Raw genomic sequence first — 115,343 nt, 5'->3', positions numbered from 1 at the left:
ACAGAGTTGCAACTTCCACCATTACCTCAGGTGAAGATACCGAAGTACGAACGGTATGTGATGAAGAATGGCATGGTTGTGTATTTGATGGAGGATCATGAGCTACCGTTGGTGAGTGGTTCGGCTATAGTGCGTACGGGCGATCGCTTTGAACCCGCAGATAAAGTTGGCTTGGCTGGGTTGACAGGTGTTGTGATGCGTTCTGGAGGAACAACCAAGCATACACCAGATCAACTCAATCAGATCTTGGAACAACGCGCGGCAATGGTTGAAACTGGCATTGGTGAAACTGCTGGTAATGCTAGTTTTCAGTCACTCAGTGAAGATTTGCAAACTGTTTTTGGGTTGTTTGGTGAAGTTCTCCGCGAGCCAGTTTTCGCGCAGGAAAAGTTGGATTTGGCGAAAACACAGTTGCGGGGTGCGATCGCTCGTCGCAATGACGATCCAGATGATATTGCAAGTCGGGAATTTCAGAAATTGATTTATGGTAAAGACAGTCCCTATGCTCGGACTCAGGAGTATGCAACGCTGAAGAATATTTCCCGTGAGGATTTGATCAAGTTTAAGCAGCAGTCTTTTTATCCCAATAATATGATTTTGGGAATTGTGGGGGATTTTGACTCTAAGAAAATGCGATCGCTGATTCAAGCTCAGTTTGCTGACTGGAAACCCAATCCCAATTTGGTTAAACCTCAGTTACCCAAAGTGTCGGAAAAGAAACAAAGTGGTGTGTTTTTTGTCAATCAGCCACAACTGACTCAAAGCAATATCTTGATTGGGCACTTGGGAGGACAGTTTAATAGTCCTGATTATCCAGCGCTGGATGTATTGAATGGAGTGTTAAATGGTTTTGGTGGACGCTTGTTTAATGAAGTGCGATCGCGTCAAGGTTTAGCTTACTCAGTTTCCGGTGCTTGGAGTCCCCGATACGACTACCCTGGAATGTTCATTGCTGGCGGGCAAACACGCTCGAATGCGACAGTGCAATTCGTTAGAGCGCTACAGCAAGAAATCAAGCGCATACAAACTCAAAACGTCATGCCTAAAGAGTTAGCTTTTGCGAAAGACTCTACCCTTAACTCGTTTGTTTTCAATTTTGAAGATCCTGGGCAAACTTTATCACGGTTGATGCGGTATGAATATTATGGCTATCCGTCTGATTTTTTGTTTCGCTATCAAAAAGCAGTCGCTGCAACGACAGCCGCTGACGTTAAGCGAGTAGCGCGTAAATATCTCAAACCAGACAATTTGGTGACTTTGATCGTTGGAAATCAAAGCGCTATTAAACCACCACTAACACAGTTGGCAACGCAAGTGACACCAATAGATGTGACTATTCCTGGTTCACCAACACAAGCAACAAGAAATTAATACGTACTGCTCTGTCTCATTAATTTTGATAGTTTGTAGAGACGTTGCCCTCCGGGTATCTCCTGAGCCCTAAGCAATGGTGTTGTAAAACAGAAACAGCCAGATTAGGGCTAGGAAATCATACCTTAGCCTTGTTTTGCGCCCTTACTGGCAAGGCGACTCCAGCCGCTGCGTGGCAAGGTGAAGACTTGCCCCTTGCTCCCTTCTGTCGCCTTGCCTCTTGCACTGCTGAGCTAAATTGACTTTATCCTACAAGCCGTAAAACCCCTATGCCTTCACTTCTGCAATCGCTTTTCGGGGTTACTCCAACACAACTGCTTTAACATTGTTAGATGCGTAAATTTTGACACCCAAGAAGTTACCTTGTCGTGGTAAGGGACTGTAAATTGCCTTTATAGGCGTTATTACTTGTGCAGCAGATCCATTTGGTGGTTGGGCTACGAAATCAAATTCTACAAAATCAATTTCACCATTTGGTGCTGAAGGGCGCAGAATTAATTCGGCATCTCTCCAACCCGCCGTGCTCACAATTCCATATGCTGTTATACTCTGGAGTTCCTGAGATACCTCTATATTCTGTACTTCAAACACTTTCGTCTTGGTCGTCTGAGCCTGAGTGAAATTTTCAACTGTCAGAAACAATTCCTCATCAGCTATCCTACGGTCGTAATCTATATTAATTTGGGTTGGATAGCCCAAAGTGGGATTGTATTGTACGTTGATGCTATCTGCCCGACGTGTAATTGCATCTCTAATCACATCAAAGAGTTTAGGAATCGTATCGTACCTATTAAATAACTCTGGATTGGCTGGCTGACCAGTACTTTGAGAAGTCACGGAAGATGTGCTACCATTACTTACCTTAATTACGACAGGTCCTCTGGCTTCATTTGTGCAGAAACAACTTCTGGTAAGTGTGTAACTATAATCGAGAACTCCTTGTTTGTTCCATAATTTTTGATTTTTTGTGAGTTCCTTTGAGTCGGTTACATTTTCTTGGTTGGAGTTTTCTTGCGTTTGTACAAGTTGTACTTGTGCTTCTGTTAGGGGAAGAGCCATGACAGGCGCATTCCAGCAGAGTAATAGAGTTAAAAAGATGCCAATAACCAGTGATAAGCGCATACTGTTCCTTTGAAATGGATCTGCAAATTAATAGTTACAAGCCTTTTCAACTTATGCACTCCCCCTTTTTGCAAAAATGGGGGGTGGTGGGGTAGACTCAAACTGATTTCGCCTGCCAATTACCTCTGTTTTTATTTACCGTCGCTAAGGTCGTCCCCTAACATCTGAGCATAAACTTTTGCTATCCCTCTTGAGCTTCTATAGTCACGTTAATCGTGTTTTCTCCTGCAAATCCGCCCTCACTACCTGATGTTTCAATAATTTTCCATTGAATGCGTAGGTCGGAAGTACCTGGGCTTGATAAAGCGTTTAGTGCTTTACGAATAGCTTCATTAAGAGCCGATTGAAAATTCCCTTCTTCTGAGGTTCCTTGAAATTGTTCTTTATTTAATGACATTTTACGTTTTATTAAGTTGAGCTACTTATAAACATAGTATCTAGCTGCAATTATTTTGATAATTAACTATTTTTAGAAAGAGATGATTAAGTATTAACTATTTTTAGATTATCTCCTTAACAGCCATCGCTCGTGCAATCTGACGTTATACCTGTCTATTTTTGATAAAATCTTCACTCTGATTGCATACACATCGCTATAACCTAAGCATTTGTCGCAAATAGGGGTTCTGGCAATACGGTTCGGATAAACATGGGAGCAAGGAAAGGGGAATATGAGAGAGAAAGAGTTATCGTCCATCAACTCTTGTTCTCCCTTGCCCCTAGCAAGACTGCTGTCTCAACGAATAGATGCCTTAACCAAACGGTAGCGTGTCTAGCTTAAAATGCTGGGTTGAGGATCTTAGGATGACAATTCTTGTTAGATATTAGTGATATAAAATCCGGTAGGGTTGGAATCATTGTATACGCGACTTATGCGCTTACGCGCAGGCTGCGCCAACACAAATCAAACAGAATTGATATGGAGAATAGTTTCATAACTGCAAATAAGTTATTTAGGAGTCGCAACAGCTATCAACGTCAAAAATAACATAGCAAGTGCAAGAATTGGAACTGCAAATATCACCTTTCGATAAACAGAAGCACTTTTATCTGCCACGCCATAATAAAAAGGTCGTAGTTGACCGATTTTTCGCATTTGCTTCAGGTAATGATCATCGTAGCGTGCCATACGGGCAAAGGGAAGTTCGCCTTGCGATCGCTGCGGTAAAATCCGTCGTCGTTGATAAGGAACTGTAGAAAACCCAAAGTTATTCAAATATTCTTCGCTGTTTAATAACTCATCAATAAAACCCCGCAGTCCCTTGGTTGCTAAAACAATTGACCAAGCTAATTTTTCACGGTTGTCATACACATTTCGTCCCAACAAACGCTGAATGGACATTTCAACAAAGCGGTAGTTATTGTTTGTCTCGTAGTTCAAGCGACGAAAAGAATCAGATAAAACTAACCCTCGAATAAAGTCTCGCACAGTAATTTGATTGGCGTGAAGTTGAGATTCCAAAGCAATTTGGCGATGGCTTGCAATCTGTTGTTGCTCATTGAAAACTTGCCGATATGCTGCCCGGATAATTTCATCTACTTCCGTACCTTTGGGCAAATTATCTGTAGTATATACCCTAGGTTGTTCATCACCCGGAACTTCATAGCCATTTACACGTTGATTCTGGCTCGATAATGGATAACTCAGAAGGGAAATAGTCATGGTTGAAATCTTTGTTAATTAATGAATTTTTTAATTGGATTGGGGATTGGGAATTGGGAATGACTCTCTTCGGTGCTCTAAAATTACCTCTGCCAAAGCGTTGCGTATTTTCTCTGCATTGTGGAGCGCCTGGTGCGGTTTTAAAATCGGTAATATTTTGCCGCTTCAGAAGTTATAGTCCATTACCCAACACCCAATACCCACTATTTACGAACCAATACCTGCTCGTGCAACTTCAAGTAGGATGAAGCCAGCAAAAATCACACCTCCGATCCCACCAACGAGAAAGCCAGAAGAAAAGAAGCTCCAACCCCTTTTGCTTTGGAGGTTCTCAGGTAAAACCCCAACGGGTTTTTGTTTTTTGCCAAACACAGAAATACCGTAAGAATACAGGCAAAGACTTAAAATCACCACTAACCCGGATGCAGAGGCTAATCCGGCTGGAAGTGCAATGTCTGTATCGCGCAGGGGACCAAGTTTCAAGAACGGACCCAGCAAGAAATAACCGTGCGCCATACCAATCTCTAACCCGCATGTAATTGGTGACAACCCATCACGGTAAATCGGTAAATTTTTGAGCCAACCGAGGCTGACACTGCTGTTGTTGACGGGAGTAGCCAAGTTTCCTAAATGAAAGTCGCCTTTGTAGGGCTGTACAATCCCTTCAAACACGGCGCGATCGCTAAATTGAATATCTCCAAACAAAGCATCAGCATCAAATTTCATCTCGCTGAATACAAATCCAGCAGCGATCGCTCTTGCTCTCAGGGCGTGCCAAAAATGTCCCGCTAGCAACAAGCTTGCAAAGATAATATGGAACAACATCAACCAGGTACGGACAGTGATAATCCCGTCTACAGTTGTCGTTCCAACCGGACCATAAAACACACTTGGATAAACGGTGTCATTTACCCAAACGAAAAAGGCAGCAAAGAATCCCATATAACCAAGAGCCGCTTGACTATAGGATAAATATGCTTCACCCGACCAAACAAATAACCCTTTCGTCCATTCCTTTGGTGCGGTGTTGATATGCCAGATTCCGCCCAAGATACACATTGTTCCAACCCAGATGTGACCACCAACCACATCTTCTAGGTTATTAACACTAGCCATTCCCTTGAGTGTCCAGCCATCACGACTAAAGCCAACTAAATAGCCAAAAATCACCGCTGGATTCAAGGTTGGGTTGGAAATTACCCGGACTTGCTGGGCGACTGGATCGTACAATCCACCAAACAACACAGCTTTGGCAACTAATAACAGCGCTCCTAAACCCAGTAGTACTAAGTGGATACCGAGAATCGTCGTCATTTTGTTACCATCTTCCCAACGGTAACCAAAACCCTTCTCATCTAACTTATCTGGACCTAGCACCGCATGGTAAATACCACCTGCTCCTAACACAGCAGAACTAATCAAATGCAAAATCCCAACTACAAAATAGGGATAAGTATCGACTATTTGACCGCCTGCACCAACACCCAAACCTAATGTTGCGAGATGGGGTAACAAAATTAACCCCTGTTGGTACATTGGTACATTTGGATCGAAACGGGATAGTTCAAACAAGGTCATTGCACCTGCCCACAGCACAATCAATCCAGCGTGGGCAACATGGGCACCCAGGAGTTTACCTGAAAGATTGACAAAGCGGAGGTTTCCAGCCCACCAAGAATAGGGGTCTTGAGACTGGGCGACGTAGTTGATAGCGACTGTTGGATCGTCAGAAAACCCAAGGGGTTTCAAAGGACTTACATTTGTTGATGTCATATTATTTCACCTGTCCGCGTGTGGATGCGATGACTTTACCTTCTGTGAAGCTGTAACCTGCAGCCCGCAGTGCATGGAACAGATGTCCTTGCAAAAAGAAGAAGCCCAACCAAAAATGAGCATTCGCGAGCCAGACTCGACTAGTTAATGCTCCATCTGTACTAGCAAAGAGGGGGAAGCGGTCGAATATCAATGTTAAAGTCGATCCATAAAACTCTGTTGGGAATACTATTGTATTTACCGATACAAACAGCGTTGCCACAAATGCCATCAAGCTTACGGCTCCAATGCTGTAGGATAAATAGGCTTCACCGGACCAGACAAATAAGTTCTTTGCCCATGGGAATGGTTGAGTGCGAATATGCCACAATCCACCCAACACACACATGGCACCAACCCAAATATGACCACCGATCACATCCTCCAGGTTATTGACACTCGCTAACCAAAGCTTGCCATGCGTACCGAATAAATAGCCAAAAATTACTCCTGGATCTAAAGTCGGGTTTGTAATCAAGCGAACGCTTTTAATGAGTGGGTCGTAAATTCCCCCAAAAGCCATTGCTTTCGCCACTAACAAGAATGCACCTATCCCCAACACGATCAAATGAATGCCAAGAATACTTGTCATTTTGTTGGCATCATCCCATCTATAGCCAAAACTTGGAAATTTTGTTTCTAGCTGTTTGGGACCAACGAAGGTATGGAAAAGTCCGCCCGCTCCCAAAAACGCAGAGCTGATCAGATGAATCACGCCTACTACAAAGTACGGGTAGGTATCTACAATTTGACCACCTTCACCAACACCTAGCCCCAACCGAGCTAAGTTTGGCAGTAGAATCAAACCCTGCTCATACATTGGGCGTGTGACATCGAAATTAGCAACTTCAAATAACGTCATCGCTCCTGCCCAGAGTACAATCAACCCTGCATGGGCAACATGAGCACCGAGTAATTGTCCGGAGAGGTTAACTAAACGGGCATTCCCGGCTCTCCAGGGAATCTCCTCGGTTCTTCCATTTGTGGTTACTGTTGTTGCAGTTGTTGCAGTCATTCGTCGAATTGCTCCTTGAAAAATTTAATTTTGTCGTGCTGAGTTTTGAGCAAAGAAGTTAGGACTTATGATTTCTGTGTTACTTCACCCTAACCCTGTCCTTGATAAGGAGAGGGAAGGCAGGCGGGTGAGGTTCTTCGTGTTTTATAAGTCCGGACATGAAATTCACTCGCTACTTCCCGCATAGCGCCAAAGGATTTGCCATACGCATATGAGACCGACCACAATATCAGTTATCAGTTATCAGTTACCAGTTATCAGGGGGGCTTGCCCTGAGCTTTGTCGTTTGCGTAGCGCCCCCTCCGGGGCTAGGGTCAAGAAATCGCTGACTCTGTTAACTGTTGACTGTTAACCGTTCACTGTTTGAATGAGGTTATGGGGTGGAATTTATAGACTCCCAACTCAGGCAGTCGGATTGACAACACTTGCTATAACAGCAGGTCTCACATCCTTGGCGATGAAGTCAAAGAAAGTATTGAAGTAAATACCATGAGCTGCTTTACGTGCTCGATAAGCGTGCCAGATATGACCGACTAATGCGAGAAATCCGAAAGCAGCATGAACGCTCGACAAAGCTGCACGCACTGACACAGATCCGCCATTAATAGGTCCATAAAACACGCTTGGGTAAGCAATCTCGTTTACTGAGACAAAACAAGCAACACTAAAACCAGCGATCGCCAAAGCTCCTAAACTATACGAAAGATAAGCTTCACCCGACCACACCAAAGCTCGTTTTGCCCAATCAAGAGGCTGTGAGACGATGTGAAAGATTCCGCCAGCTATGCAAAGAACGCTAACCCATACATGTCCCCCAATGACATCTTCTAAATTATCTACGCTAGCCATGCCAGTTATCGTCCAGCCATTCGGACTGAACCCAAATAGATAACCGAAGATTCGAGTTGGGTCTAAATTAGGCTGAATCAGGCGTACCTGCTCTGCTAGAGGATCATATATTCCTCCGAAACGCGTGGCTTTCAAGACCAGCAGCAATGCTCCAAGACCCAGCATGATGAGATGAATTCCTAATATACTAGTCATCTTGTTGCCGTTTTGCCAGTTATAGCCAAACCCTTTCTCATCCAGAACTTCCGGTCCTAATACGGCATGATAAATTCCCCCTGCACCTAAAACGGCTGAACTGATAAGGTGCAGCATTCCAATAACGTAGTAGGAATAAATATCCACGATTTGACCGCCGTCACCCACCCCAAAACCCAGCGTTGCAAGATGTGGTAGTAGAATCAAACCCTGCTCGTACATGGGAATAGCCGGGTCAAAGCGCGAAATCTCAAACAGAGTCATCGCACCTGCCCACAACACAATTAGCCCAGCATGGGCGACATGTGCCCCCAATAATCGCCCAGAAAGATTAATAAACCGAGCGTTACCAGCTAATAGCGGTGCGCCCGATTCCCCCTCGGCTTTTTCATCAGAAGACCAGCCCAGAGTCCGAAACACAGGCTTCCAAAAAATTGAAACGGTCATGCAGTATTCCTTTTTGATGAGCATCAAAAACAGCCGATTGGAATGACCAACCGTTGCTTTTTCTAACTGGTTCCGTCTCTTAAAGGATCGTGTGTTCTCACTGGTGTCACTCGCTTTCTCCCAGATATTTAGATATCAGACATCAAGTATTTAGATATCAGACATCAAGAAAATAAAATTATCTAATGAGATTTAATAGCGATAAATTTCATTATGCAGGTTGAGAGGATTTGCACAATCTAAACTCAAAATTTCGTTACATTAATTTGGATTTTGTTACTTAATCTAGATTTTATGGGTGCAAAACGCTCTTAAGCTTTGCGATTAGACAATGCGTCATCATCCTTCTTCGGCCCTTTACGTTAAACACCTTGCCAAAATCATCACCAAAACCTGGCAAGAGCCACTAATTGAGTGAAATGCCATCACATTTCTTTCGCTGGCATTTCCGAGCAGCATTAGAGTAAGCAGTTTTTGGTTCAAAATCTCGACAAGTTATCGCTTCTTCCGAGCAAGCAATCATAGGGTTTACTGTACACTTAAGACGGTAATCATTCGTAAAGAAATCACAGCGATCGCAAGGAATTTGATGCATTCTTTTTACTTGAGCAGCGCCTTGTTTGAAAGCTAGAACAACACTACAAGCAAATCCGATTACCATGGAAACCCAAAGGCAGATAAAAAATATAGCTAGCATTATTCATCCTCAAAAATATTACAAACAATGACCAAGCCCGCTTCGGGGAGTGGGTGTAAGAGTGTAAAGCCAATAAATCTCCTGCTTTTTTACACCCCTATACCCTTTTCATAACCCGCAGCTAATGACTTTCAACGATAGGGGCCAGAGTGAAAAACTCTTACGTAAAAGATATTTTTTACACCAATGAGAAGAGTGAAAATATTAAGGAAGACAAACTAACCGACCTTAGGCTTTGGTGCGACTTAATGATTTGGGGTATTAATTGTTCGTATGCTAGCTTATTGATTTTATGTTGCAAGTATCTTAGCATTTTTTTCCAGTAAATATGTTAGAGTTTTCTGATTTTGGTAAAAAATCTTTAGAACAAACTGCTGGTGAGTTTATAGATTAATTCCTGAAATACCATATGTATAAGGGTTTAAGCGGCAAGCTTACGTCTAATTTAAGTATATATACTGGAATCTGCTACTCAATGGGCTTTTCTTATATTTCAGAATCTAAAACTTATTGATAAAATATATCGATAATCATGTGGTTGGATTTTAAGTTAGGTATGATTTTCATCAACTTAGGCATTCCTCGCAGGTATGTGTTTCATACCAGGAGACTAAAAAATAAGATGACGGGTTCTCTGAGTGATACTTATGTCGAAAAACTGAGAAATTTGATTGGCAATCGCTGGGATTAAATTTGGAATGTTGTTAACACAAGACAATAACAAAAGATAGGATAATCTACCTTACATCCTCCCACACGATAATCTTCGATTATCGTGTGGACTTGCCAGCCTTGCGATTGGGCTTTCCTGCTTCCTTTAGTGTAAAAATGTACTAAAAAACTAATGACTGGAAATCTTACAGCTTCAAGCCATGGGATAAGTTAAACTTTATTTACTTACTTTCTGATAATTATAAAGAACAGGTAAAGTTACATAACAGTAATTGTCTTATGATGCCTTTATAATTCAAGTTTAGTACATTGCTCACCAAAGCATTTAAATAAACTCTAGTAAAAAAAAACTCTTCAATAAATACACACAAAGCTAGAGTTGAACAAAGGGTATATTAATATCAGAAACCTTAATAGTTTATGAAAAATATAAGGGGTAGAGTCGGCATGAAAAAAGAACTCGTAACTGCTGGATTTGTCTTTTTATCTTTGAGTTTACCGCTAAAAGCTTCGGCTGCAGGTTTTAGTCAATTTAACGTATTTGGTGACAGCCTGTCAGATACTGGTAATGTGTTCACTGTTTCTGGGCAAAACTCACCTACAGGCCCCATTCCCCCAGATCCACCTTACTTTCAAGGACGGTTTTCCAATAATAAGATTTGGGTGGACTATCTTGGACAAGGTATAGGATTAACTCCTACATTATTTACTAATCTAAGTACTAAAACTCCAACTCAAGGTATTAACTTTGCCTTCGGAGGTTCTCTCTCTGGTCAAGACAATGCTTTCGTTCCAGGCGCTCCAGGAGTCCTCAAGCAAGTTGACACCTTTTTAGCAAATAACCAGAAGGTAGATCCAAATGCACTCTATGCTGTATGGGGAGGTGGAAATGATTACTTGTTTGGTCAGAATCCTAATCCTAATCAAACAGTTAGTAATTTATCAAATGCAGTAGGAGCACTTGCCCAAGCTGGTGCCAAAAATATTTTGGTCTTCAATTTGCCAGATTTAGGCAAAACTCCAATTGCACTCAGAACTGGAAATACTAGCAATTTAACAACTTTAACAAATGCTCACAATGCAGCATTGGCATCAGCTTTGGGTCAATTGAATAACAACAATCCTAGTGTCAATCTTATCCCTGTTGATATTAATTCTCTGTTTAATAGGGTAATCGCCAATCCAGGGGAATTTGGGTTCAAAGATGTTAACACTTCTTGCGTAGTCTATGACATAAGCAACAACCAATTATTGAAAACCTGTAATAACCCAAATGATTATTTGTTTTTTGATGAAGTTCATCCCACTACAAATGCTCATAAGCTCGTAGCAGAAACAGTGCTAGCGGCTATTAGGGCTAAATCTGTCCCTGAATCTTCAACAGTCTTCGGTTTGTTGGGGCTTAGTGCTTTGGGTGCAGCAGCAATGCTCAAACGCAGACAAAAAACAGTTAGCCCCGAGTTCAGTAGCAAGTCAAATTTTGTCACTAAGTAAAACATATACTTAACCGAAGTCAGCCGTGATTCTGAGGAATAACGGCTATGTTTTCATCAACTTCAGTCAAGACTCAACTATTTCTCGGGAGATTTCAAAGCCTCATCCAGAATTTGTCGAGCTTGTTCTGCTTTTGCTCTTGCTTCTTGATAACGCAGATTAGCTTGAGCATAATTTTTGAGAATTTTAAAACCTTCTTTTAGGCGAGTAATTTCCTCCTCAGTCACAGTATTATCTGAAAATAAAACGTCAACTGCCTTACGAACTTCCATAGCTTCAGTGCGTGATTCCTGCACTTTCAACTTGAGCGTAGCTAAGTTGCTCAAAACTTGGACAGCCTGTGTAATAGCGTCTTCATCGCCAGCAGTATCTGTTGGTGTTTCTTTGACTTCAATGAGTTGTTTAGGACCAAATCCATCTTCGAGTTCCGTAGGTAATTCCCCTTCATCCATCCGTTTCATTAACTGATCCATCGCTTTGTCGCGGGCTTTGGCTGAATCTTTACCAGGAACTTCGAAGATAATTTCTGGACTTTGAGCAAGAGTGTACTTAACCATAATTAGGCAGAAAATTTGCAAGTAAACCAAGCCAGGGTAATAATCTTAACGCGAAATCAAGCTTTAAGACCATTAAATGATCCAGTGTGCAACAATAGTTGTTTCTTGAACAGGATCGGGATAATTTTCCTCAAGTAAGAAAAATTAAGAGAGCGATATAAAGGTTTTTCTTTATCGTCTCTGGTACGATCTTTCCAAGTTCTGAAAAATGAAACTTTATACTGGAAGAAGAGTTTTTTCGCTATGAGGGAAGAGCAATGGCTCCAAATCCCACCATCATGCAAGCTGTGGAACAATTGGGTTACCGCGTCACTGTTGGAGATGTGGCAACTCAGGCTGGACTAAATGTCGCTCAGGCAAGTCAAGGGTTATTAGCTCTTGCGTCTGATGCTGGCGGACATATGCAAGTGAGTGATACGGGTGACATTATTTATTTATTTCCAAAAGACTTCCGGTCAATATTACGGAATAAGTATTTGCAATTACAATTGCAGGAATGGTGGAAAAAAGCTTGGGGTATTCTATTTTACCTAATTCGGATATCCTTTGGAATTTTCTTAATTGTTTCCATCGTTTTAATAACTATTAGCATCATTTTAATTATGTTGGCGCTTAACTCAGACCGTGATAGCGACAATAGAGGAGGCGATTTTAGTGGTGGCTTCTTCTACTTCCCAGATTTCTTTTGGTATCTCAGTCCAGATTACGACGCTCGTCAGAGGGAAAGACGCCGCGAGAAAAGCAATCTCAATTTCTTTGAAGCCGTATTTTCGTTTTTGTTTGGCGATGGTAACCCCAATACTAAATTAGAAGAACGCCGGTGGAAAGAAATTGCTACGGTGATTCGTCATAACCGAGGTGCGATCGCTGCAGAACAAATTGCACCGTATCTTGATGATATAGGAGAGGGTTCTGCAAAAGAGTACGAAGACTATATGCTACCTGTTCTCACTCGCTTCAATGGACAACCCAAAGTTAGTCCCGAAGGAGAGATTGTTTATGACTTTCCAGAGTTGCAGGTGAGTGCAGCCAAAAAAAAGCGTCGTCGGTCTATGTCAGCTTATTTGGAAGAATTTCCTTGGCGCTTTAGTGCAGCAAGTTCCGGACAAATTATGCTGAGTGCAGGATTGGGTGTTGCAAATTTTGTTGGCGCATTAGTGCTAGGAAGTTTGTTGAGAGATGGTGCAGTAGCTGCTCAAATAGGTGGGCTCGTTGCTTTTGCGCATGGAATTTATTGGTTATTATTGGCTTACGGAACAGGTTTTTTGGTTGTTCCGTTAATACGGTATTTTTGGATTCAGTGGCGCAATAGTAAAATTGCTGAACGTAACGGCGATCGCCTGTCCCGCGCCAGACAACTAACAGATCCAGACTCTGCGTTGCAGCATAAAATAGCTTATGCTCAGCAGTTTGCAGCAGAAAAAGTCCTTGGTGATGAAGATTTGGTCTACTCTACTGAAACTGACTTATTAGAACAGGAGGTTGAACGTTCTCAAAAAACTGACGCTGAATGGCAAAAACGCTTGCAGCAAGAAAGTGAGGAGTAGGGAGTCGGGAGTCGGGAGCAGGTGAGACAGCGCTGCGGGAGGGTTTCCCTCCGCAGGCGACTGCGAACCCGAAGGGGAGTAGGGGAGAAAATACCCCTTCATCCTCCTCCTCATCTACTTAACCCGAATAGGTGCTAAAGCAACACCTTTGTAATAATAATTCAAAATTTGCAGGTGGTTGTATCCACGCGATGCTAGATTATAAGCCCCCCACTGACTCATGCCTAAAGCATGACCATAGCCAAGCCCTGTTAATGTAAAGCTTCCATTCGCATTGCTGACGGTAAAGCGGGTGCTTTTTAGCTTAAGAACTGTACGCACATCCTCACCTGTTAGCACTTTCTCACCCTTGTCACCAACTATTTTCAAAGCTTTCACGCTTCCGAAAGGCGATGTACTTCCAGAAATAATTTGCTTGACATTTCCAACTTCTGGAACTGCGGTGCTAATTTCTGCCGGGGAAAAAGTTCTGCTCCAGTTACATTCTCTGATATTTTGGTCAAAATCTGGAACAGCACGCAGGTATGGTTGAGCACTTCCCCAAACATCTTCCGAGTTTTCAGTATGTCCGCCAGAACATGCGTGAAAGACAGAGAGAATAACTCTATTTTTGTAAGTCAGTACTTCGCCAGCTGTAGCATCAACTGCAGCGTAGGTAGTAGGAGATTCACTGCTGACGCCTTTGTAAATTTGCCAACGATCTGGTGAAGCACCCAAATCATAAAGGGGATTATTGCGCTGTTTCTCACGCTCGTAAAGAGCATATGTACGGGCGGCGATCGCCTGAGCTTTCAAAGCTTCACTGGGCCACCGGGGGTCCATTTCGCCACCGATAACGCTGTAGAGATATTCGTCCAAAGCAACCCAGTTAACAACAGATAAACCTTTTTGTGAAGGAACAACAAGAGTTCTGCCGCGATACCAGCGATCACCAATATAGACGAATCCCTTACCTGTTGGCTCAACCCAAAACAGATTAGAGCGCCACTTATCCAAAGCAATTCCACCAGGAACCGCTTGAACAGAGTAAGGACTCATTGCTGGTAACTCTCCTAGAGTACGACCACTACTATCCTTGATCACCGCAGTGGTAGAACTACCAACTTTCACCTGATTGACGTCCCTTTGAATTGCCACACGCAGGATGACTGACGATGCTTGAGATGGGGCAACCATAGCTATCCATATCAGGATACCAAGCCACCAATGGCGTCCTTTGACGTTGGAAAATAAAGAGGCTAGGAACACTTGGAATTTCATGTTGACAATTACAGTTACACCTACTATACGTTTGACGCTTGCTTTTGCAGTAGTTTCCTTTTAGGTAGGATTGGAACTCTACCTCATGATAGATGAACTTCCACAAGCTCTCAACGCAATTTGTATGGTATCTGGTTTTTTGAGCGTTCAAACTTTTTCTAGCTTTCTTAGCTTGGTGTGACTTGATCACGGATGGACTTAACCTACTCAAAAACTTAACCGTGATTGACACTGCAAGAACAAAAAGCTTCCGTTGCTAGCAGGGATACTTTCAATCCTTGCTAACAGCGAAAGCTGGTAGATACACACAACTGTTTCTAACAAATCAATGTGAATTTTAACCCGACACGTAACCTTGGGTACCATTACTATTTTCCATATTTGCTGTGACTTTATTACTAGTGGACTGGACCAAGTAGCGAATAATGACGATTTCAAAGCCCAAGCCTTGACTTCAGGTATGGGTACTGTTGGGATTGCCCAAAGGGCAGACGCAATCATGCCTATCGCCACGGTGTTGTCGTGTTTCGCGTCTGGTGCTGACGCTGTAAGTTTAACCTAACCATAGTCCGCAGCGACCTCCAGGGCGACCTCCTCCGAAGCGATAGCTAGCCCCTAAGGGGCAAAGCTCGCCGGGGGGAGTATCCCCCCGGCAGACTTTGGCGCTGCGCAAACGCTGCTGCGCAAAGCGCAGATCGCAACCTACTGTTTTTAGTAGCGCCTGCGTAAGTCCTACTAAAATTAGTTGGAAATCAGCGGTTTGCTAGCAAAATCACTTAAGCCGATACTAGAAAGCAAATCCTGCCACTCTTGCTCAAGAGTCACATCTTGGGGATTTTTTTGACGCAATTGTGCCACAGTTGTTAATGCTTCATACCATATTCCATTGCTCGCATAGATAGCAACTTGCTGTCTTGGCTGTGCCTGGTTGATTTGTTGGACGATCGCCGCCTTTAAGTTAACTCGTTGTATGACTCCTTCAACATAAATTGGGCTTTGTTGCTTTTGGCGATGCTCCGTAAGGGAGCCGCCCAAAGGGCTATCGCAGTACACATTTAAGAACCAGCGGTACTGTTTGTCTGTAGTCAGTGGAGAAACACTAGTAGGTAAAGAAACGCTCATGACTCCAGGTTCAGTTGGTAAAGTAATATCCTGTCGGTAGACTAGATTTGATTCTGCATCAAGCAACACAAAATCAGCGGGGTAGGCAGAACCTTTGGCATAAGGTGTGTAGAACCAGAAAGTTGGGCGTTCTGCTGTGGTTTGTCCCCAAACATTCATCACCGAAGTTGGTTGCTCAATCAAAGGAACTAAAGCCGTGAGTCCAGGTTTAGCAACTGGACACTGACCGCGACTGGCTCCCCCATACCGACGACCACCAGGAGGTTGTCCTGGCGGAAGTGGAGGTAGCACAAGGCGCAGAGGCTGCTTACGAGAAGAGGTTGTTGTTAAGGGTTTTGATTGTGATGCAGACTGAGCGATCGCCGATGTTGTGCTAGGGAGCAAACTTAGGTACCCCAGCACAACTGCCAACAACAGTTTCATCGGTTGTAAAATCATTTTCATAAATCACTCTTAACTGTTGAGTGTTAACTGTTAACTATGAATAATCTCGAATTTTGAAATAAAACGATACTCATTGTTCCGACAAGTGCCAAGGCTGAAGGTACAAACGGCACCCAATATCCTTGGATAAGTAGACCAAAGCACAAAACGTAGAGAACTCCACAACAGACAAAGACAAAAAGTGTCAATCTGGGGAGTAAACGCACCCGCCAAGGAAGAACTGCTCCTACCACAGAAGCACTGCAAATCCAGATCACCTCACCCCACAATGACCAAACTTGCAACAAAGGACGTTTATCGAGGACAGCGCTGAGGAGTTGGCTGACCATTTGTGCTTGTACAAGCAATCCTGACATTCGCTGATCAAACTGATTTTCATATGGTGTGCCCCAATAGTCACTACGCTCTCCTTTAGATACAACACCAATCAGGACAATTCGGTTTTTGATCGCATCTGGATTAACCTGATTTGATAAAACTTGTGTCAGCGTTACTTGTTCAGCAATGTTCTGTGAGGAACGATAATTCAACAAAATTTGACCACCATTGGCATCAATGCCTTGATATCCGCCACTGTGAGAGTTCAAACCAGGAAAAACAGTATTGCCAAGCTGTAAATCTCCTTGTGTGGTAAACTTTGGTTGAATTCCCTTATCGGCAAGCAAATAACGAAATGCTAGCTGTGCACTGAATGCATAATCAGCAGGACACCCAGAGACAGCCTCCTGTCCCATAAACAACAGATGTCGCCGTACCACGCCATCAGGATCATGAATAAAGTCGCTAAATCCCAGGCGTTCTTTTGGGATTTCCGGTGGCGGCGTAATACTCTTAACAGGTATTGCAGCATCACTGTGCTTACAAACCCCAATCAAATTTTCAGTTTGTTTGAGACGAGGAATTAAATTTGGGTCTTGCGCTTTAAAATCTCGATAGATATCCAAGCCAATAGCGCGGGGTTCGTACTTCTGAAGTTTATCCAAAAGTTTATTGAGAGAGATATCTGAAAGGGATTTTCCATTTACATCCTCGCCCCTTTGCCGTTGAGCATCAATATCTGCATCATCAATTGCTACCACCAGCAGGCGTGGATCGCTTTCCTCGTGGAAGATGAGGGAACGTAGACGCATCATCTGGTCAAAAGCTTGGAGTTCACTCATTTGCAGTAACCCCAAAAACTTTAGTCCACAAACTAGGGCAGTGATCACCACTGAGGACAACAATGCTACTGCAAATCTGGGTGGAAGCGTTGGGCAAACAGGCGATCGCTCTAATGGTCTGGGCACTTCCACCTCAACCTTACCCGTAATCTTGAGCCAAGTAGGAGGAATTTGTGCGAGATTTTGACAAATGACTGGTAACCAAGTCGCGCAGGGAAACTTGTCCTCAAGACCTTGCAACCGTTCCCGTGCTTCCCGCACTGCTTGATAAAAGCACTCACCCCCAGCAAACCCTTGTAGAAAATACTTCAAAAATTCCTGTGCAACTAAGTCTGGAACGGGTTCGCGCATAACAATAATCTGCGGAATTTGCAAATCAGCCAGTTCTCGCGCCAGTCCCAGCCCATCGCAGGAGTTGAAGATTGCCAGTTGCAGTCCACGTTCCACAGTTTTTCTCAGAGCATAGCGTAATTCGCTGATGGTCAGACTATCGGTTTTATTCAGGTAGATTCGCCCAGATCCATCTTTGCCATGACTCGAACTGTGTCCAGCAAAGAAAAGAATATCCCAGCTGTTACCCCACAGAAAGTCAGTCAATTCTTTGCGTTCAGGTTCCACCAAAAACGTAACATCTGCATCTGTTAGCTGTTGCAGCAAAGCACGGTCAACTTCTGTGTCAATCCCCTGACTATTGCCAACAATGGCTAAAATACGAACTTTGTTATTAAATGTTTTTTGGGAAGATATCTTTTCGTATGTAGGCGACGCTAGGGCAAATTCAGCTTTTGGATATCGTTCTAGTAAATCCCACAAATGCCAAGGTAAAAGTTGTAACTGAGTATGTTCGGTTTGTAAAATCACCCGTACTTCATCCGTAGGCAATAATTTTTCTAGCCATTTCTCGCGGATGGGACGAAATTCTTCTGTTCGTAGCCACGTGTTGAAGCGCGATCGCAAAATATGAGCAATATTGTCACAGTCTTGGGTGATGGACACATTTGTCACCTGCATTTTATCAGCAGACAAACGATAACTATTCCCCAATCTGAGATAGCTAGACTGCCAGTGGCTATAGTACAGTGGCATTTCTCCTGCTGCAGGTAACTTACCCGTGATTTCAGTTGAGGGACGCTCACCTTCTTCACCGATTTGTAGCGTTACGGCAAACCCCTGCTCAAAGCTACCATCTGCAAATTTCAGAACCACTAGCTTGCCCATAATTAAAGCAAAAGTACACGAAGTTGGGAAGCAGAATAACTTTTAACAATTGAAGCCTTAAGTGTTGACTCTTGGGCTTTGACTAAATGATAAAGTTCTGTGTGACACTTGCATCATTCAATGATACTTTAACGCTAAATTGCTCTGTAGGTTCGCCTCTAAACTGTAATTGCAGGTAATTATCTGCACTTCTGGCTTGAGCTTCCAGAAAAACGGTTCCAGACTGATCTAGCACCGTCAGTTGTACTCCTGGTATAAGGTAAATTTTATTACCTGTAGGATGCAACTGAAGACGAACGCCAGTTTGTTGATCAGTTTTTGGTCGAATTTCGACAATTAATATGACGGGTTGATTGGCAATTTGGATTCCTAAATCAATCAACTTTGCCCGTCTGGTAAGTGCTTGTGTTTTGTTAGGATCGTTTTGCACAAGCGTCTCACCATTGCGAAAAGCATAACCTGGTCTAATTTCCGGCTGATTCCACAAAGATTCAACTGTTTGCCAACCAGCATCGAAGATTCCAACCAACCACTGGCTCAAATTCACCAATGTCCTGCTCGGTGTTTGTCGCAGCTGTGCGAGATATTCGATAAAATCTTCTAAGGGTTGCAGTTGACTTAAAAGTAATTCTTCAGTTGCCACATTACGAACAAACCCTAGTAACTTTGCTTGCTGAAGCGATTCATCTATTTGGACAACGACATAAGCCACTCGTTCTTCCCAAGTTTCTGGGGGAATGTAACATGTTTCTTGCGCCAAACGCACGGAACGACACTCTAAACGCCCGATTCCCGGCAACTCTAAGTCTGCTACATCACTACATAGACGCATAATAGAGTTCCAACTGTTACATTCTGTTAACTGAGTGGGAATATCCATCATTTCCAAGTATTCATTTACCACCCATACACAAAGCGTATTTAGTCGGACTTGTTCGGCTTTTTCAGGAGTTGGTTGCTGATTGGCAAACTGCTGGGCAGTTCTACACGCTGCTTGAGTAATAGGCAACGTTAAAGCAAAGTCGTCTAGATTGTGGTTGGTGCGCCTCATATGAAATCCCCGGTGAAGAACGCTGCTACATACATATCGTTCCAAGGTATGTTATTTACGCAAGAGTAAAGAAAAGCAATATAGGAATCCGGTTTGATTTATGAACTTACTCGTGAAGATTTTTAAGAGGGAACGCTTAACTCTTAACGCTTAACATCAAATGTAGCTAGCTTCGTCAAAAATCAAATATGAGTTTTATATCTTAATTGAAAAGCTAAATTAAGCGTCTTACCAATAGAGTTGGGCAAAATATTGTAATAATTTTTAACAATTTCTGAGAAAAAAATCCCCCACATCTGTACCGGCAAACACAGGATTAGTAATCAAGTGTTGACAGATGTAGGGGAATAATTTACTCGGATTTTGGTTCACCAACTATAGGAAGCAAAGAACCTTATTTATTATTCCCAGTTGCGATCCCAAATTCAAAAATTAAGATCCCCGACTTCGCAAAACTTGTCGGGCAATACGGTTCGCTTAAGGAGGTTATCTCAAAGGAGATCCCTCCAACCCCCCTTAAAAAGGGGGGCTATTTTAGCCATTCACCCCGTTTTTAAGGGGATCGCCGCTGGCGGGGGGATCTTATCGGGACGGTATTGAGAAGTCGGGGATCTTCTTTCTCGTGCCTGTAGGGCTTATGATTTAGGAGATATTCCCCAGGTAATTGACTAAATCGCTGGGATTAGAGAAATCCAACAGCGCCTCAGCTAACTCCTCTAACTGAGTAATAGATAAACTGCGAATCTGCTGTTGTACCTCCGACTCAATTACACCAAACCGACGTGTCAAAAGACGTAAAATCAGTTCTAGCGCCTCCTGTTTCTTTCCTTGTTCTTTTCCCTTTTGCAAAATGTCTTGGTAAATCACAGATTCTTGCATAATTTCCTCTCTAAATAGCTGTCTCATCAAATTTTTTGGAAACCTCAAACCAGCTAAAACCTGTACGCAAGCTGATATATTCTGTCGTTCTTCCCTTGACTCAATCATATCGACAGCAGCGGCGACTTGTTCTAATAAGTCTTGGGGTGAGTCGGTTCTCGCCAATGTCGCCAGTGGTAGAAGTGCGGGGTTAGCTAGCAGTGGTGTTGGATCTTCTTCCCATAAACGAATCACTCGATACTCGTGTCTGGTTTTCTTGTCTACATACTGAGTGTTAAAAACGATTTCTGAGGAAGTGGCTTGTAAGAAAATCAACACTTGCTCAATATCCCACCAGTATTGTCGTTTCAATCTTGTGTAGTAATCCAGCATCCGGAAGTCGAGTGGAGGCGTGGATTTTGGTGAAGTTTGAAACTCTAAATGCAGGATTTGGTTGGAAATTTGCAGGAAGGTAAGTGAGTCTGCGCGAATTGGTTCTAGGTTGAGTTCGGTTTTTAGTACCTCGATATCTGAGGTGTCGGACGCGAGTAACCATCTGGCAAAATCGGCTGGGTAGTTTTCCGCAAGGTATTTACAGGTGTTGTCGTAAGTCAAGGGCGATCGCCTACAAAAAATTTAGATTTTATGCTATTCTATGAATAATGCAATAGGTGTGCGCAGATAAATTCAGCTTCATGACAGCGCAACTGGTGGTAAAAGGTATTTAGTTGGTGAATGACTGGAAATCTTAATTTGTAGCGAGTGTTTTGAAGGTTAAGCGGTACGCTAAACACTCAGCGACCAGTGTTTGAGACTCGCTGACGAGTGTTTGAACTTCGCGGTATATATAACGTTCAGAACTGCATAGCCGAAGATGGATTCGTTTTATCCATGTTGATTTGACCTCACCCTCGCTTTTAGCTGCGCTAAAATCTTTCCCTCTCCTTAATAAGGAGAGGGATGCCCGATAGGGCAGGGTGAGGTTCCGACCGCCGAGGTATTCGTCACAGCGCGAAGCCGTAGGGTGGGCACTGCTTACGCTCCTAGTCATTGTTGTATCATGAATCGGCAGTGCCCACCAACGTTGGATTCGCTTGGTAAGGAGAGGGCTGCCCGTAAGGGCGGAGCAAGGTGATACGTAAGAATGCAACTTAGTGTGACCGTATTTTTCCGGAATACTAGGCAATACTATTGAAACTTAATAATATTGTGATTTATAACACCAGTGCCTGCCCATGAACGAACAGCGCCAGCAAGCTTATCTCGACTTGATTAAAAAACTGCTGAATTGCCCGAGTGAGGAAGAAGCAGAGATTTTACAGGCGAACCTTGATTTACTTGATGCTGAATTCTTGCTCATGCTGGAAGGCGTGGCGGAGTATATGTCACAGCAGGGGAATGAAAATGCTGCGAATTGGTTGACTCACATCTTGCACCTGGAAATATGAATGTCAAAACCACAACTACGTGCGAGGGGAGCTAAGCGTTCAATATCAAGTAAAAGAAGAGACACGACTATTTGGGTAAAAATTGATTCTAAGGCAGTTTGTGCAGCCTGACCCCAATCAGGTGGTGATCCAGACTGAATATGAAGATAAGTCCAATGAGCAATGAGGTAGGCAGTCAGAGAAAGAATCAGCCAGCGATACATGCCAAGGAGAGAACCCTGTCCAAAACGGTGCAAACCAAAACGTTCGCGAAGCGTGACCCTTTGGGTCATTGCTTTGCGGTTTTAAACCATCCCTCAATTTGCCAACGACGCTTACCCCACCACTTGAGAGTAGAAGCTTTAATGGGACGAGTAGACAAGACAAAACGTTTTTCAAGCTTGCCCTTATCGCGCTTTAAGTAATACCAAGATACGGTAACGGGAAACTTTAAACCAACCAAACGGACTTGTTGTCCCTGTTTGTGTAAATGTCTTAAAACTCTTCCATCAACTAATTTACGGTTAATAGCCACACCTGTAACCGCATGATATTTCAACTTGCGTACACCATGAAGAAATTCCACGCTCCCAAAAGCCGTATCAACCAAAATATTCACCCGAAAGCGTTCAGTTAAAGATTTAGGTAAACGCTTAACTAACCTGAGTCCTAGTTGAGCGGGTGAAGGTGTACCCTTACCTCTCCAAACACGGAAGTTCCAAGGTATGCGCCACTTTCCGACAACTAAATAAACTACTACTATATGCAGACCACGTTTACCGTTATAAACTCTTATTAAATCCTCAAAGTTTTTAAATTTACCCCGTTTTTCAAGAGTCGTTAGGTCAATGATAACCTGTAAAAATAGTTTACGTCCTTTCCCTTCTGCTGAAAAAACCTTTAAGCTCGTCTCTAATACATGGTTACGAACAATACGAATCATATCCCTTGTTGACCAAGGATTGATATTTAAAAACCGACTCAATGCACTCGGAGATTTGGTTTGAGAGTGTTCAGGTAAGGGATGCCCTTGCGCTTCCAAAAATCATCCCAGCATTGCATCAAGATTATCTTTTTGGTATTGCGTCGGCATTAACTCTTTGAGATTGTATACTAGCTTTTGGGCGTAGGTAAGCATTGTTCTTGCTATAAAAAATTCGATATTTCACGCCCTTTCTCTCATATTTTCTGCTATCAAAGCAAATTCCGTTTTTGAAATTAAAGTTAGCGCTGGCGCTCCGCGCTCGCCGTAGGCGATCGCACTACAGGATGACGCAAATAGTCATCCCTACATCTTGTATTTTTGGAAGCTTTTTATGTAAAATTACGGCTACTTTAAGTTTCTTTATCACTCTTATGTACTTAAATTATTGATTCATCTTCTGTTATATTTTTGTACTCCTTATTTGCCTTTTACGGGTTTGTTCGGTTAGGTGCAAGATGTGAGTTGAGAAATCTGGCAATTCAGTTGAGGGAAGCGTTGAATTTATCCTCACCAACTGCTGTGAACATTTCAGAAGAGGATTTACAAGCGCATCTGCAATTCTTGATGACGGTACTGCGAGCAACAGCAGAAAGTAGAGGTGATGCGCGGGTAGTTTACCCGTTACTGGCAAACAACACAAAATATCTCAATCTGAATTTAGTAGAAGTCTTGCGGCGTTGGGTGACAAATAGGCTGGCGAAAGTTCAGACAAATGACATACAATCCATCGCTGGATATATTGGCAATGTTAGTAATCTGATTCAGCAATTCCCCTTGGGTGACAAAGCCAGCAACATGGAAATTGCGATCGCTGGTTATGAAGCTATCTTAACCGTGTTCACCCGTGACGCCTTCCCCCAAGATTGGGCACACGCGCAAAATAATCTGGGGAATGCTTACTGTGACAGAATATTGGGCGAGAAAGCACAGAATTTAGAATTGGCGATCGCATCTTACACCAATGCTTTGTCCGTAAGAACCCGCGACGCTTTCCCGCAAGATTGGGCAGATACGCAAAATAATCTGGGGACTGCTTACTGTAACAGAATATTAGGGGAGAAAGCACAGAATTTAGAATTGGCGATCGCATCTTACACCGCTGCATTGTCCGTAAGAACCCGCGACGCTTTCCCGCAAGATTGGGCGACGACGCAAAATAATCTGGGGAATGCTTACCTTTACAGAATATTGGGGGAGAAAGCACAGAATTTAGAATTGGCGATCGCATCTTACACCAATGCTTTGTCTGTTAGAACCCGCGACGCCTTCCCGCAAGATTGGGCGGCGACGCAAAATAATCTGGGGGCTGCTTACCTTACAGAATATTGGGGGAGAAAGCACAGAATTTAGAATTGGCGATCGCATCTTATACCGCTGCTTTGTCTGTTAGAACCCGCGACGCTTTCCCGCAAGATTGGGCGGCGACGCAAAATAATCTGGGGGCTGCTTACCTTACAGAATATTGGGGGAGAAAGCACAGAATTTAGAATTGGCGATCGCATCTTACACCGCTGCATTGTCCGTAAGAACCCGCGACGCCTTCCCGCAAGATTGGGCGGCGACACAAAATAATCTGGCGGCTGCTTACTCTGACAGAATATTGGGGGAGAAAGCACAGAATTTAGAATTGGCGATCGCATCCTATACCGCTGCATTGTCCGTAAGAACCCGCGACGCCTTCCCGCAAGATTGGGCGGCGACACAAAATAATCTGGCGGCTGCTTACTCTGACAGAATATTGGGGGAGAAAGCACAGAATATAGAATTGGCGATCGCATCTTTCTCTGCTGCGTTGGAAGTTTACACCCGCCAAGCGTTTCCCCAAAACCATGCTGACACATCATTCAACCTGGGTATTGCTTACCAAGATGCACAACGCTTAACTGAAGCTTACACAACTTTTCATTCTGCTATTGAAACAGCAGAGTTGTTGCGCGGGGAAATTGTTTCTGGTGATCAAAGCAAACGCAAACAAGCAGAAGAATGGAACAAACTTTATAGGCGCATGGTAAAAGTTTGTTTGGAATTGGGCAACATCACTGAAGCTTTTGAATATGTTGAGCGCAGCAAAACCCGTAACTTAGTTGAACTTATCCTTGAGCGTGACCTAAATACCATTTTTCCTCCAGAAGTTGTTACTCAACTAGAACAACTTCGACGTGAAATTGCTAGTGGTCAGAATCAACTCCAAAATCACAAAGCCGAAAACCCAAAAGCCCTAGCGCAACATCTCCAGCAGTTACGAGAGAAACGCAAAGAATTACAAGACAGCTACCTCCCTATTGGTTATGGCTTCAATTTTGACCAATTCCAAGCAACTTTAGATGACCAAACTGCCGTTATCGAGTGGTATATCACCAGTGCAGGCATTGAGACATTCATTATCACGCGTGATAACCTCCAACGCTTGAAGACATCTAACCAAGCTGATGAGGAGAATGCTTGGATAAATTGGGTTAACGAGTATCTCACGGCTTACAATCAGCCAGAAAAAACTGAGTGGAAAAATAGTCTTGCCTCTCGCCTCAGTCGTCTCGCTGAAATTTTGCATTTGGAGGACATTCTCAAGCTAGTACCAGAGACTTGTTCGCGCCTTGTCCTCATTCCCCATCACTACCTGCACCTATTTCCTCTCCATGCACTTCCTTTGGCTAACGGCGATTTCTTATGCGATATTTTTCCTAACGGCGTAAGTTACGCCCCTAGTTGTCAACTGCTGCAACAGGTACAATTGCGACAACGCCCTGACTTTCAATCGCTGTTTGCTATCCAGAATCCTACAGAAGACTTATATCAAGATTATGAATGGGATTTAGGAGCAGTTGCAGCAATCAAAAAACAATTTGTTTCTTCTGAAATCTTGAAGCAAGCCAACGCTAAAAAATCAAGATAATAAAACTAAATTTTTTGGCTGGCTGGCTTCGCTTCGGACTCAAAGAAATAACAGGACAAATTAAAGCCAATTACCAATTAAAACATAAGCAGACCAAAAGCTAGGAGAACTGTAGTTAGGATGTTTCAATAGTTGTAGCTGAGCAAGACGCAAAGCTTGTGCTTTACTCATATTGGCGTTCTTCAACTGTGTGTAAAAAGCACCAACAAACTGTGCTGTTGATTCATCATCAATTTGCCACAAGGATGCGACTGTACTGCGTGCACCCGCTTTGAAGGCTGCACCAGCTAAACCTAAAGCTGCACGGTTGTCTCCGGCTGCTGTTTGGCAAGCACTTAAAACCAACAGTTGCACACCTTCTGGTTTTTTTTCATCCCGCGTACGAAGCATATTGTCGAAATCTGTAACGTTAATTGGACCATTGGCAGCTAAAATAAAAGTCTGATCAGCACGTGAACTAAACTGACCGTGTGTTGCCAGATGTAAAATGTTGAACCGAGTAGCATTCACTTTGCTTATCCAAGCTTGTTTGGTGAATTGCTGATCCAAAAGGCTGGTTGTTGATATTCCAGCTTGGGCTATCAAGTTTAACTCTGTCTTAATTGCAGGTAAGGGTGAAAATTGGCTATATCCCAGTGGCGGTTGAGTCAGCCCTGCGGTGAGAGCATTCAGCCGCCCCCGCGCTAGGGGTTTGGGATTTTGAAGTTGCAAACCTATGCTCAGGGCGATCGCATATTTCTCCACTAAATATTGCTTGCCATCGTAAAGTGCAGATAGCGGTATATTGCGCAACGCTCCATCTGGTATAAACACGAGGGTATTTACCCCACTTTTTTGCAGTTGAAACTCAATTGGTTTGATCAACCAATTATATACCTGTTGCGACTGGGTTTTGAATGCTTTAATCGCATATGGTTGGACAAGATTCTGCCGCAGTTCGCCGACAATTTTTTCCACTTCGGCTTGGCTAATCTTGGTGGTATAGTGTTGCAAGGGTTGTTTAGGGATTTTGACAATGACTTGAAGTTCGCCTTCAAGAATAATCGGGTAAAGAATAGCAGCAGTGGGGTTATCTCGATCTACCACTTTGTCGAGTAGAACTTTTTGACCGAGTAAGCAAGCTTGCCGGAAGAAATTGTCTAATTCTGCTAATTGTAATGCTTCAATTTGCTGACGAGCTTTTTCTAAATTTTTGTTATTAGGTTGTGTTTGTTGCTCTTTTAGAAGTAATTCCACTGATTGCCGATAAACAGGTTCTACACTGTCTCGAAAAGAGAACTGCACATCTTGTGTCACTGCTGCTAAGTCACTGCGCAAAGACTGAAGAGTGTCTACAGCACTATCGTAGGCTGCGATCGCTTTCTTTATATCTCCTTTTGCCTTGAGTAATCTTCCTAGTTGCCATTGCCAGCGATAAGCAATTTCTGGTGCGTGACTTGCCTGTGCTAATAGTAACGCTTGTTGCGTCAAATTTTGCGCCTCGGACCACTGCCCAGCTTTTTCGTACAAACCACCCAAACTTCCCAAAGCATATGCCTCTGATTGCTTGTCACCCAAATCGCGGGCTTGTTGAACAGCAGTAGTCAGCAGTTGAGTAGAGGAAGATGGGGTGAGTGTTTGTCCTCCTAACGCTTCGACTCCGCTCAGGGTTAGCTTCCCGAGACTATGAGCAAAGTTAATCCGAGCGTAGATAGCAGAACGAGTCAGGGGGAGTGTGTCGAGTTGGGGTTGAATCAATGGTATCAGAGTTTGCGCTTGTGCTAATTGTTGATTCTCAATCAGAAGAGTCAACTGATTGAGTTGCGCTTGGACTTTTGTCAGAGGTGAGGGAGATACTTGAACTGTTTTTTGATAAAATTCTATTGCTTGTTGTGTTTGCTGCTGTGTAGTGGCGTTATTTCCTAAACTAAAAAGACTTGCGCCGATCTGGGCTGGAGATTTCAGGCGTTGGGCAATTTCGAGACTTTGTTGTAAAGCATCTTGAGAATCTTTCAGTTTACCCACTACCTGAAGGACATCACCAAGCGATCGCAACCCCACTGTCTTTTCTAAAGAGTCTGGCTGTGATTGTAAAATTTTAGAAACATCTTCCAGGGTTTTTTCTGCACGACGGTAAAAACCTTGAGTTCGTAATGCTTCTGCTTGATTGATGCGCGATCGCACGACGCCATTTTTATCATCAATATTGCTATAAACCTTTTGCGCGTCCTGCCAAGTTACCAAAGCCTCTTGTGGTTGTCCTGTTACGAGTTGCAAACGACCTAGTATATCAAGACTTTGGGCAAGAACTTTAAGTTTCGGGTGTGCTTGTCCCCTGATCTGCTGCTGCGGATATCCTAAAATATTTAAGCTTTGTGCGATCGCCTGCTTTGCATCATTCCACGCACCAAGTTGTTGGTAAGCCAAACAAAGGTTACTCAAAGTTGCAGCAAGTCTGAGATTATCTCCTTGCGATCGGTATTGCAGAGCTTCTTGCTGCAATACCTGCACAGTTTCAGCATACCGTCCATTATCATACAGTACTTTTCCCTCTTGCTGTAAAGAAGTAGGAGCAGCAGGTGAGGCAGGAAGTTTTGCCAGCACAGGTGAACCAAGGACACACAACAAAGCGGTTATAACAGCCAAAACCAAGTAATACCGGATGAAATGGTGTCTCTTCATATACTTACTTCTTAAAAGAAGGAAGAAAACTAATAATTAATGACTCATAACTAAATCAAAAAGGATTAACAATGATAGAAAAATACAAACCGTTTTCCTGCCATGTATTTTTCTCCCCTGGGATGGAAATTATCGGAATACCCCAGTCAAAGCGGGCAGTCAGCCAGTTTTCAAGTTGTAGACGCAACCCTAACCCCCCAGAAACAAGTGTATTATCTTCTAGCTCCAAATTACTACCCTGTCTACCAGAACGGTTCCAGCCTGTGCCAACATCAAAGAAGGGGGTGAGTTGCAAAAGGTTATTGCGTCCAGAGAAGCGAACAATGGGAATTCGCACTTCAGCAGAAGCAAAGATACCATTGTCTGTTAGTAAAGCATCTTGGCGGTAGCCTCGGACACTTTCTATACCACCTAAGCTAAATTGTTCAAATGGAACAAGCGGTCGGTCTGCAAATTGTACGTCTCCTCTCAGTAATAACACGGTATCGCGAGCCAACAAGCGCACCCACTGTGCTTGTCCTCTCCAAGCCAAGAAACTATTGGCATCAAAAGCATCAAGTCCTAAACTGAACTGAGAACGAAAGGCAAGAACTTGCTGACTGCTGCGCTGGGTCCATTCTTGAAAAAAACGCACAGCACTAATCCGTGTTTTTCCTTCGTCATCTGCACCGAAAGCCCCCACCGCACTTGAAAAGGGAATTTCCCCATTGAGTAAACTGGCTTTGCTTTCACGGCGAGTTGCACTCACACCTAATGCCAATTCCTGAGTTGGAGATTGGATGATGGGCTGGCGTAGTGTGAGTTCGTAGTAGGTAGAGTCGGATTGAATATCAAGGACATTAAAAGGTCTTTCGATGATATCGCTATCAGAAAAGCCAAAGCTAAAGCTAACTGTGCCATTGCGGGCATTAAAAGGAACAGAGTAGCTAAAATCAAAAGCATTGTTACCATCAGTATTAGTATAACTAGCGATGACGCGATCGCCCCATCCAAAAAGATTGGCTTCGCTGACTTCGATTTGCCGACGGAAACTACCTACAGCCGGAGAACGCCCATTATCTAAGGCAATTTGTACGTTAAAAGTCTCTGCCTCTTTAACCTTCACTTCTAACAAATTTACCCCAGGACGCGAACCTGCAGATAGTTCAGCAGATAGGTTGCTAATTAAGGGATTGAGTTGCAAAAGTTGCAATGCTTCCAGTAGACGTTCTCGGTTCAAAGGTTTGCCTGTCGCTAGGGCAATGCGACTTCGCACGTAGCCAGGATTAAGTCTGCGTATCCCAGAGACTTTGATGTTCTCCAGATAACCCTCAACCACTCGTATTTCTACAATTCCTTCTTGAAGCTTCTGTGGTGGAATTAAGGCTCCGGATGTGATGTATCCTTTATCAAGATACAGTTGTGTGATTTTCGTTCGTACCTCGAATAATTCTGCAAGTGTAATTGGGCGGTTGGTGTATGGTGTCGTAATTTTGGCAAAATCTTTAGGGCTAAAGACTGTACTACCTGTGACTTCAAATTTTTTAACAGTGATGCTTTGAGAAACGTCACTAGGTATTGCCTGTTCGGGAGTGGTGGGTGTTGTGGTGGGTGGAGGAAGTAATTGATCTGGTGGTGGTAAGGGGGAAGGAGGCGCTTGTTCTGGAAGTGGCTGGGTAGAAGGCGGCTGATTATCGCGTTGTAGAGGCGCTTGGGGTGGAGTTTGGGCGCGTTGATCGTTTATTGGCGTTGTGTTGATAACTTGTGCTTGCAGTGGTTGTGCGATGGGCTTTGCCCCGCTGGGTGCCATACTCCCAAAAGCAGCCGCCCAAGGGGCGATAAGCCAAAGGCTTGACGCTACGCGTATCACAACGATGATTGGAACCAAACTCAAACAATACCAGTCTTTAGATAACCCTAAATTTTTGCAACTTTTAGTGAGCATGATAACAGGGAAGTGATGTGGGGGAACAAACAGAATTTAGTGCTAGTTTTTAGGCATCAACAATCAATGCCTGTGATTCGATAATTTTAGAGGAATCGGAGTTCTAGGGCAAAAATTAAAATGGTTATCGTTTATTTGTGAGGAACGACCAGAATTCGCGCTCTTTTCCTTTGTTTCGGATAAAAATGAGACAAGATGACAAAAGTCTTTTTGCAATCTTGTGAGAGTAAGTCCCAGCATGCTTGGCAGTGGTGTTGGGTAGAATACACACGAACTGTAGAGACGTAGCATGCTACGTCTCTACATTAAACAGAAGTTTGCACCTATTGATTTAGTTTTTCGAGTATCTGAAACTCGCAATTCTTGGATAGAATACAAAAGGAACTTATGGAGGTAAGGAGACTCGAACTCCTGACATCCTGCTTGCAAAGCAGGCGCTCTACCAACTGAGCTATACCCCCTTAATAGGTCAATGAATGGTCATTTATCTGAACGTTATTATTTTAACCTAATATTATTGTTTTGCGAAAGGGGATTTACGAAAAAATGACCATAGTTGTTGCAGCACTATATAAATTTGTTAAGTTGCAAGACTTTGCACAGAAACAATACCCTCTGCTTTCTTTATGCCAAGCCCATAACGTTAAGGGAACAATTCTATTAGCACCGGAAGGCATTAACGGTACAGTCGCAGGTTCTCGTCAGGCAATTGACTCAGTTTTGTTGTTTTTGCGATCGGACTCTCGCTTAGCAGACTTGGAACACAAAGAGTCTTATGCTGATGATCCACCATTTGACCGCATGAAAGTGCGTTTGAAAAAAGAAATTGTTACTATCGGATTGCCTGGAGTTGATCCCAATCAACAAGTGGGTACTTATGTCAACCCTAAAGATTGGAATGCTCTGATTTTGGATCCACAAGTCACCGTTATTGATACCCGCAACGATTATGAGGTGAGTATCGGAACCTTCAAAAAAGCCCAAAATCCTCAAACTGAATCATTCGGTGAATTTCCAGAGTATATTCGCAACCACCTCGATCCCAACAAGCATAAAAAGGTTGCGCTGTTTTGTACTGGGGGAATTCGCTGCGAAAAAGCTTCTTCCTTTATGCTGTCCCAAGGATTTCAAGAAGTTTATCACCTCAAAGGTGGAATTCTCAAATATTTAGAGGAAGTTCCAGAGTCTGAGAGTTTCTGGGATGGTGAGTGTTTTGTCTTTGATCAACGCATCGCTGTGCGTCATGGGTTAGAACCAGGTAGTTATGATATGTGCCCAAGTTGTGGACATCCGATTTCTGAGGGTGATAAATCATCTTCCAAGTACCAAGAAGGCGTTTCTTGCCCATCTTGTTTTGATACTCTTTCGGAGGATAAAAAGGCACGTCAACAGGAGAAAAAACGACAGTTGGATTTGGCTAGAAAGTTAAATCAGTGAACAGTGAACAACTACCTACGCAGTGAACAGAGGAAGCGATTTCTTGACTTCCCTTAACTTGGTAACTGGTAACTGGTAACTGATAACTGATAACTGATAACTGATAACTGATAACTGTTAAACACCTTACCATCCCCAACTTCCGGGTTCACCTTTAAAAGGTCCAACAATATCACTGGTGATCCAACCACCGTAGAAATTCCCTGGTTGCGGTTGTACTTTTTCTCCATTAACGTAACAAGCATCCATAACATGAGCATACAAAGCAATATAATCTTTAATTGATGCAAAGGCAGGTGTAGGATTGGGATAGAACCATGCAACGTTCTGGACTTCTTTCTCACCGACACGAATTGTGTAGTAACCAGCGCGTCCTTTCCACTCACAAAAACTAGATTGTGGTGTCAGCAAGAAATATTCCATTTTGATATCCTCAGGCGGGATGTAGTAACTAGGTGGATGGCTGGTTTCTAAAACACGCTTAGCATGGTGAGTGTCTGCAATAGTAACACCGTTAAAAATGATTTGAATATGTTTATTAGTATCCTCAAGCCGAGGTGGACGAGGATAGTCCCACACTGATTCTTGTCCGGGACCTGGTTCAATGCGTTGGGGTCTAAACATTTTGGATTGTATAATTAGATCTCGAATCACAGATTAACACAGATAAATCATCGTTAATCTGTGATTTGATTTTCAAGCGAGCCTTGTACGGGAAGAACCCACAAACCTTGCCATAAAAAAAAGATTTTTCCTTTGTGAGTTGGTGAGTCAGGAGTTCCTATACAGTGCAAGGGCGCAGCCCGTTCTATTTTCAAGCTAAGTCTATTTTGATTTGCTTAACGAACTTGTTTAAGACTGTCAACTTCCTTCGTAAACAACTCAGTAAATAAACTCATAACAGTCCGTTCTTCTCGAACTTTGATATTCGCGTTAATACCCATGCCTGACTGCAAAGATAATTTTTTACCACGAGCATTGAGAGATTGTTGTGCTAAACGGATTTTTACTGGAAAACGATAATATTGGTGTGTTTGATCTGGTGGTAATGCATCTGAACCAATCGAAATGACTTCTCCTTTAATATCACCAAACTCGCTGTAAGGAAAAGGATCAAGTCTGACATCAGCTTTCATTCCTTCCTTAACAAAACCAATATCTTTGTTCGTGATAAAAGCTTCTGCAATAAAGTTCTCGTTTGGTACAATTGTCAAGAGCTTCTGACTGTTGTTTGCCACAAAACCAGGATTTTTAGCTTGTAAATCAAAAACAACGCCAGAGACAGGAGCGTGAATCTCTTGGTATTTAATGTTTGTTTGCGCTTGTAATATCTTGCTATTTACATCAGCCAATTGCTTATCATTCTCAAGCAGAATTCTAGAGATTTGGCTATCAATTTCGGCAACACGCTTACTGTTCTCAGCTATTTTTTCCTGGACATTTTTACCAGAAACAGCGATTGTATTTGTTGTCTCTTGCTGTCCCTGTTGAATTTCATACTTCAGGCGTTGATCTTCTTTAACAAATTGTGCGGCTTGTGCTGTCAGATTTTGGACTTGTTTTTTTTGTTGTAGATATTGAAGCTGAGCGATCGCTCCTTCTTCTGATAGGAGCTTCATTCTATCTAAAATCAGTTGCTCAATTGCTAAACTTGCTTTGGCGTCGCCAAGTTGAACTTCATTTTGAGCGAGTTTCTGCTTGCTTTGTTCGACTTTTAATTGCGCCGCTGCAGAACGAGAATCTAATTCTTTTTTCGCCATTGCTAAACGTTCTTGTTCCTCTGTATTAAAACCTGCAACAGCGCCAGTGTTTTTAAATTCCTTACGCAACAGTTCATTTTCTGCTACTAATGCTGCTCGGTTTTTTAAAAGAAAAGCAGCTTCTCTAGATAGTTTACCTCGTAAAAATTCCATTTCAGCCGCACTACTAGAACCAACCTGTATCAAACGGCGGTAAAGCTGATTTTCTTGCATCAAGGAAGTACGAACTTTTCTCAAAGAATTTAATTCACCATTAGTCGTGACAGAATCAAAAATCAGCAGTAAATCTCCAGGCTTGACTTTTTGCCCATCTTTAACATAAACTGCTTTCACCACTCCACTAACTGGAGCTTGAATGTCTTTAACTGCTCCTTGCGGCTTCAATTGACCATCTGTTGCAGGAACAACTTGCTCAATTTTGGCAAAGTATGCCCAACCAATTCCAAAACAGGCTAACACCATTAATGTGATCATGATACTCCGTGACCAAAATGGAGATTGGCGTAGCACAACAGATTCTTCTAATGCTCCAAAGTTCTGCCGTTTGAAATCTGTTTCAGATGTTTTAGGAGGCTTAAATTGGGCAGTAAGTATTTTTGAATCGGAAGACTTTTTACTTTTTTGAGACGTTCCGTTACCGTTATGACCATTAAAGCGATTATCAAAATCAGTCATGGTATTTACCTGGGAATGAGGATAAAGATGACGAAAAGGAGAAACAATTAAAAATCATAAATTATGAATCAAATGTATTTGATACTATCATAATTTATGATTTTTCTTACAGTTGGACTTCTTGTTGATTATAGAGGTAGAAATAATGACCTCTCAAGGCCATCAAATCATCATGGCTTCCTTGTTCTATAACTTTACCACCATCCATCACCACAATAATATCTGCATTCCTAATAGTGTTGAGACGGTGGGTGATAAAAAACACTGTGTTCCCCTTGAATGTCTCTGCTAAATTCAGACAAACTTGCCGTTCGGTAGGGTAATCTAATGCGCTCGTTGCTTCGTCTAAAACTAATAATTTTGGTCTTTGTAAGACAGAACGAGCAATAGCTATTCTTTGTCTTTGTCCACCAGAAAGTCCAGCCCCTCTTTCGCCCACTCGCGTATTATAACCATTGGGCAAGTTCATAATAAATTCGTGTGCTGCTGCAACTTTTGAAGCTTCAATAATTTCCTCAGTTGATGCATCAGGATTGGTCAGAGCAATATTTTCCTGAACCGTTCCATCAAATAACAGCGTCTCTTGAGGAACGACACCAAGCTGTCGTCGTAGAGAATAAAGTTCTACTTTGGCAATGTCGTAATCATCAATTAAAATTCTACCAGCTTCGGGTTCGTAAAGTCGCAGTAGCAACTTCATCATTGTACTTTTACCCGAACCGCTTTGCCCGACTATTCCAACAAATTTACCGGCAGGAAAATTAATAGTAACATTGCAAAGTTGCAATGGGCCATTGTTTGTAAAGCGGAAAGCAACATTGTCATATTTCACTGATCCAACCACCGGAGGTAATGTGATATTATCGCGGTCTTTCTCTGCTTCTTGTGGCGTATCAACAATATCACTTAAACGCTCTAAAGATAAGGCAGTTTCTTGGAAGTTTTGCCAGAGTTGAGCTAATCGTAATATGGGGCTTGTAACGTAACCTGAAATAATCCTAAAAGCAATTAATTCTCCTAAGCTCAACTCTCCTTCAAGTACCAAATACGCTCCCACCCATAAAACAAGTAAGCTACTGAGTTTATTGAAAAAGTTACTTGTTGAATTGGCTAGAGTCGAAGTGACCACAGTTTTAAAGCCAGCCCCCACATACCGAGCATAACGCTCTTGCCAAGAAAAACGCGCTCGTAACTCAATATTTTGCGCTTTTACTGTTTGAATTCCTGACATCACCTCAACCAAATAAGATTGAGTTTCGGCATTGCGTTCGGCTTTTCCTCGTAGTTGTCTGCTCACCGTAGGAGATGCAACCATAGTAATCGCAATAAACACTGGAATTGTAATCAAACCAACAAAGGTTAATTTCCAGCTATAAATTAACATCACGATGATATAAACCACCGAGAAAAGTGCATCTAAACCTACGGTTAAAGCAGTCCCAGTCAAAAACTGACGAATATTCTCTAATTCATTGATGCGAGTGGAAAGTTCCCCCACAGGTCTGCGTTCAAAATAACGTAGCGGTAAACGCAGCATATGGTCGATAATTTCTGATCCCAAACCCATATCAATGCGGTTGGTTGTATCCACAAATAAGTAAGTCCGCAAAGTCGTAAGCACTGCTTCAAACAGACCGACAACTAATAACAAAACACCCAAAACGTGCAGAGTACTGATACTGTTTTGGGTAATAACTTTGTCGATAATCATCTGAACGACCAGAGGATTTGCCAGTGCAGCCAATTGTACGAACAAGGAAGCAACAAAGACTTCTATCAAAACTCGGCGATAACGCGACAAATAAGGAAGAAACCACTGTACACCAAAGCGTTGCTGAGGGGTTGCTGGTGTGGAAGACAAGAGCAAGACTCTAAACTGAGGCGGGTAAGTGCTTTCTTCGACTTCTAACTGGTTGATAAACTCAGCGGGTTTAAAGCGTAGAATTCCCTTCGATGGGACACCAACAACAATATTGCGCTCACTTGTTTCATAGAGAACAGCATAGCTTTCACCATAACGAATCAAGGCTGGTGTGGGTATGCGCGTCACAGCAGAAGTGGGGATATCCACCAACTGTACTTTTAATCCTGTTAACTCTGCCAGGTAAGCACATAGCTGAAACGATATCACACCCTGACGGCTCATCTGGTCGTTGAAAATGCGGCGAACCACTTCCCGTCGAAACGGCATTTCCAAGTGTTTGGCTAACATTTGAAAACAGGCGATCGCCGAATTGAGTTGTCCCCTACCCCCATAAAAAGGATATTTTCTAGTTTTATGTTTTTCTTGCGCTTGCGAGGGTTGTGGTGGTATTTCTTCGTCCGCTGCGTATGGAATCTCTAAGTCTGTTGTCTGTGACTCACTCTCGTCTATTGGATACTGTTGTCTGTCTATACTGTCTAGCAGTAAAATATCAGACCTGAGCATTCCCAACAACCGCGCCGGAGTATTCCCCTGTACCTCAATTGTCTGATGCAAATCACTCAATTCCAATCTGGAACCCACAGAGAAGCCCTTGACTGTTCCACCGCCACTGACAAACCAAATATAATCGTTATCTGGTTGATTTAATAAAGTTTTTCCTGGTGGCAGGTTATGTACTTTTGCTCCAGCCCAAGCGTCTTGAGTCAGTTCTTTGAGTTTAGTGCTGCCTAAAGCTTGTACTTCCTTTTGAAGAGTAAGGATATCAAAAACTTCCATCAAATGACAGCGGTTTTGACGAGCCTGTGCAAAAGCTGGGTACATCGCGAGTAAGCGTAAATACTCCGCTGCACTCAATGTTATACAGATAACTTCGTTGGAAGCAATTGTGATCTCGCACGCAGTTTGCCGTAATAGACTAATTTCGCCCAAAACTGCTCCTGGTTCCAGCAAGTTCAACGTCGTTGGCATATTTGTACGTGGATCATATGCCAACAGACGAGCTTTGCCTTCATAAATGATTGTGACTCGATCAGGAACTTGTTCTTTACCGATAATCTTTTGACCTATACGGTAACGCAAAGGTTGCAGCTTTTGTGATACAGAGGCGATGACCTCAGGTGGTAAGCGATCAAAACCCTCTAGGGTAGCGACAAATTCTTGGAAAGCAGAGATCTTACTGTAGACCATATCACATAAAATTGGGGATTAAGAGTTCAGAGTAAAGAAGAAATCTAATTTTTCTAAGTATTCTAAGTATATACACCCAAAAACCTGCTTCCGAAAAAGCTCATTTCGTGAAATAATATTTTCTTGTGGCTTATCGTATACGCCCATAAGGCACGTTACCATAAATTATACTAAAACAAACTAAGTTAAAATACCTTAGAAATATTAACTTCTACTACTAAATCTATCATCTATGCAATTTCAGACTATTATATTTGCCAGTTATGCACGGCCACTCACTTTTGGCACAAAATCTCAATATATACTTTGCATAGGCTAAATAAATGCAGTTTTTTCCATCAGTAGTAGCAAAACTTCTGTAGCAGTCAGCTTTTTCTTAGCTAATTGTAAAACTAGAGACATCTCATGACTTCCTAGCCTTACTATTTTGAGTTATATCAAGTTCGTTTGATTACTTATCATGCTGAAGAACCTCACCCCGCCAAAGCTGCGCTTCGGCTCCCCTCCCCTTGCTAAGGGGAGGGGATAAAGGGGTGGGGTGCAGTCAACGTGGAAATCATAACTAATTACCCGAACATGATATTACCACTATTGCAGATTATCTCAGATCGGAGATCACTAAAATATAGATACTATATTATGAATAGATTAAAGTTACATAAATGATTATTTTTTGGTTTGATTTGTCTTTTTTTTCTTTACTTAAAGTTTTTTTAATGAAAATTTTCTTTAATTCTATTTAATAAACTTGCAGATTTAGCAGTAATTCTTTATAAATTTCCTTAGTCGTTCAATAAAAATTTATATTTTGTTATATCATTTGTTAATGATATAGCAATCACAAATAGTTTGTGAATAATCCGCGGGGTTCGCAATCGACGGGAAGCGGAGCCACTCCGTTGGGCGGGCAATGCCCGACTTGAAGGAAGTGGCGTCCAAGACTGCGACCCCCTCACCGCTAGCCACAAGAGGGGCGCGGAGCTAACGCGCTTGGCAGATTTTTCAATTGTTGTGATCCAACCCTCAAGCTTTGCGCTTGGTAGGGAGGATGTCAACAATTAATTCTGACGATTTATCCAAATGCCTCTTAGCCCAGCTCCCCTCGCTCCGTGATAATCTTCTGTGAGACTGTCACCAATGTGCCATGCAGCCTCTGATGAACACTTATGTTTTTCCAAAGCTATGGCAAAGATTTTGCTATCAGGTTTGGCAGCACCTGCTTGAGTGCAAATAGTGATAGACTCAAAAAACTCTCTGATCTCCAAACTTTGTAACACTGAGTAAATACGGGAATCGAAATTCGATAGTATTCCCAGTTCTATTCCCATCCGCCGCCAGCTAACCAAAGCTGGCAAGACATCGGGATAGATAAACCACGGATTAGCTGTACCAAAGTGAATATAGAGTTCACTAAAAAAAGTCGAAAAATCAGAAAACTTCTGGATAACACCTGCTTGTTCAAAAGTGTTTTGCGCAATGTCAAGCCACCAATCAAACTCGCGTTGGGGAATGTCTTGTTCCTCTGCATCTGGAAATACTGGGGGTAGCGCAGCTTTAAAACTCTGTATAAATGTTTTGTTTAAAGTATCAGCAGAAACTTCGACTCCAAACTCCTGCGCTATCTGAGTGTAGATTTCTCCTACACTGCCTTTCACCCCAAAAAGTGTGCCAACAGCATCTAAAAAGATAACTCGCGGTTTTTCCTTCATAAACTATCACTGACTCGCTATTAGCTATCTACCTATCTCCACTGACTCAAACAGTCCTGTATCCCAAGTATGTAATTTTTTATTTTCTATAAAGTGTCTCTACAATCGGACGAGTAAGCCAGTTAAAACCAACTTTGAGTTTGTGATCTAAGGTTGGTAGCCGATAAAGGTAGGCAAGACGACGCGCGACGTATGCTAACGAACCTTCTAGTTTGATGCCTAAACCAGTCAGGGTGGCACTGTCTATTCCCAATGCCATCATTTCACCTAAGAACTGATAGCGGAAGGGAAGCAAAGGGCGATTTGTCAAAGTTGCCCAAATGTTCCAACCAACGTAATCTGCTTGTTGGAAAGCAGCCTGTGCTGTTCCAGGGACTTGCTTACCTTCAGCATCTAGGCAATCTGCTAAATCCCCCAAGGCAAAAATCTCGGGATGATCGTGGACTTGGAGAGTTGATGTAGTGCTAATTTGACCACGTTGATTTTGTTTGACAGGCAGGTTTCGTACCACGGGTGATACCCGCGTTCCCACTGTCCAAATCACCAAATCCACAGGAATTGTGTCTACTTGATTCTTGTACTCTAATGAGATGCTGTCTTGAGCAATTGCTTCTACCTTAGTTTCTAAATCGAGAAACACACCCCGTGCTTCTATTGCTTTGTTAGCTGCTTGTCTGTTGAAGTCTGGCGAGGTTCGCAAAATTTGGTCAGATATTTCAATCAGCCGAAATCGTCCTCTTTCCCCAAGTCTATCTGCTAGTTTGCAAGCTAACTCTACACCACTGTAACCAGCACCAACTATAGCTACCCTGATTTTATCTGCATCCGATTCTTCTAAAACTCGCAGGCGTTCTTCCAAACGATACGCATCTGCAATAGTCCGAAACGAATAGGCGTAAGATGTTGCTCCAGGGACAGTATCCAACGGTGTTTCGCCACCTAGCGCTAACACCAATTGATCATAGGAAATTTCTGGTCCATCCTGTAAATGTACACGTTGCTGGTCTATGTCAATTTTTGATACAAAACCTTGACAAAAACGAACACCTGTAGTGACCAAAAGTTCTTGATAAGGTGGGGCAATTTCCCAGGTTTGCAATTCCCCAGTCAGAAGTTCGTACAGAAGAGGAGAGAAAACAAAGCGATCGCTGTGATCCACCAGAACTATTTCGGGTCTTTGCGAAGGTTCCCAAGGAAGCTGGCTCAAGCGCAGAGCAGTATGGAGACCACCAAAGCCTCCACCAAGGATACAGATTCTAGCAGGTTGTTGAGTCATCGGTAAGCGCGGAAGGTCAATGCCAGCGGGGTAATTTCTTTCAGTGTACTGATTTCTTGTGGTTTGTCGCCATTAACCAGCAATCCCAGCACTTTCCTTCGTGAAGTTCATGTTCTGGTAATATTTTTAGCTTGACAAAGCCGCATTTTTCATAGCAACGGATAGCACGAGTGTTCCACACATGTGGGTCGATTACAACTTTGCGGGCTTGCAGTTGTTCAAAAATATAGTTTAGAGCCAATGAAACTACTTTTGTGCCAATTCCTTGGTTCCAATATTGGATTTCTCCTATAAATAAGTCAATCGCATAAACATCTTCAGTTTCTTCCAGACAATACATTTGCCTCTCTGTATCAGATAAGTCGTTGAGGGCACAATACTGCAAGTAACCAATGGGAGTTTTTTGATTGTAAAACAGGCAAGGGATAACTGGATCATCTCCCCTGACCATAGGCTGGTAAGATTCTATAATTCTGTCTAAAGGAAAGGGATTATCTCTCCCTTCGTAATATTTCAATACTTTCTCATCAGTCAGCCATTTTGCCATCAACTCATAATCTTGTACATCGTCTTGCATACGACGAATAGAGATTTCGTGTTTTGTGACCTGCATATCTATAATACTTTGGCAACTTGTATTACTTTCATCTGATGTATTTTGCAATCATTTTTAAACCTAGAAATAAGCAAAAGACGGTTTGTCTTTAATACAAACCGCCGGAAATTTAAAACCAACGCAAAAAGAACTTAGTTGCCACCTTGGGTAATAGCTTTGTTGTGTTGAGCGGTAACTTCGCCCCTTGCATGCCATTTGCCATCTGAACCTTTCTCGTACTGGTTTTTTACGCTATTCCAAGCAACTTCATAGGCACCCTGTTCACTGAAACCGTCACTTTGAGCTGCATTGAATGCTGCAACAAAAATTTGCTTTCCTTCTTGAGGAACTTCTTGCAGTTGGTCTTTTAGTTCTTGAGATAATTCATCTATGTTGTTAACAGGCATAGATCCACTCCGATTGCTTATGTTTGTGTTCATCCTAAGAACTCAAAGGCAAGGTTTTCCTCTTTCTATAAGTAGAGATACAAAATTTTTATATGTTTAACCTATACTTTTAGCATCGGCTTAAGAAACCTGATTTAAATCAGGGCGGCAATGATATTGATACTCATAGCCAAAATACTAGTATTAAAAAAGAAGGATAAGATCCCGTGTAGCAAAGTCAAACGCCTCATTGAACGTGATATTGTCTGGACATCTGAGACTTGACTAGTCATGCCAATCACAAAAGAAAAATATAGAAAGTCCCAATAATCTGGTTCTTCGTCATTGGGAAAATCTAAACCACCAGCTATTTGCTCTGTATTACTATTGCTAACTTGATAATAAGTACGCGCGTACTGCATGGCAAAGATAGTATGTACTAATAACCAAGAGCTGATAATCGTCATCACAGCCAGCGTGACGTGTAGGGTTAGTAAAATAGTTGACAAACTTTTTGTATTACCAGTCAGCAAGAACCCAATCGCTAAAACACTTGCACAAGCAGAAGCGATAATTAAGGTTAAAATAGCCACACGTCCTTGATATTCAAGTTGCGCGAAACGGCGCATCTTTTGTGGAGTTGTCCTGAACATTATCCACCAAGTCAAGCCTAAGAAACAGTCAGCGCCTAAGTTCCAAGCACAGAGAGTGCGCGTAGGTAAGCGCAGCCAAGACGGCAATAGTACGCAGACTAATACTCCAATAGCAACAGAGATAATCAGTCGGTGCCGAGAATCAGAGTTTTTTAACAATTTTTTAAGTCCAACCCAAAAATGATTGTTGGTAATTGAATCCTACCAACTCAGTTGACTCGAAAAAGTAGTTGAGTTAGAGGATGTTTGAAAAGTCTGATTTCAGACTTTTTCTTGGTAAGTATAAGTCGCATGACAGTTGCAGCAGATTGCACACAAGCTCTATTCCTTACGCAGTCGCAATCGCCGTGGCAAACGTCCGTGCATTACAAAGGCTCAGGTATTCCTTACTCGTCGGGTGCTCGCGTGCTCCCCGTAATCCTGATTCGCTTTGAGAATTTGCCATCCACACGTTAAGCTTAATAAAAGTAGCATTTTATTGCGCTTTGTATATTAAGATTGCGATTTGTGGTAATTTATGATTTTTGCTCTTTAAGAAAACTGGAATGCTAGATAGAATATTCGATTACCTTCAGTTTCATTTCAGCATTGAAGCACCGATAGTGCTGCTAGTGCTCGTCTTTTTAGAGGCAATACTGTCTGCTGACAACGCGATCGCTCTGGCTGCGATCGCCCAAGGACTAGAAGACAAGGATCTCGAAGATCGGGCGCTGAATATTGGTTTAGTATTTGCTTATGTCCTGCGAATCACCTTACTTCTAACAGCCACCTGGGTGCAACAGTTCTGGCAGTTTGAGTTACTAGGTGCAGGTTACCTTCTGTGGCTAGTATTCCAACATTTTACTTCCGATCAAGCCGATGACAATCAAGACCACGGTCCCAGGTTTAGTTCTCTGTGGCAAGTGATCCCGATTATTGCCTTCACAGATTTGGCGTTTTCTCTTGATAGTGTTACGACTGCGATCGCTGTTTCTAATGAAAAGTGGCTTGTGATTATAGGCACAACCATTGGTGTTGTGACTCTGCGCTTTATGGCAGGTTTGTTTATTCGTTGGTTAGATGAATTTGTCCACTTGGAGGATGCAGGTTATATGACTGTGGCATTAGTGGGCTTGCGATTACTGCTTAGAGTCGTGAACGATTCTTTGGTACCGCCAGAATGGTTCATGATTACTGGGATCGCCCTGATCTTGGCATGGGGATTTTCTAAGCGAACCCACTCAGAAGAAATAGAAGAACAAAATAAACCCGAAGTGATGGAAGGAAGTAGAGAGTAGGAGCCAGATGAGGGAGTCAAGGAGTGAGGGAAAAAATCCTTGACTCCTCATCAATTCTCGCTTCCTAAATTACTCGTGTAACCAAGGTGTTATGGTTGGTTGCCAAGAAACTAGTTCTTCTTCTTTAAACCACAGAGACACTTCCCGTTGTGCTGTTTCGACAGCATCGGAACCGTGGATCAGGTTGCGACCAATATTAATCCCTAAATCACCTCGAATTGTCCCTGGTTCTGCCGAAAGTGGGTTTGTTGCGCCAATGATTTTTCTGGCAGATGCGACAACGCCTTCGCCTTCCCAAACCATTCCTACGACTGGGCCAGAAGTGATAAAATCTACCAACCCAGCAAAAAAAGGTCTTTCTCGGTGAACGTCGTAGTGCTCTTGAGCCAATTCCTGACTAACTTTTAATAATTTCAAACCAACAAGGGTAAAGCCTTTCTCTTCAAAGCGACGGATAATTTCACCTACCAATCCACGTTGCACGCCATCGGGCTTAATTGCTAAAAATGTACGTTCCAAAACTATCTCCTCAAATTTACTGAATTTGTCTTTTGGCAGCCAGCGCTATGCAGGACTATCTCCTGCACCTTGGCGATTGGTGAGACAGCGCGCATGAGGAGGATCTCCAACGCCAGATACCTCTGTCGGGAAACCCTCCTATGGCACAAAGTGCCATGCTGCGCGAACAGTACTGGCTCCTCCGTAGGCGACTGCATTCGCGTAGCGTAGGCGTGCAGGAGATACCCGAAGGGATCTCCCGTTAGGCGTTCACCAATAGTGTGCCACAGGCATACCAGAAGGGTCGTTTGTCTTCTCTGATTTGTCAAGAATTAATGACAAATAGGAATGAGTTATGACCAATACTGACAATATCTCAGAAACTATCTCTAAGTGCATGTGCACATACAGACGAATACGCTAAATTGTATTTTCGTGGGTCTAACATCGAGGTCAGCGAAGAAATGCATGTTGAGTCAACAGAGAAATTAGAAGGGGTGCTGAAACTGCCGTCCGATGGACAAAAAGCGGAATTGAAAAATAATAAACAAAAAAAGCTGCTACCACCAGCCACATCAGCAGATGTACCTCGCCAGTGGACAATTGAAAAGAGTGAAGAACTTTACCGAATAGAAGGTTGGGGGCAGCCTTACTTTTCTATAAACGCAGCAGGTCATATCACTGTTTCTCCTAAAGGCGATCGCGGTGGTTCTTTAGACTTATATGAACTCGTCAACGCCCTTAAACAGCGTAGTCTAGGATTGCCGCTACTGATTCGTTTCTCGGATATTTTGGAAGACAGGATTGAGCGGTTAAACGCTTGTTTTGCCAAAGCGATCGCCCGCTACAACTACCCTGGTGTTTACCGTGGCGTATTTCCTGTCAAGTGCAATCAGCAACGGCATTTAATTGAAGACTTGGTAAAGTTCGGCAAACCCCATCAATTTGGCTTAGAAGCTGGTTCAAAGCCAGAGTTAATGATTGGTCTAGCTTTATTGGATACACCAGGAGCGCTGCTGATTTGCAACGGCTACAAAGACCGAGAATACATCGAGACAGCGATGCTGGCACAAAAACTAGGTCAAAAGCCGATTATCGTTTTAGAACAAGTCGAAGAAGTTGATTTGGTGATCGAAGTCAGCCAACAATTGGGGATTGAGCCAATTGTGGGTGTGAGAGCTAAACTAAGTACCCAAGGGATGGGACGGTGGGGAACTTCTACAGGCGATCGCGCTAAATTCGGTCTCACCATCCCTGAGATTATTCAGGCAGTTGACAAGTTACGTAATGCTAACCTATTGGGTTCCTTGCAGCTATTACACTTCCACATCGGATCGCAAATCTCAGCCATCAATGTGATTAAAGATGCCATTCAAGAAGCTAGCCGTATTTATGTGGAGCTGGCAGCATTAGGGGCAAAGATGAGGTATCTCGATGTTGGAGGTGGCTTGGGTGTCGATTATGACGGTTCGCAAACCAACTTCTATGCCTCAAAAAACTACAATATGCAGAACTATGCCAACGATATCGTGGCAGAGTTAAAAGATACTTGTGCAGAACGAAAACTTCCAGTACCAACACTGATAAGCGAAAGCGGACGGGCGATTGCTTCCCATCAATCGGTACTGATTTTTGACGTTCTTAGTAGCAGTGTTGTCCCGCTTGACTCACCAGAACAGCCAAAAGAAGGTGAATCCCCGGTTATTACTTACCTCTGGGAAACTTTCCAATCTGTTAACGAGGAGAACTACCAAGAACTCTACCACGACGCTACCCAATTCAAAGAAGAAGCCATCAGTCGTTTCAACTTAGGAATTTTAAGTCTTACAGAACGCGCTAAAGCTGAAAGGCTTTACTGGGCTTGTTGTCAAAAAATTCTTGAAATAACCAGAAAGCAGGAATACGTACCGGACGAGATGGAAGACCTAGAACAAATCATGGCTTCTATCTACTACATCAATCTTTCTGTGTTTCAATCTGCACCCGACTGTTGGGCTATTGACCAGCTTTTCCCTATTATGCCAATTCACCGTTTGGATCAAGAACCAACACGGCGAGGAATTTTGGCAGACCTGACATGCGATAGTGATGGCAAAATCGACAGGTTTATTGACCTGCGGGATGTGAAATCAGTTTTAGAACTGCACCCCCTCAAATCAGGAGAACCCTACTATCTCGGAATGTTCCTCAACGGAGCTTACCAAGAAATTATGGGCAATTTGCACAATCTCTTTGGCGACACCAACACAGTTCACATCCAACTGACTCCAAAAGGTTACCAAATTGAACACGTTGTTAAAGGTGATACCATGAGCGAAGTGGTAAGCTATGTGCAGTATGACTCTGAAGATATGGTCGAAAGCATTCGCCAGCGTTGTGAGCATGCTTTAGAAGAAAATCACATTACTTTAGCGGAAGCTCAAAGGCTGTTGCAAACCTATGAACAAAGTTTGCGACGCTACACTTACCTGAACAGTTAAAAGTCAAAAGTCATTAGTCATCAATTAGTGACTAATGACTTTAAAACGGCAGATGCTACAACGCTAAAAGTCGCAAGAGCGTACTCCCTCCTAATGACTAAGTAGCATTATTTCCTAACAATTCAGCAATAGCTTGCCGTTCCACTGGTGTATGCGATGGTGGATCTCGGCGAGCATCAGTAATGAGCCAGTCCAGAGCTGCTGCTTGGACATCTATCGTTGCTCCAGTCTTGTCTACGCAGTGACGACCAAATACCAACTTGTCCACAAGCCGTACTCCCGGTCCCAATCGTGACCATTCAAAAATGACACTGTTTTCTACCGTAGCACCACTGCATATCCAGCAGTTTGGACCTATCATCGTAGGACCGACAATTTTGGCTCCGTCTTCAATCTTGGTCATGCCGCCGATATAAACTGGACCTGTAATATCGACTTTATCCCAATTGACAGCAACGTTCATGCCAGTGTATATACCAGGTGCGACTTGTTGTCCAGGGATTTGCACGTTCTTTATTTCCCCTGAAAGGACACCACGAATTGCCCGCCAGTAGTCTGGAACTTTTCCAATATCCACCCATTCAAAGTCCATTGGGATAGCGTAGAAGGGCGCACCAATTTCTACCAGTTTGGGGAAAAGTTGGCTACCAATGTCATACTCTACCCCAGATGGGATATAATTAAAAACCTCTGGTTCAAAAATATAAATACCTGTGTTGATATTAGTGCTTAGAGCTTCCTCAACTTTGGGTTTTTCTTGGAAAGCTTTAACACGACCATCTTCGTTGGTGACGACTACACCATAGCTAGAAACTTCTTCCTTAGGCACGGATTTCATGATAATGGTGGCAAGAGCTCCTTTAGATTTGTGCAACTTCACAGCTGCTGTCAAATCTAGGTCAATCAGGGCATCACCGCACAACACTACAAAGGTATCATCAAAGAATGGATAAAAGTCTTGGATTTTCCGCATGCCCCCGGCAGATCCAACTGCTTCCCCAACAAGACTACCTTCAACAATACGACCTTCAAAAGAGTAGGCAATTTGTACGCCAAACCGCTGACCATCACGGAAATAACTTTCAATTTCCTCTGCTAAATGGCTTACATTAACCATAATCTGGTCAAAGCCGTGTTTGCGTAAAAGTTCCAGTAAAAATTCCATCACTGGCTTCTGCAAAATGGGCATCATCGGTTTGGGCGTTGTGTAGGTAATCGGACGTACGCGAGTACCTTTACCAGCTGCGAGAATCATCGCCTTCATATGTGTTTATTCCTCAACCACAAGCGAGTTTACTGTTATTAAGTCATATTTCATCGTGAGTTTATTTCTGATTGAAGTCACCCCGCAAAGCACGGATAACAGAGATCAAGAGACTTTGGCTCAGTCATCGGCATAACCTGCCTAGTAGTGTCAAGTATAAAGCATGAATAAAATATAAAATATTAAGTATAAAGTATAAATTTTTCATACCTAGCTTTGAGCATTCACACTTCATGACCTCATATCATTCTTTATCCTACTCTAACCTACCCTGCTTAAAGCCCATTGAACTTTACGAGAAGCCCTATGCCTGGGGCATGGCTACACCGTAAGTCCTGCCTAGGGTTGCGCCAATATAAAACAGTGTGGAGGAAGAGATATGAATATACCTCCAGCACGCCTATGTCCTAATTCGTTTCCACATGCTATGCGGCAGAGTGAGTGTTCACCCGACTTACGGAGAAAAACTGCGTAATAAAGCATACCTATGCTTAGTATGCCCCGAGAGCACGCTCTTGCAACGCCACGAACACAGGAGTTGCGCCAACAGTCAACTCACTCACCAAGATGCACAAAACTTTCATCTAGAGAGCGCTGTCTATTCACCATCCAGAGTAGGTAACCTGTACACAAAGGATTTTGCGACTTGGCAAAATTTTTGTTGGTGTCTACATCTTCTCATTCGTTATCTTTTTCAATTTAATCGGATTTTGGAACTTGCTGAAGCCAAACTCTGATAATTTTGAATATTCCTATGTTGCAAACTCTGAATTCAAGGGAGCATCTATGGATTCATGATTAGCTGAATCAGTCAGTAACCTGATTTTAATTTCCTGATAAAACTCCTCCTGAAATAGCTCCACTTTCGATTGAGCACAAAGCAGTAGTAAAGCCCAGAAAACACTAACAACTATATGACTATGTTGCGATGTGTGTGTATTATTTTGTTGTGGTTGCTTTGTTTGCGTCCATAACTCCACCAGTTGTTCAAGATTGAGCCAACTGTTGTGTGAACTCAATTGTGTTGCCACACTTTGCAAGAGCTGCTCTAGTTCAAAAGCCACCTCTGTAAGATTTTCCTGGTGAGCCAACTCTAATGCTGCCCGCATACTTTGCAAACTAGGTTGCCGTTTCTGACGGACAGGTTTATTAACTTTTTCTACGAGTTTCAATTGTTGCGCCATGATTTGCAATTGCGAAATCAGTTCTTGCAAAGTCACGCGACGCTTTGATGGTGGCATTGCTATTGGACGACGACGCAAGTGCCGCTCTAATGGTAGGCGCTGAGCTTGATGAATCATCCCGTCTTCACTCGTAAGCAATCCATCATCAACGGATGCTTCTTGCTCTTGTGCTGCTGATTGCAATTCCATCAAAGTATTTGCTTTAAATAGCACAAGTTTGGATGCCGATAAAAAAGCTTGTCCTGATTTCAACAAGTCAGCTTCATAGCCCTTGCTGGTTGCTTGCGATCCCATTAATTCCAAATAATTATCAATCACCGAAATCACTTTGACATCCCAAGGATCTATTTCCCCAAGTTCCGCCTGATGAATCAAAAGTGTAATTTTTTCCAATAACTCAGAAGCATCCATTAATTGTTTGGATATTGGATTTACTGGTTTTGTATAAGAAATTGCTATTTCTTATGAGTTGTTCTTTGTTGTGTTAGTAGTCGATAGTGGGACGACTAACAACTACTAAGTACTCACGAAACAATTCTGTTATTGGCTGATGACTTGTGCTTCTTTTGCTACAGAATCATTCACTGGCGGTAGAACAGGTTTCAAAGATTGAACTTCTGCTTGATATTGTTCAACTTTCCTTTCTAGTTCCTTAATTTGGACATTTTTCTGTCGCACTTGTTGACCAGAAAGTACAAGTCGCAGAAAATGTGTCCAGATACTATACAACCAAGCCAGAACTGCTCCTATCCCCGCTGCCAAAAGCAACTCAATTGCAATTGGTGCCTGCACCTGTACTTCTGGAACGATATTGATTGTTCCGGGTTGGGTGTTCTCGAGGGCAAATAAAGCCAAGGCTAAACAAAAGATAAAGATTATAACAAAGTTGATTTGTCTCATTGAAAACCAAAGACTAGATAATTTTTTTTGCTCAATGCTTCCCTGAAAATTGTGGCTAATACCATTTTGAATGGTGCTTGAACTATAGCGCAACGTCCTATCCAAAAAAGTTTGAAAACGTTAAGGTTGAACATCTACAGCAGTTTTATTTTACTTGTCAAACAACTTTTGGGGTTACTCAGTACTTTTTGGAATCAGTACGCCTTTTGAGCTTACGCTCGACAAAGAGTTTCTTACACCACGAGTGACAGGCAGTAAACCCGTCTATGAGACTTTTGTCATTTGTACAAAGAAATAAAAAACACTGGAGAATTGACTTAGAACAACCTTGCGGAAGAATTTCACAAACTATTTAGGATTGCTAGAAAACAAAATGGTATGAGAATGAATATAACTCGTAGAGTATAACATATGATATTTTGATACACCTACTCTTGTTACAAAAATGGATCGAAAAAATCATAAAAATAATCTTTACATTTCCCTATGTATATGAAATTTTTATCAATCATTCCCGAAACTCCTACTCAGTTACACTGTTTTTTCTGTTACCGCCTTTGATAGCATCGAAGGTAACTTTGATGGTGCCAGCAATAGGAACAGCAACCAGTGTTCCTAATAAACCAGCAATCTCAAATCCCATGAGAATAGCTACAAAAATCCAGATGGGATTAACACCAATAAAATCGCCAAGTAACTTGGGACCTAACAGATTATCTTTAATTTGCTGGATGACTATGGCAGCTATAGCGACTTGCACTGACAACCACCAATTTTGCAGCAAAACTAAAAAAGTAACCAAACCAATACCTAAAGTCGCCCCGATGAAGGGGATGAGTTGGGATATACCTATGAGTATGGCAAATAACAAGGCAAAAGGTACTTTGAGAAGTAAGAAAATAGGAATAAGACTAATTACCATGAACAATGCTAGCAAAATCTGGCTGAGAAAAAAGTAGTGGAAATTAAGTCGTAAAGATGTGGTTAAGGGAAATCGAATATGAGGTGGTAAGAAGTTGAATAAGCCAGACCATACGCGATCGCCATACAATAGCATATAAAATGCCAGCACTACTACCAATATCAGATCAACTAAACCCGATAACAGTGTTCCCGCAAATCCCACAACAACGGAAGCCAACTGTTGCAGCAAACTTTGAATGTTTGCATTTATTTGATTGCTGACTACCGTCAAATCTAGGGGAAAACGCTGCTTTTTAGCTAAAGCTTCAATCTGCTCCAAGTTTGCTTGACTGGTGGCTAGCCAATCTGGAATTTTATTTAAAAGTTGTATTGTTTGGTCAATAACTACTGGTACGAGCGTAACGCCAAGAATGACCAAAAGCGTTAAAGTTAACAGCAATACAATGATAACTGCTTGAGCACGGCTCAAGGTAATGCGTTCAAATAACTTGACTGGGTAGTTCAGTAAAAAAGCCAGAATTGCTGCAATGCTCACAATGGTGATGGGGTGCTGGAATAAGCGAAAAATCACATACAGCAACCAGAGATTGAGAGCGATAATCGGACCGCTCAGGCCGTATATTAACAGACGTTGAACTGAGGCTGAACGGTACATCTTATGTTATCTGTGTTAAAACGCTTTGATACATTAGGTACAACTTAGTGAAAGCTGATGACCATCTAGTGCTCGGACTACCCAAAATTGCGGGGTTAAGGCAAGCTGGGGAAGCTGGGGGAGAGTAAGAATTTTTTCACCTCATCTACCCCTCAAAGTTGATGTGGTGGACTACTAGATTAGATAAATATTTTTGCAAATACAGGCACCAAGTACTGAAATACGTACTTAATAATAGGAAAGTAAACGAAAATGGACAAAACGATCGCTGACCTTCGCAAAGACTACACCCTGCAAAGTTTGAGCGAAAAGGATGTAAACTCTAATCCTTTTATACAGTTTAGACAATGGTTTGACCAAGCATTAGCAGCCCAACTTCCAGAACCAAACGCGATGACTGTAGCCACAGCTACAGTAAACGGTCAGCCCTCAGCAAGAATTGTGCTGCTCAAAGGTTTTGACGAACGGGGCTTTATCTTTTATACCAACTACAACAGTCATAAAGGACAGCAGTTAGCAGAAAATCCTCAAGCTTCATTAGTTTTCTGGTGGGCGGAACTAGAACGCCAAGTCCGTATTTGTGGGAGTGTAGAAAAAGTTTCCGAAAACGAGTCAGATGAGTATTTTTATAGCCGTCCTTTGAACAGTCGCCTAGGTGCATGGGCGTCTGAGCAAAGTCAGGTTATAAAAAGCCGAGAAGCGCTGGAACAACGGATGCAGGAGTTGCAAATTCAATATCAAAACCAAGATGTTAAGCGACCACAACACTGGGGTGGCTTGCGCGTGATCCCCACAGAAATCGAATTTTGGCAAGGACGTTCTAACCGTCTGCACGATCGCTTGCTTTATACTCGCTTAGATGATGGTAGTTGGAAAATTCAGCGTTTGTCGCCGTAATGAAAAAACTCGCGCTTTTGTATTTAGTCACATTCTTGAGCTTTGTTGTTTGCCTGTCCATCAACGCAGCACAGCCGCGCCCTGTACCTCCTCTATGGCAGGTTTATCAGCAGTCATTTCAAACAGCCAAGTACGTTGACCTCACTCATAGCGTTGGGGATCAACAACTGAATGTACGAGTCAGATAGCAGATAACAGGACAGTTATTACTAGGAAAAGAGCAGTCTTTACTTGACTTTTTTCAAAATTATGCAAGTATAAAATTGTTACAAAAAGATAGTAACAAGAACCACAAATATCTGATATATGTACTACAAGTACAGGAATCAGAACCTTTTCCTAACACTCCGCAAACCCAGTACAAAACCCAGAAATTTTATCAACCCAGGAGAACTGTAATGAACCATCCCTTTGGTCTAGATGTTTCAGATTTAGAAGCAATAGAACTCAATTTTGAAGAGGAACTCAATGACGAAGAGGCTGCTCAAGTCTTAGGTGGATCGGATAAATTCACCACTCTAGCTTTAGGTGAAGAAGGAGGAGGAGGGACAGTCACCACTCAAGCTGTAGGTGAAGAAGGAGGGGGAGTGATAAATTGTATTTCTGCCCCCTGTCCAGGAAGTGAAACAGGAGAGAAGCCACCCAAAAAGCCTCCAGTGACCAAAGGTTGGTTTGAAATTGGAGGTCACTTTCCTTGGTAGATTGGTCGTTAATGTGAAGTTTAAAGCGACTGGTTGAAAACTCCGCGTGATAAGCGCATGGCGGAGACAAAACCCACTTTAGTAATTGACTGAAAAACGATTTCAGTTCAAGTTTACATACCATATAGTTTCAGCACTTTAGAGTCAAGTGCTGAAACTATATGCGGTTAAATTTATTTTATTTTCAGACTTCTTAAAACCGCTAATTTAAAATGAACATTTTAATTTTGGGCAATTCTTTAGATGCTCATGCTGCCCATCTGAAGAATGCTCTTACAGATGCTGGTGCGATGGTAAATTATTTCGATACTCAGCTATTTCCAACACAATTAAGGATGTCTTGGAGACCTGATACTAAGGTGGGATCTTTAGCTCTATCTGAAGAACATCAATTAAATTTCCTAGATATTCACAGTATATTTTGGCGTAGCTTTTCCGGCGTTCACGTTCCGCAGTTAAAAGACTCAAACCAACAGTATGTTGCATTTAATGATTCAATAAGTACACTGCGCTCATTAATCCAGGCTTGTCCATGTCATTGGGTTAATTCTTGGCAAGCATACCAGTTTCATAAAGAAAAACCTCTACAACTTAGCAAAGCCAAAGAAATAGGAGTGACTATTCCAGCCACTTTGATTAGTAATCATCCAGGAGAAATTACAGAATTTGTTCAGATAAATGAAAAAGTTATTTTTAAGCCAGTTTATGGTGGTGCTCATACCCAGTTTTTGACACAAGAGCATTTAGAACCAAAGAGATTGAACTTGGCTTTGAGTCTTTCTCCAGTCACACTACAGGAGTACATTCCTGGGACAAATATTCGTAGCTATGTTATTGGAGAATCAGTTTATTCTGCTGAAATTCGCAGTCATGCGGTAGATTTTCGCGAAGATTTAGATGCTGAGTTAATTCCGAGAGAGTTACCAGAATCAATTCAACAACAATGTTTAGCAATAGCAAAGGCTTTTATGCTAGAGTGGACTGCTATTGACTGGCGTTGTAAACCAAACGGTGAGTATATATTTTTAGAAGCAAACCCCAGTCCAATGTTTATACATTTTGAAAATCAGACTGGTTTTCCTATTACACAAAAATTAATCAATCTTTTGATGAATTAAAAGCAAGCAGTTTGAGCCAAACTAAAGAATGTGGACATAATTAAAAGTAACTATGTCCGCCAGGAGTGGAATACAGCGTAATGAAGCACAGGACTATTCTGTGACTGTTCCTTGTGAAACAAATTGAATTCTGGGATCTGGCATAAAAGTGTATCTCAGATAAAAACCTGCCCAGACAAACAGAATAATGAATAAAGTACCAAAACCTAGGGGACTAGGAAGCCAAAAGACCACTTCTATATGGTTCAATTCTCCAGTTTTGAGCTTCCACATCAACTGATTTCCATTTTTTTCTGGAAGAATTACATTAGTATTTTCCACATTTCTAGCACCCCAAGGAGCGTTTAAGCCAAATTCTAAATCGAGAATTGAGCCAGGACTCGCCAAAACATTTCCTTTGCTGGAAAGTAGAGCAAGCGATCGCAAATCCAAGTCATAAACCAATCGATTCCGCACTAAAAGCAGGAAATTATTCTGAAACAACAGTAAATTAGAATCAATTTGCGGCAATTGCGACTCAGTTTCACTTCTTATGGACTCAAGTGTTTGAGTGGTACTAGGGTGGAAAAATTCATTAAACTTGGTTTGTAGTTCCCGACCGCTACTAAAGGGAATTGAAACAATAACCTCTTCATTAGAAACCCTTCGTGTCTTGCCTTCCAATTTGCGGGCGCGACGCTCTATACTATTCAACCATTCATACACAGAATCGCCACTAAAACTGGTTAGTCGCTCTTCCAACTTAATGTGTTGTACAAACTCGCCGCCATTTGCATTGTAAAAATTAACACCTACATCATAGTTGACACAACCAGATAGTAACAGAGAAACCACAAGCACAATCCACAAAACAGGATTTTGAATTTTAGATTTCGAGCCTTCGCGCTTGCTAGAACGTCCTACTAATCTAAGTACACGCACAAAATCCTTTGCTAAAGCATACAAATGCATTCTCGGAAAACCCCCCAAAGTCAATTACAAACTCAACCAAAATAAACCACCTAACGTTAAACCAATGACAATCAACGCCATCCAAATAAATCGATTATCTCTGGTATTGACCTGAGTAAGGTCAACAAATTCTCGTTCAGGAGGCATCTGCTTTTTGGAAGATTTGGTATTCTTTACACTCAGAGGAAGTTTGGTTTGATTGTCAGCCATTGCACTCAAATCGGGAATTTCGGTCATCCATTCCCTTGGTCGTTCTAATCTTGGTGCTTTGAGGATATAGTGTAGTTCTTTTGCTTGTTTACTCGTTTCTGAATGGGGATGGCGCTTGAGTTGTTCGCAAAGGGCGATCGCCTCTTCTGTGCGCCCTGCTGCTTGATAAGCTGTGACGAGCCACATTTGTAACTCACCACCAAGGCGAGAATTAGGAGCCACGAGGGTTCTTGCCTTTTCCAGTTGTTCAACAGCTTTTCGGTACTGCCCCTTTTCAAAGGCAACTTTAGCACTTTGGTACGTAGCTTTGGCAATTTCTAGACTTTCTGAACTCACGTTTTGCACATAAATCAGCACTGCCTTCATTGTGCCAATGCGTGTAATACTTTGGGAGTCTTTTTTAGATTCATCAATAAATAAATTCTGTCTGCGTCCCATTGAAATCATACGCAGTCCCTACCAGCAACTAAATTGCTAGATCATAGCGGGACGCAGTCCATTTTGAATTGTTAAGTGGCGTCAAAGGACGCAAGTGAGCCAGAAGTTGGGGGAGATTTTAGATAAAATGGTTTGTTACCATTGAGCGCTCACAGTCGTTGCCTCACGCCAAAGTCCTACAGCTTATCGCTATCAATCAGCCTCTGCTGTTCTTGAGAATGTAGCTTAAATGTCCGCACTTTTTCTTGCAACTGTTGGGAAATCTCTACTGTTTTCTGTAGAGAAGTGGAAACTTGGTGAGATGAGTTGCTAGTTGTTTCAGAGACTTTAGCAATATCTTGCATCAGCAGGGAAACGTCTTGCGAGGTTTGTACTTGAGAGACTGTAGCATTAGAAATTGACTGTACGAATTGGTCAATTTGACGACAGACTTCCAGAATATCATTCAAGCTGTGTTTGGTATTTTGAACCAGAGTCGTTCCTTCAACAACCTGTGTGGTTCCCAACTCCATAGCTTTGACAACTTCGCTGATTTCCAGTTGGATATTGGCAACAATTTCTTGAATTTCTGAAGTGGCTTCCCTACTTTGAGCTGCTAGCAAACTAACTTCTTCAGCAATAACAGCAAAACCTTGCGCTTCTTCACCAGCATGCGCTGCTTCAATACTACTGTTGATAGCTAACAAGTTGGTTTGCTTGGTAATTTCATTAATCAATGCCACCATACGCGAAATTTGTTGGGAAGATTCTCCAAGACGCTTGACTTTTTTCCCTGTTTCCCCCATCGTGTCCCGCAATTTGAGAATATTTTCGACTGTCAGGTCGATAGCTGTGTCTCCTGTTTTGGCGGCGTGATATGCTGTACGGGAAACTTCTGCGGCTTGTTGGGCATTTTTTGCCACAGTTTTAATCGATTGCCTCATTTGGTCAATAGCATTTAGACTCTGGCTAATTTCGTGTGCTTGTTTGAGTGCGTTAATTGCCAGTTCACCCATTGCTCCTGAGTTGTCTGCAACTGCAGCATTCACTTGAGTCGCTGCTAGCTTGACTTGAATCACAATCTCCTGCAAACTTTCTAATAAGGAGTTAAAAAAGTCAGCAACAGTGCCTATTTCCGCACCGGTGACTTCAGCGCGCACTGTTAGGTCACCTTGAGATGCTTCTTCTAAACAGTATATCAATCTTAGCAATTGCATTTGCAGCGTTTCTTTCTGCTGGCGTTGCTGCATTGAACCTTGTTCTGCAATTTGGCGTCCTTGTTCAGCTTGCTCTAAAAGATTAGACCGTTCTAAAGCTAGCCCAACAATTCTGGCAAATTGCTCAAACAAATCAATTTCCGACTGTTCCCATAGACGTGATTGAGAACACTGATGGACAATTAACAAACCGAGCAAGTTGTTATCTATCAAAATTGGTGCGATTAAATTTGCTTTGACTGCAAACGCTTCTAGTTGTTTGATATAACACTCGTTGAGCTGGGCTTGGTAAATATCATTGATGGCTACAACACGACCCTGACGATATTTCTCAACATAATCTTTTAAACAAGGGTCGTTAATTTCTGCACCAAGACAACAAGGCCAACCTGTTACTACTGATTCTGCAACGACGCTTCCATGGACATTTTCGTCTATTTTGTAAATGACTGCTCGCTCTACTTTCAAGGCTTTACGGATGCTTTGAACCGCTAAATTGCATACATCTTGCGAGTTATGGGTTTTAGACAAGTCGATGGCAAGGTCTTTTTGTGTCTGTGCCATCTCAAGTAAACTGAGACGTTCCAAGTTTAACCCAACTTTAAGCGCCAACTGCCGCAAGAAATTAATTTCACTGAACTCCCAATTATGAATTTCCTGACAGTGATGAGCAATCAAAAGACCTATGAGTTGATTTTCTTTGAAAATAGGGGTTACTAACTTCGCTTTGACTTGCAATTTTTCCATGAAATTGTGGTATTCGAGGGGAAAGCCTGCTTCCAAAAGATTGTTAATAACCATCACCCGACCTTCTCTGTAAGCCTCTATCATCTCCTGACTTATAGAGGTATATTTAATTTTTTCCCCAAGAGAAACAGGAAAATCAGAAGCAACGGATTCGGCTACGATTTGTCCGCCTCCTTGAGCATTAAAGTGATAAATAACAACCCGATCCGCTTTGAGTGCTTGTCTTGCTTCTGTAACTGTAAGGTTGAACAATTCTTCACTACTCAAAGAGGAACGAATTGAGAGGAAGATATTTGTGAGTAACTTTAAGAAATGAGCTTCTGTAGCTTGTTTTTGTAGTAAGTCTTGCACTTGGTCTGCCATCTTGTTGATGTTAGAAACCAAGATTGCAAGTTCGTCTTCGCCTTTAATCGCAATTCGAGTATCAAGATTGCCTTTACCCAATTTTTGAACTGCCATTGTCGCAACCAAAATTGGTCGCACGAGACTATTAGCAACAATTGCTGCAAAGCCACCAACGAGCAATTCTGTGATGAAAGTCCCCATCTGCAATGCCAGTAATAATTGTCTCTGTGTTGCAAATGCAGTGGCTGTATCTAAATCTAGAACTAATGCCCATTTTAATTGTGGCAATCCTTCTACTTTTGGCAAAGGCGCATAAGTTATTAATTTTTCAGTATTTTCCTTTTCGTTTGAAAATATACCAGAAACTACCTGCTGTTGTGGTTGCAGTTTATCCCATCCCGGAATTTCTTCTTTAGCATCATTACCTAAGTGAGATCCTATTTTGCTCAGAAAAATTTTTCTGGAATCATCTATCAAATAGTAATTCTCTTGACTTATTTTCGATGTAGATATTACCTTTTCTAAAGATTTTAAAAGCGTAGCTGTTCGGATAATATAAATGGTTTCACCTGTTTCACTATCTTTAACAGGAGCAGATATGTAAATTTTAGCTTTCTCTTTGTTTTGTGCTGCTGAAGGTAGACTGATTTCAGGTGTGTTAGTTTTGACTACTTTTTGAAAATAGTCCTCGTTTTTTTGATTAGGAATCGATTGTCCTTGGGACTCAGCAAGTAAGTTACCTTGAATGTCGAACACAGCAATGCTCTCATACTTGTTTTCAATATTTAAGTTTCTTAGCTGTGCTTGCATCTGTTCACGATTGAATACTTGCCTGAATTTACCGTTTTGTAAGAATGCCAGTTTAGAGAAAATTTCAATATCTCCATATCGTCTCAACATAAAACTGTTTATGTTGTCTGCTAAGAAATTAGCTTTATCTTGTTTAGCATTGGTGATTTCCTTTGTAGTCGAGTTGTTGACTATGTTATAGGTGAACACCCCTACTAATATGATTGGCAATGTACCGAAGGCAAAGGCAAAGGCAACCGCTTTTCTACGTAAACTTGCTCGTTTTAACCAGGAAACAACACCCTTTTTTCGGGAATTTTGAAGATCATCTGCATACTGTATAACAGTACTTTTTTGCAACGAGTTTATGAAGAAATTGTGTGGAAAATCTTTCTTTTCCTCTGTGATATGATTCTTCTGTGTGTCAATCATTTTAACTTTCTACCAATTTTTTCCAATGATGTACTGGAACCAGTCAAGGTTTCTTTTTTGGTAGATGCAATTTCCTAGATACAAAATACTGAACAATCGCCTATGAATGTATTATAATAATATTGGTTCATCTCATCAGATGTGTTAGCATCAATAGGAAAATAGACTAGCTGTTACTAGTCAATGAGCAAACAAAATAGTATGATAAACGATTTCTATAGTCTTTGTTTCTATCATAGGTAACTAGCCGTCATCAACTATTTACATCTGCACACCTGAAAATTTTCCTCCACTACTTCTTGTGCTCAAAAACTCTTATTTTCTAGTGAAGTAAACCAAAAAAAAAGAATTGGTACCATCATTTTGTCTAGAAGAAGTGTCAAACTATCCTCTGTTGAGACACTCACTTCTACTGTCAACAACATCAAAACTAATTTTCCAAATGGTTGTTCACTACGCTTTTGGTACTCTATTAAAACGATAATAGCCTATGGTGTACGTAACTTAGGTTTAATGAGAATTTCTCCTTAAACCTTATAAAAATGTGTCAAGCTATCTTGCCTCTACCTAATTCAGCAGTAAATTAAGTAGACGCATATTTACTGACAACACACTTTCTCATCAAATATGTATAGATAGTCACCCCGAATACTAGTAACTGTCACTTTTTGAAACTAGCAACAATATGTTGTGATTTTAGGATTTAGACACAATGGTAACAGTATATCTAGATCATACTCAATATTGTTATAAAGTTTTGTCGAAGTTTTATCAAAATCATTCAAAAGGCGCTATTTCAAACATTTCAATCAGAAAAAGGGATAAAAATTCTACTTGCCAACATATAGCTTAGTTAAGGATAAACACAAGCATGGCGATCGCCTTCATAGTTTCTCAACGTTTGTTAGTTATGCAGACTTTTTATCTATCTCAAATCAGGTCTGTACAAACGGGTTTTTCACCATTTTTATCCCAATTCATGGTGCTTTCTGTCTTTATTTTTCTCTCTAAAAACGTTTTGACGTTACTTTATATAAAAACATAGTTAAATTAGGAAAGTTTTACAATCATCTATGTAATTGTTAATACAATTACATATTACTTCTGTTGAGTTTGCAATTATCAAGCTGATACATTTATGTCAAGCTAATAGATTGATAATTCAAATAGCACACTGTTTCAAAAAGTTCTTTTATTATACGTTATAACTAACTATGAACCAAGGGCAACAAACTGCTATTGAAGGCATCTACGAAGTGTGTATTGGTGTCAAAGAACCAATTTCTGCTATTCAATACTGGGAACTCTTTGGCTATCGCGTTGGTCAAGTTGGTGAATTATCACAAGCAGCAGCATACCAACTGTATGGCATCAATTCGTCCTTACGTTCGATTCGTCTTTACCATCAATATATAGATCATGGTTTGCTTCGTCTGATGATTTGGGAAAATCCCACCAATCAGGGATTAGGGATGGGATCAATGAAAGTGAAGGGAAATCGCTGGGCTACGACCTTAACAGACGATGTGTTGAACATTTTAAATCATGTGGAGGAGGCAAAAGCAGCCGGTTGGGAAATTAAAAATACATTCCCTCGCTGGGAAGTGATTTACAACAAGGAGAAAAAAAGCCGTCCTTTCATCGAACCAGTGATCGGAGTGCGAGAAATGCTCTTATTACAACCTTTAATGCGACAGGTTTTCTTTCAGAGATTTGGTTATACATTACCACATTATGGGAACATTAACGTAAATTCTCCCCTCAAGACAAGCCAGTTTACTCATATGGGGATGATTATTCAGGATGACAGCAAAGAAACTCTAAAGTTTTATGACGAAGTTTTAGGTTTGCTGCGTGTGCGTGACGATGTAGAAACAAGCTACGAATCTTCTATAGCAGGTCGAGAAATTTTTGATCTCCAAAAGGGGGAAAAGTTTTATCTTACCGCCTTTGATGATCCCCGGTCTTCTCAAACAAACATATTTGCCGCACGTTCCGGCAGACTTTATATCATTCGCTTTCCTGATGTGATTAAGTTAAATTCTAGGTTTGAAGCTGCACAACCGGGTTGCTTGGGAGTTTGTCTTTACACCTACCGGGTGCGAGGACTAGATATGTATTGCGATCGCATCAAAGCAAGCCCCGTGCAAAAGTATACAAACCTCGTTCCTAACGAGTTTGGAGAGATGAGTTTCTCTTTTGTTGCACCAGATGGGTACTTTTGGACGTTGTTAGAAGCTCCATAAAGTTGTTAAAAGATAGATGAAGTCTTGTAAATTTTAATTTCGGAGATATCAACAATGCCCAGTTACCAAACCAAAACACAATGGCTAGCTTTGGTCATACTTGGGATTATGTCTGCACTTTTGCTGGTAGTTGCAATCACAGCATTCAGCATATACTTTTATGGTAGGGCTAACCGTGTTGTCAAAACTGATGCTGCTATAGTCCTGGGTGCAGCAGTTTGGGGAGACAAACCATCTCCAGTTTTCCGAGAAAGAATCAACCACGCCATTCATCTCTACAAAAGAGGAGTTGTACGTACTATCATTTTTACTGGTGGCGTTGGCAAAAATGATGATACATCAGAAGCCGTTGTGGGGAAACGCTATGCAATGGCGCGGGGAGTCAAAGAAACCGATATTCTTGTCGAAACAGAATCTCACACAACTCACCAAAACCTTGAGAATGCTCAAAAGGTAGCAGACAAATACCATTTGTCCAAATTTCTGATTGTTAGCGACCCTTTGCATCTTAAGCGAGCCGTGTTAATGGCACAAGACATGGGAATGGATGCCTATCCATCCCCTACGCCCACAACTCGCTACCGCAGTTTCAAAAGTCAGTTTGAGTTTTTAATGCGAGAGACATATTTTTACTTTGTCTACCTCGTATTAAAATACTAATTCGTATTTTGTCTTTGCTTTGTTGTTCTCTACACAACAAAGCTAAACATCCTCCGCTTCTGGCACTGGAAAGGTTTCACCTGTCAAGTAGGCATCAAAGTGGTGTTGGAAATAAAGCCAAGAACTTATATCTTCTACATCAAGAAGCGATTTGGGCGCATCCTTGTACAAAGGAACACGAGTATTGATTTCATCTTGCAGCACTTGCGGTAACTCGCCCAAGCTATTGACTTTGCTTCCATAAGCACTATAGATCAGATGACCAGCATGTGCACCCATTTTCATCCAAGGAAGCCACGGACCAATGCGGTCCCAACTTAGCTTGAGTTCAGTTACCGAGGGAAGTTCAGAGTTTAATAAATCTGCAGTTGGTACAGTTAATTTAAACAATTCCGCTGCTTGATAAATCGGGTGTGGGCTATACTCAGCAAACTTGGGATTTTCCCCAAGAGGATTAGGGTAAGTAGGAAATATATCAAACACAAAGGTTGTCCAGTCTCCGTCTACTGGTGCTGAAAACTTACCTTTAAAATGACCTTGTACGGGACTATTTGCAACGTGTACCACTGGAACTGTCTCGTTTGTCCAAGGATTATGCCACTTATGCAAAATTTCTCCTGTTTCTGGGTGAAGGTAGTAAGTCAGTTCCCTTGAGGTAAAATCCCAGCAGCCTTCTTCTGTTGGAATACACCTACTCACGCTGTAACCGACTATTTGAAATAGAAGTTTTCTCTTCTCACCTGGGACAAAAGCATAAATCTTGCCCTGCCAAACGAGAAAGGTTGATTCATCGGGATTAAGGGATGAACGAGTTTTCACCCAATGTAGGGCATCAAATTCTTTGATTTCGGCAACCATTGACAGCATCCGTAATTCTATTCTCTATTATCCTAAGTTGCCGGTCAAGCCGAAGATAATCAGTCGCAGTCCTACGGCTGAGCCGAGGTAGCGGTGTAAGGTAAAGTGATTTAGAGTTCATGGTCGATGCTCCTGCTTTTGTAAGGAAACCTTGAGGAAAATCAAAACTGCCATGAAACGCTTCCTTGAACCGTGAATGGCGAACCAGGGAAAACACGTAAGTCGCTATCTGCACTTTCAAAGTAATCAATACCAAAGAGATTTTTAAAGTTGAGAGCCACTCGCAAGTCATTTTTCTTGTAAAAAATGGCAGCATCTGTTCTCAAGTAACTTGGTAAAGTAAAGGTGTTGTTTAGGTCACCTTGTCGCTCTCCAATATAGAAAAACCCTAAAGCAAATCCCAATCCCTTGAGATTTCCTTTTAGTAGCTCATAGGTTGTCCACAAGCTGAAGCTATGTTCAGGGACATTATTCAACGTATTATCAACAAGAGTTGTTCTGGTGTCTTTGGTAACTTTTGCGTCTGTATAGGCATAAGAAGCAATGATATTCCAACCTGGTAAAATTTCACCAGCTATATCCAACTCAATACCTTACTTCCGATTCTCAGACCGTTTCTGTAAATACCACCACTACTAAAGCCTCTAATGGTAAAGTTTTGAAATGCATCACGAGGTCCTCCTGATATGACTACTCCTGAAACATTCCTCAAGGCGTGTTGTAGCTCAACAACTTTGTGATCCTCTAGCACCTGTTGAGGAATTACTTGAATAGATCGAGAGGTATTCAGGATGGGAGTGTCGGTTTTTGCAATGGAAGCATCAGGGATGAGATATCCGTCTTGCTGCCCTGTCACCACCAACTCAATCGGTTCATCACCCGATGCTGATGGTTGAGTTAGCTGTGTCTGGTTTTGGTGCTGCTGTGACCCCTCCGCCTGCCCCTCTGCGAGGTTCGGGGAGGAATTTGGGGTGGGGTTTTGCCCCTGCTGCGCCCTTTGTGCAGTACTCGCGACGCTAAAGATAAGACCCTCATTTGGACTATCAAACAACTCAACAATTGGTACACCCGCCTCACCTTTGACTGTCACCCGGATAGTCTTGGCGTCAAAGTTAGTTACTGTTATCTCGGTAACACCCCCAATTGGTTTTTCGGAGCGGAATATGAATCTCTCTCCCGACGGTAGGCGCAGTTGAGCATTGGGAATTTCAGCAATGAAGGTATTGCCAGTGCTGCGATTGACTAGTTGCAACGCCTGCCCTTTAGTTGTCTGTAAGATGATCTCCACACCTTTATCGGTGGGATTTGCCTTAACTTCTGTAACTTGGACGACTTCAGCAGAAGGTGCTGTTTGTGGTGCTGGCGACTGCCCCAGTAACATTTGGGCGCTGGTGCTGGGACGCTCTATCTCACTCAGTTGGCGAATCTTCTTAGTTGTTCCCTGTCGCTTTGTTTTGGATAACAACTGTGATGATTTCTCAACACCTGTACCAGAGCTATGCATCTGTTCTGCCTCTTCACACAAACTTTTTTCAGCAACAAGCACCGAAACAAAACTCGTTAACAGAACAAAAGCTGATAGTTTGACTAAACCGAGGCGCGGCATAGCCGCGCCTCGGACTTTTGTAGCATCCTTGGAGAGTGGTAGTTGCATTTTTCCTAGCCCTCACACCGATTGGCTGTGCAATAGATGAGTTTAATAAACTAATCTTTGTTGAGATAGATTATCACTTTTTAACTTCCCATACACAAGCCCCACCCATAAGAATTGTTATCAAAGCTTTATATTTCGCCTTCTCAGATAGATTGATAAGCTCAATTTATCGTTTGTCTCAAGTCGTTAGCTTTTGTTCATTTCCTGAATTGAGTCTGAAAAGCTACAGTTTATCGCCAAAAACACCGCTTTCACAAAACTTTTCGCTCTACTGAAGTTGATTCCAAAGATTGACTCTCAAGACGGCGAAACAGAAATACCCACAATGGTAGAGAACTGTTAATAGCAATTAATCGCACCAAATGACCAGCTGTGACAATTTCGACATTATGATCTAATGCCAGGGCAACTAAAATCATTTCTGCCGAACCTCCCGGTGCTGTAACCAGCAAACAGGTTAACCAGTCCCAGGAAGTTAATTCCATAGTAAGGATGGAAGCAAGCCCCCCTGCAACCAGCGTCATTCCTACAGACATTAAAGCGCAGACTATAGTCCTTTTTGTGAAAGCGGGTTTGTCACCCCAATACTCACCAATGGTTATTCCCAAAAGCATTTGCCCCACTATATTGACTAGAGGCGGTAAAGTAAAGTTTACATCACCCACGAAAGGCAGCCATTCACACAAAGGATTAAACGCTATCCCAGCGACTATTGCACCAAAAAACTCGCCAGCCGGAATTTTGCTTAAGATAGCAAGATATACTGCTAATCCACCAAATAACAGAGCCAATAAAAGTAATCCTAATTGGGATGGTTCGAGACTGAACAAGACACTTTTGACGGGGAGTGCTTGCGGATAAATTTGCTGACCAGATGATACTCTAGCAATGAGGGGAATCAAAAAAACTACAGTTGTAACGCGAATTGCTTGTACGAGTGCGACAAGGGTAACATTTTTGCCGTAGTCTGCAGCGATCGCCGACATCGGCCCCACACCACCCGGTACTGTAGCCAGCATCGCTGTTAAAATATTTGTTTTGCTGATGTGGGAGTAAATGTAGCCAATTACGGTACCACACAGCAACAAAAAGAACGTGATCAAAGCGAAAATAGGAAGACAAGAAGCAACATCAGCTAAATGAGCGTTACCTACACAAAAGCCAACATTTAGTCCGACAAGCGCCATTCCCGTCTTTCTAGCTGTCCGATTAGGTTTGAGGGTACACCCACCCCAAACCCGATAAGTCTGAAGCACAACTGCACCAGAGACTATACCACCAAATATCCAGGCAATTCCTCCAATGTGAAATCTTGCCAAAATCAAACCTATGGGTAATGCCAAAAGCATTTCCCACCCCAAGACAATTAACGACTTTACAAGAATTTGCTTGGACTTTAGAGCTTGCTGTTGAGTAGTAACCTGTTGAGGAGGCGCTACACTTAAAATCTGATTCATCAACTTGCTTTTTGGAAATTTTAAAATTAATTTACCAAAAAGCGCCCAAAGCCCCATCCTTCTTTTAGAAGGGGCAAATAAAAAAGTTTATACTAGGATCTTGAGTAAATAATCAATTAAGTACTTAAAGTACGCCCTCAACTGTTGAGCTGCTTCCGTTGACACTTGTGCTGATTGTTCCCAAGACTTTATATATTTATTTTGAATCAACTTGAACCCATTCACATATACCTCAACTGCCGGCTGTTCATGAGTGATGATTCCTTTGTGAAGTAAACGAGGTTGAATCCCGTTTTCCAAGCAGCTTCCAAGCAGTTTCAAATATTTACTAAGGTTCTGACGAAAGACTTGTGTTTGGGCATCTTGGGAACCCAATAACTCATCCGCCACTTGTTGTGTTATTTCTTCTCGATGAGCTAAAAGCCACAATCCTGCTTCTAAAGAAGCAGCTGATTGTTCTTCTACAAGTGGAAGTGACGCAGTGAACTCTATAAGATGTTCTGAAAATTCTTCAATTTTGTGATGTTTGACTTGAGTAAGTGCTTCGCTGATACTTTCTTGTGAACGTTTCTTCTCCTCTTGCTCGCGTATCAAATCTTCCACAATCGGTTTTATATTTTGAGTTATCAAATCAGTCTGCTCTTTCAGCACGTCCAGCACTTGTTGAGGCAAATCGTACTCTAATAACTTGTCTATTCGATTTGTTGTATTGTCTTGGAGAAAGTTGAACTGGCGTTGTAGTTGCTGAATCAGCGATCCCAAACGTTGTTCGGTATTAGGTAGATCTTGAGATAAACGTCGTTCTAGATAATCGACTCGTTTTTGCAGAGATTTGACGGATGCTCTTTCTAACCAAGGGGTGATGATAAATCTTGCTAAATCGTGCAGGCTCTTAGCGGGTCTTTCGAGTATTCCTAATCTGTTGGTATTTTGCGCCATAAGATTTATTAAAAAGTGGTGATGCCTTAATCCGTAGATTCCCTGTGTTGCTTTTCCCTATTTATGGGTTATTGTCTAGAGGAGTTCAATTATTGAATAAAAATTCAGCCAGTCAAAATTCACAATTGAGTCAGAGTCATTTTTTAGTGGCGGATTGGAACCAGCAGTAATTTAGAATTACCCCTACAGGTTCACCTAATGCCAGAGCCAGTTTAGGGGTAAGCAAAACCTTACCGCATAGGATTTGTTAACTAAATCTTTGATTTGATGGCAACTGAGGAGTTGCAACGATGTTAGCCTTTTTGATGCAACTCATTACAACGCAACAGCGGATACCGTATATTGCGTAAAGCTGTTATGTGGGTGTCTATAACGGAGTAAACTCCCTAAAAGCGCATTGCTTGATAAGTTGTGGGTATGTTCGCGTAAGTTTAGGTAAGTCGTTTTACCCATTTTTCATAAAGTCAAGAGTTTTTGAACTGGTAATCTTCTAGTTAGCAACACATAGCTTCTGACTCCTTTGCAATAGCATGACATTTTTGAAATTTTACTGTCTTATCCGACTCCAGTTATGGTCGTATGCAAAAAAATTATTAATTTCTCACTTTCAGTAAATCTACTGATTGACCTGGGCAATAACTTTTGTCGTAACCAAAAAAAAAGAGCGTAGTTTTGACTACGAACACCAAATAGAGTAATAGTACCACAATACCGCTTCAAAACTCTGCCTTTTGCGTAATTTTCTGGATACAGCTTTGTATGTAAAAGTTTATGGTGAGTGATCATGATAAACAAATTCGTTGTCAACACCAAGACTCTTCAAGGTATCCAAAACGTTGTACTTGATAAAAGCAGACGAAAATGACGCGATCGCCAATGGTAAAGCTTCCTGCTGGAGCATCGCCAAAAGCGGCGCAGTCTATCAGCATCGCTCTCGGGCGTCCTACTGCTCAAAGTCGCTCACCGCAGCCCAATCAGAGATTAGGGGAAGCCTATTCTTTGAGAAAAAACTTAGCAGTTTAGGGACGTTCGCCGGATTTGGATAAGTTTTTGGAACCTGTGATCAGGATGTCAGCTAAGTTGTCATCAAAATAACTTAACGACCAGTCGCTCTCGGCAGCAATAAGAGGATGAACTTTAAGTATAAACCAAGAAGAGGACTGAAAAACTTGAGTGAGAAAACCGTACTAAATTTAGAGCGCAATTTCTAAGCGATCAAGCTGTGTTGAGGTCGATACAATCAAAGTGCGGGTTAAGTAATGCTGTTGCTGGCAATGAATCTATAACTTCAGCATTACCTAGTTCCGAGAGAAAACTCCCGCCATAGTCAAAGATTATGGCGGTGAGGACGTCTTTCCAGAACATCTAAATTTTCATTTTGAGCATAACAAGTCGCCTCTAAGGGCAATCATCGCTTCCAAGACGCGGCTAAACTCCTCGCCTTCAACGTTAATTTAAAAAAAAATAAATCCTAAAACGCTCTTCGAGATGCATCAATTGCTGCGCCTTTACATCTTTGTGTTTATGCATGAGATTTATTGAACTGGAATGACTAATGATGCTAGATAATGAAAAAGCTTTAACATGGACTTGAATTCTCTAGCTCGGTTATTAAGAACAAAGACTTATGCGAACTTACTATTGCGGCGAACTCCGAAAAGAACACATTGGAGAAACTGTTACCTTGTACGGATGGGTAGACCGTCGCCGCGATCATGGAGGTGTAATATTTATAGATTTACGCGATAGCACTAGTATTGTGCAAGTTGTCAGCGATCCCCAGCGTACCCCTAATTCCTATGATTTGGCAAATAGCCTACGAAATGAATACGTTGTTGAAATCACAGGTAGAGTGACGCAACGTCCTGAAGAATCCTTAAACCCCCGCATACCTACAGGCGAAATAGAAATCTACGCCGATACAATTAAACTTCTCAACTCAGTCGCTAAACAGTTACCATTTCAAGTTTCCACTGCAGACGCCGATCCTGTGCGGGAAGAGTTGCGGCTCAAGTATCGTTATTTAGATTTGCGGCGCGATCGCATGGCAAACAATTTGCAACTGCGCCATCAAGTTGTCAAAGCGATGCGTCGTTACCTAGAAGACGTGGAAGGTTTCCTAGAAGTTGAAACCCCCATCCTCACCCGTTCCACTCCCGAAGGTGCGCGGGATTATCTCGTACCCAGTCGCGTTAACCCTAGTGAATGGTTTGCTTTACCGCAATCACCCCAGCTGTTCAAACAATTGCTGATGGTATCCGGCTTAGATCGATACTATCAAATTGCGCGTTGCTTCCGCGATGAAGACTTACGCGCCGACAGACAACCGGAATTTACCCAGTTGGACATGGAAATGAGCTTCATGTCCCAAGAAGAGATTATCGAATTAAACGAGAAGTTAGTTTGTCATATTTTCAAGACAGTTAAAGGCATTGAATTACAACGTCCTTTCCCGCGTCTAGTCTACCCCGAGGCAATGGAACGTTATGGTAGTGATAAACCAGATACACGTTATGATTTAGAACTCGTCGATGTCTCGGATGTTGTCAAAGACTGTGGCTTCAAAGTCTTTCGCGAAGCTGTTACCAATGGAGGAATTGTCAAAATTCTTCCTATTCCCAACGGGAACGATTCAATTTCTAACGTCCGTATCAAACCAGGCGGTGATTTATTCAAGGAAGCAACTGATGCAGGTGCTAAAGGTTTAGCTTACATCCGAGTCAGGGATGATGGAGAAATCGACACTATTGGTGCAATTAAAGACAACCTCACCCCAGAGCAAAAACAGGAAATCTTACGCCGGACAGATGCAAAACCCGGTCATTTACTGCTTTTCGCGGCTGCTGACACTGCTACCGTTAATAAAACATTAGATCGGTTACGCCAAGTTATCGCTAGAGAATTTGGGTTAATAGATCCAGAAAAAATTAACTTGCTCTGGATTACAGACTTTCCCATGTTTGAATGGAACGCACAGGAAAATCGCCTAGAAGCACTCCATCACCCATTTACTGCACCTCATCCTGATGATTTGAGTGACTTAAAAAGTGCAAGAGCACAAGCTTATGACTTGGTGTTCAACGGTTTTGAAGTAGGCGGTGGTAGTCTGCGGATTTATCAGCGCGAAATTCAGGAGCAGGTGTTTGAGGCGATTGGACTTTCCCCAGAGGAAGCAGATAATAAGTTTGGCTTTCTGTTGGAAGCGTTTGAATATGGTACCCCGCCTCACGGTGGGATCGCCTATGGTTTAGATCGCTTGGTGATGTTGCTAGCCAAAGAAGAATCAATTCGCGACGTCATAGCTTTTCCAAAGACGCAACAAGCACGTTGTTTGCTCACAGATGCACCTTCGTTGGTAGATACGAAGCAGTTAAAAGAGTTGCATGTTGCCTCGACTTATAAGCCTAAGTCTTAGTACGACGAAAGCTGCCAAAGATGAACTATATTTTTTGACGGTTCTGAGTTGAACAGAACACAACTATTGATATTCCTCGTCCTGCACTCTACGTTGAGGACGGGGAATATTTGGTTTTCTTTCGTCGGGTGACGCATTGGGACAAAAAAATAAGCGAGTCGCTTATTTTTCCAGTTATTCCCCCGGTGAGCAGTTCCTACCTTGCGGGAGGGCGTTCCTCAGATATTGCACCATACTTTTCGTCCGCCAAGAAATAAATTTCTTGGCTCAAAGTCTAAGTCGGTTAAAACTGAGATCTTGCACCATTCTCAATAATCAGGAGGCTCTGCCTCCTTATCAACAACCGCCTAGGGTTTAAACCCGCCTGCTCATAGTAAAAGTCGTCTCAAGACGACTGCATAAGCTTTTGAGTCTACTAAAGTAGACTTGAACTGTAAGCCTCTTAATTGATTCCCAGGCGGATGAGGTTGCGTTCTTGATAATGGTGCAAGATCTCAGTTTTAACGGACTGTTGTTAGTTTTCCAATCCGTTTTAACGGACGCGTGTTTGTGAGCCCAGAACTTGAGTTCTGGCCGTACTCAGCCGGAGGTGCAAGATCTGAGGTTCCGCCTACAAGAACAGGTTTCGGCTTCCTTCTGGAAACTGTTCAGGAGTATCTCAAATGTCCATCACATAGCTTTTATGGATAATACCTCCCTACGCTTTGTGGTCTAATGATTTCAGGACTTAGGCAGTTCTCAAAAGCGTTCGACACTTTTGAGCGAGACACTAAACATGGCGATCAGCAATGTTTGCTCCGCGCATGAGCATCGCCCTCTGTTGGAGATGTTCAATTAAATCGCGTTGCAGAGCAATCCGTACTTTTATGGATAAATAGTTTGACCAGTTGGGGTTGAAACCATGTCGAGGGGGTGTTTTTCTAATTCCTTGACTATCTCACTCTCCCCTTGCTCTTGTGATCGTTATAATTTAGGATGTCAATAACACTATAATTGAGATCTAATTCAACCAGTATCTTCACCGTGTTTTTGATGTTTTTGATAGATGTAATTTTTAATACATATTCACTTTAAAAATCAAAATTTCATAAAATTATTCGTCCGACGCATTTTTGAGGTTTCTGTTTTTTTAATACTCAGTAATAACCCATTCAGTGAATGTACATATTTGGGATTCTCCTTATTTCTACTGTTTAAATTAATATTTTTTTTAAACGAAAGTTCAAGAACTTAGAAAAATCAGAAATATATTTTCGTCATATTTTTATATAGCTGCGTATAATTTCCTGCTAGTATACAGAAAGTTAGTCAAACAATTAAACTTTCTATCATGACTAGGGAATATTTAACAGTCATAATGATGAATTTTTCAACAGTTCTATCAATGGTTTAAATATTAGACCTGACTAACCTAGTTGCAAAGCAATATGTAGTACGATACAATTACTTGCAACAATTACTACTTAATTAAAACCTGAACATTTCTGGCAACCTGTTTGGTAAAGTTTTTCTCCATTGACTCAGGCTTACGATAGTAACAATTTGTACAATATCTAGAATTTTTGAGAGAATTTAAAACAAAGTTATGCTTACAAAAAAATGACAACAGAGATCTGTTATACTTTAAAAGACGTTGATTACACGTAAAATATCACTGGTTATCAACTATATTCAGCTCATGCAGTATTTAGGACTTAGTTTATGTAGAGTTTAATAAAAATCGTAGCAATCTCTATAGACTATCTGGCATCGAATTACTGGATATATCGTTGTAGTAAAATATCTGATGAATTATGTGCGGAGTTGGACTTTGATGGTCTTTTTGATCTCAGTTCCTCCAACGTAGCCTTTATCACAAGGCCGAATCAGAGAAATAGTGTAACTAAAATCAAAAGCGTTCAACCTCACAAGTTATCCAGTGAAGTCAATGTTTTTATGTTACATAGAAGACTTTGCTTATTACCTCATTAACAGGTTATTTTCTTGGCAATCGAGTGTTTTTTCAATTTCATATAAGTGAGTCACAAATGACTATTTATGAGAAATGATAAAAATTTTCTATTAGACATCTCCATAAATAAAACATTATCCTTGACATGTGAGGGTTTGAGATTAGTTTTCGGAGATGTCTATTGCTCTAATGAAAATATCCGAAGAAAATCACTACTGATTTTTAAACTGTTTGTAGGTAACTATTTATTTGACTTTAATGATACGGGCGATTTTGAAGTAGTAAATGTTAAGTAAAACGGTCTTCTTGAGCGTATTTTATTTAACATATTTTTTGATGAGGTGTATTTACTGAAACTGGAGGTCAAATTGCATAGAAGGTGTGAGCGAAATCGAAACCGTTCAAAAAGACGAGCTATCTACTGTCCAATTCATGGGTGCTATCTTGAAAGCGTCAGTCAAAAGTATCCTCTGCTTGCAGATCGTGCAGGGCAACTACAGCAACGGGGATTTAGCCGACAGAATGCTTTGATTTTGATTGCAGCCAAGACTGCGGTTTCCTTGGAAGGTGAGTGGTTGGAGGCATTTTGGTGTGATCAGTGCCAACAAACCAAATGGTATCACGTTAAAAAGCGTGTTAACAAAACTCAAAATAAGGAAATTTGTATCTATGAGGTATCGATAGTATCTCCAGAACTTTGGCAACAAGCGATAGGGGTCATTCATCCGGAGGGAAATCCTTCCGTAGGCGAGTTTACTCGCAGACATACAAAGATGCTTAGCTATAACGCAAGTAAAGATTTCCACTTTGGAGATTGAGTGCGTCAGACAGTAACAATCATAAAATGCAATAGGAAACAATAGGAAAATCAATGTCTGCTATGGAGCCTGTACCAAACTCTGAAGAAATAGATTTTCAAAAATACTGGCTGATCCTGCAAAGACGCTGGCTTCCTACAGTAGGAGTTTGTGGAGTTGTTGTGATCATTGCATCCTTACTTGCATTTTCATCAAAACCCACGTACAAGGCAGAAGGAAGCCTGTTGATTAAGACAAACCGTACCTCCTCTCTAACAGGTTTGGGGGAAGCTATTGGACGGCTTGAGGCTTTAACTACTGAAAGCAATCCGTCTGAGACTCAAGCAAAGATAGTGGCATCTGTTCCAGTTATTCAGGAAACCATTGCAGAACTTAATCTTAGAGATGAGAAAGGTAAACGCATCACAATTGAAGAATTAACCAATTCACTAAAAATCAGCAGTCTCAAAGGAACTGAAATCCTGCAGGTTTCCTATACTGACAAAGACCCAAAACTGGCTGCTAGAGTTGTCAATAAGGTCATGCAAGCTTACATCAAAAATAACATAGAAGCGAATCGGCAAGAGGCAGTCTCCGCCCGCAAGTTTATTCAAAAACAACTACCAACAACAGAGGTATCTGTAAAAGAAGCTGAATCAGGGCTGCGCAAATTTAAAGAGAACAATCAAATCATCACTCTCCAAGAAGAAGCCACTGCTGCGGTTGAGGCGATCGCCAAGTTAGATGATCAAATTTCTCAAGCCCAGGCTCAACTAGAAGATGTCACTGCTAAGTCAGAAAAATTACAGGCTCAAGCAAAAATTGATTCGCAGCAAACCGTGATCAATTCCTCATTGACTCAGGCATCTGGGATTCAGCAAGTGCTGACTCAACTCCAGGAAGCACAAAGCCAACTTGCGGTTGAGCGTACTCGTTTGAAGCCAGAACACCCTATTATTGTCAACTTGCAAGAAAAAGTTGCGGCTCTCAACAGCGTGCTACAACAGCGGATGAAGCAGGTCACTGGTAGCAATCAGCAAATTTCCCTGGGGAATTTACAGAATGGCTCTCTGCGAGAAAAGCTACTGGAAGATTATGCTGGCATGGAAGCACAACGCGTTGGTTTCGTCAAACAAATCGCTACATTGTCAAACCAACGAACTCTCTACAAAGAGCGAGCAAATATCTTGCCCAGGCTAGAACAGACTCAGCGGGAACTTGAGCGCAAACTGAAAGCGGCTCAAACGACTTACGAAACACTCTTAACAAGACTGCAAGAGGTTCAAGTAGCAGAAAATCAAAATATTGGAAATGCTCGTGTCATCTCCCCTGCCTTGGTACCTGATAAATCTACTGGAAGTGGAAAAATCCTGATTATAGGGGCTGGAGCAGTTTTAGGTGTCTTGTTTGGTGCCATTGCTGCCTTTGCTTTAGATACAATTGACCCATCACTTAAGACAGTTAAACAAGCCAAGGAATTGTTCAAATACACCTTACTCGGGGTCATACCTTTAACAGGTAAAAATCAGAAGAAGAGTTTTAAAAGGTCAAAGGTGGATCAACCAATTCCCAGAGTGATTGGCAGAGACATTCCGCACTTCCCTGTTGGTGACGCGTACCAAATGCTACAAGCTAACTTGAAGTTTCTAAGTTCGGATAGAGAACCAAGAGTCATTGTGGTGACGAGTTCCGTTTCTGGTGAGGGTAGATCTGAGGTGGCAGCGAATTTAGCGATGGCGATGACTCAAGTGGGACATCGGGTTTTGCTGGTCGATGCCGATATGCGTCATCCAGTCCAGCATCATATTTGGAATTTGACGAATGCTGTAGGTCTAAGTCATGTCATAGTTAATCCGGATACCCTTGATCTAGCTTTACAGGAAGTGATGCCTAACCTACACGTTATTCCTGCTGGAGTTGTACCTCCAAATCCAGTAGCATTATTAGACTCTAAGTGTATGGCTGCACTTGTTAGCTCGTTTGCAGAAGAATATGATTTTGTCATCTTTGATACCGCTCCTTTAGGCGGAGTCGCAGATGCTGCAGTGTTAGGCAATCTAGTTGACGGTATACTATGGGTTGTTCGTCCAGGAGTCGTTGATTTTCCGAGTGCCAATGCGGCTAGAGACTTTTTGAAACAGTCAGGACACAATGTGTTGGGTATGGTAATTAATGGTGTGAATGTCAAGGGTGAGCCTGACAGCTATTTTTACTATACGAAAGAAGCAGTTGAGTCGAGTCGTAGTGTATCTCAAAATTCTGTAGTTGTAAGACGGAATTGATCAAGAACTATTGGTAGAGGTAATTTTTTGCAAAACCGTCTACCAATTACTACTGAGGTAATTACTTAGATAATCACAAAATAATCTCATAATTTATGAATACTACTAACTGACTAATCATCCTTGTTTAGCTAGCTTTTCATTGAACCTTTTGGATCAAGCTGTGACATATCAAAAGCCGCTTGTCATTTTTAGATAGTTCATTTGGCAAAAAACGAAAGCAAAATATTACATTTTAAGACAATTCATTAACCAAGTAAGATGAAAACATATCTTTCAAAGTTTTTATACGTCATATCGGCGAAGAAAAGAACAATTTTTGTTTTATTATGTTTGTTTTTATTAACTTCAGTCTTGGATGCTTTAGGTATTGGATTAGTAGGACCGTTCATGAGTTTAGCCACACACCCAGATTTAGTTTTTAAAAGCTCCTGGTTACATTGGGGCTACGTGAATTCAGGTTTAAAATCTACTAGTCAATATATTGCTTTATTAGGATTGGGAATTATTTTTGTTTTTGCCATTAAATCATTATTATACTTCCAAGTTCAAAGATACATTTTTAACTTCAGTCTAACTCAGCAGGGATTACTTAGACTCAGGTTACTGCATGGTTATTTAACAGTTAATTATACTTATCACTTAAGTAAAAATAGTGCCTCATTAATTCAAAATATTATTCACGAAACTTTTCTTTTCTGTTATTCTGTAACGCTTCCTCTTCTGAGTACTGCTGCAAACTCTGTTGTTGTATTTGCTTTAATAATTCTGTTACTTAAAACAGATGTTTCGGCAACAGCCAGCATTTTGTTAATGCTCACATTGGCATTTGCTTTTTATAATAGATTTAAAGACAAGATGGCTTATTGGGGTAAAGAAGGAAGTGAATCAGATACTGAAATGATTCGGATTATAAATCATAGTGTAGGAGGATTAAAAGAAACAAGAGTTATAGGTTGCGAATCGTACTTTGAGAGTCAGATGAACATACAAGCTCAAAGACACGCATTGACAGGTAGTTTATTTCAAGTTTTTCAAAACTTACCACGTATTGCAATTGAGGCACTTCTAGTTACATTTATAGTATGTTTCATATCTATATCTTTAGTCTTCAATCAAAATCCACAAAACCTAATTTCAATTTTAAGTATTTTCGCTGTTGCCTCTATTCGGTTAATTCCAGCAGCTAGTCAATTAATGTCTGCACTAGGTACATTAAGAAATTCAAGTTATTCACTTAATAAATTGTATTTTGACTTACAAGAATTAGAAAATAGTAAATTAAAGAGTATCAATTACATCGATGTTTTGTATAAATCCGAACCAGAAGAATTTATTAGAAAATCAAATAATTTAAAGAAACTAAATTTTATAGATAAAATAAGTATAAAGCAACTTAATTATTGTTATCCTAACGTATCAAAACAAGCTTTAAATAATTTAGACTTAACTATTAACAAGGGTGAATCGATTGCTTTAATTGGTAAATCTGGAGCAGGAAAAACGACTTTGGTAGATGTTATTTTAGGTTTATTGATACCTAATGATGGAGACATTAAAGTTGATGGAGTATCGATTTATAATGACAATTTACGCTATTGGCAAAATATGATTGGCTATATTCCTCAATCAATTTTTCTAATGGACGACACGATTGAAAGGAATATTGCTTTTGGTGTCCCAGATAATCAAATTGATTCACAACAATTGCAAAGGGCAATTAAAACTGCTCAACTTGAAGAATTGATTTTGCAACTCCCTGATGGAATGAAAACTTCTGTTGGAGAACGTGGGGTGCGGTTGTCTGGTGGTCAGCGTCAACGGATAGGAATTGCTCGAGCGCTTTACCACCAAAGAGAGATTTTAATTTTAGATGAAGCTACATCAGCATTAGATAATGAAACAGAAAACCTAATTTCTGAGGCAATCCGGTCATTGAGTCGTACAAAAACCTTAATCCTTATTGCTCATAGACTTTCCACTGTAGAACATTGCGATCGCATCTATGTACTTGAACATGGAAGGATAGTCAAGTCAGGAAGTTATCGAGAGGTGGTCTTGGGACAAACGATCTCATCTTGAATGTTTCTTTAAATAATCTTTAAATAATAAATACTAAAAATTCAATGAAATCACATTCTGGCTATGTGCTTCTGATTCCATTCTGTATGAGTAAAGACTTTAACCAAATTTTATAGAAATGTTTACCTGAATTTAATCTAAGTACTTATTTGGAATATGCTACAAACTAAAAAACTGCAATTAATTCTCAAGACTAACTACTTGATAGAGAGTATTAATGCTTTAGACTACTGCTTATCAAAAGCCAGAACTCCTAGCTCGACTTTATTTAAATCGAACAATCTAAGGCATGTTTGTGAAAAAGATTATAGCTAATATGTCATAAATTCTGTTGAGAGCAAAAAACTTAATTCCACTGATGATAAATAAGGGTTTGAGCATATGCTTTTGCAATTTTTGAACAATGCGTAAAGATCGACATTAAGCTGTCTTTTTAGATAACGGTAGTGGTATTATCAATTACCGATACTCAACTTTAATGAATCATGATGGAACAAATCATCTACCACGATCAGTTACTTGCTGTGATTATTTCCAATAAATTTGACAAACCAGGGATTCACTTCTTCACACCCAACGAACTTTCCCAGCAATTAGCATATATGCGTCATCCAAAGGGAAAAATTATTCAGCCTCACGTCCATAATCCCGTACCTCGTGAAGTGCTTTATACTCAAGAGGTTCTCTTTATTAAAAGAGGTAAGTTGCGTGTTGACTTTTACAACGACCAACAGAAGTATCTAGAAAGCCGAATGTTAGAAAGCGGTGATGTTATTCTTCTAGTCACAGGTGGCCATGGTTTTGAGGTGCTTGAAGAAATTGAGATGATTGAGGTTAAACAAGGTCCCTATTTGGGAGACCGGGATAAAACCCGGTTTGTGGGCATTTCAGCACAGGAAGCTAAGATACTGGAGTTGAGTAAGCCATGAAGCCAATTCCAGTCAACGAACCACTGCTAAACGGAAACGAAAATAAATACTTATTTGAGTGTATTGAAACTGGTTGGATTTCTTCTGAAGGACCGTTTGTTAAACAATTTGAAGAACAATTTGCTGCCAGTGTGGGATGCAAATATGGAATAGCTGTCTGCAATGGTTCTGTTGCTCTTGATGCAGCAGTTGCAGCATTAGGAATTGGCTCTGGAGATGAAGTCATTCTCCCCACATTCACGATTATTTCTTGTGCGGCTGCGATTGTCCGTGCTGGTGCTGTACCGGTAGTTGTAGATTGTGATCCGCACACCTGGAATATGGATGTTAACCAGATTGAGGACAAAATTACAGCCAGGACAAAAGCCATTATGGTTGTTCATATCTATGGGCTACCTGTAGATATGGATCAAGTGTCGGACTTAGCCGACAAGTATGGGCTGCATATTATAGAAGATGCTGCCGAAATGCACGGTCAAACTTATAAAGGACGCCCTTGTGGTAGCTTAGGCACTATCAGTACCTTCAGTTTTTACCCTAACAAGCACATAACCACAGGCGAGGGGGGAATGCTGCTGACTAATGATGAGAAGTTGGCAGAACGTTGCCGTTCTTTACGCAATTTGTGCTTTCAACCTCAAAAACGCTTTGTGCATGAAGAGTTGGGTTGGAATATGCGAATGACTAACTTACAAGCAGCGATTGGAGTTGCTCAGTTAGAGCGTTTGGATGAGTTTGTAGCACGTAAGCGACGGATGGGACAAATTTACACAGAGTTACTGGCGAATATCCCTGACGTACAGTTACCGTTGCCGCGCGCTACATATGCAACAAATATATACTGGGTGTACGGTCTAGTTTTAAAAGACAATGTAGCGTTTGACGCTCAAGAAGCGATGCAGTATCTTGCTGCGCACAAGATTGGTACTCGTCCTTTCTTTTGGTGTATGCATGAACAACCTGTGTTCAGAAAGATGGGATTGTTTGAAGAAGAATCTTGCCCAGTGGCAGAAAACATCGCTCGTCGAGGTTTCTATATTCCTAGCGGAGTCGCACTTACAGATGAACAAATGACACAGGTCGCACTGGCAGTTAAGGATATTTTGAAATGAAGAAGATTATCAAGCAAATTCCATTTGCTAAACCGATTTACCGATTCTTTCAAGAAAAGCAGTATAAGCATCGGTTTGCTAGAGATTGCTACGGCTGTTTTTCTGGCGTCTTTCAGACATTTGAAGAAGCCATAGAATCAGCACCTCAGACAAAAAGTATTGGGTATGATAGTGCAGAACTTGCTCAAGAATACCAGCAAATGCTAGAGGATAATAACTGGGAGAATAGTGGTGGTGTTATTGCTTCCTATGATTATCCAATAATTTTCTGGTTAAGTTCGATTTTTCATCATAATCAAGGCAAAACAATTTTTGATTTTGGTGGCAATGTTGGTATTCATTTTTATTCTTACGCAAAGTACATAGAGTATCCAAAAGATTTAACATGGATGGTTTGTGATGTACCGGCAATAGTAAATCATGGTATAACTCTAGCAAAGAAACGTTCTGTTGAAAATTTAGAGTTCACAGTTGATTTGAAAGATGTTAAGGGTAAAGAAATTTTTATTTCTTCTGGTGCAATTCAATATGTAGAGAACTTGGCAAGCTCGCTTTCTCTGTATCACAAGCCTAAGCATTTGTTACTCAATCGTTTACCGTTATACAATGGTAATCAGTATGTAACTTTACAAAATGGAGGTAAGGTCTTCTACCCACAATACGTGTTTAATCAAATAGAATTTATAGAGCAATTTAGTAAAATAGGCTATGAATTAGTTGATATTTGGGAAGATAGAAATGACTCTTGTATCATCATTCCATATGATCCAGAGAAGTCAGTTCCCTTTTATCACGGATTGTACTTCAAACTAAAGGCTTGATTATTATGAGTATTTTTAACAACTATGCCCGTTACTATGATATTCTCTACCGAGACAAGGATTATGTTGGAGAAACGAAGTTTATTCAACAGTTAATTCAAACTCATGCACCAAATGCACAGAATATTCTAGAGTTAGGCTGTGGTACTGGAAATCATGCAGTTCTCCTAGCAAAGGAAGGGTACCAAATTCATGGGGTGGATTTGAGTCAAGAAATGTTACAAAAAGCTGACAGCCGCCTCTCCCAACTTCATCCAGAATTAGCTTCTCAACTGAAATTTACTCATGGAGATATTCGTCACCTCAGGCTGAATCAGACATTTGATGTCATCCTCTCTCTTTTTCATGTCATCAGCTACCAAATTACGAATGAGGATTTACTGGCAGCTTTTACTACTGTAAAGGAACATTTAAAGCCAGGCGGAATTTTTGTTTTTGATATATGGTATGGACCTGCAGTGTTAACTGAACGTCCTAGAGTTAGAGTCAAACGTCTAGAAGATGAGGAAATACTAGTTACCAGAATTGCAGAACCAGTAGTGCATGCAAATGAAAATTTAGTAGATGTCAATTACCAAGTCTTTATTAAGGACAAAAACAGCAATTCGGTTAATGAGCTTCAAGAAACTCACCGAATGCGTTATCTGTTTAAGCCAGAAATCGAATTGGTGTCGCAGAAATTTCAGATGACAATACTCGAATATCAGGAGTGGATGACCAATCGAGAACCAGGGTTTGACACTTGGGGCGTTTACTTTGTCATTCGTGGATAAGAGGAATATAAACCATGAATAGATCGTGCTGCATATTTTTTTATGAAGGACATATAAGTATTGCTCCAACTATCATTAGCTTAGTTAACTCTCTTAGCGAGCAAGGGTACCGTGTCTTTCTCTATTCTACCAAACATAACTTATCAACGTTCAAAATACCCAATGAACGGACAGTCGCTGTTTATTTTCCAAAGGGATATGACATACCTGCAATCAATAAAATTTATACATTTCTTGGCATTATTAAACTAGGAATGTTAGTAAGAGTAATAGAGTTATTTTTATTTCTATTACAATCGACTTTTTATACATTCAAAAACTATGACTTTATCTTACCCAAGAACAGTATTATTATTGGTGTTGATGCAAATGGTTCAATTGCATCTTTGCTAAATTTCTATTTTTTCAAGCGAAAGTTTGCATATCTTTCTTTAGAAATTTATCCTCCCAAGTACTTTGGAAAGCTAGCTAGAATTATCAAGTGGTTGGAATGCTTGGCATATCGAAAAGCTGAGTGTGTTATTATTCAAGACGAGGACAGATTTAAAAGTCTTGGAGAGTTTAATAACTATCATCATAGTAAGGTCTTTTACCTGCCTAATTCGACTATGTCTTGTGATGATGTCAATCAAAATTTCACTGATAGTAATTACTTGAGAAATATCTTGAAATTGAGTGATAAAGATTTTCCATATATCATAATTCAAGCTGGAATGATATGTGATGAAGTTTTTTCTCAAGAATTAGCTTCTGCTTTTAGGTTTATCAACAATGGAAGTGCATTAGTTCTCCACGAAAAAGAAAAAAGGGATGTAAAAGAACCCTACATAAAGTCATTGAGAGAAACAAACTCTCATAACCTTTTTCTATCGTTACAACCCCTGCCTTTTGAAAGGCTCAATGAAGTATTTGATTCTGCAACTATTGGATTGGCATTTTATAAAAATATAAATCACAATTTTGGTCAAATTGCTAAAGCCTCAGGAAAGTTGTCTTTTTATTTAAAATATGGAAAACCTGTACTAGTCAATAATTTGGAATCTCTATCTACTCTGGTTGAAAAATACAAAATTGGCGTTGTTATCCAAAATCCTTCTGATCCTGTTGAGATTCAATTAGCTATCGAACGGATATTAAACAATTACAGTTTTTTCTCTAACAATGCTAGATTTTGTTTTGCAGAAGAATTTGACTTCGCTAAGAAAGCTAAGCCTTTTATGTCTTATATAACTAGTTGGTAATTATTAAGTAGGTCAACATTGAAAAACGTAAGATAGAGTTTTGGCGATTACTGAGTCCCAAGGGGACAGCCTGCGCGAACGCTCTTAGCGTGCGCTTTGCGCTTCACTCCGTTACGCTCGTAATGACATTTTACGTTTAATTAAGTTGACCTACTTAAGATATTTGATTGTGAAGACTATAGCTTTATTTAATAACTGTCGAAATAATCATCATATTTAAGAAAAATTCTATATGCAAACTCCAGTAGCATTTATCATCTTCAAAAGACCTCATACAACTGAAAAAGTATTTGAAGCAATTCGCCAAGCTAAACCACCAAAACTTTTTGTGATCGCAGACGCAGCCCGTCCCGAACGTCCTGGTGAGGCAGAAAAGTGCGAAGCCACTCGTGCAATTATAGAGCGAGTTGATTGGAATTGCGAAGTCATCAAAAACTACTCTGATACCAACTTGGGCTGTGGCAAACGTGTATCCAGTGGTATTAATTGGGTTTTTAGCAATGTTGAAGAGGCAATTATTTTAGAGGACGATTGCGTACCTCATCCTACATTTTTCCCATTTTGTGAAGAATTACTTGATAAATATAGATATGATTCCCGAGTCGCTTCAATTTCCGGGTCAAATTATCAGTTTGGGCATAGACGAACGAATGATAGTTACTACTTTTCTATTTATAACCACTGCTGGGGTTGGGCAAGCTGGAGACGTGCTTGGCAGCACTTTGATATTGATATGAAGCTTTGGCCACAGATTCAAGCGGAAGGTTATCTGAACGATATTTTAAGAGACTATAAGGCAGTCAAATATTGGAGTAATCTTTTTCAGTCTGTTTTTGAAAACCCTTCAGATGGAATTTGGGATTTTCAATGGACATTTGCCTGCTGGATACAGAGTAGTCTAGGTATTATTCCCAAGACAAATTTAATTTCTAATATTGGCTTTGGTCTAGAATCGACTCATTTCACTTCTAAAAAAGTAAGCCCTTACATCAATATGCCTATAGAGGCAATGCAATTTCCTCTGAAGCATCCACCCTTCATGGTTAGCAATGTAAACGCAGATAATTTCACACAAAAAACGCTGTTTAAGCAAACTTTACTCCAAGTTATTAAACAGAGGATTAAAAAAATCATAAAAGCCAACTAACCTTTGGGATAAAAGTGTAAAAAGTGTTTTATACAGCGGTTTTATGTAAGGTGGGCAATGCCGATCCTATGATTTGTAGTCTATTAATATGAGAATGGCTGTAAAGATAGATTTTTTGGAAGTAAAAATGAATTCGTTCAAGGTAAAAAAAATATATATAAATACTTGATATCAACTGGATTAATATTAACTAAAATGCTTAAAAATGTATTATGTTTATAAAAAATGAAAATTAAAATATTTTACATTCCTACATTTTTAGCAGTGAGTGATCTGATCTTATCGCTTCCTCAACTTAATTTAGGTGTTATTGGAGCAACAAGACTAGTTTTTCTTCCACTTTTAGTCCTTATTTTAATTGAGCAATTAAGAAAAGTTGACGAGAAGAGAATAAGATTCGCAGTTAGTATGGGCTGGCCATTGCTACTACTTCCTATACTTTTTTTGTTCCAAATCGTAGCAATTCCTCCAGCAGCTGTACCAACTCATCTTTCTGGTTGTACAAAGTATATTTTCTGGTCTCTGCTGTATCTATCTACAGTATTAAGCTTAAACAGTCAAACAACCCATTTAATTAGAAAAATTTTGTTCATTACATTACTATTAGTCTTTCTAGCAACTATTGTTCAGTATCCAATAGTGATTCAGCGTTCATCTCAGAGTTTATCTAGTATCATTGCCTCCTATGGTACTCAGGAAAAGGACATTTTCGGTCTATTTGCTTCTGCGAACGAAGATGCTAATAGCTTAATTACTTTATTTCCGCTTGCCTTGTTTTATATTAAACAAAAATCAGGTCTAAAAGGGCTAATATTAAAGGTTGCCTTATTACTTTATCTTCCTCCGCTTTTGTTTATAAATGGAACAAGAACGGCGCTATTTATCACTTTTCCAATTCTTTTATTTTTGTTTCATTTTACTTTTTCTATCAAAAACTTTACGAGACTTGCTCCATTTCTTATTATTTTTATTTTGATATACAATTTGTATGTTGTTAGCTTTGCTGAATCTTCTTTTTCTAAGGAGTCTGAGGGTGAAGGAACTTGGGGATTTCGTGTAGAGAGAGTATGGACTCCTACTAGTAATTACACATATGAAAATTCACCTCTTTTTGGTTTTGGCTCCCGTGGTTGGGAATATGTTTGTCGTATCAATGGAATTGTTAGAGGTGCTGGTGAAGAGAACGCATTTGAAGTTATTCCCTCACATAATGTATATGTTTGGACTTATGTGTCGTGGGGAATAGTTGGATTTTCTATATACTTAGGATTTCTCCTTACTCTCTTGAAAGAATCTTTTCAGTTATCAATCTTTCAAGACCAGGAAATTTCACTTTTTGGGAAAACATTATTTTGTTGTGTTATCGGATATTGTATTTGGGCCTTTATTTCTAATGCTTACATTGAAGCAGGATGGGATATTTTGTTTATAATTGGAATCTTAATTAGTAGCTTAAAAATGACAGCTTTACTCAGTAAATACAAAAATTCTATCCCTACTAATTAAAAAAATCCATTTTTTCGATCCTTTTTAAATATTTTTGAAAAAGTAAAATGCTTTAAATTTGTCTACAAAGGTAAAAAATAGGGATTATTTAGATCAAAGAGGAAATTGATATATGAAAGTTTTACAGATGAGTACTTACGATAGTGGAGGAGCTGGTCGGGCTGTATATCGACTTCATCAAGGTTTACACAGTATAGGCATCAATTCCCAACTTTTAGTACAAGCCAAAAATACTGATGATAAAACAGTTATTGCTCAACACACTAAGTTAGAAAAGGGAATTGCCAAGCTTAGACCATCTTTAAGTAGACTGCTGCTAAATTTTTATCCCCAGCGAGAACTGACTGACTATTATTTATCTTGGCTTCCAGATAGAGTCTGTCCTCAAGTTAAACAACTCAATCCTGATATCCTAAATCTGCACTGGATTAGTAATGGTTATTTAGAGGTTGAAACCATTGCAAAGCTAAATAAGCCTATAGTCTGGACTCTTCATGATATGTGGGCATTTACGGGAGGCTGTCATTATAGCCAGAACTGCGATCGCTACATGAATTCTTGTGGCGCTTGTCCCCAACTTAATAGTCAAAAACAAAGAGATTTATCTCGCTGGCAATGGCAACGTAAAGCTAGAGCTTGGCAAGAAGCTGATATTACACTTGTCTCTCCTAGCTCATGGCTTGCTAAATGTGCTCAAGCCAGTTCTATTTTCCGAAATACACGAGTAGAAGTCATTCCTAATGGTCTTGATACTAACAAATACAAGCCAGTCAATAAACATATAGCAAGGGAGTTACTCAATCTACCTCAAGATAAGCAACTTATTGTTTTTGGAGCAGTTAATGCAACACAGCATAAGAGAAAAGGATTTACTTTATTACAAGCAGCACTGCAAGATTTAAGTAAATCTGTTTGGCAAGACAGATTAGAACTAGTTATATTTGGGTCTTCACAATCTGATAATCAGATTGACCTAGGCTTTCGCACTCATTACACAGGGAAATTAGCAGATGATGTTTCATTGTCTTTAGTTTATTCGGCAGCAGATGTTTTCATTGCACCTTCAATTGAGGATAACTTGCCCAACACTGTAATGGAAGCTATTGCTTGTGGTACCCCCTGTATTGCTTTTCATATTGGTGGTATGCCTGATATGATTGAGCACCAGAAAAATGGTTATTTAGCTCAACCTTACAAGATAGAAGATTTGAGCTACGGAATTACTTGGGTTTTAGAAAACACAGAGCGATATCAAAAACTTTGTCATCATGCTCGTGAGAAAGCAGAACAAGAATTTACTATGCAAATCCAAGCTCAACGGTATCTATCGATGTACACAGAACTCTTAAGTAGAGCAAACCAAAAAAGATAAGTGTCTTGGTAGTGAAAACTACAAATAAATTTATTTGTAGTTTTTATTTTCAAAACATCGTTTTCATCAACCCTCCATTAAGCTATTTGATCAGGAGTCATCAAAATGTATCCCAAAATATCAATAATTACCCCCTCTTTTAATCAAGGTAATTATATAGATTTTGCCATCCAAAGCGTAAAAGAACAAAATTATCCCAACTTTGAACATATCATTTTAGATAATTGTTCAACAGATAAAACTATTGAACATCTCAAAAAATATGATCATCTGATTTGGAAATCTGAGCGTGATAAGGGTCAAAGTGACGCTCTTAACAAAGGCTTTAGTATGGCGACAGGTGACATAGTCGGTTGGCTCAATGCAGACGACAAATATCTTCCTGGATGCTTTCAAAAGATAGCAAACTGCTTCGCAGAAGCTCCGCAAAGTGATATTGCTTATGGAGACTATCGTTGGATAAATGAAAAGGGAGATGTTTTTCAATCCCGAAGAGAAATCGATTTTGACTATTTCATACTGAAATATCTTCATGTTTTATATATACCCAGTACTTCTACATTCTTTAAACGAAGGATATTTGATGAAGGAAACTTTTTAGATGATTCTTTTCAATATGCGATGGATTACGAATTTTTTCTGAGATTAGCTTTAAAAAGATATAAATTCATTCACGTTCATTCTTATCTAGCAGATTTTAGATGGCACACAGAAAACAAATCTGTAGTTGCATTACAGAAACAAATTAATGAACAAGAGATGGCTTTACTTCGTCATGATGAATTATTGCAAAAAGTACCCTCATCTGCACGAGCGTATTTACGAGAAATGTTGAAATTAATGGCACGTGGAAAGCGTTACCTTCTCAAAGGAATGAAAGGTTATTACTTTAATCAATGGCAACATCAAGCTGTTGATTAAAATACAGGAGTCAGACAATCGTGCGCATCTTAATTTTACATAATCGCTATCAAATTGGTGGTGGCGAAGATGTCACCATGCAAACAGAAAAAGCCCTTTTAGAGGCAAATGGTCACACTATAGCTTTACTGGAAGTCAATAATGACAATATTACGAGTTCTTTAGAAAAATTTAAGGCAGCTGTCAGTGCCATTTATTCCCTCTCATCAAAACAGTTAGTACTTGCAGAAATTGCCAGGTTTCAACCTGATGTTGTGCATATACATAACTTTTTCCCACTGTTGTCGCCTTCGGTTCACTATGCCTGTCAGGAGGTAGGTATACCAGTGGTACAAACACTGCATAACTATCGTTTATTTTGCCTCAATTCCTATTTCTTTCGAGAGGGCAAGGTGTGTGAAGACTGCCTTGGAAAATCTTTTCCTTGGCCTGGTATTTATCACGGTTGTTATCGGGATAGTAAAACAGCGGCAAGTGTCGTTGCAACGATGCAATTTGTACATCGATTTCTACAAACCTGGGAAAACAATGTAGACCAATACATCACCATTACAGAGTTTGCCCGCAATAAATTTATTCAAGCAAACTTGCCTCCATCAAAGCTTACTGTCAAACCAAATTTTATCTATCCTGACCCTGGTGAAGGTCATGGAAAAGGTAAATATGCGCTCTTTGTCGGTCGCCTGTCGCCTGAAAAAGGAATAAAAACACTTATAAAAGCTTGGGAAAAACTTGACACACAAATTCCTTTGAAGATTGTGGGGGATGGCCCGTTAGCCGATCAAGTAAAACAAGCAGCTAATAAACTTTCCCAAGTGGAATACCTTGGACGTAGATCGACACAAGAAGTGCATTCTTTGATGGGTGAAGCCATGTTTTTAGTCTTTCCGTCAGAATGGTATGAAACCTTTGGTCTTGTAGCTATCGAGGCTTTTGCTAAAGGTACTCCTGTGCTCGCTGCAAATATCGGTGCAATAGCAGAGGTTGTAGATCCTGGCAGAACTGGGTTTTACTTCCGTCCTGGTGATGCGGATGATTTAATAGCCAAGGTGGAGTCGATTTTAGCGAATCCAGGAAAGCTCACTCATATGCGGCGAGAAGCTAGAGCTGAGTTTGAAGCGAAGTACACGGCACAAAGAAATTATCAGATGTTGATGGATATTTATAACCGAGTTGTCAACTGTAAGAGGTGAGTTAATGATGACCTAGCAAACGTGATCAAACTTATCTTGAAATTAAATATGCGTGTTGCAATTATAGCGGGTTCAGGCAGATTCATCTGTTCTGAACCCGTACCTTTTTTAGCAACTTCAGTATGCGTAATGTGCGTCTTGACACGGAGATAATACTACATGAAGCTCACAAATCGTCAACGGAATCTTCTTAAGCACCGCTATATAGTGGGCATGCGAGTGGACATTACCAGTTACGAAGACGCTACACAGCGGATTTTGGACTGGGCCCAAGCGAGAAAAAGTTGCTACATCTGTGTCGCTAACGTCCACATGACTATGGAAGTTTACGACAATCCTGCATTTGCGAGTGTAGTTAACAGTGCTGCCCTAGTAACACCCGATGGTATGCCCTTAGTTTGGGCTTTGACTGCGCTTGGTGTCAAAAATGCCTCCCGAGTCTACGGCCCTACCCTGACGCTGTACGTATGCGAAGCTGCAGCAAAAGCTGGTATACCAATTGGGCTTTATGGTGGAACATCAGAAAGCTTAGGTGCATTTGTAAAATTTTTGCATCAGCGTTTTCCAGACCTTCAAATTGCCTGTAAAATTTCCCCACCTTTTCGCCCGTTAACACCCGAAGAAGATGATGCCTACACCCAGCAAATTGTAGAGTCAGGCGCACGAATTTTATTTGTGGGCATCGGTTGTCCTAGACAAGAATTGTGGATGGCAGCTCACAAAAACCGGATTCCTGCCGTCACCCTTGGTGTCGGTGCCGCCTTCGATTTTCATTCAGGCCGTGTTAAGCAAGCCCCTAGCTGGATGCAGAAAAGGGGTATGGAGTGGCTCTTTAGGCTGATCATGGAACCAAAACGTTTATGGAAACGTTACTTTAAGCACAATCCACGATTTTTGCTGTTTTTTGTGATGCAATGGCTAGCAAGCAAGTTCGGCTGGAGACTGTTTGAAACAAATTCCCTAGATTAACTCTTCATGATAGTCATTATGCAGCGTCATTACAAAACGACGATCTGATATAGGAATCCGGTTTTATTTGGTGAGACCAGTGCTTGATGAGGGTTTCCCGACAGAGGCGACTGCGAACCCGATAGCCGTAAGGCGTGGCGTTAGCCATAGGGCAAACCCGAAGGGTGAATTGACAAAGTAGAGACGCTTAACGCTTAAGAAGCAAAAAAAGTGTACCTAGCTTCGTTAAAAATCAAATACGAGTCCAATAGCACACTTATTATAAACACACAAAAGCAATGAAACTAGCTTATGTAACCAGGCATGATGCTACCAATATTAAAGCGTGGTCGGGGACTGTTTACCATATGGTGCAGACACTACGCCAACAAGACGCTAAGGTTGATTACATCTGTTGTTTAAAACAGAAAAATGTTTTATTATTTCAAGGAAAGCAACTTGCATACCGTGCCTTCCCTAAAAAGAGATACTTACGAGATAGAGAACCGTTCATTTTGAAGCATTATGCAAAGCAGGTTGCTAGCAAGTTATCTCAGCTTAATTGTGACATTGTATTCAGCGAAGGAACCATTCCCATCTCCTATCTTGATTGCAATCAACCAATTGCCTTTTGGACCGATGCCACCTTCGCAGGCATGGTTGATTTTTATCCGCAATTCAGTAATTTGTGCCAAGAAACTATTCAAAGCGGTCACGCTGCAGAAAGATCTGCTCTCGAACGATGTCAATTAGCAATCTATTCATCAGAATGGGCTGCTAAAACAGCGATTGATAACTATCAAATTGACCCAGCAAAGGTAAAAATTGTCCCCTTCGGTGCCAACATAGAATCAGAGCAAACTCTTGATGATATTAAAGCACTTATAGATTCAAGACCCTCAAATCAATGTAATCTAGTCTTCTTAGGTGTTGATTGGTATAGAAAGGGTGGCGATGTTGCTCTTGAAGTGGCCAGACAATTAAATCAGTCAGGTTTAAGTACAGAGTTGTCAGTTGTAGGCTGTCTACCTATTGTTGATCAACAGCTACCCAGTTATGTTAAAGTATTTGATTTTATTAGCAAATCTACTGTGGAGGGTAGAAAGCAGCTTGATTCACTCTTATCTACTGCACATTTCCTTATTGTGCCTTCTAAAGCAGAGTGCTTTGGAGTAGTGTTTTGTGAAGCAAACTCATTTGGTGTTCCTTGTCTTGCAACGAATGTTGGTGGAATTGGAACAATTATCAAAGATAATGTGAACGGTAAAACCTTTTCTAAAGAAGCCAGTATTAAAGAATATTGTGACTACATTTCTAATTTATTTGTTGAGTACTCAAGGTACAAACAACTAGCATTATCCTCATTTCATGAATATCAGTCTCGTCTTAACTGGTCAGTGGCTGGTAAAAGTGTGAAAATGTTGTTAGCAGAGTTAATGTACTAACAATTAATCAAAATGCGATTTTTGATCAAACGGCGTGAACTTCTACTAGGATTAGGAACTTTAACAAGCACGGTTCCTTTTGCTTGTGCCAATAGATTCAAGAACTACAATCAAGTTAAAGCTCCATATAGCCCAAAGAGACGTTTTTCTGTGGTCGGTAATACTTCTTTACGCAAACGGGCTGCTCTTAAAGGATTAATCTATGGAGCATTTCCGTCTTTTGGTTACGAAAATTTATCCAAAAATAAGCAGTTACAGTCTGCTTTCATTCGGGAGTGCGGTCTTCTAGTAGGGGGGTTTTATTGGGGTGTAACTCGACCTAGTATCAATCATTTTAACTTTCATGATACTGATTCTTTTGCCCAATTTGCGTCTGAACATGGGATGCTTTTCCGGGGACATCCTTTAGTTTGGCATCAAGTCATTCCTGATTGGTTAACTAGTAAATTTCAAGACCAAAAAACGACTTCTAAAGAAATTGAGAACATTCTAACAAACCATGTTTCAACAATTGTTAAACGGTATGCTGGACGAATTCACTCATGGGATGTGGTAAACGAGGCAATTGAGCCGAAACACGGACGACCTGATAATTTACAAAACACACCTTGGCTAAAGTTTTTGGGTCCAGATTATATCGACATTGCCTTTCGCACTGCTAGAGATGCTGATCCCAAGGCGCTGTTGGTATATAACGATGCTTTATTGGATCATGATATACCCGAGCATGAAGCAAGAAGAATCGCTACACTGAAATTGCTAGAAACTTTGAAGTCTAAAGGTACACCTGTTCAAGCCTTAGGCATACAAGCTCACTTGTTTGCAGATAAACCATTCAATCCAAAAAAACTGAGAGCTTTTCTACGTGATGTTGCCAGTCTTGGTCTAAAAATTCTGATTACTGAGCTAGATGTAGCAGATAATGACTTGCCTAAAGATATAGATGTCCGCGATCGCATGGTTGCAAGTGTCTACGAAGACTATCTTTCTGTTGTTCTAAATGAACCAGCTGTCATTGCTGTCATAAGTTGGGGATTTACTGATAGCGACACCTGGCTTTCGAGGTTTCCTCGCTCAGACAGAGCGCCATTACGACCTTTACCTTTCGATTTTAATCTCAAACCTAAATTGGCATGGAATGCTATGGCAAGAGCGTTTGACAAAGCTCCAAAGCGTTAATTTCAATTCTCGATCAGATTTATTAAGAATCACTCTTGCCTTTAACGGTAAGAGCCTATGGTTGCATACACCAAATGTATTCGACTCGAATAACAATCGCCATAACGGCACAAATATAAGGAGGGATACGAATTGTGGCTTCCAGAAGTGAATCAAAAGTAAATTTAAAACCCGATATACGTTCACCCAAAGGTACAAGGATACAGAGAGGATTAGCTATCCGACTTTTGCGGGTCTTAATACTTATCTTTTTGGATGTTATTTCCCTAATCATTGCATGGAAGTTTTCCGTATCTTTTGGGACTAAATTAGTATTTCATTGGACACACAATATATCTCAACTACCGCTAGTTTTAACTATTGAAATAGGAATTATTGCAGCTCAAGGACTTTATAAAGGAGGCATTGATCGTCGTAACTATTATAATCTGATTAAAGCAGTATCTTTGTCACAAATGTTCCTCTTGCTGATTGATCTTTTCTACGAATCCGGGAGTTATTTTTCTCGAACCTTTTTTATAATCTTGTGGTTTTTATCTGTTGCCTTCATTTGTATCGGGCGTTATCTCTTTGATATTACCACTACACTTCTTCGCAAGAAAAAAGCTATTTGTTATCCCGTTTTTCTGATTTCAGATAAACAAGAACAAGAGAGTCATATTAAGTTAATACAACAAGAACAGTGCTATATTGTACAGGGTACTTCTAACTCTAAGTGTCTCGACAGACTTAACAGAGAACAAACCTTTGAATATCTTCGCAATCAAGGAATAGTAGAGGTTTTTGTTTCTTGGAATGCCATTAAAAATCGTTTGTTTATTTGCTGGCATTTTTACACAGCTGGTATTACCCTGAGAATACTCCCTACACAAACCACTGCTTTCCATCCTAAATCCGTATTATGGGTCATAGGTGGAGTCCCTTGTATGAGTATTCCAGCACCCATTATTGCAGGCAGTGATTTTTGGGTGAAGCGGTCTTTTGACCTTTGTTGTTCCATTATTTTGTTACTAATACTCTCACCTGTTTTTGCGTTAATTGCTCTGCTGATTAAGCTCGATTCTCCAGGACCAATCTTGTTCAGGCAGGATCGAATTGGTCTACATTGTAAGAAGTTTCAAATTTGTAAGTTCCGCACAATGGTAACCGATGCGGAAAAGATGCAAAAAGCCTTAGAAACAAACAATGAAATCAAAGATGGTGTCCTGTTTAAGATGAAGGATGATCCTCGGATCACAAAAGTTGGTAAATTTCTGCGCCGTTATAGTCTAGATGAATTGCCCCAACTTTTAAATGTTTTACTTGGACAAATGAGTTTGGTCGGTCCGCGTCCTCTTCCTCTAAGAGATGTAGATAAATTCCAAACAGGACATTTTATCCGTCAAGAAGTGTTGCCCGGTATTACTGGATGGTGGCAGGTTTCTGGACGTTCCAATATTGATAACTTTGAAGACGCGGTGAAATTAGATCTCTCTTACATTGAAAATTGGTCAATCTGGCTAGATGTGAAAATTTTGTTCAAAACTGTTCTAGTTGTTCTGAACAAGACAGGTGCCTATTAAATAGGCAAACAAAATGCAGAAGTTTTATCCACCGGCTTCTTGACTTTTCTATCATTTTTGAAGATTGAGCCTAGAAAAGTAGAGATTTTCTATTTTAGATTTCTGCTCTTTTTCAGGCTCAGATTCCAATTTGTAAAAACTAGTTAAGCGACTGAAGTGATTGAATTATTACTCTTGAACGCGAATATTTTCACTCAGTCGCTAAATTAAAGGTTTGATTTTTTCTGTGTTAGTCTTAGTTATGGGCAACTGGACAAATATGATCTACCTGTAGGCGACTTGTGGACCAGCCCAGACGTCTGTTATCCTTTGACCATAGATAACTGGCTGCTCTGTAGTTGTAGCAGATGTAGTTTTGCCATCGTAAGCAACTGTCACCAAGGACCATTGTTCTTCACCTAATTCGCCGGCACGAAATACCACTTGGTCAGGGTGAGTTTTACTCCAACCTAACAACACAGCGATATCGTGTTTATATTGTTCTTGTGAAGGAGTGACACTCTCAGAACGATTTTGTTCCCGATCCCATATGACTGCATAATCTGTGACATCAGAAGTGTTCATCGCTCCTTCAAGCTTGCGTGCTAAAAAGCGATCGCCTTTCTGTGACCAGCTAACAGGAACCAATACCGCAATAGTTCCTTGTGAATCACTTGCTGAGGAAACCTGAACCTTTAATAGGGGATCATTAATCGGAGCAGTTGAGCTAACCACTCGCAAGTTCTTAGTTTGCCTATCTTCTACAAACAGAACACTATTCACGCGGCTATTGTACATTTGTGGTCGGACTTCCAGTTGTACACGGCTGTACATAGCATATCTACCATCTGCAGAAATAACAGGCATACTGCGGTAGTAACGCACTCCAGAAGCACCTCTAGAACTAATAGCATCTTGAGTCGCCTGTATCCAAGCCCAAGGAATAGGATGGGGACTTCCTATAGGATCTTGCTGTGCGGCTTGAGCTTGTTGTCGTGATTGTTCTACAACAGGCACTGCTGTTGACTTTTGTTGTCCTTTTTTGAAAGGATCAATTTTAACTGTTTCCAATGTTTTAGCAGCAGGCACTTCCCCAGATGCAGAGACATTGTTCGTTGCCAACGCTATAACTTTAGAGGCTTTCAATCGTTGCACTAAATTTTGTTGACTAGCTGCCATCTCGTTTGATGCCGACTCAGATTCTTGTGGTAGTGGCGCTAGCTCAACTGGTGCCAATGAATCATTATCCACCGGCATCTGAACTGACTCAGAACTATCTTTAACAGTTAAAGCATCAATTTTATTTGTTTGTTCATCTATTTGTGTTTGCGGTTGGGAAACCGCACTTACAGACTTTGGTATAGAGTCAGATTTTTCTGTCAGGGAGTTGATTGGCGCTGCTTTTGGTACTGAAATGAAATTAGCTTGATCAACCGCAGCCGTTGCCTTTAACTGGGAGTGAACTGCTACAGAGTCTGGCTGTGTTGTTACAGAAGGTACTTTAGCGCCTTGTATTTGTTGTGCCGAAGTCATGTCCTCTGATGCTGCCGTCAAGGGCGCGATCAGCATCACAAAAACGAGGTACTTAACGAATGGTTGCGCACGGAACCATCCAGACAGCATAAGATGTTTAAGCATTTGTTGACTTCCTAGAGGGCGGTTGCTGTGTGAGGAGCAGACAGGAATGCAGCAATAGAGCAAGCTATCATTAATATGTATAACAAGGAACTAGCAGTTTTAACGATATAGTTTACTCAAATTTCGCATACTTTTACAAAACTGAGTCATTAGTAGTACCCGTTCTGCGTACAGGATTTTTCGGAACGGTAGTAAACCAAAAAATTGGAAACCATCACTCAGGCGGTTCTTAAGAGGTTTAACAAAACCAACAAATTAGGACGACTGATAAACCCGCTCCGTAAATCGCTTGTACAACATCTTAGAGAATTCCCCAATACTTTTGGGATAGGGATACACAAATGTTAATTGACCCATTAAAGCATAAAGGCTGATCGCAAAAATGATCGAAGATCAAAAAAATACAACGCTTGAGGAATTATCTTAACAGCTCTAGGAAAAAACAGGAGATCAAGTCAGTTCGAGTACGATATAACGCAGTGGCTCAATCATGAACGGCAGGTGAGGCGCTTGTGCTTTAACGTCGGCACAGCCGCAAAGGCGCACATGTCCTGTAGCCTGACTGAACCCGCTTTCGAGCACTGCCTCCTAATAACTGATGACTGATGAAAATCGTATTCTTTGGCACTCCTAGTTTTGCTGTACCAACTCTGGAAAAACTACTGAATCATCCAGAATTTGATGTCTTGGCAGTTGTAACACAGCCTGATAAACGTCGGGGACGTGGAAATCAACTGATACCCTCACCAGTAAAAGCTGTCGCCACCTCTGCTAATGTCCCTGTATGGCAACCTCCGCGGGTGAAAAAAGACATTGAAACTTTAACGAAACTCAAAAACTCAGACGCTGATGTGTTTGTCGTCGTTGCTTATGGGCAAATTCTCTCTCAAGAAATTTTAGATATGCCTAAATTGGGTTGTGTTAATGTGCATGGCTCAATTTTACCCAAGTATCGAGGTGCTGCTCCGATTCAGTGGTGTTTGTATAACGGCGAGACTCAAACCGGTATCACCACAATGTTAATGGATGCAGGAATGGATACTGGTGCAATGCTTCTCAAAGCGACAACACCGATAGAACTGCTAAATAATGCTCATGATTTGGCAGAAAAACTTGCAGTTATGGGTGCAGATTTGTTGGTAGAGACTTTGTGCAAGCTGGAACTTCAGGAAATTCAGCCAATTGCTCAAGATAATTCTCAAGCGACTTATGCGCCTTTGATTAAAAAAGAGGATTATCAATTAGATTGGTCAAAGAGTGCTATACAATTACACAATCAAACCAGAGGGTTTTATCCAGACTGTACCACTATCTTCCGCAACCAACCATTGAAAATTACTGCCACTGCTCCCCTTGATGATGCTGATGGTTATGAACTACCAGCAGAACTCCAAGACTTAAACCATCAATTACCTAATTTGTCAACTGCTTCGGGTAGTCCAGGGGAAGTTGTAAGCATCATCAAGGGGATGGGAGCAATTGTCCAAACTGGAGAAGGCTTATTGCTCTTGCGAGAAATTCAAAGTGCTGGCAAACGTCCTCAGTCAGGATGGGATTTTGTTAATGGTTCGCGTTTAGCAGTCACAGAGGTATTTGGGAATGCTGAGTCATGAGTGATGAGTGATTGTTTCTCAACTTCCTTTACTTTACTCAGCACTTACGCACTCTCGTAGTAGCGGCATGTTTCACATGGTCCATCTGGGTTAACCGCACAGCGCATGATTTCTGAACAAGCATTGTAGCGGCAGGTGGCATCGCCGATCACCCAGCGTCCTGCTACAAGACTTTTTTCACTTGGTCGTATAGCGGACTGTACGTATAAAGCAATTTTTTGCAAACGATAGCGCCCTGCCCTGAGTTGATAACGGTGGCGGCGCTCTAAAACTGCGTATGTTTTGCCTTCAAAGTCAACATAGTTCCCAGGTTGTGGTGCCCAATCAAGTTTCATACTTCCAAGGGACTGACGTGAATGCGTCAGAATCACCTCAGTTGGTAGAGAATCTGGTTCCATAAGCTTTGTGTAATGTGATTTACATTAATAGGATGTTAACGCACCTGCCTGTGTTGACTTGCATAGTGTATGCTATTGTTAACTATTTGCTAATATTTTTTGATGCACCCACAGCTTCGAGGTGTGAGATTCATCCATACAAGCCCATGGGCTTATTAAAAATTCAACTCCCCTCTTTCTTAGCTAAAAAGTATTCAAATTTACAACATGCCTCGTATTGATTCTCAAAACCAGAAAACCTTTACCTATTCTCGCAGTACCCTAGAACGAGCCGAACGGGCCTTAGTGTGTTCTCCCTTCAATCCTTGCTTGTTTGAAACAATGCGCTCCCGTCGAGTAGCATTAAGTGAAATAACTGCTAGTACTGGTGTGCAAAATGGCTACACTAAACATTCTCTTTCCGAGTTAGTAGCAGATAATGCACTTGTGTGGCTGATTCAAGTGGGTGTTCTGCGGCGCGAAGTAGATGGTCAAGGAATTACAGATAGTTTCCGCCTCACTCCTGTTGGTCGTCAGATAGTAGAACAATTTCAAACAAAATCTTGGCGGACTTCTACATGGAGTGACAACCTATACAATGCCGTTCTTCGTTGGTTTAGGTTACCCTTTTAGAATTAAGAGTATATAGCGGTTCTCATTTATATACCGAATTCAGCAGGGATCTCCTGGAGGTTTGAAATGAAAGCAATTATGATAGTGGGAACAACATCCCACGCCGGGAAATCACTGTTAACGGCAGCTATTTGTCGTATACTATCGCGCCGTGGCTGGCGAGTGGCTCCCTTCAAAGGTCAAAATATGGCTTTAAATGCTTATGTGACCGCTAATGGTGGAGAAATTGGCTACGCCCAGGCGGTACAAGCTTGGGCTGCGGGAGTTGTCCCTTGGATAGAAATGAATCCTATTTTACTCAAACCACAAGGAGATATGACTTCTCAAGTCATTATCAAGGGAAAACCTATGGCTAGAGTTAGCGCTGTAGAGTACTACGAACAATATTTTGAACTAGGGTGGCGGGCAATTGAAGAATCTCTACAGCATCTGAGTACAGAATTTGATTTGTTGGTTTGTGAAGGTGCTGGTAGTCCTGCGGAGATTAACATCAAGCACCGAGACTTAACCAATATGCGGGTAGCAAAATACCTGAATGCATCAACTCTACTAGTTGTTGATATTGACAGAGGAGGTGCTTTCGCCCATGTTGTGGGAACCTTGGAGTTACTCGAACCAGAAGAACGCGCTTTAATTCGCGGTATTGTGATTAATAAATTCCGTGGACAGCGATCGCTCCTAGAACCAGGAATAAAATGGTTGGAAGAACGCACTGGTATTCCTGTTATCGGTGTTATCCCTTACTTAGAAGAGTTATATCCTGCGGAAGATTCCCTCGATCTTTTGGAACAAAGAGTACAAAAATTTCAAGCTGAACTCAATATTAGTGTCATCCGCTTACCGAGAATTTCTAACTTTACTGACTTTGATCCACTAGAATCAGAACCTAGTGTTGGGGTAAAATATATTAGTCCCAAGCAAGAATTGGGACATCCTGATGCACTGATTATTCCTGGCACAAAAACAACAATTCCTGACTTGATATCGCTGCAAAAAAGCGGTATGGCAGAAGCAATTCAACATTATGCCGCAGCAGGTGGCACAGTTTTAGGCATCTGTGGCGGCTACCAAATATTAGGTCAAATGATAGCCGATCCAGAGGGACTTGAAGGACAAGCAGGTAGATATCAAGGACTAGGGTTATTACCGATAAAAACTGTGATCACAGGACAGAAAGTCGCTCGTCAACGCCAAGTTAACTCGCATTTTCCACAAATGGGCTTACCCGTAATCGGGTTTGAAATTCATCAAGGGCGATCACGTATAGAAATTCCTCCCACAGAAACCGAAAATTACCATACTTTATTCGATGATGCTAATTTAGGTTTGGTGGATAATTGCTTATCGGTCTGGGGTACTTATCTCCACGGTATCTTCGACAATGGTCCTTGGAGACGTGCTTGGTTAAATCGTCTACGTCAACAGCGGGGTTTAAAATCTTTGCCAACAGGAGTTGCCAATTACCGGGAACAAAGAGAGCATATTTTAGACTCTATCGCTGCTGAAGTTGAACGCCATTTGGACTTAACACCGTATTTACCTTGAGGGTAGTTTTCATGACTGTTCGCGTCCGCTTCCTACCAGATGATGTTACAATTGATGCTGAAGTGGGAGAACCTCTGCTCGATGTAGCAGACCGAGCAGGCGTGTTTATTCCCACTGGGTGTCTGATGGGGTCATGTCACGCTTGCAGTGTGGAAGTTGAGGATGGACATACCATTCGTGCTTGCATTACAGCAGTACCGCCAAGACGCGAAGAGTTGACGATAAATTTGTTTAGTGATCCAACTTGGTAATTGAAATAATAGCTATGAGTTAGGAGTTATGAGTTTTGAAGTGATCACTCCTAATTCATATCCTATTCTCACTAGTGATCTGCCGCTATGCTCCAGCTAAGCGATCGCATTCGTTCACTTCTATTTCGTATCGGAACAATCCCCGACAGAGTAGTTAATCAAATAGTGGCTAAAAGCAGGATACGTAGAAGCCGAGATATTCCACAGTACCGAACAAGGTACTCCTCAAGGCGGTATTATAATAAGTCCGCTTCTGGCGAATATAGCCTAGCACCTCAAGGTAAGTAAGCAGTGTAAAGACTTTGCTGTAAAAAAGGCAAGGTGCGTAGTCCACTCTAATGACTTGGTAGCCTATAAAGAGCAATCTTTGGAATCTCCGGCTATACCTGGTACTCCAGGTTAGCGCGGGGAGGATGTCAAGAAGCTATGACGATCAATGTCCGAAAATTTGCTCGGTTATCATCAAAAAAGTGATATCCTCTAGCATAATCAGACATATAGCGAGCTATGAATATAGATGAGATTAAGGCAATTTTAAAAAAATTTGCTAGTAACACGATGGGCTTTCAGGGTACAGCACTTGTGAATTCTGAGGGTAAGCCGATCACAACAATTGGGATGGATGATGATTCCGCATTGATTATGGCGGGAACGATGATTTATTTGGCTCACCGCACCCGTAAGGAAGTCCAATGGGAGGGGATTGAGCAGATTTCGGTTAAAGGTACAGACGGTTATATGATTTTAACCACCTGTAGCCCTGATATTTTATTACTAGTCATAGCCAGTAAGATTCCAGAAGGGATGCTACTTGTAGATATCAATCGCACTGTGGATAAGTTGAACGCTGTACTTAAAGATGAGGAGTCCCAGAGCACAGACTCCAATCAGACAAAATTGCAAGAATCTGTATCAAAAATTGCAAAAAGATATGGTAGATTTTCCAATCCTCTGATGTATAGAGGAAGTAAGATACCTGAGTAAGGACTAAAGATTTGCTACACCTCTTTCTTCTCAAAGCCGTGGTAACCATCCATGTCATGCTCACTAATATCCAAACCATCAAGTTCCGCTTGGGGTGAAACTCGCAGACCAACTGTAGCTTGAATTGCTGACCAAGCAAGAGCGCTGAAGACAAATGTGAAAATACCCACTGAGATTATGCCAAGTAACTGAATCAATAATTGTTCTAAACCCCCACCATAGAATAATCCCGGTTTTGGACCAGGCGCAAATTGCACAGCATTATTGCGTAGTTTATCTTCTATACCGACGCTAAATAAGCCCACGGCTAGTGTCCCCCAGATACCATTGACAAGGTGAACTGAGATAGCACCTACTGGGTCATCAATTTTTAAGTTTGCGTCTATAAAAAGTACCGAGAAAAACACAAGGATTCCTGCAATCAGACCAATCCAAAACGCACTACGAACGGTCACGAAGGCAGAGGAAGCCGTAATCGATACCAAACCTGCCAAGACTCCATTGAGGATCATGGTAAGTTCAGGCTTACCAAAGCGCCACCAGGAAATCAGGGTTGCTGCAATACCACCTGTTGCACCTGCCATGTTGGTTGTGAGGAAAATATGAGCGATCGCACCAGGATCAGCTTTCAGCGTTGAGCCTGCATTAAAGCCAAACCAGCCCAACCAAAGAATAAAACTCCCCAGAGTAGCCATACTCTGATTATGCCCAGGCATAGCAATGTTGCTACCGTTTTTTAAATAGCGATAAATCGGTGCACCGTATGATTCAAGTTTGTACAAACGTGGTCCCAACAGCCAAGCTCCCACTAAAGCAGCCCAACCACCAACCGAATGAACCACAGTCGAACCGGCAAAATCGTAAAATCCTAATTTGGATAGCCAACCACCTCCCCAAATCCAGTGACCAGTAATTGGGTAACAAATCGCAATCAGTAAAAAGCTAAAGGTCAAAAATGCAATAAACTTAATCCGTTCAGCAACCGCTCCAGTGAAAATAGTTGCTGCTATGCCTGCAAAAACCAGTTCAAAGAAAAATAGAGCTGACTTAGGTACATCAGACTTGAGGGATTTAAACATCTGTTGGTCTGTCCCATCAAAAAACCAACCTTTTGTTCCAAACAATGGATTTGTGTTGTCCCCAAACATAAGCGCACAGCCAATTACCCAGAAAGCCACTGTCGCCACTGCAAATACAATGAAGTTTTGAGCTAATATATTGACGGCATTCTTGTAGCGACACAAGCCTGTTTCCAACATTGCAAAGCCAGCATTCATAAAAAACACTAAACAGCCAGTGAACAGCACCCATACCGTGTCTACACCTACTTCTAAGCTTAGAGAGGGTTTGACTGCGGATGTGGAAGTTTGGGCAACTGCGGCGTAATTCAAAATCAGCACAATTATAGCTGCCAAGGGTAAACAGATTTTCCAATTCAGTGACAGCCAGCTTTTTTTGCACTTTAATTTTTTCAGTTTTGGTTTAGACTCCAATATTCTGTCAAGTTTCACAATATATCATCCTTAATCATCGTCATAGATACGCGGCAAACCGTAGCGCTCATACAGTTCTTGATCTATCTCTCGCAGTTTGCTGACTACTTTGTTAGTTCCTCCCTTGAGTGCCTCTTGAAATTCTGGTTCTCGCCGCTCTTTTTCTTCAGCAAAAGCCTGCTGGGCTTGTTCGATAGTGCTGTCTTGCTCGATAAAATAACGAATCGCCGCTTCACCAATTGCCAATGTCGTAGACAGATGTGATTTCGTATCACCTTGTTGAACACCTAATTGTCTTAATAATTTTTCCGCTTCATTACTTTGGTCTGCGTTAGTAGCAATTTGGGCAATCATACTGACTAAGCGACGTTGTATCGACAACACTCCCTTTTGCTCACCAAAAGGAAACCAGCCAGCAATAAATGCCAAACATGCGGCGACAAATGTATAGTCCCGAGCAACAGCTCTCTTGAGTGCGATCGCGGCGGTTGCTCCTCCAAAGCCCTGTTTACCAGCTTCGTCAGGAATACATTTATATATTTGTAGAGCGAGTTCTTCTACGTTGTAGCGTTTATCGTCGTACTCATCCCATAAAGTACAAACATGAACATACATTGAACTCAGAGTTTTGTACTCGGTGATTCTCGCCATAACGCAATCACGAATATTTGCTTCCTTTGCTTGCTGTCTGGCTGTTTTTAGTTCGGCGTCGCGAATCTGGGAGTCAAAAACGTTATAGGGCGGATTCCACTCCGAAGTGGGTTGAATTCGATCAATCTTATTTAAAACTAAAATAACTGGTAGTTCAATTCCATGTTTTCGCTTGTGCGTTGATTTGAGTTCAGTGAGAAAATCAATATCGCTAGGCACATATGCTCGCTCATCAGCTGGAATCACAAATAAGAAGATATCTACTTTGTTTTGGACGACTTCGTTAATGGCTTGTTCAAAGGCTGCATGATCGCGTGAGTCACCTACACCACGTGAGTCTACGAATCTTAATTTCCACCCGTTGCGCTCATAATCGTATATTTCAGTGACTTGTGTTGTTGCTCTGGCTAAGCCAACCTCAGTAACATTCCGTCCCAGAATGGCATTAATCAGAGATGATTTGCCCGCTCCAGAACGCCCGTAAAGAGCTATTTTAGGAATTCTACTTTGCTTGGCTAACCGCTGAAGTTTCTTTTTGAGAATTTTTTCTGTAAAATATTTGACCGGTGGAGGCAGTTGTGACAAACTTGAACGAATTGATGACTCTATAGCTTGCATCAATTCATCAGTTTCGCGACTAATCTTTTCTAGTCTTTGCAATATAAACCGCGTATTTTCAGGTCTGTTATTTGGAGATACAGCCATTAGGGAATCAATTAAATCTGCTAATGGCTTTGAGATTTCAGGAGCCCTATCTCGCCAAATCAACTGACCTGTTGTCAAGTCCTCAACAAATGCACTTGGAGGGCGGCCCGTTAATAAGTTGACAAAAGTTCGTCCTAGTGCATAAAAATCCGATTGTTTGACAGCTTTGCCTTCGATTTGTTCTGGAGGCGTATAACCAGATGACAATATTATCGTACCTTCAAAACCCTTGCGTATACTATTCAAGTAAGCTTTTGTGCCATATTTAACAGAACCAAAGTCAATTAACACAAGTTGACCATCAGGTTTGAGCATAATGTTAGATGGCTTAATATCCCGATGGAAAAGTTTGTTTTCATGGACTAAAGCTAGAATTTCTACAAGTTGTTGCAACCAAACTAGAGCTTGCTTTTGAGAAATTGGTTGATTTTGCTCTAACCACTGCCATAAGTTTTGCCCCTCAATTTTCTCAAGCACTAAGCAGTGCAATATCCTATAACTGTAGTCAAGCGTCAAAGTTATGGTGAAATACCCATCCGGATCTATTCTAGGAATTCCTGGGTGCTTGAGAGTGCTCAAGACGCTTGCTTCTCGCTGCAACATTTCGATCAACTTAGGCTCGTCTTCTTTGAGAATCTTTAGGACTTTTCGCGTCCCCCGATCATCTACCTCAAAGACTTCGCTATATTGTTCTTGGCGCAATTCGCGCAACGGTTTTACTAATCGATATCGCTCATTTACAAATAAGTTATTCCCACAGGTTTGACAACACTCCACATAATTAGGATTTTGGCGCTGTTGACACCAGGGGTTCATGCAGTAGCTCACAATATTTTTTTGTTTAGGCAAAGATTTTAACTTAGATCTAAATTATCAACCAAGTTTCGCAATACCAATTCTGGATTAAACTTTTGCTTAATCTTTGGTGATAAACAACCAAAGTGTGTAAGCCTTCCAGACAAAATTCTTAAGAAAGATTAAACTCATATTCATAGAAAATTGGTATAACTAGATATCGTATCTTAGCTTAGCCTAGTTCAGATTGCCACGTCTATATAGTGAAACAGATTTCATGTTTTGGTAAAGTTTTTTTCTGTAAGTGAGCGCTGTAACAAAGAATTTATCATGTTTGGAACTCCTCGTACTGTAAAATATTCTTGCAAGTTTCTATAAGTGTTGAGGTATAGCAGTCGCCAGGTAGATTAGGACACGAACTAATGAGAACACACGGTTACCAATAGACTTGAAAGTCTGTTAAGCGTTAAGCGTTCCCTGCTATATATAGTTTTTGCAGAATACAAGAGCGATGGGGCAAAGCCCCCGCAATCATGCGATCGCCCTTTTGGGGCGGCTCTTCCGGAGCATCGCCTCTTTCACCATGATCGCCTCTTAATCCTGATATTATAAATTGCCATGATATAGCAATCCTAAATCATTGAACAACAAGATTCCCGACTGATAAAAAAAGTTGGTAATCTAAGGATGCACGACTTATGCGCAAAGCGCAGGCACTTTCAAGCAAATCAAGTAGGATTGCTATACTTAATCGACTAAGAGTTTGCCCCTTAATTTTTGGCACCTGAAATCGATGTAAAGTTTTAATTTTTTAGAGAAATTGTTTACTTATGATGACTCAAGTTTGTCTTTTTTATAAAAAAATAAGAATTTACTTATGGATATCTATAATCTTTATCTGTTTTTTAGCAGGGTATAAATATCTTAACTTCAACGCATCAAGTGAAGCGTCTCAAACTTGTTTAGGGCAAAAGGCTAAATTCAGTCTTGCATTCTTAAAAACCAATAATCAGGGAGAAAGAGATACAAAAGGTATTAACCATGTCATTATTTTTAACCCAAAATCAGAAGCCTTAGACTTCAAAGTCAATCTGGGTTTGTCTCATCAGCTTTATGCAAAAGATAATAAAGGAAAATTTCGTCAAGAATATATACCAAAATTATTTCATGAACTCGTCAGTAACGAAAATGCCAAATTAAACGGGCAACTACCAATTGCAGGAATTAATGCGGACTACATCGATACTAATAATAAACCTCAAGGGTTAAACATTTCTCGGGGAGTGGAATATTCAGGAGATTTTAAGAATAAACGTTCTTCATTCGGTATATCAGCAGCTAAACCAAACCAGCGTCAGGTAACTCTTCAAGTAGGAAGAAGAAAGGATAATGATCTAAACTATAACTTAGTAGGAGGAAATGGTAGATTCTATCGTAACGGCAAGTTTAAAGATATTTGTCAAGATTTAGGAGAACTTGCTTGCAAACAAGCAAGAAATCGCTCTCTTGTAGCTATTACTCATAAAGGTTATGTCATTTTACTCGTCAATGATATGAAGGCAAATTCCGATATTCAAGTATCTGAACTTAATCAAGAGCTTTTACCAGATATGCTTGATGATGTTCTTGAAGGAATTGCTCGCAACAACTGTTTAGGCAAGATTCAAGAAGGAATGTTATTTGATGGAGGAATGTCTCCAGGGCTGTACTATAATAAGAAAATTTATGTGGAAAACCCTGGGCCAATTGGTTCAGTATTTTTAATTTATCAGAAAGGTTTGAAGAATTAATCAGGCACCTCTGTCAAGAAATTTAAAGCAAATAGCAATTAATGAAAAGACAGCTAGGTAGGCGGTTTGAATTAAATATAAAACCTCACCCTGCCTCCAGCTTCCCTCTCCTTAATAAGGAGACGGATTGAGGGTGAGGTTTTATCTTAAGAATTAATTACGCTTACCTAGTTACCTCAAAAGAAAGACTTATGAGGAAAGCAGATAATATTGCTACCTGAAAAAGGTACGCTAGAAACTGAAGCGAAAAAAAAGACTATGACACCCTCGCAAATCGCGGATACGCTCAAAGAGTTATTTGGTGCAGCGTCTGTCAATGCTATTGCACCTGGTTCTTGGCAAGTAGAAACTCCCAAGTTTCGGCTGCTAGTTTTGCTGTCAGATGATGAAAGCGGATTACGCATTTTATTACCGATTATGCCAGTGTCCGAGGCTCTACCTTTTTTAGAACAGTTTTTAGAAGCAAACTTTGAAGAAACTCAAGAAGTACGTTATGCGTTGCAGCAAGGAGTTTTATGGGGGGTATTTCAGCACAACTGCAATAGTTTAACGCCAGAAGATTTTGGAAATGCGATCGCCCAACTGATTTCTCTGTATCAAAATGGTTTAGATAATGTCTTTAACCGGCTGATTGAAAAACGCATTCGGCAGATTGTGATAGCGGCTAAACTGCAAAATCAGTCTTTAGAAGCCACAATGCAAAACTTAGAACGCTTTTATGCAGAAGGATTGATGGGTGAACTAGATCAAACTTCACAAGCCAGAGAGGAAGTTTTAACTGTATGGCGTTATCAGTTACAGCGCCTGTGGAATGAAGTTGATTCTAATTCTGTGTAAAAATTTGAAACACTTGATTTTGACACTTAGACATAAATTTCAAAATGTCTCAACTTCTATCTTAGAACCTTCTGGAGACTTGCGAACCTTAACTTGTGTGGGCAATCGCTCTCCAAGTGCCTTAACATGAGTAATGATTCCGATCAATTTATCTTGTTGTCGTAAGGATTCCAGAATTTGGGTAACGCTTTCTAGGGTATCTGCATCCAGAGTTCCAAATCCTTCATCTAAAAACAAACTGCCTAATTCTGCACCCATCGAAAGTTTTTCTGACAATGCTAATGCCATTGACAACGAAGTAGCAAATGTTTCACCACCCGAAAGGGTTTGCACTCGCCTTGACTCACCACCATTCCAGTTATCTTCAACCCAGTAATCGCCTTCTTGAAGTTTTAACGCGTATCGAGAATCAGTCAATTCCCGTAAAGCATCTGTAGCACGAGTCACTAAATCTGTTTCGAGATGTTCTAGGATGTACGCTTGAAATTCATCTGACTTGAGGTTCCGAGTCAGGGTAGTATAGGTCTGCGCTTGTTCTTTGACTTTGGATAAATCTGACTGTAGTTTCTCAGCTTGTTGTTGGTTTAATTTTGTATTATGCATCCAAATTTTTAAATTAGCGCGTTGATCTTGCGCTTGTTGGAATTCTTGGGAAGCAGTATTTTTCGCATCACGCTGAGAGTTGATAGTTAATTCATCGCTTGTGCTATCGCCCACTTGCAACTTTACTTCCTCAACTTGAGTTTCTAACTTCACTTTGGCATTATTGTAATCTGTAATTGCTTGTTGCCAACTTGCTTGCTGTGCAGACTCTGCTGATAGTTTTATAAAACTTTCTTCGGTAAAACTTGCGCCTTTGAGTGCAGCATCCCAAGTCATTTGTAACTGTTCTCTTTGAATACGCCCAGCCTCTGCATTATTAGTAGCTTCTTTGTTTTCAGTTTCACATTGAATAACCTTTTTATCTGCTGCTTGATATGATTCGGTAATTTGTTGTTCTTGTTTCTGTAGCGCGTGCTTTTCTTTTTCTAATGCTGCGTGCAACTCGGCGTAAGATTTACCGCCAGTCATTTCATGAAGTTTAATTTCAACTTCCTGTAACGATTGTTGCCAACGTTCTGTTTCTTGAGTAGCCTTTTGGTATTCTTCCGAAGCTGTATTATGGGTATTTCTAGTTGATTCTAAGGCTTGTTGAGTTTGAAGTACTAGTGCTACTGCGTCTTTGTGTTTTGTCAAAGCTTGATGATATTTGAGATCATTTTCTTGCAGTATCTTAAGCTCTTGGTTCAGTGCATCTGCTTCCCAAGAATCTGTATGCAATACACCACTAATTTCTTGTTGTAAATTAGTTAATCGAGTCTCATTGGCTACCAAATCCTGATTATACTCTAACTCTTGTTGCTTTAAATTATTCAGTGTGGTTTCTGCCTTAGTCAAATGATTTTCAGTAGCTTTTTGTGCTTGTTCTGCAGAAGCTTTCTGATGCAATAATTCCTTTGTCTCGACTAGAATAACTTCTGGCAGAGGTAGCAACTGGGGTTCTCGATATGTGCTATTACAAACTGGACAATTGTCGCCATCATGAAGAATTTGGCGCAATGCAGTAGCGTGATTGCTTTGAATTACTTTTTTGTTAGCTTCTTCTGCTTCTTGTAAGAGTTTATCTTTTTCTTGCAGTGCTATTCTTGCTTGTTCTAATTCGACAATTGCCTTTTGATAAATTTTTTCATACTTTTGTTTTTCGGAAGTCGTCTTTTCCAGCTTTTGACGGCTTTTGACAGTCTGTTCTAGTATAACTTTCCAAGTACTCAGTAAGGGTGAAACTTGTTGCAATTGCTGTAAGCGCGTACCGCCTGAAGAATACTGAGTAAGTTCTTGTTCAGCATCTTCTGCTTGCTTGGTAGCTGCTTGTAGCTTACTTTGAACATTATTTAAGACTTGTGCTGCCGAAGTTCGATTCTTTTGTCTTTGTGTCTGATTTTGTTTTACTCGTTCTAATTCTTCCTGATGTTGCTGTCACTGTTACGCATCGTTCCTGCGCTGATGCGTTTTTCCATACCATCAAAGTGTAAAGCACGTTTTAAATCTTCATCCACAGCTAGATTGACGGTGTCTCCTGGTTGTGGTGGTAAGTATTCTTCTGGCTCAATTCGTGTGACTTGAATATGGGCGGCATAAGAAATATTTACTGGTAGACTACCACTTTTAACTAAGAAAGTATCTGTGTCAAATTGCGTTCCTTCATGTAATGTGCGGACATGATCCACAACACCATAAAAGTGAACAATTTCGCCACCATCAGGTCGATGAGTTTGCACTTCTATCACATCATCAAGGCGCAAAACATGACCGGGTAACACTGCAACCCAAAATTCTAGAGGAGTCGCCTCTTGCGTACCAAGGACATAACCGATGGGAGTCGTCATAGCGTAACTCCTAAAGAAGCTAAAAAGTGTTGCACGCGTCGTTTAATGAGATTTGCATCGCCCATGCGCCGTCCCAGTTCGCGTTCGAGTGCGCCAACAGGAGTGAGGTTCTGCGGTGCGCGGGGGTCTTTGTAAGGATGGGAGGCATATTCAGGAATGAGATAGGTGGTTTGGTCAGCTATCTTCTGGGCTGTGTCTAGAGGAATTTCGTTAGACAATTCAAGTCGGACAATGCCGTGCAAATCGTGGTAGCCTAAACTCTGGGAGTTCGTTTGGGAATTGCCGCTTTTGAGATACCAACTCCAGTGAGGTCGGTTTTGTTCTTTGATTAAGAAGATGGGCGATCGCTCTGTTGGTTTTAATTCCCACAACAAGGCTGCATGTTTTTCGCTCAAATAGTTTTTGTGCATAGTCTTTACGTAGCCCACAGTAAAATTCGGCGAATTATACGGTAGTCGCCCATCGCGAATCACTAAAGTATCTGCTTGCATGGTATAATTTTGCTTTGCCAGAGTCGCCTCTGCCTTGAGCATTGCATTCTGAACCAGATTCTTGCGAATGTCAGGATTATTTTCTACGTAAGGTTCGGCTGGCTCATAGACTAATTCCGCCCCACTTCCAAAAGGACAAGGAATGTGCGTCAGTGGCGCTTTTTGGTTACCTCCAAATCCCAAAATGCGGCGGATATTGAAGTTCTCGCTCTTAGCGGTGTGGGTGCTTCTATCTACAAGTACTGCACCCACAGCGATGGTACCAAAGACTCCATAATTAATAGTATTGCCACTACCACCGACAAGGGCAGCATCAATGCGACGACGACCATCGATAAAAATCAGTCGTTGGGGCAAATCAATCTGAGGACGACGCTTACAAAACTTGCTCCAGTCGGTTTCTTCTACGGTGGGATCTACTTCACTCTTCGATTCCGAAAGTTCTTCTATATCAATTGGGGGTTGGTAGTCACTCCCCCAAGGCTCAAGTCGAAAGTTGTTTTCTCGCCAGAAATCAAAGGACAATCTGCTTTTTGCCTCCTTTCCAGTTCAAAATTTTAGACCAGATTTTAGTCATAGATGGTTATTTTTAAAGTAATTTTGTTTATTATTACATACGTGTAAATATCAGTGTCTATTTGCTTGACACATAAATTTACTGTTGCTGACATTTTGCACCTGTGGAAAGGAAGCATGAATTGGCAGAACAGTAGGAATGACTTCATGTGTTGAGCATCGATTATTCTTTATAAGATATATAAGATATTCATTCTTTAAGTTTTTTCACTTTGTCTTTTGGATTATTTCATTATGGATCTCATTGAAATTCTCAAACAAGACTATCAAAGATTTCCTGATAATCAAACATACAGCGTCTACGCTCAAGATGTTTATTTTCAAGATCCGCTCAACAAATTTCGTGGTGTTGAAAAGTACAAGCAGATGATTAAACTCATCGGTACTTGGTTTTTAAATACCAAAATGGACTTGCACAGCATGAATCGTACAGGAGACACAATCAAAACTGAGTGGACACTCAGCTGGAATACCCCCCTTCCTTGGAAGCCACGTATTTCTATCCCAGGGTGGAGTGAATTGCGCCTTAACCCTCAAGGGTTAATTGTGTCTCACATAGATTATTGGCATTGTTCGCGTTTAGATGTCCTGAAACAGCATTTATTTCCCTTAAAGAGTTCATAATGTAAATAAATGTAAACACTTCTCATCTTGGACAAAACCATCCATGCGTGTAATTCTAATGACAGGCAAAGGCGGCGTGGGAAAAACCTCCGTAGCCGCCGCCACTGGACTTCGTTGTGCAGAACTGGGTTATAGTACACTTGTTTTGAGTACAGATCCCGCTCATTCTCTGGCAGACAGTTTTGATTTAGAACTGGGACATGTACCCAAAGAAATTCGCCCGAATTTGTGGGGTGCGGAACTGGATGCACTACTTGAACTAGAAGGAAACTGGGGTTCTGTAAAGCGCTACATCACTCAAGTTTTACAAGCACGGGGTTTAGATGGAGTGCAGGCGGAAGAATTAGCTATTTTACCAGGCATGGATGAGATTTTCAGCTTGGTCAGAATGAAACGCCATTACGATGAGGGTGAGTTTGACGTTTTGATTATTGACTCAGCCCCTACTGGTACAGCACTACGTCTGTTGAGTTTACCAGAAGTTGGTGGTTGGTACATGCGGCGTTTTTACAAACCTTTCCAAAACATTTCTGTTGCACTAAGACCTTTAGTTGAACCTTTTTTTAAACCAATTGCTGGTTTTTCTTTACCAGACAAAGAGGTGATGGACGCACCTTATGAATTCTATCAACAAATAGAAGCTCTGGAAAAAGTATTAACAGATAACACTCAAACCTCAGTACGGCTTGTCACCAATCCTGAAAAAATGGTGATTAAAGAATCTCTGCGCGCTCATGCTTATTTGAGCTTATATAACGTTGCAACAGATTTAGTCGTCGCAAATCGGATTATTCCCGAAGCAGTAGAAGATCCTTTTTTCCAGCGTTGGAAAGAGAATCAAAAGCAGTACCGCCACGAAATTCATGAAAACTTCCATCCGTTACCTGTCAAGGAAGTTCCACTGTATTCTGAAGAGATGTGTGGTTTGGCTGCTTTAGAACGTCTGAAGGAAACACTGTACAAAGATGAAGATCCAACTCAGGTTTATTACAAAGAAACCACAATAAGAGTTGTTCAAGAAAATAATCAATACAGTTTGGAATTGTATTTACCAGGCATTCCCAAAAATCAAGTTCAACTCAGTAAAAGTGGAGATGAATTAAACATCACTATTGGTAATCATCGCCGAAATTTAGTTTTGCCACAAGCTTTGGCCGCACTGCAACCTGGAGGGGCAAAAATGGACGGAGACTATCTCAAAATCCGTTTTGCTGCGGCGTAATAAGCTCTCTCGTCTCTCTCGTTCCTTGCCAGAGGCAAGGAACGAGAAGACTTTTGGATTCTTTTTTAATTCCTCAATTGAACAGGCATCGCTAAATAAGTCATCTTAAAACCACCAACTGGAGTAAAAATCACTGGGGTCAAGTTTCCATTTAGCTGCACGTGAATTTCAACAGATGGCAATGCTTTTAAACCTTCCATCAAATATTTAATATTAAAAGCAATATCTATATCTTCTCCTAATATCTGTGCTGACATTGATTCTCTACCATTGCCAACATCTTGAGCTTCACAGGATATAGTAATCTCCTGTTCTTCGCTATCCATGCTCACCTTAACAACATTATTCTTTTGATCTGCGAAGACAGCAATTCGTTCTAAAGCACTTAAGAATTGTCGCCTATCTAAAACCAATTCTCGCTCAAATTGTCGGGGAATGAGTAGACGATAAGCAGGATATTGTCCTTCCAGAGTACGACTTGTCAGCCTTTGATTTTGCCATTCAAAAATAACCTGACCTTGGTCAAAATACAACGCCACAGGTTCCTCTTCTGAGTGCGCGTGAGCCAGCATTCGTTCTAGTTCTCTTAATGCTCTGGCTGGTACTGTCACTTCTAAGCCAGTTTCCGTATTTGTGTCTGGACTCTCATTAGTCGTCTGTACGACAGCTAAACGATGTCCGTCAGTTGCTGCAAATTCCAGTGTGTCTTGTTGAACTGTTAAATGTACGCCGGTGAGAACTTGTTTGGTTTCATCTGCACTAGTTGCAAATAAAGAACCTCGTAATCCTTCAATTAATGCACCAGCAGGAATATGTAGTGCTGGAGTATTTTCGATAACAGGGAGTTCTGGAAACTCTTGTGCTCCCATTGCGCGTACTTGATAACGCCCGCTTTTGGGTATCAGAGTCACAATTGAGCCTTCCCCTGCTAAGGGATCATCTGTAGAAGTTGATTCATTTTCTAGAGTAATTTCACCTTCTGGAAGGCGAGTAGTGATGTCATTAAGCAGCTTGGCGGGGATCGCAATTTCTCCAGAGTGCAAGACTTCGGCGCTAAAACTAGTACGGATACCCAAACTCAGATCAAATGCTGTTAAGCTGACTTGGTTAGTTTCAGCATCCGCTTGTAGTAGTACGTTGGCAAGTACTGGATGTGTTGGGCGTGAAGGTACAGCACGGCTGGTGAGTGAGAGGTTAGTACTAAGGTCGCTTTGGGTGCAAACTAATTTCATGGTCAGACAATTTTGGATTTTAGATTTTAGATTTTAGATTTTAGATTTTGGATTGATCCCACGGACAGATCCAGGACTTGAGAATTTTGGATTAAACTATTGATTCCACGGACGAGTCCGGGAGCTTGTACCATCAAGGAATCATTCGTCAACTTTATTATTTTTAGTTATTCAGTCGTCGTACCTGTGGAAATTGTGGAAAACTTGATGCACGTCTACTTCAAAGATGCTTTAACAGGTTGCTAGCTGTGGAAAACTTGTGGAAAAATAGGGTTAGTTTTCCACAGAGTATTTATACTTAAGTACTTTTCCACAGATTTGTGGAAAGTTTTCCACAAAAAATAAAAAACTTTCCACAAAGCAATTTTATCTTAAAGATTCTTTATACTTAACTTAACACTTGAGGTAACCGTTTCTTGTGGAAAACACAATAAGTCGGTTGGTACAAATAAAGTTTACTCGTCAAGGTAGTCATTGGTCATTGATCATTAGTCATTAGTCATTGGTAATAGCTCGATTTGTTCGCGCTTTTTTACTTATTTTGTTTGTTTTTGTCAAGATGATTTGTGAGGACGGCTAGCCATGTTAATGCGATCGCTCAATTGACGCAGTGTTTTCACCAAGTTTTGATCTGTTTGTCGCAGTTGGGTAATCTTTTCACAGCTATACATAACCGTTGTATGGTCTTTTCCACCAAATTCTTCTCCTATTCTTGGTAAGCTCAGATCTGTATGTTGTCGCATAAGATACATTCCTATTTGACGCGCCCAGCTAATCTCTCGTCGCCGTGAATTCCCTTTAAGGTCTTCTATTGATACATCAAAACTCTCAACTATCACTGATAAAATTGCTTCTGGTGTGGCTTCTACCTTCTGCGTTGGTGGTTCTAAAACGGGTGCAATATTTTCTACCGTCATTGGTAAACCCCAAATAGAAATATACGCTAATGCACGAATTAATGCTCCTTCCAACTCTCGAATATTAGAAGTATAGTGAAAAGCAATATACTCAACAACTTCCCTTGGAAGACGAATATTTTCGTACTCAGCTTTTTTTTGTAAAATTGCCATTCTTGTTTCTAAATCTGGCGATTGGATATCAGCAATTAACCCCATAGAAAATCGGGAACACAGACGTTGTTGTAACCCAGGAATTTGGTTGGGAGGACGGTCAGAAGCTAAGACGACCTGCTTACCAGCTTCATGTAAAGTATTAAAAGTATGGAAAAATTCTTCTTGAGTATATTCTTTACCTTCAATAAACTGAATATCATCCACTAAAAGGACATCAGCAGCACGGTAATGCTCTCGGAAACTTTGCATACTGTCCTTACGAATCGCAGCAATGAGATCATTCGTAAATTGCTCAGTAGAGACGTAAAATATTCTTGAATCTGGACTAATTTCCCATCGATAGTGACCAATTGCCTGCATTAGGTGAGTTTTCCCTAAACCCACACCACCACACAAAAATAAAGGATTAAACTCTCTTCCAGGATATTCAGCAACTGCTAATGCAGCAGCATGAGCCATACGATTGTTAGCACCAACTACAAATCGAGAGAATACATACTTGAGATTTAATTCTGTCGTTTTTAGTCGGTTTTGAGGGAGCCCATCTGTTGGACTGGTTTGAGTTTGAAATCCCCAAGAAGCTTCTTGTTCCTTGACATCAGAAACTTCATCACCTTGATTAACAGTGATATAAATATCTACAGGATAACCAAGAATATCTTGTACAACGTTAGCAATTGTTTTTATGTAATATTTCTGTAACCAATTACGAGCAAACGGGTTAGGAGTAAAAATTACCAAGCAATTATTTTCCAATCGCTCAGCGCTCGCGGTTTTGATCCAAGTTTCAAAGGTGGGACGGGATAGCTCTAGTTGTAAGCGTTCCAGTACCTGACTCCACAGATTTTCTATGGGCATTTCCATA

Annotated in this window: 90 protein-coding genes, 1 tRNA gene and 2 pseudogenes (1 of these 93 running past the window's edge); 44 read left to right on the top strand and 49 right to left on the bottom strand. The window is 41.0% G+C overall.

The features are described 5' to 3' along the window. A protein-coding gene (locus DP114_RS00450; RefSeq protein WP_171975169.1) for a M16 family metallopeptidase crosses the window boundary here: on the top strand, positions 1–1,371 show its 3' portion. 102 nt of this gene lie to the left of the window's left edge; the window shows 1,371 of its 1,473 coding nt (coding positions 103–1,473); its start codon lies off the left edge, out of view; it ends in the stop codon at positions 1,369–1,371. Between the two features lie 300 nt (positions 1,372–1,671). Here DP114_RS00450 and DP114_RS35990 read toward each other — a convergent pair whose 3' ends face one another. The 7 genes and pseudogenes from DP114_RS35990 to DP114_RS00415 form a co-directional block, all read right to left on the bottom strand. Continuing rightward, complete coding sequence (locus DP114_RS35990) at positions 1,672–2,493, bottom strand: DUF6174 domain-containing protein (RefSeq protein ID WP_318284318.1); 822 nt, start codon at positions 2,491–2,493, stop codon at positions 1,672–1,674. A 181-nt stretch (positions 2,494–2,674) separates the two neighbouring features. Continuing rightward, a complete protein-coding gene (locus tag DP114_RS00440) occupies positions 2,675–2,890 on the bottom strand; it encodes a hypothetical protein (protein ID WP_169265786.1) in 216 nt (71 codons plus the stop codon). 552 nt (positions 2,891–3,442) lie between these two features. Beyond that, positions 3,443–4,156 (bottom strand): phycobilisome rod-core linker polypeptide, encoded by a 714-nt coding sequence (locus DP114_RS00435; RefSeq protein ID WP_171975168.1) that lies wholly within the window; start codon positions 4,154–4,156, stop codon positions 3,443–3,445. Positions 4,157–4,363: 207 nt separating this feature from the next. Next, complete coding sequence (locus tag DP114_RS00430; RefSeq protein ID WP_171975167.1) at positions 4,364–5,929, bottom strand: chlorophyll a/b binding light-harvesting protein; 1,566 nt, start codon at positions 5,927–5,929, stop codon at positions 4,364–4,366. Position 5,930: 1 nt separating this feature from the next. Continuing rightward, on the bottom strand, positions 5,931–6,983 hold the full coding sequence (locus DP114_RS00425) for a chlorophyll a/b binding light-harvesting protein (RefSeq protein ID WP_169265789.1): 1,053 nt from the start codon (positions 6,981–6,983) through the stop codon (positions 5,931–5,933). A gap of 477 nt (positions 6,984–7,460) precedes the next feature. Next, positions 7,461–8,474 (bottom strand): annotated as a pseudogene (locus tag DP114_RS00420) (chlorophyll a/b binding light-harvesting protein); the annotation flags it as partial. A gap of 406 nt (positions 8,475–8,880) precedes the next feature. Next, positions 8,881–9,171, bottom strand: a complete 291-nt coding sequence (locus DP114_RS00415; RefSeq protein ID WP_169265791.1) for a hypothetical protein — start codon at positions 9,169–9,171, stop codon at positions 8,881–8,883. 1,119 nt (positions 9,172–10,290) lie between these two features. Between DP114_RS00415 and DP114_RS00410 the strand changes: the two genes are divergently transcribed. After that, entirely contained in the window at positions 10,291–11,337 is a 1,047-nt protein-coding gene (locus DP114_RS00410; protein WP_171975165.1) for an SGNH/GDSL hydrolase family protein, read from the top strand. Positions 11,338–11,414: 77 nt separating this feature from the next. Here DP114_RS00410 and DP114_RS00405 read toward each other — a convergent pair whose 3' ends face one another. Beyond that, positions 11,415–11,894 carry a hypothetical protein gene (locus DP114_RS00405; protein ID WP_171975164.1) on the bottom strand — a complete coding sequence of 160 codons (480 nt, stop codon included), beginning with the start codon at positions 11,892–11,894 and terminating at the stop codon, positions 11,415–11,417. 257 nt (positions 11,895–12,151) lie between these two features. Between DP114_RS00405 and DP114_RS00400 the strand changes: the two genes are divergently transcribed. Further along, on the top strand, positions 12,152–13,441 hold the full coding sequence (locus tag DP114_RS00400; RefSeq protein WP_171975163.1) for a hypothetical protein: 1,290 nt from the start codon (positions 12,152–12,154) through the stop codon (positions 13,439–13,441). Positions 13,442–13,555: 114 nt separating this feature from the next. Here the strand turns inward: DP114_RS00400 and DP114_RS00395 are convergent, their stop codons facing one another. The 5 genes from DP114_RS00395 to DP114_RS00375 form a co-directional block, all read right to left on the bottom strand. Then, the gene (locus DP114_RS00395) at positions 13,556–14,701 is read right to left on the bottom strand and encodes a SpoIID/LytB domain-containing protein (RefSeq protein WP_169265795.1); all 1,146 of its coding nucleotides are present in this window, start codon (positions 14,699–14,701) and stop codon (positions 13,556–13,558) included. Positions 14,702–15,442: 741 nt separating this feature from the next. Then, positions 15,443–16,267, bottom strand: a complete 825-nt coding sequence (locus DP114_RS00390) for a DUF928 domain-containing protein (protein WP_246162990.1) — start codon at positions 16,265–16,267, stop codon at positions 15,443–15,445. Between the two features lie 23 nt (positions 16,268–16,290). After that, positions 16,291–18,645 carry a CHASE2 domain-containing protein gene (locus DP114_RS00385; RefSeq protein ID WP_171975162.1) on the bottom strand — a complete coding sequence of 785 codons (2,355 nt, stop codon included), beginning with the start codon at positions 18,643–18,645 and terminating at the stop codon, positions 16,291–16,293. Positions 18,646–18,727: 82 nt separating this feature from the next. Further along, the gene (locus DP114_RS00380; RefSeq protein WP_169268793.1) at positions 18,728–19,696 is read right to left on the bottom strand and encodes a DUF1822 family protein; all 969 of its coding nucleotides are present in this window, start codon (positions 19,694–19,696) and stop codon (positions 18,728–18,730) included. Between the two features lie 642 nt (positions 19,697–20,338). Further along, on the bottom strand, positions 20,339–21,169 hold the full coding sequence (locus DP114_RS00375; protein WP_171975161.1) for a DUF4351 domain-containing protein: 831 nt from the start codon (positions 21,167–21,169) through the stop codon (positions 20,339–20,341). 620 nt (positions 21,170–21,789) lie between these two features. On the opposite strand from DP114_RS00375, the gene DP114_RS00370 reads away from it, so the two are divergent. Then, complete coding sequence (locus tag DP114_RS00370) at positions 21,790–22,002, top strand: hypothetical protein (protein WP_171975160.1); 213 nt, start codon at positions 21,790–21,792, stop codon at positions 22,000–22,002. Here the strand turns inward: DP114_RS00370 and DP114_RS34245 are convergent. Continuing rightward, positions 21,978–22,274 carry a hypothetical protein gene (locus DP114_RS34245; RefSeq protein WP_211178817.1) on the bottom strand — a complete coding sequence of 99 codons (297 nt, stop codon included), beginning with the start codon at positions 22,272–22,274 and terminating at the stop codon, positions 21,978–21,980. The two genes, DP114_RS00370 and DP114_RS34245, sit on opposite strands and share 25 nt — an antisense overlap. Then, the gene (locus tag DP114_RS00365) at positions 22,271–23,023 is read right to left on the bottom strand and encodes a transposase (protein WP_216669954.1); all 753 of its coding nucleotides are present in this window, start codon (positions 23,021–23,023) and stop codon (positions 22,271–22,273) included. The genes DP114_RS34245 and DP114_RS00365 overlap by 4 nt, the downstream gene beginning before the upstream one ends. A 351-nt stretch (positions 23,024–23,374) precedes the next feature. On the opposite strand from DP114_RS00365, the gene DP114_RS34605 reads away from it, so the two are divergent. Next, positions 23,375–24,316 (top strand): tetratricopeptide repeat protein, encoded by a 942-nt coding sequence (locus DP114_RS34605; RefSeq protein WP_246162980.1) that lies wholly within the window; start codon positions 23,375–23,377, stop codon positions 24,314–24,316. A gap of 112 nt (positions 24,317–24,428) precedes the next feature. Further along, the gene (locus DP114_RS34600; RefSeq protein ID WP_246162965.1) at positions 24,429–25,859 is read left to right on the top strand and encodes a tetratricopeptide repeat protein; all 1,431 of its coding nucleotides are present in this window, start codon (positions 24,429–24,431) and stop codon (positions 25,857–25,859) included. 60 nt (positions 25,860–25,919) lie between these two features. Here the strand turns inward: DP114_RS34600 and DP114_RS00355 are convergent, their stop codons facing one another. From DP114_RS00355 to DP114_RS00345, 3 genes are all read right to left on the bottom strand, one after another. Continuing rightward, a complete protein-coding gene (locus tag DP114_RS00355) occupies positions 25,920–28,520 on the bottom strand; it encodes a CHAT domain-containing protein (RefSeq protein WP_171975159.1) in 2,601 nt (866 codons plus the stop codon). A gap of 55 nt (positions 28,521–28,575) precedes the next feature. Beyond that, entirely contained in the window at positions 28,576–30,444 is a 1,869-nt protein-coding gene (locus DP114_RS00350) for a ShlB/FhaC/HecB family hemolysin secretion/activation protein (RefSeq protein ID WP_370460832.1), read from the bottom strand. Between the two features lie 388 nt (positions 30,445–30,832). Beyond that, positions 30,833–30,905, bottom strand: a tRNA-Ala gene (locus DP114_RS00345). Positions 30,906–30,990: 85 nt separating this feature from the next. Here DP114_RS00345 and trhO point away from each other — a divergent pair. Continuing rightward, on the top strand, positions 30,991–31,881 hold the full coding sequence (trhO, locus tag DP114_RS00340; protein ID WP_171975158.1) for an oxygen-dependent tRNA uridine(34) hydroxylase TrhO: 891 nt from the start codon (positions 30,991–30,993) through the stop codon (positions 31,879–31,881). A gap of 126 nt (positions 31,882–32,007) precedes the next feature. On the opposite strand, the gene DP114_RS00335 is transcribed toward trhO, so the two are convergent. The 8 genes from DP114_RS00335 to DP114_RS00300 all read right to left on the bottom strand — a co-directional run bounded on the left by DP114_RS00335 (position 32,008) and on the right by DP114_RS00300 (position 42,206). Further along, positions 32,008–32,505: a DUF427 domain-containing protein gene (locus DP114_RS00335; protein ID WP_171975157.1), complete on the bottom strand. Its 498-nt coding sequence runs from the start codon at positions 32,503–32,505 to the stop codon at positions 32,008–32,010. A gap of 215 nt (positions 32,506–32,720) precedes the next feature. Then, positions 32,721–34,316, bottom strand: a complete 1,596-nt coding sequence (locus DP114_RS00330; protein WP_169267582.1) for a biotin/lipoyl-containing protein — start codon at positions 34,314–34,316, stop codon at positions 32,721–32,723. Positions 34,317–34,422: 106 nt separating this feature from the next. Next, positions 34,423–37,428 carry a peptidase domain-containing ABC transporter gene (locus DP114_RS00325; protein ID WP_171975156.1) on the bottom strand — a complete coding sequence of 1,002 codons (3,006 nt, stop codon included), beginning with the start codon at positions 37,426–37,428 and terminating at the stop codon, positions 34,423–34,425. A gap of 1,058 nt (positions 37,429–38,486) precedes the next feature. Next, on the bottom strand, positions 38,487–39,137 hold the full coding sequence (locus tag DP114_RS00320) for an HAD-IA family hydrolase (protein WP_169263727.1): 651 nt from the start codon (positions 39,135–39,137) through the stop codon (positions 38,487–38,489). Between the two features lie 79 nt (positions 39,138–39,216). Next, on the bottom strand, positions 39,217–40,413 hold the full coding sequence (locus DP114_RS00315) for an NAD(P)/FAD-dependent oxidoreductase (RefSeq protein WP_171975155.1): 1,197 nt from the start codon (positions 40,411–40,413) through the stop codon (positions 39,217–39,219). A 40-nt stretch (positions 40,414–40,453) separates the two neighbouring features. Next, positions 40,454–41,026, bottom strand: a complete 573-nt coding sequence (locus tag DP114_RS00310; RefSeq protein ID WP_169263725.1) for a GNAT family N-acetyltransferase — start codon at positions 41,024–41,026, stop codon at positions 40,454–40,456. Positions 41,027–41,160: 134 nt separating this feature from the next. Next, complete coding sequence (locus tag DP114_RS00305; protein WP_169263724.1) at positions 41,161–41,415, bottom strand: ChaB family protein; 255 nt, start codon at positions 41,413–41,415, stop codon at positions 41,161–41,163. Between the two features lie 134 nt (positions 41,416–41,549). Further along, positions 41,550–42,206: a DUF1345 domain-containing protein gene (locus DP114_RS00300; protein WP_169263723.1), complete on the bottom strand. Its 657-nt coding sequence runs from the start codon at positions 42,204–42,206 to the stop codon at positions 41,550–41,552. Positions 42,207–42,592: 386 nt separating this feature from the next. On the opposite strand from DP114_RS00300, the gene DP114_RS00295 reads away from it, so the two are divergent. Continuing rightward, positions 42,593–43,324 (top strand): TerC family protein, encoded by a 732-nt coding sequence (locus tag DP114_RS00295; RefSeq protein WP_169263722.1) that lies wholly within the window; start codon positions 42,593–42,595, stop codon positions 43,322–43,324. Positions 43,325–43,393: 69 nt separating this feature from the next. On the opposite strand, the gene ndk is transcribed toward DP114_RS00295, so the two are convergent. Continuing rightward, on the bottom strand, positions 43,394–43,843 hold the full coding sequence (gene ndk, locus DP114_RS00290; RefSeq protein WP_171975154.1) for a nucleoside-diphosphate kinase: 450 nt from the start codon (positions 43,841–43,843) through the stop codon (positions 43,394–43,396). Positions 43,844–44,286: 443 nt separating this feature from the next. Between ndk and speA the strand changes: the two genes are divergently transcribed. Then, on the top strand, positions 44,287–46,302 hold the full coding sequence (gene speA, locus DP114_RS00285; RefSeq protein WP_169263720.1) for a biosynthetic arginine decarboxylase: 2,016 nt from the start codon (positions 44,287–44,289) through the stop codon (positions 46,300–46,302). A gap of 97 nt (positions 46,303–46,399) precedes the next feature. Here speA and DP114_RS00280 read toward each other — a convergent pair whose 3' ends face one another. The 4 genes from DP114_RS00280 to DP114_RS00265 all read right to left on the bottom strand — a co-directional run bounded on the left by DP114_RS00280 (position 46,400) and on the right by DP114_RS00265 (position 51,229). Next, complete coding sequence (locus tag DP114_RS00280; protein ID WP_169263719.1) at positions 46,400–47,566, bottom strand: sugar phosphate nucleotidyltransferase; 1,167 nt, start codon at positions 47,564–47,566, stop codon at positions 46,400–46,402. 752 nt (positions 47,567–48,318) lie between these two features. Further along, entirely contained in the window at positions 48,319–49,161 is an 843-nt protein-coding gene (locus DP114_RS00275; protein ID WP_171975153.1) for a segregation/condensation protein A, read from the bottom strand. 129 nt (positions 49,162–49,290) lie between these two features. After that, positions 49,291–49,650: a lipopolysaccharide assembly protein LapA domain-containing protein gene (locus DP114_RS00270; RefSeq protein ID WP_169263717.1), complete on the bottom strand. Its 360-nt coding sequence runs from the start codon at positions 49,648–49,650 to the stop codon at positions 49,291–49,293. Positions 49,651–50,173: 523 nt separating this feature from the next. Then, positions 50,174–51,229, bottom strand: coding sequence for an AI-2E family transporter (locus DP114_RS00265; RefSeq protein ID WP_169263716.1), 1,056 nt, complete (start codon positions 51,227–51,229; stop codon positions 50,174–50,176). A gap of 252 nt (positions 51,230–51,481) precedes the next feature. Here DP114_RS00265 and pdxH point away from each other — a divergent pair, with 252 nt between their 5' ends. The 4 genes from pdxH to DP114_RS00245 all read left to right on the top strand — a co-directional run bounded on the left by pdxH (position 51,482) and on the right by DP114_RS00245 (position 53,945). Then, positions 51,482–52,126 carry a pyridoxamine 5'-phosphate oxidase gene (pdxH, locus tag DP114_RS00260; protein ID WP_171975152.1) on the top strand — a complete coding sequence of 215 codons (645 nt, stop codon included), beginning with the start codon at positions 51,482–51,484 and terminating at the stop codon, positions 52,124–52,126. Continuing rightward, positions 52,126–52,314: a hypothetical protein gene (locus tag DP114_RS00255; RefSeq protein ID WP_169263714.1), complete on the top strand. Its 189-nt coding sequence runs from the start codon at positions 52,126–52,128 to the stop codon at positions 52,312–52,314. Before pdxH ends, DP114_RS00255 begins: the two co-directional genes overlap by 1 nt. 210 nt (positions 52,315–52,524) lie before the next feature. Then, positions 52,525–52,827 carry a hypothetical protein gene (locus DP114_RS00250; RefSeq protein ID WP_169263713.1) on the top strand — a complete coding sequence of 101 codons (303 nt, stop codon included), beginning with the start codon at positions 52,525–52,527 and terminating at the stop codon, positions 52,825–52,827. 212 nt (positions 52,828–53,039) lie between these two features. Then, entirely contained in the window at positions 53,040–53,945 is a 906-nt protein-coding gene (locus DP114_RS00245; RefSeq protein ID WP_171975151.1) for an ATP-grasp domain-containing protein, read from the top strand. A gap of 93 nt (positions 53,946–54,038) precedes the next feature. Here the strand turns inward: DP114_RS00245 and DP114_RS00240 are convergent, their stop codons facing one another. The 3 genes from DP114_RS00240 to DP114_RS00230 form a co-directional block, all read right to left on the bottom strand. Beyond that, positions 54,039–54,896, bottom strand: coding sequence for a DUF3153 domain-containing protein (locus DP114_RS00240; protein WP_169263711.1), 858 nt, complete (start codon positions 54,894–54,896; stop codon positions 54,039–54,041). Between the two features lie 24 nt (positions 54,897–54,920). Next, a complete protein-coding gene (gene bamD / locus DP114_RS00235) occupies positions 54,921–55,442 on the bottom strand; it encodes an outer membrane protein assembly factor BamD (RefSeq protein WP_171978075.1) in 522 nt (173 codons plus the stop codon). 278 nt (positions 55,443–55,720) lie between these two features. Further along, on the bottom strand, positions 55,721–59,053 hold the full coding sequence (locus DP114_RS00230; protein ID WP_171975150.1) for a GAF domain-containing protein: 3,333 nt from the start codon (positions 59,051–59,053) through the stop codon (positions 55,721–55,723). A 1,214-nt stretch (positions 59,054–60,267) separates the two neighbouring features. On the opposite strand from DP114_RS00230, the gene DP114_RS00225 reads away from it, so the two are divergent. Beyond that, positions 60,268–61,299, top strand: coding sequence for a VOC family protein (locus DP114_RS00225; RefSeq protein ID WP_169263709.1), 1,032 nt, complete (start codon positions 60,268–60,270; stop codon positions 61,297–61,299). A 54-nt stretch (positions 61,300–61,353) separates the two neighbouring features. Beyond that, on the top strand, positions 61,354–61,959 hold the full coding sequence (locus DP114_RS00220) for a YdcF family protein (RefSeq protein WP_169263708.1): 606 nt from the start codon (positions 61,354–61,356) through the stop codon (positions 61,957–61,959). Between the two features lie 42 nt (positions 61,960–62,001). Here the strand turns inward: DP114_RS00220 and DP114_RS00215 are convergent, their stop codons facing one another. From DP114_RS00215 to DP114_RS00200, 5 genes and pseudogenes are all read right to left on the bottom strand, one after another. Beyond that, positions 62,002–62,817 carry a DUF1838 domain-containing protein gene (locus DP114_RS00215; protein WP_169263731.1) on the bottom strand — a complete coding sequence of 272 codons (816 nt, stop codon included), beginning with the start codon at positions 62,815–62,817 and terminating at the stop codon, positions 62,002–62,004. A 161-nt stretch (positions 62,818–62,978) separates the two neighbouring features. After that, a pseudogene (locus DP114_RS34595) lies at positions 62,979–63,410 on the bottom strand (TonB-dependent siderophore receptor); the annotation flags it as partial. Then, positions 63,392–64,198, bottom strand: a complete 807-nt coding sequence (locus DP114_RS34590) for an AMIN domain-containing protein (protein ID WP_407650778.1) — start codon at positions 64,196–64,198, stop codon at positions 63,392–63,394. The gene DP114_RS34590 and the pseudogene DP114_RS34595, both read right to left, overlap by 19 nt. Positions 64,199–64,722: 524 nt before the next feature. Then, positions 64,723–65,928, bottom strand: coding sequence for an AbrB family transcriptional regulator (locus DP114_RS00205; RefSeq protein ID WP_171975149.1), 1,206 nt, complete (start codon positions 65,926–65,928; stop codon positions 64,723–64,725). Between the two features lie 87 nt (positions 65,929–66,015). Further along, the gene (locus tag DP114_RS00200; protein WP_169263706.1) at positions 66,016–66,867 is read right to left on the bottom strand and encodes a hypothetical protein; all 852 of its coding nucleotides are present in this window, start codon (positions 66,865–66,867) and stop codon (positions 66,016–66,018) included. 861 nt (positions 66,868–67,728) lie between these two features. Here DP114_RS00200 and DP114_RS00195 point away from each other — a divergent pair. Next, complete coding sequence (locus DP114_RS00195) at positions 67,729–67,890, top strand: hypothetical protein (RefSeq protein WP_172195133.1); 162 nt, start codon at positions 67,729–67,731, stop codon at positions 67,888–67,890. A gap of 192 nt (positions 67,891–68,082) precedes the next feature. Here the strand turns inward: DP114_RS00195 and DP114_RS00190 are convergent, their stop codons facing one another. Continuing rightward, complete coding sequence (locus tag DP114_RS00190; protein ID WP_169263704.1) at positions 68,083–68,232, bottom strand: hypothetical protein; 150 nt, start codon at positions 68,230–68,232, stop codon at positions 68,083–68,085. Positions 68,233–68,494: 262 nt separating this feature from the next. On the opposite strand from DP114_RS00190, the gene aspS reads away from it, so the two are divergent. The 18 genes from aspS to DP114_RS00100 all read left to right on the top strand — a co-directional run bounded on the left by aspS (position 68,495) and on the right by DP114_RS00100 (position 93,543). Further along, entirely contained in the window at positions 68,495–70,282 is a 1,788-nt protein-coding gene (gene aspS / locus DP114_RS00185; protein WP_169263703.1) for an aspartate--tRNA ligase, read from the top strand. A 2,319-nt stretch (positions 70,283–72,601) separates the two neighbouring features. Further along, the gene (locus DP114_RS00180) at positions 72,602–73,051 is read left to right on the top strand and encodes a hypothetical protein (protein WP_169263702.1); all 450 of its coding nucleotides are present in this window, start codon (positions 72,602–72,604) and stop codon (positions 73,049–73,051) included. A gap of 62 nt (positions 73,052–73,113) precedes the next feature. Further along, entirely contained in the window at positions 73,114–75,312 is a 2,199-nt protein-coding gene (locus tag DP114_RS00175) for a GumC family protein (RefSeq protein ID WP_171978074.1), read from the top strand. A gap of 261 nt (positions 75,313–75,573) precedes the next feature. After that, positions 75,574–77,394 (top strand): ABC transporter ATP-binding protein, encoded by a 1,821-nt coding sequence (locus DP114_RS00170; RefSeq protein WP_171975148.1) that lies wholly within the window; start codon positions 75,574–75,576, stop codon positions 77,392–77,394. Positions 77,395–77,879: 485 nt separating this feature from the next. Next, positions 77,880–78,323: a cupin domain-containing protein gene (locus DP114_RS00165; protein ID WP_171975147.1), complete on the top strand. Its 444-nt coding sequence runs from the start codon at positions 77,880–77,882 to the stop codon at positions 78,321–78,323. Next, entirely contained in the window at positions 78,320–79,435 is a 1,116-nt protein-coding gene (locus tag DP114_RS00160; protein WP_171975146.1) for a DegT/DnrJ/EryC1/StrS family aminotransferase, read from the top strand. The genes DP114_RS00165 and DP114_RS00160 overlap by 4 nt, the downstream gene beginning before the upstream one ends. Then, positions 79,432–80,256 (top strand): methyltransferase, TIGR04325 family, encoded by an 825-nt coding sequence (locus DP114_RS00155; protein WP_171975145.1) that lies wholly within the window; start codon positions 79,432–79,434, stop codon positions 80,254–80,256. Before DP114_RS00160 ends, DP114_RS00155 begins: the two co-directional genes overlap by 4 nt. A 5-nt stretch (positions 80,257–80,261) precedes the next feature. Further along, entirely contained in the window at positions 80,262–81,029 is a 768-nt protein-coding gene (locus DP114_RS00150; protein WP_169263696.1) for a class I SAM-dependent DNA methyltransferase, read from the top strand. A 14-nt stretch (positions 81,030–81,043) separates the two neighbouring features. After that, positions 81,044–82,270, top strand: coding sequence for a glycosyltransferase family protein (locus DP114_RS00145; RefSeq protein WP_171975144.1), 1,227 nt, complete (start codon positions 81,044–81,046; stop codon positions 82,268–82,270). A 232-nt stretch (positions 82,271–82,502) separates the two neighbouring features. Then, positions 82,503–83,417: a glycosyltransferase family 2 protein gene (locus DP114_RS00140; protein ID WP_171975143.1), complete on the top strand. Its 915-nt coding sequence runs from the start codon at positions 82,503–82,505 to the stop codon at positions 83,415–83,417. Between the two features lie 225 nt (positions 83,418–83,642). Further along, entirely contained in the window at positions 83,643–84,923 is a 1,281-nt protein-coding gene (locus tag DP114_RS00135) for an O-antigen ligase family protein (protein ID WP_169263693.1), read from the top strand. Positions 84,924–85,035: 112 nt separating this feature from the next. Next, on the top strand, positions 85,036–86,295 hold the full coding sequence (locus DP114_RS00130) for a glycosyltransferase family 4 protein (protein WP_171975142.1): 1,260 nt from the start codon (positions 85,036–85,038) through the stop codon (positions 86,293–86,295). Between the two features lie 105 nt (positions 86,296–86,400). After that, positions 86,401–87,216 (top strand): glycosyltransferase family 2 protein, encoded by an 816-nt coding sequence (locus tag DP114_RS00125; RefSeq protein ID WP_171975141.1) that lies wholly within the window; start codon positions 86,401–86,403, stop codon positions 87,214–87,216. Between the two features lie 20 nt (positions 87,217–87,236). Further along, positions 87,237–88,409: a glycosyltransferase family 4 protein gene (locus tag DP114_RS00120; RefSeq protein ID WP_171975140.1), complete on the top strand. Its 1,173-nt coding sequence runs from the start codon at positions 87,237–87,239 to the stop codon at positions 88,407–88,409. 159 nt (positions 88,410–88,568) lie between these two features. Then, positions 88,569–89,378, top strand: a complete 810-nt coding sequence (locus DP114_RS00115; protein WP_169263689.1) for a WecB/TagA/CpsF family glycosyltransferase — start codon at positions 88,569–88,571, stop codon at positions 89,376–89,378. A 278-nt stretch (positions 89,379–89,656) separates the two neighbouring features. After that, positions 89,657–90,802: a glycosyltransferase family 4 protein gene (locus DP114_RS00110; protein ID WP_169263688.1), complete on the top strand. Its 1,146-nt coding sequence runs from the start codon at positions 89,657–89,659 to the stop codon at positions 90,800–90,802. 12 nt (positions 90,803–90,814) lie between these two features. Beyond that, on the top strand, positions 90,815–91,981 hold the full coding sequence (locus tag DP114_RS00105) for an endo-1,4-beta-xylanase (protein ID WP_169263687.1): 1,167 nt from the start codon (positions 90,815–90,817) through the stop codon (positions 91,979–91,981). Positions 91,982–92,115: 134 nt separating this feature from the next. Next, a complete protein-coding gene (locus DP114_RS00100; RefSeq protein WP_171975139.1) occupies positions 92,116–93,543 on the top strand; it encodes a sugar transferase in 1,428 nt (475 codons plus the stop codon). A 264-nt stretch (positions 93,544–93,807) separates the two neighbouring features. Here DP114_RS00100 and DP114_RS00095 read toward each other — a convergent pair whose 3' ends face one another. Then, a complete protein-coding gene (locus tag DP114_RS00095) occupies positions 93,808–95,160 on the bottom strand; it encodes a hypothetical protein (RefSeq protein WP_169263685.1) in 1,353 nt (450 codons plus the stop codon). Positions 95,161–95,765: 605 nt separating this feature from the next. Here DP114_RS00095 and fmt point away from each other — a divergent pair. Next, positions 95,766–96,773, top strand: coding sequence for a methionyl-tRNA formyltransferase (fmt, locus tag DP114_RS00090; RefSeq protein WP_171975138.1), 1,008 nt, complete (start codon positions 95,766–95,768; stop codon positions 96,771–96,773). A gap of 44 nt (positions 96,774–96,817) precedes the next feature. On the opposite strand, the gene DP114_RS00085 is transcribed toward fmt, so the two are convergent. Further along, positions 96,818–97,171, bottom strand: a complete 354-nt coding sequence (locus DP114_RS00085) for a DUF6464 family protein (RefSeq protein WP_169263683.1) — start codon at positions 97,169–97,171, stop codon at positions 96,818–96,820. Positions 97,172–97,378: 207 nt separating this feature from the next. Here DP114_RS00085 and DP114_RS00080 point away from each other — a divergent pair, with 207 nt between their 5' ends. From DP114_RS00080 to DP114_RS00065, 4 genes are all read left to right on the top strand, one after another. Beyond that, positions 97,379–97,783 (top strand): Npun_F0494 family protein, encoded by a 405-nt coding sequence (locus DP114_RS00080; RefSeq protein WP_169263682.1) that lies wholly within the window; start codon positions 97,379–97,381, stop codon positions 97,781–97,783. Between the two features lie 66 nt (positions 97,784–97,849). After that, a complete protein-coding gene (gene cobQ / locus DP114_RS00075) occupies positions 97,850–99,328 on the top strand; it encodes a cobyric acid synthase CobQ (protein WP_169263681.1) in 1,479 nt (492 codons plus the stop codon). Positions 99,329–99,339: 11 nt separating this feature from the next. Beyond that, entirely contained in the window at positions 99,340–99,579 is a 240-nt protein-coding gene (locus DP114_RS00070; RefSeq protein ID WP_169263680.1) for a 2Fe-2S iron-sulfur cluster-binding protein, read from the top strand. Between the two features lie 507 nt (positions 99,580–100,086). Continuing rightward, positions 100,087–100,563 (top strand): roadblock/LC7 domain-containing protein, encoded by a 477-nt coding sequence (locus tag DP114_RS00065; RefSeq protein WP_169263679.1) that lies wholly within the window; start codon positions 100,087–100,089, stop codon positions 100,561–100,563. 14 nt (positions 100,564–100,577) lie between these two features. Here DP114_RS00065 and DP114_RS00060 read toward each other — a convergent pair whose 3' ends face one another. Beyond that, a complete protein-coding gene (locus DP114_RS00060; protein WP_211178311.1) occupies positions 100,578–102,056 on the bottom strand; it encodes an ammonium transporter in 1,479 nt (492 codons plus the stop codon). A gap of 30 nt (positions 102,057–102,086) precedes the next feature. Then, on the bottom strand, positions 102,087–104,261 hold the full coding sequence (locus DP114_RS00055; RefSeq protein WP_171975137.1) for a protein kinase domain-containing protein: 2,175 nt from the start codon (positions 104,259–104,261) through the stop codon (positions 102,087–102,089). A gap of 776 nt (positions 104,262–105,037) precedes the next feature. Between DP114_RS00055 and DP114_RS00050 the strand changes: the two genes are divergently transcribed. Continuing rightward, positions 105,038–105,997 (top strand): phosphodiester glycosidase family protein, encoded by a 960-nt coding sequence (locus DP114_RS00050; RefSeq protein ID WP_246162951.1) that lies wholly within the window; start codon positions 105,038–105,040, stop codon positions 105,995–105,997. A 258-nt stretch (positions 105,998–106,255) separates the two neighbouring features. Beyond that, positions 106,256–106,834: a hypothetical protein gene (locus tag DP114_RS00045; RefSeq protein WP_169263677.1), complete on the top strand. Its 579-nt coding sequence runs from the start codon at positions 106,256–106,258 to the stop codon at positions 106,832–106,834. A 39-nt stretch (positions 106,835–106,873) separates the two neighbouring features. On the opposite strand, the gene DP114_RS00040 is transcribed toward DP114_RS00045, so the two are convergent. The 3 genes from DP114_RS00040 to DP114_RS00030 all read right to left on the bottom strand — a co-directional run bounded on the left by DP114_RS00040 (position 106,874) and on the right by DP114_RS00030 (position 110,276). Beyond that, positions 106,874–108,667, bottom strand: a complete 1,794-nt coding sequence (locus DP114_RS00040; RefSeq protein WP_171975136.1) for an SbcC/MukB-like Walker B domain-containing protein — start codon at positions 108,665–108,667, stop codon at positions 106,874–106,876. 161 nt (positions 108,668–108,828) lie between these two features. Next, on the bottom strand, positions 108,829–109,260 hold the full coding sequence (locus DP114_RS00035) for a hypothetical protein (RefSeq protein ID WP_246162949.1): 432 nt from the start codon (positions 109,258–109,260) through the stop codon (positions 108,829–108,831). Next, positions 109,257–110,276, bottom strand: coding sequence for a hypothetical protein (locus tag DP114_RS00030; protein WP_171975135.1), 1,020 nt, complete (start codon positions 110,274–110,276; stop codon positions 109,257–109,259). Before DP114_RS00030 ends, DP114_RS00035 begins: the two co-directional genes overlap by 4 nt. A gap of 285 nt (positions 110,277–110,561) precedes the next feature. Between DP114_RS00030 and DP114_RS00025 the strand changes: the two genes are divergently transcribed. Next, entirely contained in the window at positions 110,562–110,951 is a 390-nt protein-coding gene (locus DP114_RS00025) for a DUF2358 domain-containing protein (RefSeq protein WP_171975134.1), read from the top strand. Between the two features lie 43 nt (positions 110,952–110,994). Continuing rightward, entirely contained in the window at positions 110,995–112,173 is a 1,179-nt protein-coding gene (locus DP114_RS00020; RefSeq protein WP_171975133.1) for a TRC40/GET3/ArsA family transport-energizing ATPase, read from the top strand. A gap of 65 nt (positions 112,174–112,238) precedes the next feature. Here DP114_RS00020 and dnaN read toward each other — a convergent pair whose 3' ends face one another. Continuing rightward, positions 112,239–113,405 carry a DNA polymerase III subunit beta gene (dnaN, locus tag DP114_RS00015; protein ID WP_169263672.1) on the bottom strand — a complete coding sequence of 389 codons (1,167 nt, stop codon included), beginning with the start codon at positions 113,403–113,405 and terminating at the stop codon, positions 112,239–112,241. A gap of 99 nt (positions 113,406–113,504) precedes the next feature. Between dnaN and DP114_RS00010 the strand changes: the two genes are divergently transcribed. Continuing rightward, positions 113,505–113,651 (top strand): hypothetical protein, encoded by a 147-nt coding sequence (locus DP114_RS00010; RefSeq protein ID WP_169263671.1) that lies wholly within the window; start codon positions 113,505–113,507, stop codon positions 113,649–113,651. Positions 113,652–113,959: 308 nt separating this feature from the next. Here the strand turns inward: DP114_RS00010 and dnaA are convergent, their stop codons facing one another. Then, positions 113,960–115,342, bottom strand: coding sequence for a chromosomal replication initiator protein DnaA (dnaA, locus tag DP114_RS00005; protein ID WP_169263670.1), 1,383 nt, complete (start codon positions 115,340–115,342; stop codon positions 113,960–113,962). Between the last annotated feature and the right edge of the window lies 1 nt (position 115,343).

Source organism: Brasilonema sennae CENA114 (assembly GCF_006968745.1).
In the GTDB taxonomy this organism is placed as follows: Bacteria; Cyanobacteriota; Cyanobacteriia; order Cyanobacteriales; family Nostocaceae; genus Brasilonema; species Brasilonema sennae.
This window is presented reverse-complemented; position numbering and strand designations above follow the sequence as displayed.

What these genes read in the sequence shown, in the direction of transcription:
- DP114_RS35990 (WP_318284318.1), bottom strand. Translation starts at nt 2,493, where the DNA reads ATGCGCTTATCACTGGTTATTGGCATCTTTTTAACTCTATTACTCTGC.
- DP114_RS00440 (WP_169265786.1), bottom strand. Translation starts at nt 2,890, where the DNA reads ATGTCATTAAATAAAGAACAATTTCAAGGAACCTCAGAAGAAGGGAAT.
- DP114_RS00435 (WP_171975168.1), bottom strand. Translation starts at nt 4,156, where the DNA reads ATGACTATTTCCCTTCTGAGTTATCCATTATCGAGCCAGAATCAACGT.
- DP114_RS00430 (WP_171975167.1), bottom strand. Translation starts at nt 5,929, where the DNA reads ATGACATCAACAAATGTAAGTCCTTTGAAACCCCTTGGGTTTTCTGAC.
- DP114_RS00425 (WP_169265789.1), bottom strand. Translation starts at nt 6,983, where the DNA reads ATGACTGCAACAACTGCAACAACAGTAACCACAAATGGAAGAACCGAG.
- DP114_RS00415 (WP_169265791.1), bottom strand. Translation starts at nt 9,171, where the DNA reads ATGCTAGCTATATTTTTTATCTGCCTTTGGGTTTCCATGGTAATCGGA.
- DP114_RS00410 (WP_171975165.1), top strand. Translation starts at nt 10,291, where the DNA reads ATGAAAAAAGAACTCGTAACTGCTGGATTTGTCTTTTTATCTTTGAGT.
- DP114_RS00405 (WP_171975164.1), bottom strand. Translation starts at nt 11,894, where the DNA reads ATGGTTAAGTACACTCTTGCTCAAAGTCCAGAAATTATCTTCGAAGTT.
- DP114_RS00400 (WP_171975163.1), top strand. Translation starts at nt 12,152, where the DNA reads ATGGCTCCAAATCCCACCATCATGCAAGCTGTGGAACAATTGGGTTAC.
- DP114_RS00395 (WP_169265795.1), bottom strand. Translation starts at nt 14,701, where the DNA reads ATGAAATTCCAAGTGTTCCTAGCCTCTTTATTTTCCAACGTCAAAGGA.
- DP114_RS00390 (WP_246162990.1), bottom strand. Translation starts at nt 16,267, where the DNA reads ATGAAAATGATTTTACAACCGATGAAACTGTTGTTGGCAGTTGTGCTG.
- DP114_RS00385 (WP_171975162.1), bottom strand. Translation starts at nt 18,645, where the DNA reads ATGGGCAAGCTAGTGGTTCTGAAATTTGCAGATGGTAGCTTTGAGCAG.
- DP114_RS00380 (WP_169268793.1), bottom strand. Translation starts at nt 19,696, where the DNA reads ATGAGGCGCACCAACCACAATCTAGACGACTTTGCTTTAACGTTGCCT.
- DP114_RS00370 (WP_171975160.1), top strand. Translation starts at nt 21,790, where the DNA reads ATGAACGAACAGCGCCAGCAAGCTTATCTCGACTTGATTAAAAAACTG.
- DP114_RS34245 (WP_211178817.1), bottom strand. Translation starts at nt 22,274, where the DNA reads ATGACCCAAAGGGTCACGCTTCGCGAACGTTTTGGTTTGCACCGTTTT.
- DP114_RS00355 (WP_171975159.1), bottom strand. Translation starts at nt 28,520, where the DNA reads ATGAAGAGACACCATTTCATCCGGTATTACTTGGTTTTGGCTGTTATA.
- DP114_RS00350 (WP_370460832.1), bottom strand. Translation starts at nt 30,444, where the DNA reads ATGCTCACTAAAAGTTGCAAAAATTTAGGGTTATCTAAAGACTGGTAT.
- trhO (WP_171975158.1), top strand. Translation starts at nt 30,991, where the DNA reads ATGACCATAGTTGTTGCAGCACTATATAAATTTGTTAAGTTGCAAGAC.
- DP114_RS00335 (WP_171975157.1), bottom strand. Translation starts at nt 32,505, where the DNA reads ATGTTTAGACCCCAACGCATTGAACCAGGTCCCGGACAAGAATCAGTG.
- DP114_RS00330 (WP_169267582.1), bottom strand. Translation starts at nt 34,316, where the DNA reads ATGACTGATTTTGATAATCGCTTTAATGGTCATAACGGTAACGGAACG.
- DP114_RS00325 (WP_171975156.1), bottom strand. Translation starts at nt 37,428, where the DNA reads ATGGTCTACAGTAAGATCTCTGCTTTCCAAGAATTTGTCGCTACCCTA.
- DP114_RS00320 (WP_169263727.1), bottom strand. Translation starts at nt 39,137, where the DNA reads ATGAAGGAAAAACCGCGAGTTATCTTTTTAGATGCTGTTGGCACACTT.
- DP114_RS00315 (WP_171975155.1), bottom strand. Translation starts at nt 40,413, where the DNA reads ATGACTCAACAACCTGCTAGAATCTGTATCCTTGGTGGAGGCTTTGGT.
- DP114_RS00310 (WP_169263725.1), bottom strand. Translation starts at nt 41,026, where the DNA reads ATGCAGGTCACAAAACACGAAATCTCTATTCGTCGTATGCAAGACGAT.
- DP114_RS00305 (WP_169263724.1), bottom strand. Translation starts at nt 41,415, where the DNA reads ATGCCTGTTAACAACATAGATGAATTATCTCAAGAACTAAAAGACCAA.
- DP114_RS00295 (WP_169263722.1), top strand. Translation starts at nt 42,593, where the DNA reads ATGCTAGATAGAATATTCGATTACCTTCAGTTTCATTTCAGCATTGAA.
- speA (WP_169263720.1), top strand. Translation starts at nt 44,287, where the DNA reads ATGCATGTTGAGTCAACAGAGAAATTAGAAGGGGTGCTGAAACTGCCG.
- DP114_RS00280 (WP_169263719.1), bottom strand. Translation starts at nt 47,566, where the DNA reads ATGAAGGCGATGATTCTCGCAGCTGGTAAAGGTACTCGCGTACGTCCG.
- DP114_RS00275 (WP_171975153.1), bottom strand. Translation starts at nt 49,161, where the DNA reads ATGGATGCTTCTGAGTTATTGGAAAAAATTACACTTTTGATTCATCAG.
- DP114_RS00270 (WP_169263717.1), bottom strand. Translation starts at nt 49,650, where the DNA reads ATGAGACAAATCAACTTTGTTATAATCTTTATCTTTTGTTTAGCCTTG.
- DP114_RS00265 (WP_169263716.1), bottom strand. Translation starts at nt 51,229, where the DNA reads ATGTACCGTTCAGCCTCAGTTCAACGTCTGTTAATATACGGCCTGAGC.
- pdxH (WP_171975152.1), top strand. Translation starts at nt 51,482, where the DNA reads ATGGACAAAACGATCGCTGACCTTCGCAAAGACTACACCCTGCAAAGT.
- DP114_RS00255 (WP_169263714.1), top strand. Translation starts at nt 52,126, where the DNA reads ATGAAAAAACTCGCGCTTTTGTATTTAGTCACATTCTTGAGCTTTGTT.
- DP114_RS00250 (WP_169263713.1), top strand. Translation starts at nt 52,525, where the DNA reads ATGAACCATCCCTTTGGTCTAGATGTTTCAGATTTAGAAGCAATAGAA.
- DP114_RS00245 (WP_171975151.1), top strand. Translation starts at nt 53,040, where the DNA reads ATGAACATTTTAATTTTGGGCAATTCTTTAGATGCTCATGCTGCCCAT.
- DP114_RS00240 (WP_169263711.1), bottom strand. Translation starts at nt 54,896, where the DNA reads ATGCATTTGTATGCTTTAGCAAAGGATTTTGTGCGTGTACTTAGATTA.
- DP114_RS00230 (WP_171975150.1), bottom strand. Translation starts at nt 59,053, where the DNA reads ATGATTGACACACAGAAGAATCATATCACAGAGGAAAAGAAAGATTTT.
- DP114_RS00225 (WP_169263709.1), top strand. Translation starts at nt 60,268, where the DNA reads ATGAACCAAGGGCAACAAACTGCTATTGAAGGCATCTACGAAGTGTGT.
- DP114_RS00220 (WP_169263708.1), top strand. Translation starts at nt 61,354, where the DNA reads ATGCCCAGTTACCAAACCAAAACACAATGGCTAGCTTTGGTCATACTT.
- DP114_RS00215 (WP_169263731.1), bottom strand. Translation starts at nt 62,817, where the DNA reads ATGGTTGCCGAAATCAAAGAATTTGATGCCCTACATTGGGTGAAAACT.
- DP114_RS34590 (WP_407650778.1), bottom strand. Translation starts at nt 64,198, where the DNA reads ATGTTACTGGGGCAGTCGCCAGCACCACAAACAGCACCTTCTGCTGAA.
- DP114_RS00205 (WP_171975149.1), bottom strand. Translation starts at nt 65,928, where the DNA reads ATGAATCAGATTTTAAGTGTAGCGCCTCCTCAACAGGTTACTACTCAA.
- DP114_RS00200 (WP_169263706.1), bottom strand. Translation starts at nt 66,867, where the DNA reads ATGGCGCAAAATACCAACAGATTAGGAATACTCGAAAGACCCGCTAAG.
- DP114_RS00195 (WP_172195133.1), top strand. Translation starts at nt 67,729, where the DNA reads ATGACGCGATCGCCAATGGTAAAGCTTCCTGCTGGAGCATCGCCAAAA.
- DP114_RS00190 (WP_169263704.1), bottom strand. Translation starts at nt 68,232, where the DNA reads ATGTTCTGGAAAGACGTCCTCACCGCCATAATCTTTGACTATGGCGGG.
- aspS (WP_169263703.1), top strand. Translation starts at nt 68,495, where the DNA reads ATGCGAACTTACTATTGCGGCGAACTCCGAAAAGAACACATTGGAGAA.
- DP114_RS00175 (WP_171978074.1), top strand. Translation starts at nt 73,114, where the DNA reads ATGGAGCCTGTACCAAACTCTGAAGAAATAGATTTTCAAAAATACTGG.
- DP114_RS00170 (WP_171975148.1), top strand. Translation starts at nt 75,574, where the DNA reads ATGAAAACATATCTTTCAAAGTTTTTATACGTCATATCGGCGAAGAAA.
- DP114_RS00165 (WP_171975147.1), top strand. Translation starts at nt 77,880, where the DNA reads ATGATGGAACAAATCATCTACCACGATCAGTTACTTGCTGTGATTATT.
- DP114_RS00160 (WP_171975146.1), top strand. Translation starts at nt 78,320, where the DNA reads ATGAAGCCAATTCCAGTCAACGAACCACTGCTAAACGGAAACGAAAAT.
- DP114_RS00155 (WP_171975145.1), top strand. Translation starts at nt 79,432, where the DNA reads ATGAAGAAGATTATCAAGCAAATTCCATTTGCTAAACCGATTTACCGA.
- DP114_RS00150 (WP_169263696.1), top strand. Translation starts at nt 80,262, where the DNA reads ATGAGTATTTTTAACAACTATGCCCGTTACTATGATATTCTCTACCGA.
- DP114_RS00145 (WP_171975144.1), top strand. Translation starts at nt 81,044, where the DNA reads ATGAATAGATCGTGCTGCATATTTTTTTATGAAGGACATATAAGTATT.
- DP114_RS00140 (WP_171975143.1), top strand. Translation starts at nt 82,503, where the DNA reads ATGCAAACTCCAGTAGCATTTATCATCTTCAAAAGACCTCATACAACT.
- DP114_RS00135 (WP_169263693.1), top strand. Translation starts at nt 83,643, where the DNA reads ATGAAAATTAAAATATTTTACATTCCTACATTTTTAGCAGTGAGTGAT.
- DP114_RS00130 (WP_171975142.1), top strand. Translation starts at nt 85,036, where the DNA reads ATGAAAGTTTTACAGATGAGTACTTACGATAGTGGAGGAGCTGGTCGG.
- DP114_RS00125 (WP_171975141.1), top strand. Translation starts at nt 86,401, where the DNA reads ATGTATCCCAAAATATCAATAATTACCCCCTCTTTTAATCAAGGTAAT.
- DP114_RS00115 (WP_169263689.1), top strand. Translation starts at nt 88,569, where the DNA reads ATGAAGCTCACAAATCGTCAACGGAATCTTCTTAAGCACCGCTATATA.
- DP114_RS00110 (WP_169263688.1), top strand. Translation starts at nt 89,657, where the DNA reads ATGAAACTAGCTTATGTAACCAGGCATGATGCTACCAATATTAAAGCG.
- DP114_RS00105 (WP_169263687.1), top strand. Translation starts at nt 90,815, where the DNA reads ATGCGATTTTTGATCAAACGGCGTGAACTTCTACTAGGATTAGGAACT.
- DP114_RS00095 (WP_169263685.1), bottom strand. Translation starts at nt 95,160, where the DNA reads ATGCTTAAACATCTTATGCTGTCTGGATGGTTCCGTGCGCAACCATTC.
- fmt (WP_171975138.1), top strand. Translation starts at nt 95,766, where the DNA reads ATGAAAATCGTATTCTTTGGCACTCCTAGTTTTGCTGTACCAACTCTG.
- DP114_RS00085 (WP_169263683.1), bottom strand. Translation starts at nt 97,171, where the DNA reads ATGGAACCAGATTCTCTACCAACTGAGGTGATTCTGACGCATTCACGT.
- DP114_RS00080 (WP_169263682.1), top strand. Translation starts at nt 97,379, where the DNA reads ATGCCTCGTATTGATTCTCAAAACCAGAAAACCTTTACCTATTCTCGC.
- cobQ (WP_169263681.1), top strand. Translation starts at nt 97,850, where the DNA reads ATGAAAGCAATTATGATAGTGGGAACAACATCCCACGCCGGGAAATCA.
- DP114_RS00070 (WP_169263680.1), top strand. Translation starts at nt 99,340, where the DNA reads ATGACTGTTCGCGTCCGCTTCCTACCAGATGATGTTACAATTGATGCT.
- DP114_RS00065 (WP_169263679.1), top strand. Translation starts at nt 100,087, where the DNA reads ATGAATATAGATGAGATTAAGGCAATTTTAAAAAAATTTGCTAGTAAC.
- DP114_RS00050 (WP_246162951.1), top strand. Translation starts at nt 105,038, where the DNA reads ATGATGACTCAAGTTTGTCTTTTTTATAAAAAAATAAGAATTTACTTA.
- DP114_RS00045 (WP_169263677.1), top strand. Translation starts at nt 106,256, where the DNA reads ATGACACCCTCGCAAATCGCGGATACGCTCAAAGAGTTATTTGGTGCA.
- DP114_RS00035 (WP_246162949.1), bottom strand. Translation starts at nt 109,260, where the DNA reads ATGACGACTCCCATCGGTTATGTCCTTGGTACGCAAGAGGCGACTCCT.
- DP114_RS00025 (WP_171975134.1), top strand. Translation starts at nt 110,562, where the DNA reads ATGGATCTCATTGAAATTCTCAAACAAGACTATCAAAGATTTCCTGAT.
- DP114_RS00020 (WP_171975133.1), top strand. Translation starts at nt 110,995, where the DNA reads ATGCGTGTAATTCTAATGACAGGCAAAGGCGGCGTGGGAAAAACCTCC.
- dnaN (WP_169263672.1), bottom strand. Translation starts at nt 113,405, where the DNA reads ATGAAATTAGTTTGCACCCAAAGCGACCTTAGTACTAACCTCTCACTC.
- dnaA (WP_169263670.1), bottom strand. Translation starts at nt 115,342, where the DNA reads ATGGAAATGCCCATAGAAAATCTGTGGAGTCAGGTACTGGAACGCTTA.